This window comes from Thalassobaculum sp. (genome assembly GCF_040219215.1).
Lineage (GTDB): Bacteria > Pseudomonadota > Alphaproteobacteria > Thalassobaculales > Thalassobaculaceae > Thalassobaculum_A.
In genome coordinates this window covers 1-109,919 of record NZ_JAVJSX010000013.1, presented here as the reverse complement: position 1 = coordinate 109,919, position 109,919 = coordinate 1, and the positions used below count along the sequence as shown (strand labels likewise).

Here is a 109,919-nt window from a genome sequence, read left to right as displayed (position 1 = left end):
CTTCTCCAACATGTCGGAACGCGCGGCCAAGCTGATGCGCGAGGACATGCAGTCGCTCGGGCCGATCCGCCTGAAGGACGTGGAGGAGGCGCAGCAGGCGATGGTGCAGTCGGCCAAGGACCTGTCCGACCGCGGCGAGATCGTCATCGGCGGCTCCGGCGGCGACGACCAGCTGGTGTTCTGATTCAGCCGATTTGCTGCCTCGGCCAGCCGGCCAGGACGACCACGATCATCAAAGCCAGCGCCATCAGCTTATTGATGACTGACTGAGTGGCCGGCGACAGGTCCAGCCGCTTCAACGATATCCCGGCCCAAAGCCAGATCAGATGCACGGGAACCCACAGCGTATTCAGGATCGCGAACTTGACGACCACCTCAAGGACCGGATCGCCCGGCATGAAATGAAAGCCCGAAAACAGCGTCGTGTTGACCGCATAGGATTTCGGATTGATCAGCTGCAGTCCGATCCCGCCGAGCACGCCCGGCGCGCTGCGGCGTTCGACGAAGGCGATGCGCGCGCCTGCCCACCCGATGCGGAAGGCGAGGTAGGAGAGATACAGCAGCGATCCGTACAGCAGCACCGGCCCGACGATCGGATCGGCCAGCACGATCGCCGCAATGCCGCTGACCACGAGAATGGCCGCGGCATTGGTCCCGATGTTGAGGCCGATCAGGAACCGGATCCCTGGACCCGCGCCGAAACTCGAGCCGATCCCCGCCGTCGTCAGCACGCCGATCCCAGGCGTGATGATCAGGAAGAACAAGGCAACCGCATAGCTGATCATCGTCCGCAGGACCTTTCGATGGTGCCGTCACATCAGATCATGCGGGGGAGCGGGACGGTATCATCGTGCCGTAGGCGGTTCCCCGGTCCCGCTCCATGGCAGTTTTGTCATCTGACGCACAGAGGCGACGACGTCCCGTGCCCTGGCGATCGAGCGCACTTTTGTGGGTTTGTTGAGCAATATCAATAGGATAAATTGGCGGAGGGGATGGGATTCGAACCCACGATAGGGAGTTACCCCTATAACGGTTTAGCAAACCGCCGCCTTCAGCCTCTCGGCCACCCCTCCGCCGGGAGGGCATCCGGTCCCGAGGGACCGCACGGCGTATGCGCGCCCCTTCTACGGGCCGGAGGTTCCCGGCGTCAAGCCGGGTGAATGCCCCTTCCCGCCGAACCGCCCCCAACCGATCAGCCGTCGAGAGCCTGGGTCAGGTCGTCGATCAGGTCCTGGGTATGCTCGATCCCGACCGCGAGGCGAATCAGGTCGTCGGGCACTGGCGTTCCCGGCCCCTCGGTCGAGGCCCGGTGCTCGGCGAGGCTCTCGGTACCGCCCAGCGAGGTGGCGCTGTGGAACACCGTCATCCGGCGCATCGCCGCCAGCGACGCCTCTATGCCGCCGGCCACCCGGATTGACAGGATGCCGCTGTAGCCACCGACCATCTGGCGCCTTGCCACGTCGTGCCCCGGGTGATCGGGCAGGCCCGGATACAGCACGTGGCTGACCTTCGGGTGCCGGTCCATCGCCTCGGCGATCGCCTGGGCGTTCTCGCACGCCTTGCGCACCCGTATGTGCAGCGTGCGCATGCCGCGCAGCAGCAGCCACGCCTCCTGCGGCCCCATCACCGTACCGAGATCGCGGCGCACCTGCTCGATCCTCTCCCAGTAATCGTCCTTGACGGCGGTCACCAGCGCACCGGCCAGCACGTCGCTGTGGCCGTTCAGGAACTTGGTGGCCGAATGCATGACCAGGTCGGCACCGTGTTCCAGCGGCCGGGTCAGCACCGGAGTCGCCACCGTGCTGTCGACCGCAAGGCGGGCACCGGCCGCGTGCGCGATCTCCGAAGCCGCTGCCAAGTCGACGATGCCCCACAGCGGGTTCGCCGGGGTCTCGACCCACACCAGCTTGGTCTTGCCGGGACGCATGGCGGCCCGCAGCTCATCCAGGTCGTGGGCGTCCACGAACTGCACGTCCAGGCCCCAGCGGGTCGCGAACGTCTTCAGCCAGCGCCGTACCCCCCAGTACATGACGTTCTGGACCACCACATGATCGCCGGGCGCCAGCGCCAGGAAGGGCGCGGTCACCGCCGACATGCCGGACGCCATCACCAGCGCATCGGCCCCGCCTTCCAGGCGCTGCAGCAGCGCTTCGACCTGGGTGTAGCTCGGGTTGTCGTTGCGCGAGTAGCTGAATCCGGGACCGCTGATGCCGCCCGGAGGCCGCTCGAACGTGGTGGCGTGGTGCACCGGCGGAACCAGCGCCTTGTTCTCAGGATCGACGAAGCCCAGCGCCTGGGCCGCCAGTGTCTCGGGAGCAAGATCGTGATTGCGGGTCATGAAGCGGTCCTAGGGTCGGTTGGCAAAATAGACGGCGGCTGGATAGTACGCGACGCACGACGCCCGGTCGGCACACGCCCGGTCGGCGTCGGACGCGCCAATCATGATCGTGGAGCGCGACGACACCCCATGCGCGGCCAGCAGCGCGACCAGCGCGGCGGCGCGGGATTCGAGATCGGCCGCGTTGCATTGGCCATCGATCCGGGCGCCGACAGCGGCGACGACCGCATCGACGACCTCCGCACGCTCACCTGCGGCAACGAGAAAAATCGTCGGCCTGCTCAGCGCGGCCAGCCGGTCCGTCACCGCCGGCAACCACTGGATCTCATCCTCGGTGTCCTGCACGCTGTGCACCAGCGTACCCGAGACGGCGAACGCCACCGCCGTAGGGGTGCGACCGACGTCCATCAGGATCAGGGCAAGCTGCCGGTAGGTCAGGCCGAGTTCGGCAGCCCGGCGCAACCGCAACTTCACTACTTCGGGGCTCGGCGTCTGCCAGACCTTGGCCTGGGCACGGCGCCAGCAATGCAGCCCCCACCGAGTCGCCATCGGCGGCCCGTTGTTGTGACCGATTCCGATCGGCACGACGGCCGCAAGCGGCCGGCCGCGCAACCGCGCCGCCATCTTCGCCGAACCCGGCCTTGACGCAGACCGCACCACAAGCTCCACTATAGAAATGATTAATTCTTCTATAGAGGAACACCTTTCGCCTGTCGACGGCGACCTGGACCTGCGCGCGATCGGCAATCGGGTGCGCGCGCTGCGCAAGGGACGTGGCGACACGCTCGCGAACCTCGCGGCCCGCGCCGATCTCAGTGTCAGCATGCTGTCGGCCGTCGAGCGGGGTGAGAAGGCCGCAACGGTCCTGGTCCTGCATCGCATCGCAGGAGCGCTCGGATCGACGATCGCCCGCCTGGTCGAAGACGAGACCCCGGTGCGGGCAACCGTGCTGCGGCATGACCGGCAGATCGTCATTCCCGGCGAAGGTGGCTGGACCCGGCGGATTGTCTCGCCGGTGGTGCCGGGCATCGAGTTCGAGATGATGCAGACCACCCTGCCCCCCGGCGTCAACGCCGGGGAATATGGCCCGCACCAGGCTGACAGTCAGGAGTATCTGCTGGTCCTCGAGGGCGAGCTGACACTAACGCTCGATGGCACCGAGCACCGTCTGGCGGCCGGCGATGCGATCCATCATGACGGCCAGTGCCGGCACGGCTACCGAAACGACGGTCCAGTCACCTGTCGATACGTGCTCGCGATGTTCGATCGCCCAAGACCCTGACAAGAAAAAGCGGCACCACCTGCTGCAGTGCCGCGAGGTTGCGGCGCACCGTGTTTCGCAGAACAGCCGCGGGAGGGAGTCTCACGGCTGCAACCGCCGTCGGGAGCAGGGGAATGATCACGACGTGTCGGCACACCGGGTCCGACGAGCCAGTACCAGCCGCTACTTGCTCTCGTAGGCCGGCAGGCTCTTGAGCTGGGTCTCGGTAAGTTCGGTGCGGACCACGCCCTTGCCGCTCGGCGTGAGGGAGTCGACCGGCATCAGGACGTAGCTCTCGCCAATTCCGAGGAACCCACCGAGCCCGACGACCGCCTGGGGTCCGCCCACGGGCTGGTCGATGACTTTCTCGACATTGCCGACGACATCGCCGTCGAACGAGATGACCTTCGCCCCCTCAAGCTGAAGGGCAAGCGCCTGCGAGGAACCTGATTTCATGCCGGAGCTTTCGGAGGTTGATTTGGCCCTGGTCGGGGTTTCCGAGGCAGCGCCGCTTCCGACCAGCATCACCCGGTCGCCCCCGCCGCCGGCTTGGTCGCCCGCCTGGCCCGCGGCACCCCGGGCGAAGATCATTCGAGTGCTCCAGTCAGGCCGGGATACCGGCAATGGCACTCGATTCTCGACGTTGACCAGCTTCTGGCTGGTCGGCTGATCGGCCATGCCACCCGCCGCCGGCACCATCAACGTTGTCCCAAGCACAACAGCAGAAGCGACAACCGATATCTTGCTGGCCATGTTCGATCTCCACGCTGTGTCGATCCGGATATCGGTGTTCCCCGGTATCCATCCGAAGTAGGTAGGACAACAAGGTGGGTGAAAAAAACAAAGATTAGAATACCTTCACTGTTTGATTACAGTTCGAACACAGTTTCACGACAGCCGTGTTATTGCCGTGTACAGGACAGTGCAGATCCAAAAAAAACGGCACCGCAGGGTGCGGTGCCGTTGAAGTCCGACGTGTGGATCGCACCAGCCGGTGACGGGAGGGACAGTGTCACCGGGTCTGTCGTTCCTTGGAGCGATAGAGGACGCTCCAACTATGCGATCGACGCGTCGGCTGGGGGACTGATCAGGCGTGGGCGCCGCAATCGCTGCAGCCGAGGCGCACCGTGGCCCGGCGTCCGACCGCACCCGAAACGGTGCGGATCAGCCAATGGCCAATCGATGCGAAGCCGGTGCGGATGGCACGGCCTTGGAGCTGGCGGCCCTGTGCGGCGAAACGCGCAATGTCGGCGCTTGAGTACGAAGTGGTGCGGGTCATGTCTGCCTCCTGTAACGCTGAAGGCGGGGCGTCGGCCGAACGTTCCCGTCTAACTGACGAGGAAGGTAGACACTTTATTCGTGGCGGATAATGAGATAGGATACGATCTCATTGGTGCCTTCAAAGAATTAATTACAAAAAAGCACGGGGGAGACGCACAGGTGGACGTGTTAACCGGTATGACAATCTTCGTGGCGGTGGTCGAGAACAGCAGTCTCGCCGGCGCCGCCCGCCACATGAACCTCTCACCCTCGGTGGTCTCCAAGCAGCTTTCCGCACTCGAAGACCGTCTCGGCGTGAGACTGCTGAACCGCACGACACGGCGGGTCAGCCTGACCGAGGTCGGCTCGGCGTACTACGAGCGCAGCAAGCGCATCCTGGCCGACGTCGACGAAGCGGAAGCGGCTGTGTCGACCGCCCACAGTTCGCCGCGCGGTCTGCTGAAGATCACCGCGCCCTCGACCTTCGCGCACCGCCACGTGGCGCCGCACCTGCCCGGCTTCATGGACCGCAATCCGGAAGTCCAGGTGCAGATGCTGGTGGCCGACCGGCTGGTCGACTTGGTCGAGGAGGGTGTGGACCTTGCAATCCGAATCGCCCAGCTGAAGGATTCGTCGCTGATCGCGCGAAAGCTGGCGCCGAACCACCGCAAGCTCGTGGCAGCTCCCGACTACCTCGCCAAGTGGGGCACCCCGGCCCGGCCGGAGGAGATCACCGATCATGCCTTGATCAGCCTGCAACCCGGTAGCCCGATCAACGACTGGCATTTCGTGGTCGACGGCGAAGAAACGGTGATCCGCGCCCGCGGCGCGATCGCCACGAACCACGGCGACTCCATTCTGGCACTCGCGCTGTCGGGCGCCGGCCTGGCGATGCTTGCAGCGCACGTCGTCGGAGAGCACATCAAGGCGGGCCGCCTGATCTCGGTGCTCGACGAGCATGTGCGCGAGGACGTCCCGATCTACGCGGTGTATCCGTCCAACCGGCACCTGTCGCCGAAGGTCCGGGCCTTCGTCGACTATCTGGTCGAGATGTACGGCCCGCGGCCGTACTGGCTCGACTACCTGCCGGACAACCGGGCGGCGAGCGCGGCCGCCGACTGATCTGCACGTTCTGACCGGCCCATACGGGCGCCATCACGCGCCTGTGCGGAAGCGTGATTGAATTGGGTGTTTCCCATTGCGGACTGCTCGGCATTGATCGGGCAATCGGGTGCGGCCCACGCCGCGGCCTGCGCATCAGGGAGGCACACATGCCGCACGCCACCGTCGACCACACGGACATCCCGTTCATCGGCACCTTGCTCAGGCGTTTTGAGCTCGACGCCGCCACCCTGCGCAACCTCTGCATCGGCGGGGCGGCCGGCCTTGCCACCTGGGAACTCTTCGCCCGGCTGCTGACCCCGCAGGTCATCGGTGGCCCCCTTGAGCCGGCCAGCCTGATCATCAGCCTGTTTGAGAACCTGGTCGGCCTGAACCCGGGGCGTCCGGCCGCTGAAGCCCTCCACTACGTCACCGGGATCGCGCTCTACCCCCTCGCCTACTGGGTACTGACGAGACTGGCGCGCAGCCTGGGCCCGACCCTTGATGGCATCCTCTGGGGCATCGCCACCTGGATCATCGCGCTCGGCCTGTTCGCTTCGCTCGCAGGCCTGCCCTTCATGCTCGGCTTCATCCCGTTGAGCTGGATGTCGCTGGTCGGCCACATGCTGTACGCCATGGTCGCAGTGTCGGTGTTCTTCGAACTCCGGAGCTTGGGACGCTCCTGACCGCTATCCGGTCAACTGGGCATTGAGGGCGGTCAGGACGACCGTCACAAAGATCCCGAACACCAACGCGAACAGCAGGTTCGGGCCGATAGCGAGCCCGACCTGCGGGGTCCGGAACATCTGGGCGGCGGCGACCAGCGACAGCGAACTGATCGAGTTCATCGCCCCGATGCCCCAGCCGAACAGCATGGCGGCCATCAGCGGCAGGTCCGCGATCGCCAGTCCCGAACCGGCGAACGCCGCCATCATCACGGTGCCGGTGATCATCGGGTGCATGCCGATGATGGCCAGCAGCACCATGGAACCAGAGGTCGCCCCAAACGCCGCCCAGGGCGGCAGGTGCATGGCAATCCAGGGGGCGATCACCTCCCGAATCGGAGGGGCCGTCTCGGCCAGCGTGCCGAGGATCATCGCCGCCGACACGATGACAAGATCGTCGCCCATCCGGCCCATGGCGTCGCGGGTCTCGGCCAGGACCGGCACAATCCGGTGCGGACGGGTGATGAAATGCAGGATCGCCAGCGCCGGCATCACCACCAGCACCGCACCCAACGTCGATACCGGAAGCACCTGGCTTGCCAGCACCACCAGCGCGGCCGAAGCCCCCATCGGCAGCGCCACTGGTGCGAGGCAGCCGAGCCCGGCCCGCACCCCTTCTATCGACAGCGGGCGGGCAAACATCAGCAAAGCGATCGTCAGCCCGGACGCCGCAAGTGCGCCGCCCAAGGAGAACATCTGCCAGACGGGCACGTTCGGCAGATAGGTATAGGCAACCGCGAAGCCGACCAGGAACGGCGAGTACAATGCGACCGTGTTCATCCCCCGCAGGGCCGCCAGTGCGCCCGCCCGCCGATCCGCATCGGACGCCGTGTCGGGCACAACCGAGCCCATCAGGGCGAACGCGCCGGTGGTCAGGACCGAACCAAACACATGGGCGCCGAACAGCAGTCCGATGCCGGCCCAGCGCGCGGGCAACCCGGCGATCCGGTGCTGGGCCACCCGCACCGACGGCAGGCCGCGGGCGACGGCGCGCGTGAGGGCCAGGGTCGGCAGCAAGCCCGTAAAGATGAGGCTGCGGTCCAAGCCGTGCAGGATCTCGTCGGCATCGGCGCCGAGCACCAGAAGCCCTGTGCTCAACGCAGCGATCAGTGCGAACACCAGGAGAGTCTCGCGCCGGGCGTCCAGGACCGACAGCACCACGACGCCGCCCAGCGCCGCCGCCGCCGCGCGGTGCAGCCAATCGGCATCGATCCAGAGCAGGGCAAAGGCGGCGGCCCAGATCGCCAGCAGCACCGGCGGTCGCCACCGCCGGTTCAGAGCGGCGATTGTCATCCCCCCGACCGTCGCGCACTGTCGTGGGCAAAGCAACGATCGATACTAAAGGAGAGACCAATGGCCGACCCGAAGACGACTGGACGCCTGCAGGACAAGGTCGCCCTGGTCATGGGAGCGGGCTCATCCGGCCCGGGATGGGGCAACGGCAAGGCGACTGCGGTCAGTTTCGCCCGTGCCGGCGCCAAGGTGGTCTGCGTCGATCTGGTCGCCACATCGGCCCAGGAAACCGCGGGGATCATCACGGCTGAAGGCGGCGACGCCGTCGCCCGGACCTGCGATGTCACCGACTCGGCCGCAATCAAGGCCGTCGTCGACGACACGGTCGCCCGCTGGGGACGGGTCGACATCCTCCAGAACGTCGTCGGTATCGCCAAGATGGGTGGCCCGATCGAACTCGACGAGACCGAATGGCGGCAGGTGATGGACGTCAACCTGACCAGCGTGTTCCTGGCCTGCAAGCACGTGCTGCCGGTCATGCTGCAGCAGCGCAAGGGCGCGATCGTCAACATCTCCTCGGTCGCCGCCATTCGCTGGGTCGGCTATCCCTACGCCTCCTACTATGCCTCCAAAGGCGGCCTGAACCAGTTCACCTGCGGATTGGCGCTGCAGTACGCCGCCCAGGGAATCCGGGCGAACGTGATCATGCCCGGCCTGATGGACACCCCGCTGATCCGCACGCAGATTGCCGGCCAATACGACGATGTCGATACCATGATCCGCGAGCGTGACGCCAAATCGCCGACCGGCAAGATGGGCGACGCGTGGGACGTCGCCAACGCCGCGGTTTTCCTGGCATCCGATGAATCGAAGTATATCAACGGCGTCTGCCTGCCAGTCGATGGCGGCCATCATCTCAAGATCGGATAGAATCGACCAAAGTCGGTGCTAGACTGAGGTCACCAAAATCGGACCGAAGGACTCGATGATGCCCGATCAGCAACAACCTGCCGGCCCGCCGTCGGACATCAAGATTGTCGTCGATCCGCACTGCTCCGACATCTTCATCGACGGCGTGATCGGAGCAACGGTCCGGGACGGAATCGTCCGAATGAACCTGGTCAACATTCGCTCAAAGCCGGACGGCCGCGAACAGGAGCACGCCGTGGTCGGACGTCTGATCCTGTCACGGTCGGCAGCGCGTAACCTGCACAACGCCCTTGGGCAGGTCATGAGCAGCCTGTATCGCCGCGAGGACCGGGCGGCGGCCGCGCCGGCCGAACCGGAAGAGACCGAACAGCCCTAGGACGCGCGCGGCAGCTGGGTTTCGACCAGCCGCGCCCAGAACGATGCTCCGTGCGGCAAGGCCGCATCGTTGAAGTCGTAGCCGGGGTTGTGGACCATCACACCGCCGTCCTTGCCCACGCCGTTGCCGATGTTCACATAGGCGCCGGGCCGTGCGTTCAGCATGAACGCGAAGTCCTCCGACCCCATGACCGGGGCGGGACTTGTGTCGACATTCTCTTCGCCGAACAACTCCTTCGCGACGCCGGCACACAGTTCCACATGCTCGGCATCGTTTGACAGCGGTGGATAGCGGCGCTCGTAGCGAACGTCGACCGATGCGTCGAAAGCCGCGGCCACGTTGTCGCACAGCCGCCGCATCGTCGCCTCGGTGCGATCCTGCACTTCGGTCCGGAACGCCCGAACGGTCCCGCGCAGCACCACTGTCTCCGGGATGACGTTCCAGGTATCGCCGCCGTGTACCTGAGTGATTGACACCACCACGCTGTCCAGCGGATCGATGCTGCGGCTGGCGATCGTCTGCAGCGCCTGAACGATGTGGGCCTGCACGACGACCGGGTCGATGGTGGTGTGCGGCCGGGCGGCGTGACCGCCATACCCGTGGATGACGATCTCGAAGATGTCGAATCCGGCCATCGCTGCCCCGGATCGCATGCACATCTTGCCAAGCGCGAGTCCCGGGCGGTTGTGCATTCCGTAGACCGCGTCGACCGGGAAGCGCTCGAACAGCCCTTCCTCGACCATCACCCGGCCACCGCCCTCGTTCTCCTCCGCCGGCTGGAAGATCAGCACCACGGTACCGTCGAAATTCCGGGTCTCGGTCAGATACTTGGCGGCACCCAGCAGCATGGTGGTGTGGCCGTCATGGCCACAGGCATGCATCTTGCCCGGCAGCGTCGAGGCCCACGGCTTGCCGGTCGTCTCGGTGATGTCGAGAGCATCGAAATCGGCGCGCAGACCAATGGTCTTCGACGAGGTGCCCTGACCCTTGATGGTCGCCACGATCCCGGTCTTTGCGATACCGCGCTCAATCCGGTCGACGCCGATCTCGGCAAGGCGCTTGGCGATGAAGTCCGACGTCCAGACCTCTTCAAACGCGGTCTCGGGATGACTGTGCATCTCGCGGCGCCACCGGGTCAGTTCCTCGTGAAACTCAGCAATACGGTTGATGACGGGCATCGCGGGGGACTCCGGGGACTGATTGTCGGGCGTGCAAGTCGACTGGTGGGAGGCGAAGCTTAAGCGCAGCCACGGTCGCCCGGCAACGCCCCAGTCGGCAATCCCAAGACGACCAGCGCTCAGCGTCTATGGTGCCGCCGCGTAGACGGCGTCGCGTACCGCCTCTCGGATCGGACCATTCATGCCCGACACCGCGGTGTTGGTCATGGTGACGACGGTCAGACCGGCGGCTGGATCGACGAACCAGTTGTGACCATAGACCCCGCCCCAGCGCCAGGTTCCGGCGGTCTGCGGCGTCGCTGCAGCTACCGGATCGACCAGCACCGCGACGCCGAGCCCGAAGCCCCAGCCAGCCCCGATGCCCTGGTGCGCCATGTCGCCGACATGGTTGGTGGTCAGCGCGGCGACGCTCTCGGTGCTCAGGACCGCTCCACCCCCTGCCCGCAAGGTCTCCAAGAGCCCCAGCGCTTCGGGTGCCGTTCCGACCATCCCAGCCCCGCCCGACGGATAGGCGGCCCGGTCGCCAGCCCGCGAGGGAGCGAACCGTATGGCTCCGTCACCGAACGGCAGCGAATGGGGATCAGACATCCGAACCGGCCCATCCGGCGTGTCGGCGTATGGCACTGCGAGTTCATCAGTCGATTCGGCGATGAAACCGGAATGACTTAGGCCCAACGGATCGGTGACGGACTGGCGGACCACGTCCGACAGGCGCTGCCCGGCCGCTTGTTCCAGAACCCGGCCCAGCACGTCGGTGGCCAGCGAGTACAGCCACGCAGAGCCGGGCTGGAACATCAGCGGGACCGAAGCAAGGCGCCGCAGGTTCTCGTCGAGATCGATGCCCGGCCGATCGATTCCGTCGGACACGCCGGCCGTGTGGTAGGCACCGCCCGGTCCCTGGAAAAAGCCATAGCCCAGGCCGGACGTGTGAGTGAGCAGGTGACGGACGGTGATCACTGCGTCCGAGCCGTCTGCCAGCCGTGGCCGGAACGCCGGAAGCCACCGGTTGACCGGCGCGTCGAGATCCAGCGTGCCGCGCTCGGCCAACGCCAGCGCAGCCACGCTCACGAACGGCTTGGTCACCGACGCCAGCCGCATCGGCGTATCGACGGTCATCGGCCGACCGTTCTCCCGATCGGCCAGCCCCAAGGCTCGGCGATAGACCAGGGCGCCGTCGCGCGCGATCAACGTCACGGCACCGACGATCAAACCGCCGTCGACGAACCGATCCAGCACTGGATCCACGCGGGCGGCCAGCGCGGGGTCGGGCCGCTCGGGGATCGCGGCTGCAGCTCCTGCGGTGGTTGGCTCGCGCATCATAGGCTCCCGGAGCGAAGACGACAGGCGCTGGCTGTGTGGCAGCGCCTCAAGAACCAATGACACAGGCGGGGCCGCTCATTCCAGACATCTGCTGCAATCGGGTGTTTCGATGCGGCGGTGCGGTGGGCTAGGCTGAAGCGCGACACTCGTCGCCCGATCCATCGGAAGGACATCTGACGTGACCGCCAAGACCGTACACATCGGCTGTGGAGCCGGATTCGCCGGCGACCGCTGGGACGCCGCCGTTCCGGTGGTAGCCACTCTCGCCCGCCGTTCGGGGCCGCGCTACCTGATGTACGAGACCCTCGCCGAACGGACCCTGGCACTGGCCCAGCAGGCCAAGATCGAGAATCCGGCGGTCGGCTACTCGCCCTATCTGGAGCGGATCCTGCGCCCGGTCTTGAAGTCGGTGAAAACCGCCGGAATTCGCGTCGTGTCGAACTTTGGCGCCGCCAATCCGCTTGGCGGTGCCCACAAGATCCTGGAGATGGCCAGGGAAGAAGGCATCTCCGACCTGAAGGTCGCGGTGGTCGAAGGCGACGATCTGACGACCGTGATGACCGAGGCCGACATTCGCGGCCATGCCCCGGTCGAGGGCATTGCCATGCCGGAGGGACGGCTGGTTGCCGCCAACGTCTACCTCGGCGCCCAGGCGATTGCGGATGCCTTGGCCCTTGGTGCCGACATCGTGGTGGTCGGGCGCTGCGCCGACCCGGCGCTGGCCCTCGGCCCGCTGCTCCACGAGTTCGGCTGGTCATTCGACGAGCTCGACCGGATCGCCGCCGGCACCATGGCCGGCCACCTGCTGGAGTGCGGCGCCCAGGTCACCGGCGGCTACTTCGCCGATCCGGGCTACAAGGACGTTCCGGACTTCGGGCATGTCGGGTTCCCGATCGCCGAGATCGACATCGACGGCACCGTCGTGATCGGCAAGGCCGAGGATACCGGCGGTCTGGTCAGTTCCCGCACCGTCAAGGAGCAACTGCTGTACGAGATGCACGATCCGTCGGCGTACCTGACGCCTGATGTCACCCTCGACATCTCAAGCGTCCGGGTCGAGGAGATTGGGACCGATCGTGTCCGGATCACCGGTGCGCTCGGCAAACCCAAGCCTCCGACGCTCAAGGCGACGATCAGTTTCGAGGGCGGATGGCTCGGCGAAGGCGAGATCACCTACGCCGGACCGAACGCCCGGCGCCGCGCCGAGCTGGCCATCGACGTGCTGAAGACCCGGGTGCGCGACCTCGGCACCAACTGGCCGCTGCGATTCGACCTGATCGGCACGGTCGCCACGTTCGACGGAGACGGTGGCGACCTGCGCAGCGGCCGCGAATGGCCGGATGACGGCGAGTACCGCGTCCGCATGGCGACGCACGGCGGCGACAAGAAGATGGCCCAGTGGATCGCCGACGAGGTGTTGGCGCTGTACTGTTCCGGCCCGGCCGGCGGCGCCGGCGTTCGGCACCGGATCGCACCGCAAGTCACCACCGCATCGATCCTCGTCGATCGGAGCCGAGTCAAGGCCAGCGCCCGTTTGGTCGAAGGGACCGGATCATGAGCACTTCGGACCGCATCATCCGGGTTCCGCTGCACGAAGTCGCGCACGGCCGGACCGGCGACAAGGGCAACCGCGTGAACATCAGCGTCATTCCCTACCGGGACGAGGCGTGGCCGTTGTTGCTCGAGCAACTGACGCCGGAGCGGGTGAAGGCCTGGTTCGCCGCCAAGGGCGCCGGGACCGTCATGCGCTACGAGCTTGCCAACCTGCCGGCCATGAATTTCGTCATCGACGATGTCCTGCAGGGCGGGGTGAACGGCGCGCTGAACCTGGACGGACACGGTAAGTCCCTCGCCTTCCACCTGCTGTCGATCCCGGTCGACGTGCCGGAGCGGCTGGCCCTGCACCCGGAAAAGGCTCGGCCCCGGTGACGCCCCTCGCCGACCGGCTCAACGCCAACACGGTCGCCCGCCGCAAGGTACTCGCCCCTGAGGACTGGCAGACCATCGACGGTTCGATCCATGCGCTGAAAGCAACGGGCATCCAGAACCGCGTTCTGGCGGTCGGCGACCGCGCACCTGACTTCGTCCTGCCCACTGCTTCCGGCGTCCCCGTCAGTTCGGCCGACCTGCGGGCCAAGGGGCCGCTGGTGGTGAAGTTCTATCGCGGGGCCTGGTGTTCGTACTGCAATGTCGAGGTCCGGGCACTGATGGAGGTGCTTGGCGAGATCCGCGCACTGGGCGGAGACATGGTTGCGATCTCGCCGGAACAACCCGACGGCGCCGGCGGCATGGCGGAAAAGCACGCCCTGGACTTTCCGGTGCTGTCGGACGCCGGCAACGCGGTCGCCCGGCAGTACGGGTTGGTGTGGCAACTGCCGGACCATGTACGCGAGTTCTACGGCCGCATCGGCCTGGACCTGCAACGCGCGAACGGCGACTCCAGTTGGGAGTTGCCGATTCCAGGCAACTTCGTGATCGACGCCGATGGCGTCCTGGTCGATGTGTTCGCTGACCCCGACTACCGCATCCGCCAGGAGCCGGGCGATGTGGTCGCGGCGGTCCGGCGCGCGATCAAAGGGTAAGCCGTCCTATCCGCTGCTGCTGACGAAACGTCGCACCTCATCGCGCCGACAAGCGCGATCACGTCTGCTCAGTCACCGATTTGGGGATCGGCATCAGCCGACGACGGACTTCCCGCTCGTTGCTGGTGAGTTGGTCGATCTCGCTGGTCGTCAATGCGAGTGAACACGACGTCAGCTCCTCGCTCCATCCCGGCACTTTGGTTTCGATCGCCGCCTGCACCGCGCGCTTGTGGGTGGCGTCGCTCAGCGCCGCCTCGTAGTCGCCTTCGACGTCCTTGGCGCGCAGACTGAGATACCCCGCGTGGTCGGGCAGCATCTGGGCCAGTGTCGGGATGACGATGTCGACATAATTCTGGTCGGCCTCGATCCGGGTCGTGGAGCGGACCCCGACGAAGCTCCATCCCAGCGCGCCGCCGAACCGATAGCTGCCCAGTTGGCAGACTTCGTAGACATACTGCGCAGGATAGTTCGCCGCGAGTTCGTCGATCATCCGCAACGCCTTGGCCGGGTTCCGGTAGGTGTCGCGCAATGCCCGGAAGGTCGCCTCCACCCGGCCCTTGTGACGCATGAAGAACGCGTAGTCGACCTTCAGGCCGTTCAGATGCCGATCGGCAAGGCGCGCCTCGTCGCGCGCTTTCTCCAAGGCCTTGTAGGCGTGATTCAACAGCTTCACGTACGACCGGAACGTGGTGATCCGATCACCGGCCTTCTTCGCGTCTTCGTGAAGGTTGGAGAGGGTAACCGGCAGGTGTTCCGACATGCGGTGTGGTGGTCCAGGTGGTCCAGAACGATCGAGCCGCCCATGATAGCAAAACCAGCTCGGCGGGGGCTGGAAAACCGAATGTCATCCGTGCGACGCTCGCCGCCTCATCATAGCACCCCGAACAGGCCCCATGCTGCGCTTTGAAGACGACCGATTGCTGACCGGCCACGGCCGATATGTCGACGACCGCACCCCGGACGGCACGCTGACCATGATGCTGCTCCGCGCACCGATCGCCAACGGAACGATCACCCGGCTCGACGTCGACGCAGCACGCACGATGCCGGGCGTGCGCCTTGTCATGACCGCCGCCGATCTGGACGGCCTGGGGGTCGGCCCGATGACCTGCCGGTCGGTGATGGCGAACAGCGACGGCTCGCCGATGGTGCAGCCCGAGCGTCCGGTGCTTGCCCGCGATTCGGTCAAGTATGTCGGACAACCGGTGGTCGCGGTCGTCGCGGACAACGAGGCGGCCGCCTTGGACGCGATCGAGGCGATCGAGGCCGACTTCGACGAGCAGCCGGTCGTGCTGGACCTTGAGGCCGCCGTCGCCGAGGGTTCCGACGCGCTGTGGCCGGAAGCCCCCGGCAACGTCGGCATCGACTGGGAGAAAGGCAACCCGGCCGACACCTCCAGCGCGATCGCCAAGGCGGCGCATGTGGTCGAGCTGACCGTCCGGCACCCGCGAATCGCCATCGTGCCGGTCGAGACCCGCGGCTGCATCGGGACCTTCGATACCGATGGCGAGCGCTACACCCTGTGGACCCCGAGCCAGGGCGTGGTGTCTTTGCGCGGCGCCATGGCCGACTATCTCGGCGTGGCACACGACCGGGTCCGGGTGATCACCGAGGATGTCGGCGGCAGCTTCGCGGTGAAGATCTGGCCTTATCCCGAGCAGGTCTTGGTCCTTGCCGCCGCCAGGGCCGCGGGAAAGCCAGTGAAATGGATCTCCAGCCGGACCGAGGGCATGGTGTCGGACGCCATGGGCCGCGGGCGGATAGACCGGGCGACGCTGGCGCTGGACGCAGACCTGCGGTTCACCGCCTTCCGGATCGACGCGCTGGCCGATGTCGGCGCCTACTGGAACGCGGTCAACGCCACCATCGTGACGTCGGGCGCGGTCCGGGTGTTCGGCCATTGCTACAAGATTCCCGGCCTGCACTACCGGGTGCGCGGGGTGTTCACCAACGCGGTGCCGACCGACGCCTATCGCGGCGCCGGCAAGCCGGAGACGGTGTCCACCCTGGAGCGGCTGATCGATGTCGCCGCCGACCGGCTCGGCATCGACCGGGTCGAGTTGCGGCGTCGCAACCTGGTTCAGCCAACCGACCTGCCCTACGGCACCGCGATGGGCGAGACCTACGACGGCGGGGACTTCCCGGCGGTACTGGACCGGATCCTCGGCGACGCCGACTGGGCCGGATTCGCGCAGCGGCGGGCGGAGAGCGAGGCCAGGGGCATGCGCCGCGGCCTCGGTCTCGGCCTGCACCTGCACGCGACCGGCGGTTCGGTCGCCGAGCGAAGCGAGGTTCGCGCCTTGCCCGACGGCACCGTGCTGGTGCGGACCGGCACCCAGGATTCCGGCCAGGGCCACCGCACGGCGCTGGCGATCATCGCCGCCGAAACCCTGGAGGTTCCGGTCGAGCGCATCCGGGTTGAACAGGGCGACAGCGATTTCCTGGAGAAAGGCGGCGGCACCGGCGGATCGAACCTGCTGTCGATCGCCGGCAACACCGTGCACCGTACCGCCCTGCAGATGCTTGACCAGGCCAAGCAGGTGGCGGCCCACCTGCTGGAAGCCGCCGTGCCGGACATCGAGTACGGGTTCGGCGAGTTCCGCATCGCCGGCACCGACCGGACCATCGCGCTCGGGGACGTGGCGGCCGGCTGGGACCGCATCCCGGCCGACCAGCGCGACGGCGAGCTCGGCTCCGGCTGCGTCGCCCAGCTCGACTTCGAAGGGCTGCACACCACCTTCCCGAACGGCGCCTACGCGGTCGAGGTCGAGGTCGACCCGGACACCGGCAAGGTGCGCGTCGACCGCTTCACCGGCGTCGACGACCTGGGCCGCATCATCAACGAGCCGACCGCGCTCGGCCAGTTGCACGGCGGAATTGCCCAGGAGATCGGCGAAGCGTTGCTGGAATCAGTCCACTACGACCCGGAGAGCGGTCAACTGCTGTCCGGGTCGCTGATGGATTACTGCCTGCCGCGGGCCGACGACATCCCGTTCATGAAGCTCGGCTGGGCACCGACCGCCAGCCCGAACGCCCTGATCGGCGCCAAGGGAGTCGGCGAAGTCTCATCGATCGGCGCGCCCGGCCCGGTGATGAATGCGGTACTGGACGCCCTGCGGCCGCTCGGCATCGAGCACCTCGACACCCCGCTCACCCCGGAAACCGTCTGGCGGGCGATCTCCGAGGCGTCCGGCTGATACCCGGTCGGCGGGCAGCGCCGGCCGGTCAGCGACCCTTGTAGACCGGCTTGCGCTTCTCGTTGAACGACCGGATGCCTTCCAGGCGGTCCTCGGTGCCGACCGTCCGGTTGTAGGCTTCGATCTCGAAGTCGTAGCCGTTCTTCTGGTCCATCTGGATAGAGGCGTTCAGCGACTTCTTGGCCTGCCGGATCGAGATCGGCGCGTTCCCGGCGATCGTCCGGGCGGTGTCCAGCGCCTCGTCCATCAGCGCGCCGTCGGCGCAGATACGGTTGATCGCGCCCCAGGCCAGCGCCTCGTCCGCCGTGAACGGCCGGCCGGTCAGCACGATCTCCTTGGCCCGACGCAGTCCGACGGCGCGTGGCAGGGTCTGGGTGCCGGCCGCGCCCGGCATGATGCCGAGCGTCACTTCGGTCAGCGCGAAACGGGCGGTCGGTGCCGCATAGGCGAAGTCGCAGCCCAGCATGATCTCCAGCCCGCCGGCGAAAGCGGCCCCGTTGACCGCCGCCAGGATCGGCACCGGGCAGTCCATCTGAGCTTTCACCATCTGCTCGAACAACGCGTGCTGACGGCGCCAGTCCTCGTCGGTCATGCCGTTGCGTTCCTTGAGGTCGCCGCCGGCGCAGAACGCCTTGTCGCCGCGCCCGGTCAGGACCACGCACCGGATCGCGCCGGGATCGCGGTACAACTCGACCCACAAATCCCGCAGATCGAAGCCCATCTGGGTGTTCAGCGCGTTGCGAACGTCCGGGCGGTCCAGTGTGACGACCAGGACATGCTCGTCCACGGTCTCCAGCGTCAGGGTCTCGAACTCACGGGTCTGCACGTCACGTCTCCTCTTGCTCGATACACCGCACGCCGTGGCGCAACGCCATCTCGGCCTCCTGAACCATGCGACGCACCAGGTCGCCGGCCAACGGAACGTCGCGGATCAGGTCGGTCGCCTCGCCGACCACCACCGGCGCTTCGTTCAGATCGCCGGTCTCGACCGCTCGGGCGAACCCGGCCAGCACCTCGTCCAGGGTTTCCAGCATCGCCTCTTCGCGGCCATGCCAGCGGTCGGTGAATTGGTTGCGCAGGGTCCGCAGGCGGAACCGCGTCGGCCAGGCGTAGCCACGCGCGCGGTCGTACACGCTGGACTGGACCGTCTGGTCGCCGGAGGCCGCAACCGCGCGCTGCTTGGCTTCCGGCCGGACCTGGGCTTCCACCGTCGCGTAGAAGCGCGAGCCGACCAGTACGCCGGCAGCTCCCATCGCAAGAGCGGCGGCGAGCCCGCGACCGTCCCCTACGCCACCGGCCGCCACCACGGGAACGGAGGGCACAGCGTCGACGACCGCCGGCACCAGCGCGAACGTGCCGCGGCTCGCGCCGTGCCCGCCGGCATCGGCGCCCTGGGCCACGACGACCTGGGCGCCGGCTTCGGCAGCGCGCTTCGCGTCGGCCACGGTCTGGACTTGGCAAATCGCCATGGCACCGCTTTCGCGGATCAGGGCCAGATACGGCGCCGGGTCGCCGAACGACAGCATCACCGCCGCCGGTCGTCGCGCCAGGGCTGCCTCCAGCACGGCAGGTCGCTCATCCAACCGCCAAGTGATGAAACCAATACCGGCGCGAGCGTTGCCCAACGCCGCCCATTCGCGGTCGATCCAGCCGGGGTCGATGTAGCCGCCGCCGACCAGTCCGAGTCCGCCGGCCTGCGACACCGCACCGGCCAACGCTCCTCCGGCGATGCCCGCCATCGGCGCGCTCAGGATCGGATGCTCGATTCCGAGGAGTTCGGTGAGAGGGGTACGCAGGGTCATCGGGGTTCCGTCGCGGTCGTTCCGCCGGAAACCTAGCACGCTCCGACAAGGGGCATAGTGGGTTGGGCGCTACTCGCTGAAAAGCCGCTTCACAAGGTCATCCACGGCCAAGTCGACGGCCCGCTTACGATCGGCATCATCGGGCGCGTCCGCCAGCCACAGCGCCGCCTCGTTGCAGGCGCCCGACAGCAGCGTGGTCAGGGCGTCGACATCACGGCCGTCACTCCCCGCCAACGCCTCGCTGACCCCTTCTCGCAACAGGCGGGCGCTGTAGGCGCCGTCGATCTCGCGCCAGCGCCGCCAACCCAGCACCGCCGGTCCGTCGACCAGATAGATCGAGCGTGCGTCCGCGCTGAGGCAGGCATCCAGATAGGCCCGCATGCCGTCGGCCAACGCGTGGCCTGGTGACGCCGACCGGCTGGCAGCCGCCGCGACCGCGTCGTGCACTTCCGCCGCAACCGCCTCGACCACCGCCGCCAGCAACGCCGCCTTGTCGGGAAAATGATAATACAGCGCACCGCGCGTCACGCCGGCGCGGCGGACCACCGCCTCGGTAGCAGCGGCCGCAAAGCCGTGTTCCACGAACTCGCCCCGGGCGGCGGCCAGCAGCGCGTCGCGGGTCGCAGCACGTCGTTCGGCCTGCGAGCGTTTCTCTTGCATACCTGCAGCCTGTATGTTTTATATACCGACAGTATGTTTGTAACACGAATGCGCCCCAAGGAGGAACCTGAGATGCGCCTGACCGACCTTTATCCGATCGTGATGACCGACCAGTTGTCCGCCTGCCGGCGCTTCTGGGTCGAGCAGATCGGCTTCTCCGTGGTGTTCGAAGCATCGTGGATCGTGGTCCTGGCATCTGCCGGCGAACAACGAATGATCGCGTTCATGACACCGGACCACCCCTCGACCCCGCCGGGCCGCGAGTGCTTCGATGCCACCGGCCTGCTGTTGACGCTGGAGGTCGACGACGTCGACGCCGAGCACGCCCGATTGTCGGCGGCCGGGCTGGCGATCGAACACGGCCCGGTCGACGAAGCCTGGGGACAGCGTCGCTTCCTGGCCCGCGACCCGGCCGGAATCTGGGTCGACGTGGTCAAGCAGATCGCCCCGGCCGAAGGGTTCTGGGAGCGCTATACCGCCGCCTGACTCCTACCCGTCGCCGCCGAAAACCGCCTCGGTGTCCGCCCCCAGTATCGGTGGGCCGGATCGCTGGGGCGGTCGCGCGCCGTTGAACGCCAACGGCAGGCCGACCAGTTCCCAACCGTCCGGGGTGGTCTCCACGATGCCGAGCGCCTCGGTCTGCGGGTGGGCAACCACTTCGCTGACACTCTGCAGCGGCGCCGAGGGCACGCCGGCGGCGTCCAGCCGCTCCTGCCAATGAGCGCGCGGCTGTGTGCGGGTGACCGCCTCGATCATCCCGACCAGGGTGTCCAGATTCTCCCAGCGCCGCTTGTTGTCGGCGAACCGCGGATCGCCCGGCCACTCCGGATGGCCCAGCACGCCCGCAACCTTGGCGAACAACCGGTCGCTGGGTGCTGCGATGATCAGGTGGCCGTCAGCGCACGCGAACGCTTGATACACCGACATGCCGGGCGACCGGGTTCCGGGCCGGCGCGGATCGCGGCCGGACGCGACGAAACCGGAGACGTGATAGGTCATCCAGCCCAGCGCGGTCTCGTACAGCGACACGTCGATCCGGCCACCCTGCCCGGACGCATCGCGGCGGCGCAGCGCCGACAGCACGCCGATCACCGCCCACATGCCGGTACCCATGTCGATCAGCGAGGTGCCGACACGCACCGGGTCGTTGCCCTCATGGCCGGTGACGCTCATCAATCCGCCGAACGCCTGCATCAGCGGGTCGTACCCCGGCTTGTCAGCCAGCGGGCCGGTGCGGCCGAACGCGCCGCTGTCGCAGTAGATCAACCGCGGATTGGCCGCCATCATCGCCTCGGCGCCTATGCCATAGCGCTCGGCCAGACCCGGCCGCAGGTTCTGCACCACCACGTCGGACCGGCCGATCAGGGTGGCCAGTCGGGCCCGCTGGTCGGCGTCCTTATAGTCGACGGTGACCGAGCGCTTACCGGCGTTCAACGCCGTGAAGATCGCCCCGAATCCCGGACGGCGTTCCGGTGGGATCCAGGCCCGGGCGTCGTCGCCGCCGTCCGGCCGCTCGACCTTGACGACCTCGGCTCCCAGCGATGCCAGGATCCAGCAGGCATACGGTACGGCGACACTGCCGCCGAGTTCGACGACCCGGATGCCCTGCAGCGGCAGTTCCTCGGTCATTCCGCGGCAACCGTGTTCCGGAGCGTGCCCACCCCCCCGATCTCGATCTCGATGACGTCTCCCGCCTTCATCCACACCGGCGGAGTGCGCCTTGATCCGACGCCGCCCGGGGTACCGGTGGCAATGACGTCACCCGGCACCAGTTCGGTGAAGGTCGAGGCATAGGCGATCAGCGCCGGGATCGGGAACAGCATATCGGCGACCGTCGCATGCTGCATGACCGCTCCGTTCAGGCGCGCTTCCACAACCACCGCTCCCAGGTCCCGGATCTCGTCGGGCGTCGACATCCATGGGCCGAAGCCGCCGGTGCCGACGAAGTTCTTGCCAGGCGTGAACTGGGTGGTGTGGCGCTGCCAGTCTCGCACGCTGCCGTCATTGTAGGGTGCATAACCAGCCACGTGTTCGAAGGCACGCTCCGCCGGGATGTGCCGGCCGGCCTTGCCGATCACCACCGCCAGTTCCGCTTCATAGTCCAGCTTGTCGGAAACCGCCGGCTTGATCATCGGCTGGCCATGAGCGACCTGCGAATTGGCAAACCGCGTGAAGAACGTCGGGTATTGCTGCTCCGGGTGGCCGCCCTCCTGGCGATGGTCGTCGTAGTTCAGGCCGACGCACAGGATCTTGTCCGGATCGGTGATCACCGGCAGCAGCGTCGTTCCGTCAACGGTCCGGTCGGCGGAACGGCCGGCGAGCGAGCGTTGAACCTCTTCGAGGCCGCCGGCAGCAAGCGCGGCCTTCACGGTCGGAAACACCCCGGTCGCATCGATCAGTCCTTTGCCGTCGGCCGTGACCAAGCCCCAGGCCGGCTGTCCGTCCACGAGATAGCTCGCGACCCGCATGACCCCTCCTCCAGATGAGATTGTTCCGTGGCCGGAGAACCCGGCGCCGATAGCCTCGCGCCCGCCGCTTGCGACGTCAACCGGTTGGCCGACTCCGACGGGCTGCGATGGTTCGTGCAGGGATTCATCGCGTCGGAGCCCATGAATCGCTAGTGTGACGGCGGTATCCGAATCGTCGCGGTAGGCATGCCCGAGATCGAGCCTGAAATGCGAAACCGCGAGAACGCGGACCGACGCCGTCCTGAGATCGAACGGCGCGTTGATCAGGTTCGCTCGTCGGCTCAGATCGCCGTGACCGAACTGCGCTACCATGGCCTGCGGGCCCTCGCCGAGGCCTGGACGCGCGCCGCCGACGACGAAGGACTGTCGCCGCCGAGCAGGACGAGTTTCCAACCATCCGATACCGTGGCTGCGTTGGGACGCATCACCGTCCTGGAACGCGCGCCGGCCGTGGATGGCTCCGGTCAAACTTGGCGTTACCGTCTGGTCGGCACCGAGATCACGATGGCGCTGCAAGCCGAGATCACCGGCAAACCCCTCGAGCACCTGCACGTTACCCTGGCCGACATGCTGCGCCGCCAGTTTGATCAGGCTGCGGCAGAAGGCGTGCCGCTGGCCTTCACAGTCCACGCGATCGTCGATCATCGCCCCTACGGCTATGAAAAGGTGGTCCTTCCGGTTCGCAGCACACCGGACGCCGCCGTCGACCAGATCGTGGTCGCCAGCTACCCGATCGACGCGGCATAGCAACAACCTCGGAACCTTCATGGAGTGCCGACCGAGGTATCGACAAAGCGGAATCGGTCCGCTATAAGGCCGCCTCTCCTAGGGGTGCTGGCGGGTTTCCGCCGGGTCCCGGCTTAGATGGGCGCATAGCTCAGTTGGTAGAGCAGCTGACTCTTAATCAGCGGGTCCAAGGTTCGAGTCCTTGTGCGCCCACCATCTAAGCAGTTGAAGAATCAATACATCCATCCGCCGACGACGGGCACCACTGCGGTGCTTTGTCGTTCTGGCTTCTAAACGGCGACGATCCGGCCATTCCGGTCAAGCGGTGTTGTCCCGACGAGCAGGCGAACGACGTTGTTCGCTTCGTCCCTGAGCGGCAGCGCAAGTCGGGGCCACCGGGTCGTCATCTCCGCCATTGCCGGCTGCCGTTCGGTGTACAGCGGCACGCCCCGGCGTGCGCAAGCCAGGCTGGAAGCAATCGCAAACTCGGTCGCATACGAACTCGCGGGATGCGCCGACATGAGCCTGCCCGTCATGTCGAAGCCCGACGTCCGGGCGATTGAACTGCCGAACAACCGGTACCGAAACTCTCTTCCGTCGTCGGTTCGCTCCAGGATGATCACGAAACCCAGCGCCGCCCGGAAGTTCAGCGGATCGACCCATCGGTAGTCCGGCAAGGCATCTTCGCCACAGAGGGCGAGCCAATAGGACAGCAGGGCGCGGAGCGGTGCGGACGGCAACTCGTCATCCTGAGGCTTCCACGATACAATCGGTAGTGGCAATTCATTGCGCGCAAACGCAGCCGCAACGTCCGCGAGTTCGCCGTCGGCGATCTGATCTGTCCAATCTGCGATGCGATGCCAGTTGAGGACGCGTGAATCTGCGGGCATGGGGTCCTGAGCGGCGTCCGGGTCAAATGGTGCGGTGTACCAGAGAACCGCCCGGAGAAGACGTTACAACCGCTCCGAGTTCGTCAAAGCCAAGCGGCATACATCAAGCCTCACGCGGAGAACCCAATGATGTCAATAAACTGTCTGCATGAGCTGATTGGCGCCCAACGCAACTCACGTATTGCGGAGCGGCCCGTCGCTGTTGAACATCCATCGGCCGATCGGACTGCATCGAGGGCCTATTGCTTCAACACACCACAAGCGATGCGGTCTCCGGCATTGCCGGAAGGCTGGCTCATATAGTCGTCGGCGTCAGCATGGATCACAACGGCGGAGCCGTCGTCATCGAACAGGCCCACATCCTGGAACCAACTTTTGCGGGAGGACCCCGCGGCGATAAACGCTTCGAATTTCAGATTGCCGCCGCTTCCCACATGAATGTTTGGCAGGTCCCCCGGATGCGCCCCGCCTCTGGTCAGCACACCGTGCTGGTGCTCGCCGGCCAGATGACCGCCCGCCGACTTGAAGCCGGACGCCGCATCGCAGGATCCGGTCTCGTGGATGTGGAAGCCGTGCGCGCCAGGCGGAAGACCGGCGCCGGTAACCGTCAACCACACCGCGCCGGAAGCAGTCTCGCGAAGCTCGACCGTGCCGACGTCCCTGCCGTCAGCGTCCTTGAGCTGGGCCGAAGCGGTCGATGCCTCCGCATCCGCGCTCGCCGCCGACAACAGCAGCGCAATTCCGCTTCCCAGGAGCTTTGTGGTCATTCTCATCGCAATCTCCGTTTCCATGCTCTGTCAGGGCTCTCCGCTACGATTCGCGGGCCGCTTCGGGTCTCATTGGATGGACATGAATGTTCGCGCCGCCATGCCGGCTCATGATCTCCCGTGCCTTTGCTTCTTCTGACGGGTGGTGCAGCTTCGCCCAGAGCAGCACCCCGCCATGCTCGATCTGCTGGTTGAGAAAATGGTTTCTATTCTCCCCGGCGACGCTGGCCACGCCTTCGACCACCGCCGCCGCGCCGCCTCCGGCCACCGCCGCGCCGACAACCGCGGCGAGCGCCGTTCCACCGGTCAGGATGGTTGCCCCGGACGCCGCGAACGCGGCCATCACACCCGCCATGCCTGCCGCCAAGGTGCGGCCCTGCCTGACATCCGGCTCGGAAATGACCGCCTGATGGTCGTCTTTGGCATCATCGGCCGCCACCCGAGTATCCGCGGGCGCAGGGTCGGCGGCGATCACGCCGTGCTGGGCCAGGAGGCTCAACTCGGAGCGATCCCAGCCGGAACTGGTCAGCGCGCTGATCGCGCTCTCAAGGGCTTCGGATGACGGAAACGTGCCAACAATCTCGACGATCGGCTGTGGGTTCTGACTCATGGACTCCTCGCTTTTCTGAGTCGGCTGCGGAGCGGCCTCTAGAGTTTGGTGCTCATGGCCTGGTGCCGCCGCCGGCGGCGGCTGACCGACGGCCGGTCCTCGGGTTCGTGAGTCGCCCGACCATCGACGTACAAGGTCGGGCCCTCCGCATACGTTCCGAGCGTGCCCGGATCGGCAGGAGCCGCGCGGCCGGGCGTAACCGCCAACCGACGGCGGATCAGGCTTGGATCCACCCGGGGTGGCAGCGCTCTCCCCGGGTTTACGAGCTTCGGAAGCGAGAGGGTTCCAATCATGAGGTGGTCGTGGTCGACGACGAGGAACCGGTCGATCTCGGTCTGCGCGGCGATCGCCGCCGCAAGCGACATAGGGTCGTCCGCATACAGGAACGGCACGGTCGCCCGCATGCAGTCCCGAACGGCGATCTCCCGTCCGTCGTCTCCGCAATCCGTGACTAGGCGGCTGTCCGTCACCACCCCGACGATTGCATCGCCATCAACGACCGGAGCAAAGACCCGCCCCTTCTCCCTGAGGCGGGACAGCGCTTCATCTACGGTGTGGTCCGGATGCAGGACGACATCGGCCGGTGACGATAGGCAGGCTCCCACCGTCGGGTGCTCCGTCGCCTTGCCGGAAGGGGCGTTGGTTGGTTCGGTCATGACAGCCACTCGACTGGTTGTGCCAAGCCCTGGTCCGCGCACCCCACCACAACGCCAACCGGACCGGCCGAAGATCGATCAGCGGGTCGCCAGCGCCGACTGCAGTGACGCCGCCCCTGCGTTCGATGCGGTTCCGTCGATCAGGATCGCCTTCACGTCGGCTCCAGCCCCGTAGTAGGCCGCGTTCTTCTCGGGTTGCGGCCGGATCAGCGTTCCATCAAGCGAACCGCCACCGAACAAGCCCTTGGAACGGGAGAATGTGACCATATCCGCCTCCATGGAGCCGACCGAGCTGGCCCCCACGCCGCCACCGACCGTGCCCATCGAAATGCTGGCATCAACCCCGACCTCAAGCTGATTGCTCATCAGCTTGTTCAGGGCCTTGTCGGTCATCACGGCAATGATCATCCGCTTCGATTCGGCCCCCGCCTGCAGGCCGATACTACCGCCGGCCAGCGTGTAGAACGCCGGCGCCGTCCATCCGCCATCGGCCCGTTTCGCCAAAGCCACGGCCTCGCCACCTTCGCCGCCGACGATCAGGCCCGCCTTGATCAACTGCGGCACGACAATCACCGCCTTCGCGCGGTCAAGGTACTGGGCGATCTCCGGATAGTGCGGATCGGCCGACATCTCGACGACCACATCCGCCGCCGCGTCCACCAGAACCTGCGGCGGCTGGGCTTCCTGGGCACTGGCGGATCTGTACGCCGGAGCGGCGACCGCCAAACAAGATACGGCGACGAGAGCGGGGAGGAATTGGCGCATGCTGCGGCTCCTGGGATTCGGTCATTCTCCCATCAGCAACGCGGCGGCACCCTGTCCGGTTGCGCAGATCCGCCGAGACGCGTGGTCGTCACCGCTCAAACACCACCGCGCCACCGATCACCGTCATGTCTACCTGAACGTCCCGGATCTGCTCGGTTGGGATGGAGAAGTAGTCACGGTCGAGCACCGCCACATCGGCAAGCTTTCCGATCTCCAGCGTCCCTTTCAGGTGTTCCTCCCGGCCGGAGTAGGCGCCAAGCCACGTATAAGCCCGCAGTGCCTCGGCCGGGGTCACCGCCTGGCTTGCATCGAGGTCGCCGCCGGTATCGGACTTGCGGTTGACCATCGACCACAGCGCCAGGAACGGGTTTGCCTTCACGATCATCGCGTCGGAATGACCGGGTGCGGGAATGCCGGCATCGATCAGGGACCGGTGCGGCCACATCCGTCCCATCGCCGCCTGTCCTCGGTTGGCCGCGTAGGCATCGCCCAGTTCGTACATGAAGCCGGTCGCGGAGCTGTCGATCACGCCAAGCCGCTTGATCCGCGCCTCGATCTCCGGTGTGACGTAGCAACAGTGCTCGACACGCATCCGGTGATCGTCGACCGGATGGTGTTTCAGGCAATGCTCGATCGCGTCCAGCGCGAAGTCGATCCCGCGATCGCCCACACCTTCGATCATCACCTGCAATCCGGCCCGATGGGCCGTCAGCGCGCGTGTCTTCAAATCCTCCAACTCATAGAGCAGGATACCGGTGTTGGGGTCCGGTTCGCCCTCGATCTTGCGGCCGACATAGGGCTCGTAATAGGCGGCGGTCCGCCCCGAGGTAGAACAGTCGGGACACCACTCGACGCCGATCACCCGTACCCAGTCGTCGCCGAACCCGGAGCGGATTCCAGATCTGGCAAACGCCTCGACCAGTCCATCCTGCCTGCCGGACACGATGATCCCGACCCGCATGCCGAGCCGCCCCTGATCCTTCAGCAGTTGGTAGGCCGCGATGGCGTGCGATGGTGTCAGCGAATTATAGACCGAGGTGATGCCGACCCGGGTCCATTCGGCGAATACCTGTTCGAGACCGTCAGCAATGGTTCCGGGGGTGTCGCCGGAGTGGATCTTCTCAAGGAAGAGATGGGCCGCGGTCTCACGGACCACACCGGTCAGCTTGCCCGTCTGCGGATCCTTGTCGAACTGTCCGAACTCCGGCGGCTGTGTCGTCTCGTCGATTCCCAACAGCGCAAACGCCCGGCTGTTGGCGAGCCCGATGTGCCCGTCGGTGCGCAGGATGAACAGGGGACGCCCAAGGGCCGCCGCATCCATCTCCGCCAACGTCGGGTAACCCCCGGACTTGTTCTCGTTCAGTCGGTAGCCGGCAATCCAGTCGTCCGCATCGCCCTTCTCGGCCACCTGGCTGATCCGGGCCAGCAGGGCTTCCCGGCTCTGGATGCGATCGGGACTTAGAAGCTCCCAGGACGCCAGGCGGGCGGCGTAGGCGTCCGGGTGACAGTGGCTGTCGACGATCCCCGGGATGGCCGTGCGGTCCGACAGGTCGATCACCCGCGTACCCTGCCCGATCAACGGGTCGACATCGCCGTTGGAGCCCAGCGCGACGATCCGCCCGTCACGCGCCGCCAATGCCTGCACAAAGCGCTCCTGGGCGTCCATGGTGGCGATCTTGCCCGATCGCAGAACGAGGTCGGCCGCAAGGCGTATCATTGATCGAATCTCCGGGTGTCAATGGATCGGTCTTGCCAACTGTATTGAACCGCCGGCGGGCATGGCATCAACTATGTTTCCAGCCCGAGCCGCAGGAGCCTCACATGACAGACCGCGTCGACCTGAATTCCGATCTAGGCGAAAGCTGGGGCGCCTACACGATGGGCGAGGACGCTGCCATGCTGGAGATCGTCAGCACCGCCAATGTGGCGTGCGGCTTCCACGGCGGCGACCCGGACGTGATGGCCAAGACGGTCGCCCTGGCCAAGGCCAATGGCGTCGCAATCGGCGCGCACCCCGGCTTCATGGATCTGTGGGGGTTCGGGCGCCGGCAGATCCGCGGCGACTCGCCCGACAGCATCCGCAACATGCTCGTCTACCAGATCGCCGCCCTGGCCGGCATGGCCAAGGCCGGGGGGTACTCGATCACCCATGTGAAGACCCATGGCAGCCTCGGCAACATGGCCGCCGTCGATCCCGAACTGGCAGGGGTTGTCGCTGAAGCCGTCAAGGCTGCCGACCCGAACCTGATCCTAGCGATCATGCCCGGGAACCAGCTCGATATCGCGGCCAAGGCGGCCGGCCTGCGGGTCGCCAACGAGGTCTATGCCGACCGCACCTACGACGACAACGGCAACCTGACGCCGCGCAGCGAACCCGGCGCGGTGATTCACGACGCCGCCGAGGCCAAGGACCGGGTGCTGCGCATGCTGGACGAGCAGGCGATCCGCTCGACCTCCGGCAAGCGCATCCCGGTCCGCATCGATACCATCTGCGTGCACGGCGACAACGTGGCCGCCGTGGAGATGGCGCGCGGGTTGCGCCAGGCACTGGAAGCGAACGGTGTCACCATTGCGCCATTCAGCACGTTCGTGCCGTAACAAAGACGGTTCACCCGACGGCGCTGCAATCGTATCGTTCGGCTTGTTCCCTTCCGCCGGTGTCCGTCGATGCCGCGAACCCCTGCCTCACCACTGCTAGGACGACCCGTCATGAACGCGCGTCTTGCCCTGTCGATCGACGACCGTCGCACATTCGCCGACGGCCATGCCTTCGGCGACACAGGAGCCTACGAGCGGCTGACGGGCCGGGTCCGGTTCTGGGCTGACCCGGTCGATGGCAAGCACCCGACGATCACCGACCTCGACAAGGCGCCGCGCAATGGCGACGGGCTGGTCGAGTACACGGCGGATTTCTGCCTGCTGAAACCGGTCGAAATGGCACGCGGCAACAACCGGGTGTTCTTCGACTATGGCAATCGCGGCAACAAGCGCGCCCTGCAGTTCTTCAACGACGCCGTCGGTTCCGGCAGCCCGATCGCCCTGGAGCATGCCGGCAACGGCTTCTTGATGCGGCGAGGCTACACCATCGCCTGGCTCGCCTGGCAGGGTGACCTGCTGCCCGGTGACGGCCGCATGCTGCTCGATGTGCCGGTCGCCACCGACGGCGGGACGCCGATCACCGGCACGGTCCGCAACGAATACATCGTGAACGCGCCCGGCGTGTCGGTGATGCCATTGAGCGGACTGGCACCGTCGCGCAGCTACCCGGCAGTCTCTCTGGACACCCGGAAGGCGCAGTTGACCCGGCGCCGCTACGCCGCCAGTCCCCGCGAAACAATCCCCCACGACGCATGGTCGTTTGCCCGGTTGGAGGAATCTCCGGCGGTCGACGGGCTCGGACGCGACCGGGCCGTGGTGCCCTCGGACATTCACCTGTACCTGCACCGCGGCTTCGAGACCGGCTGGATCTACGAGTTGATCTACGAAGCCCGAGATCCCCGGGTGCTGGGCCTTGGTCACTTGGCAGTACGCGATTTCATAAGCTTCCTGAAACACGGCGACCAAGATGCCGAGGGCAATCCGAACCCCCTGCGCGAGAGCGACGGACGGATCGAAAAGGCCTATGCCTGGGGACGGTCGCAGACCGGCCGGTGCATCCGCGACTTCATCCATCTCGGCTTCAACGCCGACGAAGCTGGCCGGCGGACGTTCGACGGCGTGCTCCCACACGTCGCCGGCGGCGGCAAGATGTGGATGAACCACCGCTTTGCCCACCTGACCGTCCTGCCGGGACAGGAACACGAGAACCACTACACGGTGGTTGACCGGTTCCCGTTCTCCTACGCCCGCTCCACCGACCACCTGACCGGCCAGGAAGACGCGATTCTGAAGCGACCCGACACCGATCCGCTGGTCATCCACACCGACAGTTCGTCGGAGTACTGGCACCGCCGGGCCTCGCTGGTGATCACTGACACCCGAGGCCGGGACCTGCCGCAGCCGGAAACCGTTCGGGTCTATTGCTGGGCCGGCTCGCAGCACTACGCCTCGCCGCTGGTCACCAAGCCGGAACACGGGATCGCGGCCAACCTGCAGAACACTGTCGCCACCTCGATGTTCTTCCGGGCGAACCTGGACGCGCTGGACCGCTGGGCGACCCACGGCACCCCGCCACCGCCGAGCCGGACCCCGACCCGGCGCGACGGAACGCTGGTGCCGGTCGAGGAATGGCGCGCCGGGTTCCCGGCGATCCCCGGTGTCGCCCTCCCGCGTGGACCAAGCCGGCTCGAACGGCTGGACTTCGGCCCCGACGTCGACCGCGGCTTGACCGAGGAGCCGCCGAAGGTGATCGGCAATGAGGAGTATCCGATCCTGGTTCCGGCAGGCGATGCCGACGGCAACGACTGGGCCGGGGTGCGGGCACCGATGGTCGCCGCCCCGCTCGGCACCTATGTCGGCTGGAACCTGCGCCGACCCGAGCTGGGGCGCGGCGCGATGGTGGGCATCACCGGCAGCTACATCCCGTTGCCGGAAACCGAGGACGAACGCGCGCAGACCGGCGACCCTCGGCAGTCGATCCTGGAGCGCTACCCAAACGCCGCAGCTTACATCGACGCGATCCGGCACGCTGCCGAAGCGCTGGTCCGAGACGGGCTGATGCTGGAGGAGGACGTGGAACGCGCCGTCGCCGACGCCGCCGGATGGGGACGCTGCCGCCACGTTGTCAGGCTGCCGAGCGAGCCCGGGGCTCAGCAATGACCGCCGTCGCCGAAACATCGGACAAGCTGCCGGTCACCGTTCTGGCCGGTTTCCTGGGTGCCGGCAAGACGACGCTGCTGCGGCGCATCCTGTCCAACCCCCGCGGCGTCCGCTATGGCGTGCTGGTCAACGATTTCGGTGCCATCAACATCGACGCCGAGTTGGTGGTCGAAACCGGGGCCGACCAGATATCGCTCGCCAATGGCTGCATCTGCTGCACCATCAAGGACGATCTGGTCGAGGCCATCGGCCAGCTGGTTGCGCTCGATCCGCCCCCCGACCATCTGCTGATCGAGACCAGCGGCGTATCCCGGCCGATCGCAGTGGCCGACGCCCTGCTCGACCCGTCGCTCGCCGAACGTGTCACCCTCGACGGCGTATTCTGCCTGATCGACGCCGCCGGCTTCCGCGAATTGGACTACGCCTCGACCGAGTTGGCGATCGAGCAGGCGTCATCATCCGACATGGTGATCCTCAACAAGTGCGACATTGCCACGCCGGAGGATCTGGCGACCGTCACCGCCACCTTGCGCGGCCCGGTACCGAACACCCGGTTCCTGCCAACACAGTTCGCTGAAGTATCGCCGGAAATCCTGTTTGGCCGGACAGACGACCGCCCGGCAAAGACGGCCGCTCACGGACATCACGACCGGCATGACCACGAGCACGGGCACGGCCACGAGGGACATCATCACCACGACCACGGCGACGAATTCCAGGCGTGGTCCTGGCAGAGCTCGGCCCCATTGGATCGCGAGGCATTCCGATCGGTCGTGCGTCGGCTACCGGCCGCGCTGCTGCGCGCCAAGGGCGTGATCGTGTTCAGCGATCGTCGGGCCGAACGCGCAGTGTTCCAGATGGTCGGGCGCCGATACACGATCGAAGTTGAAAGCGGTTCGCCACCGGCGATCAGCTCGCTGGTGGCGATTGCCCGGGCCGGCAGCCTCGATGCGGATGCCCTTACGGAACTATTGAACGGCTGCGTGCCGAAAGGCTGACTAACGGCGGTATCGCTTCTGCAGCCGGTAGCCGGCGATCGCCGTCAGCACCAGGGTCGTGGTCATCAGGATGAACGAAACCGCAGCACCGAACGGCCAGTTGCCAAGCTGCATCTGTCCGAACACCAGCGGCGCCATCATCTTGAACTCAGGCCCACCAAGCAGGACCGGCGTCGCGTAGGCGTTCATCCCCAGGATGAAGGTCAGGATGATGCCGGCAACGATGCCCGGCAGCGCCAGCGGCCAAAGCACGCGCCAGAACATGTGCCAGGGATCGGCGCCCAGGCTGAACGCCGCCTCCTCGACCGCCCGGTCGATGCTTTCGATCACGCTTTGCAGGGTCAGCACCATAAACGGCAGGTTGACCGCGATGATGCCGACAATCACGGCACCTTCGGTGAACATCATCTGAACCGGCACGTCGACCAGGCCGAAACCGACCAAGCCGGCATTGATCATTCCCTTGCTGCCGAACAGCGTCATCCATCCGGCGGCTCGGACCGCGTTGCCGACGAACAGCGGCAGGACAACCAGCATGATCAGGATGTTCTTGTACCGGGTCCGGGTACGCGCCAGTGCATAAGCCAACGGAAACCCGAGCACCAGGCAGGCGATGGTGCAGATCATCGCGACCTTCACGGTCGTGAAGAACACCCCCAGGTAGAAGGCATCGGTGAAGAACTTGACATAGCTCTCGATGGTCAGCGCATCGACCATCATCAGCCGGGGTACGAACTTGTTCAGGCTGTAGCGGAACAAGATGACGATCGGGATCAGCAGGCCAGCGGCAACGATAAACGTCGCCGGGCCGATCAGCGCCGCCGCCGAGAGCCGTGAACCGCCACGCTCTTCTACGCTGACCGCGTTAGTGGCCGCTGCTGCCATCAGGATCTTCCTCGTTCCTCAGAAAAGCTGCCGCCCGCCCGTTCCGCCCCCGCGACGCGGGAGCGGACCGAGGCGGACAGGCTGGGCCCTAGGCGTCGTTCAGGTCTTGAAGTCCTTGTCCCACCATTCCTTCAACTCGACGTCATGGTCGGTCATGAAGCCGAAATCCATGTCCACGAGCTTCGCGATCTGCTCCTGGGTGAAGCCGATCCGCTCATTGCGCTCCGGCGCCACGACCGCGTTGGTCACGGTCGGGTTGTAGCCCATGTCGACGGCGAAGGCCTCCTGGGCTGACTTCTCCATCATGGCGTCCAGATAGGCGTAGGAGCCTTCCTTGTTCGGCGCGTTCTTCGGAATCACGAAGCCCGACGTGTAGGCCAGCGCGCCCTCGGCCGGGGTGACCGATTTCACATTGATCCCGGCATCCTGCCACTGCACCGTGCGGGCCTTCCACATGACGCCCACACCGAATTCATCGGCCTTCAGGCCCTGCGCGAACGCCTCGTTGGTCGGGTAGATGCGGGCCCCGGCCTTGCGGACCTCTAGCAGCAGCTTCTTGGCACCGTCCATGTCGGTGACACCGCCACCAGCCGCCAGGGCGGCCGCCACCAGCGTGTACTGGTACTGGATGTCGATGATGCCGAGGTTGTTGCCGTGCTTCGGATCGAACACATCCTTGTAGCTGGTCGGCGCGGTCTTGAGGACGTTCGGATTGTAGACCGCCACCTTGCCGGAATAGATGTGGCCGATGCCGTACTTGTACTTCATCGACGGCAGCAGGTTCTTCGCATTCTTCAGCTTCGAGTAGTCGATCTCGTCGGTCAGACCGACCTCGAACATCTGATACATGTTGAGGGCGGACAGGCCCTGCACGTCGCTGGTGCCACGCGGCAGGCGACGCTCGGCGAGCATCTTGGCGCGGCGCTGCGGGTCGCCAGCCTGGTCCTGGACGACTTCCCAACCGTTCGCGATCAGATGCGGCTGCTCGATGTTCTTGTTGAGCAGCCGTGCGTAGTCACCACCCCAGGTACCGACGACGATCTTGCCCTTGGATTGCGCGAGCGCATCGCCTGTGCGGCCTAGTGCCGCCGTTCCCGCGATCGCCGCCGCACCCTGTATCAACGTCCGACGCGATACCCCGGACCGTTGCTTGCTCGTTTTCATTTTTGGCACTCCCTGTCCTGTTGGCTCACCGATTGTTCCAACGTCCTTCAGCCGGCAGAGCTGCTCCGACTAAAGATCCGCGGAGTCGGCGTCGTCGCCGCTCCCCGGGAAGACAGAGGCCGAAGCCACCGTCCAACCCACATGCACTTTGTCACCCGTCCTCGGCATGAACCCATCCTCTCGGTTCGGGATCTGTGCGATGACCACGTCGCTCGGCGACAGACGGACGTGAAGATCGATCAGGCCGCCCAGGTACGACACGAACTCGACCTCGCCGATGAAGCCGTTCTCGACGTCGCTGGCAACCTCGGGCGTCACCGTCACCCGCTCGGGGCGAAGCGCCAGGGTGGCAGGCCCGGTTGCAACCGTCGAAGGACGGCAGGCAACAGCGATCCCACCCGCGCTTCGGAAGCGTTCCGGGGTCTCCAACGAGCCACTCAGGAAACTGCTGCGTCCCACAAACCCGGCGACGAACCGGTCTGCCGGCCGTTCGTACAAGTCACGCTGGCTGCCGACCTGCCGCACCGCGCCCTCGCTCATGACCACGAGGCGGTCGGCCATGGTGAGGGCCTCCTCCTGGTCGTGGGTCACCATCACCGTGGTCAGGTTCAGCGACTGCTGCAGCTTGCGGATCTCGACCCGCACTTCCTGGCGCAACTTCGCATCCAGGTTCGACAGGGGCTCGTCCAGCAGCAATACGTCGGGCTGGAACGCCAGCGCCCGTGCCAGCGCCACCCGCTGCTGCTGTCCGCCCGACAACTGCCGTGGCAACCGGTCGCCGAGATGACCGAGCCGAACCAGTTCCAGCGCCTCGCCCACCCGCTGGGTGATCTCGGGCTTCGGCGCCTTGCGCATCTCCAGGCCGAAGGCGACGTTTTGCGCCACCGTCAGGTGCGGGAACAGCGCATAGCTCTGGAACACCAGACCGGTGTTCCGCTTCCAGGCCGGCAACTGCGTGACGTCGTTGTCGCCGATCCGCACCGCGCCGGAGGTCGGTTCGACGAATCCGGCAATCATCCGCAGCGTCGTGGTCTTGCCGCAACCCGACGGGCCAAGCAGCACCAGGAACTCGCCATCGGCGACATCCAGGGTGACGTCGCGGGCGGCAAAGAAATCGCCGTAGCGCTTGGACAGCTGGTTCAATTCTAGGCGGGCCATCGCTTCCTCACACCACTCGACTGATTTTGACGAAGCGATCGGTGACCAGCATGGCCGTTCCGATCAGCACGATCTGGACGACCGACACGGCCGCGATTGACGGATCGATCTTCCATTCCAGGTACTGCAGGATGGCGATCGGCAGGGTCGTCCGGCCCGGTCCGACCAGGAACAGGCTCATCTCCAGGTTCCCGAACGAGGCCACGAACCCAAACATTGCACCCGCGACCACACCCGGCAGGATCCCCGGCAGCGTGATCCGGCGGAACGTCGTCCAGCGATCGGCGCCGAGATTCTGCGCCGCCTCCTCAAGCGTCCGATCGAACCCGGCGAGGCTGGCCAGGACCAGCCGCACCACCCACGGGATCACCACCAGCACGTGGCCGGACAGCAGGCCCAAAGTCGATCCGAGGATCGCAAAGCGGCCGCCGGTGGCGATCTCCGCCTCGACGTGGAAGACGTACAGGGCCGTGCCAAGGACGACGCCGGGGACCATCAACGGCAGCAGCAGCAGGTTGTTCAGCGCTTCGCGGCCGGGAAACCGGAAGCGCGACAGGCAAAGCGCCGCCGGCACGCCGACGAGCAGGCCGATAGCCGTGGCACTCACGCCAAGCTGGACGCTGAGCAGCAGTCCATCGACGAAGCGCGCGTTGCCGGTGATCAGCTTGTACCACCGCAACGAATAGCCCTCGGGCGGAAAGGACGGGATCTCCTGCTCGTAGAACGACAGCCAGGTGACCGAGATCAAGGGTGCCAGGATGTAGAGCATGGTCAGCGTTGCCGCGGTCAGCAGCGCCCACCGGCCAAGTGTCCGACTGTCGATAGCGAGTGCCCCCCTCATCGCATCCTGCCCATACGCCTCACGCCAACCGGTTCTTGTGGAAGGCGCCACCCTTCATGATCGCCGCCAGATGAGCTCCCTGCCCCTCCAGCAGCGCGATGTTCGACAACGGATCATCGTCGACCACGATCAGGTCAGCCCAGGCCTCCGGCTCGACCACGCCCAACTGCCCGGGGCGGCGGACCACTTCGGCCGCAATCGTGGTGGCCGAGCGGATCACCTCCAGAGGCGACACCACCTCGGTGCGGATCGAGAACTCGCGACTCTGGTCTTCCAGCAGCGCCCCCAGCAAATCGGAACCATAACCGACCTTCACCCCGGCGCGCTTGCAGATTTCCAGAGAGCGGTATCCACCGTCCAGGACCAGGTCGTTCTTCTCCAGCATCTCGGCCGGCATGCCGTACTGGGAGGCCCGCTCCTTCATCGCCACGTAGGCGACCAGATTCGCGACCAGATACGCGCCTTCGCGGGCCATCAACTCGGCCCGGGCATCGTCGATCAGGTTGCCATGCTCGATGGTACGCACGCCGTTGGAGACCGCCCGGTCGATCGCCTCGGCCGAGTAGGCGTGGGCGCAGACATAGCGTCCGAACGCCTCGGCCTCCTCGACCGCGGTCCGAATTTCACCGATCGAGAACTGCAGGGATTCCAGCGGATCGAACGGCGATGCGACGCCGCCAGACACCATGATCTTCACGTGGTCGCAGCCCTGACGCATCTGCTCGCGCACCACCCGGCGCAAGGCGTCCTCGCCGTCAACCATCTCGCGCAGGTTGGCGAAGGCGTTGCAGCAGTAGCACGGGTAGCCGGAGTTGGTGCGTCCCCGGCCATCGGAATGCCCGCCGGTCGGGCCGATCGAGCGTCCGGCGATGAACAGACGCGGTCCGACGATCAGCCCCTGGTCGACGGCCGCCTTCACCCCCCAGTCCGTGCCGCCGGTGTCGCGCACGGTGGTGAAGCCGCGGTCCAGCATCGAGCGCAGCCGCACCGCTGCCCGTGCGGTCGCCAAAGTCAGGGGCACGTCCTCCATGCGCCGCATGTACACTTCGCTGTGCATGCAGTGGACGTGGCAGTCGATCAGGCCCGGCATCAGCACCCGGCCGCCGCAGTCGATCACCGTGGCGGAGTCGGACGAAAGCGGACCGTCGGCCACCTCGCGGATGCGACCGCCTTCGACCAGCACTTCATAACCGCCCCGCGCCTCGTCGAAACGCGGGTCCAGCAGGCGCAGGTTGCGGAACAGGAAAGCACCGGTCTGGACCATTCAGATATCGTCCTCGGTCTTGCGTCGTGGTCGGCCGGTGACCGCAGGAATGGGACCGGCGAAGCAGGCGGCGGGCGTCAGTGCAGCGTGTTCTTGTGGAAGCTTCCGCCCTTGACGATGGCGGCAAGGTTGGTTTCCGGCTTGTTGAAGATGCTGAGGTCCTTGAGAGGGTTGCCCTCGATTACAAGCAGGTCGGCGTAGGCGCCCGGCCGCAGGCAGCCAAGCTGGCCTTCTCGACGCAGCACCTGTGCTCCGACCAAAGTGGCGGACCGTATGATTTCGATCGGCGACAGGACCTGGGACCGGATCTCGAACTCACGGGTCTGGTCGACCTGGAGTTGGCCCAGCAGGTCCGTGCCGTAGGCAACCGGTACGCCGGCGCGCTTGCAGATCTCCAACGACCGCAGGCCGCCGTCAATCACCAGTTCGTTCTTCTCCAGCATTTCCGGAAGCATGCCGAGATCGGCGGCACGTTCGCGCATGGCGTAGTAGGCGACCAGATTGGCAATCAGGAACATGTCGTTCTCGGCCATCAGCTTGGCCGAAGCGTCGTCGATCAGATTGCCGTGCTCGATGGTCCGCACGCCGGCTTTGGCGGCACGGGTGATGGTCTCCGGCGTGTAGGCATGGGCGCACACGTAACGGCCGAAAGCGTGCGCCTCCTCCACCGCAGCCCCGACTTCGCCGAGCGAGAACTGCAGGCTGTCGATCGGGTCGTAGGGCGACGCCACACCGCCAGACATCATGATCTTCACGTGATCGCAGCCCTGGCGCATCTCCTCACGGACCGCCTTGCGCACTTCGTCGGGACCGTCCGCGATGCACATGGAGAACACCAGCGCGTTGCAGCAATTGCAGCTGGGGCCGGTATCCGTGCGTCGCCGGCCATCGCTGTGACCGCCGGTCGGACCGATCGCCTTGCCGGCGATGAACAACCGGGGACCGGCGACCAGTTTCTGGTCGACCGCTGCCTTCAGCCCCCAGTCGGCACCTCCGGTGTCGCGCACCGAGGTGAACCCACGATCCAGCATGGCGCGCATCTGCCGCATCGCGTGCGCGGTCATCAGCGTCAGCGGCATGTTCTCGAGCGTGCGCAGGAACACCTCGCTCAGCACCACGTGCACGTGGCTGTCGATCAGGCCCGGCATCAGGGTGCGACCGCCGCAATCGACGACCGTCGCTCCCTGCGACGTGATCGGCCGGTCCGACACTTCGCGGATCCGTTCTCCCTCAACCAGCAGCTCGAATCCACCGGCGATCTCATCGCGTTCGGGGTCGAGCATTTGAAAGTTCCGGAAAAGCGTTTGGACCACGTTCGGTCTCCTCGACCATCAGCCGCGACCCGCGAAGCAAAGGTCAAAAAATCCGTGCCGTCAATGTGACTGCCCATTCAACAAATGCCTTCACCGAATGCCTTCTTTCGCGGCAGGATGAGCCGGCCCAACCGCGCCGCCCGGCATAAATCCACGGAGCACTCTCGTCATGATGGAACCCTGGAAGACCGAGGTCGCAGGCACCCGACACATGGCGGTCGCGGGTCACTATCTCGCCGCTCATGCCGCGTTCATGGTGCTGGAGGCCGGCGGCAACGCGATTGATGCGGGAGTGGCCGGCGGCCTGGCGCTGGGCGTCGTCCAAAGCGATCTCGTGAACATCGCGGGGGTCGCCCCGATCATGATCAGGCCAGCGTCCGGGACAACCATCACGATTGATGGTCTCGGCGGCTGGCCCCGAGGTCTCGACCCCGACCTGTTCACGCGCGAGCACGGCGGCGCGATCCCTCACGGTCTGCTACGGACCGTCGTGCCCGCGGCACCGGCCGCTTGGATCCAGGCGTTGCGGCAATTTGGCACCATGTCGTTCGGTGAAGTCGCGCACAGCGCGATCCGGCTGGCCCGCGAAGGCTTCCCGCTGCATCGCCTGACCGCGAGTGTCATCGCCGAGCATGAGGCGGAGTACCGGCGCTGGCCCTCGAACACCGCGATCTACATGCCCGGCGGCAAGCTGCCGCAGGCCGGCGATATCTTCCGGCAGGAAGACTTGGGACGTTCCCTGCAGTACATGGCCGACCAGGAAGCCGCAGCCGCCAACCGCGGCCGGGAAGCCGGGCTCAACGCGGCCCGCGACGCGTTCTATCGCGGCGACCTTGGCCGGCAGATCGTCGCCTTTCACGAAGCCAACGGCGGCCTGCTGCGCGAACGCGACCTGACCGACTACCAAGTCTCGATCGACTCGCCGGTGGCAACCGGATTTGCCGACGGCGAGTTGCTGGCCTGCGGGGTCTGGTGCCAGGGCCCGACCTTGATCCAGGTCATCAACCTGCTGAAGGGGTTCGACCTCGGCGGCCTGACCCACAACGGCCCAGAGCACCTGCATCTGGTCATCGAGAGCATCAAGCTGGCCTTCGCCGACCGCGAGCACCTGTTCGGCGATCCGCGATTCGTCGACGTGCCGGTCGACCGCCTGATTAGCACGGCCTACGCGGACGAGCGCCGCGCCATGCTGCGCCGCGACCGCGCCTATCCGGACCTGCCGCCCCCCGGCCTCCAGCGTGCCGTCGCCCGCGAACCCGCCCTTGTCGGGGCCGGCGATCCGCCACCGCCGCCGGACACGTCCTATGTCTGCACGGTTGATCGTTGGGGCAACGCATTCTCCGCCACACCGAGCGACGTCTCGTACCAAAGCCAGGTGATCCCCGGCACCGGTTTTGTTCCGTCGTCACGCGGTTCGGCCAGTTGGGGCGACCCGCGCCACCCAAGCGGCGTCGCGCCCGGCAAAAGGCCCCGGCTCACCCCCAATCCGGCGATGTGGATCAGTCCGGACGGCCGGGCAATGCCGTTCGGCACCCCCGGCGGTGATGTCCAGATCCAGGCCATGACCCAGTTCCTGCTGAACCTGCTGGTGTTCAAGCAGCACCCACAGGTTGCCGTCGAACAGCCGCGGGTTGCGACCTACAGCCAGCCGGACACCTTCGAGCCGCACCCGGCGTACCCGGGAATGGTCAAGGCCGAGTCGAGGATCGCCGAGGAGAGCGTTGCCGGCCTTCAGGCACTCGGGCACCAGATGAGCCCTTGGCCCGAGCGCACGCATCTCGCCGGATCGATCTGCGCGATCGTGCCCGGCCCCGGCGGTTCCATGATCGCAGCCTCGGATCACCGTCGACCGACCTATGCTCTGGGCTGGTAACCGTCGCCTACCCGGCTAAGGAGTAGAGACATGACCATCCCGACCCTGCGGCTCGGCATGATCACGCCGTCGTCCAACACGGTTCTGGAGCCGATGACGGCGGCCATGCTGGCCGATACGCCCGACATAACCGCCCATGCAGCCCGAATCCGGGTCACCCAAATCTCGATGGGCAGCGGATCGGTCGGGCAGTTCGACACCGCACCGATGCTCGAGGCAGCCCGGCTACTGGCCGAAACCAAGGCCGGCTCGATCTGCTGGAACGGAACCTCGTCCGGCTGGCTCGGCCCGGAACAGGACCGGGTGATGGTGGATGCTATCGAGCAGGCAACGAGCCTGCCCGCCACCACTGCGGTGCGCGCCACCTTCGAGGCGCTCGAACTTCTCGATGCGGACGGCTTCGGGCTGGTGACACCGTATATCGAGGACGTGCAGGCTCGGGTCCGCACGAACTTCGCCGACGCCGGCCATCCCTGCCGAAGCGACCGTCGCCTGGACATTACCGAGAACTTCGCGTTCGCCGAAGTCACCGAGGCGACCATCGAGCGAATGATCCGTGAGGTGGCGGCCGACGGAGCGACCGTCGTCGTGGTGCTGTGCACCAACCTGCGCGGGGCCCGGCTCGCGACGCCCCTCGAAGCCGAGCTGGGGATCACGCTGCTGGACAGCGTGTCGGTTGCGCTCTGGGGCGCGATCCGCGCCGCCGGCCGCGATCCCTCCGTGATCCGAGGATGGGGTCGCTTGTTCGACCTGCGGTGAACCTGCACCGTCCTCCAACGCGGCTTCTCCGATAGGATTGAAAAGAGCGCGTCCGCCAATCGGGAACTTCTGCCAATTTTGGTGGTTTTCCGACGTGTAGTTCGAGCGACACGGCGGCGGACGAGTAGAACCATGTCCCAGGTAACCGAGAGCGAGACCGTTAACCGCGCCCTCCCCAGGCTGCCGGATCACGTCAGCCTGCACTTCATGGACGGTCAGGGGTTGCTGCTGGATTCGCATCGGCAGTTGCTGTTCTCGGCGACACCGTCGGCCACGCTGGTCTGGTGCTGCCTTGCCGAGTTCGGCTCCCGCGCCGAGGTTCTGTCCGAATTGCAACAAAGAACCGGGCTGCCGGCCGGACAGGCCGCGATCTGCATCGACGAAGCCGTGGAGAACTGGCGTAACGCAGGGCTTTTCGACGTTCCGGCTGCCGACCCGTCCGGCGCCCATCGCGAGCCGGTGGAGTCGCACAACGAGGCGCCTGCCGCGGCAGTGCCCACGATCGTGCCGTCAAGCGAAGCCGCGTATCGGCTGCTGGATACCACCTTCGCCGTCGCGTTCGGCGACCCACCCCTTCGCGAGACCGTCGAACCCGTCATTCGTCACCTGCAGACGGCGCCGGTTGCCCGGCCGGATGCCGTGCTGGTGGTTGCCCGTGATGATGGAGGGTTCACGGTGTCACGGGTCGGCGTTGGCCAGGCGCGATGCGATCACATCGACGAAGTCGCTCCCCTCGTGCACACGATCGTGGCGCACGCCGCGGTTCACCAAGCCTCCGCGTTGTGCGCAATCCACGCCGGCGCCATCAGCGTCGGCGACGGCTGCGTCCTGCTGGCAGGAGAGGCAGGCGCCGGCAAAAGCACCCTGGTGTCCGGGCTTTCGGCTGCCGGTTGGCGGGCCCTTTGCGACGACACGGTCCTGCTCAGCGACGACACCCTGGAGGCCCGGCCGTTGTGCGGCGCCCTGTGCGTCAAGGCCGGGTCGTGGCCGATCCTGTCGGACGCCTTCCCCGAGTTGCTGCAGAGTCCGGTAAACCTCCGGCCCGACGGCCGGGCCGTCCGCTATCTGCCCAGGATAAGGCATCCTCTGGACAGCGACCGCTTTCCGGTCCGCCGGATCGTGTTCCCGCGCTACGACGCCAGTGCCGGCCGCGGCACTGTCGAGGAACTCGCTCCGGCGACAGCGCTGACCCGCCTGATGAAGTGCACCTACTTTCTGGACCGCCCGCTGGGTCCTGAGCTGATGGAACGGCTCATCCAGTGGATCACCGGGATCGGTTGCTTTGAGATGCGGTACGCATCGCTGGCCGACAGCGTCCGCCTGTTTCAAAAGCTGGGCTGATGCTCGGGCTGGCGACCAGGCGTGGCGCGGCGCTGCGTGCCCTGCTCGACGGATTGCATCTCGCTCCGGACCGCCGCGGCTCTATCCTCGCATCGCTGGACTCCGACGCTTGGATACCGGTGATCGGATTGGCCAACGAGCATCGGCTGGCGCCCGCCCTGGGATCGGCACTGCGTGAAGCCGGACTCCTGACGGTCGTTCCGGACGACGCGCACAGCTACCTCGAGCTCCTCCACCACAGCAACGACGCCCGCAACAGGATCATCCGGGACCAAGCCCTCGAGATCATCGCGACGTTGAATCACCAGGGCATTCGGCCAATCGTTCTGAAGGGAGCATTGTCACTGTTCGCCGACCGGGATCGCGATCCGGCCGCCCGGATGATGGCCGACATCGATATCGTCGTTCCGATGTCCGCGCGGACAACCGCGGAGAATGTCCTCAACTCCCTGGGCTACCACATCGCAGACCGTTACCCCGAGGGACACCACGCCGTCGGGGAGTTCAAGCGCCCCGGCGACCCGGCCGCGGTCGATCTCCACCTGGAGCTGATCGACCAGCAGTACATCCTTCCCGCCGCCCCGGTGTTCGCCGAGGCCAGGGCGATGATCGTGCAGAACGCCACGCTCCTGCTACCGAGTGCCACGCATCGGGTCCTGCATACGCTGCTGCACGCCCAGACCCATCATCTCGGCAACTTCTATCGAGACCATGTGTCACTGGGCCAGTTGCACGATTTCGCGACGATCGTCACTTTGTGCCGATCGGATATTGATTGGTCGGCGATCGATCGGCTCCTGCAGGAACATCGCCTGATCCCAGCGCTCGACAGTTATCTGGTGCTGGCCGAAGAGCTGTTCGGGTTGCCCTGGCCATTGGACCGAGCCCCGGGATCAGCCGGACAGCGTCATGCCCAGCGGTGCCTGCTGCAACTGCACCTGCCCGCACTCGAGAGTGTGTTCATTCTGGTCGGAAATCTCCGCGCGGCGTTCGCCTGGCACCGGATGCGCGCCACCTACGGGGACCGGGCGGGGCCACTCACCTGGCACAGCCGCCACACGTGGCAGTACCTGAAGCGCCACGATGTCCGTCAGGCAATCGCCCGGTTGTTCCGATAGCCCGATCAGTCAGCGGTCATCGCTAGCGTTCCGCCCTGTTGATAGCGCGGCAGCCGCGTCCGCGAGGTGTCCCGAACCGGGGACGCCGTCTTGGACGCGGCTGCCGCTGTATCGTTGTCCGGCTATCGCCGGACGGTTTCGCTAGCGAGTGATGTCCTGGTGATTCGAGCGGCCGGGTACTCCGTCACGGCCGCCGTTGCCGAATCCATTGTTGGCTTTCTTCTTCCAGTGGCCATGGCCCTTCTTCCAGTGGCCATGACCGTGACCGTGGCCGTGACCACCACCATTGCCCGGCGGGAAGGGATTGCCACCGGATGCGGCGGTCGCGTAGTTCTGCCGCGAGGCCGCAACCAGCAGCGTCACGGCGGCGGGAGTCACCACCGCATACTTGCCGCACGACGCAAGGAAATTCCGTCGGGCGACACGCATTCGCTCTTCGGTCTGTGTATCGGTGTTCATCGGACGTCTCCTTTCCGATAACTGCATAGGCGTGTGAGCTTTGCCGAATTTCCGGCAGTGAGGCCGCGCCACCGCCATGGTGGATCGCAGCGATTCACACGCATCCGCCAACATATCCGCCAGCGCGACGTCGGCGTTGTGATCAGCCCGTGGCCTGCTGTGGCAATTGCATCTCTTAAATCAGGTTAATAAATAACAATAATGATTTGATATATTGTATATTTAATGATGTTTACTTCCGCCTGAAGGCGGTTCGGCCGACGTCCTGCACATCGATGTCGCTTTGCGGTTGATGAAATGCTGCATCAAGAGCAGCGCTCGATCGGGCAGCGAGTATGGTGGTTTGGACATTGAAACCAGAGACGACGCGGACACGGTAATGCAGTCTGCCGAAGCACGCGTGACCTGCCGGTTTCACCCCATCCCGTCTTTTGCGCAGCACTGATGCGCAGCTTTCCCCTTTGGTTGACCGCGCTGGGCGCTGCCTTGCTGATGCAGACGTCGAGCGCATTCCTGACCCGGGTCTTTCCGGTGCTGGGACCGGCGCTGACCGATGCGGCGGGGGTAGCGCCCGAACGGATCGGCCTGCTGGCATCGGTCGGGTCGCTGGGCACCATGTGGTACCTGATTGCCGGTGGAGACCTGCTGCCGCGCCTTGGCCCCGTGCGCAGCTTACAGGTCGGCGCCGGTGTCGGAGCGGTCGGCTTGCTGGCCGCGGCACTCGGATCGTGGGAGGCGATGCTGCTGGCCGCGTTCCTGGTGGGGGTCGGATACGGCCCGTCGCCACCGGCCGGCAGCGACCTTCTGAACCGCCACGCTCCGGCTGGCCGTCGATCGCTCATCTTCTCCATCAAGCAGTCCGGCGTCCCGCTTGGCGGTGCCGTCGCCGGCCTGCTGATCCCGCCGCTGCTGCTCGTCGGTGACTGGAGGTTCGCCTGCGGGATGGCAGCGGCCCTCTCCCTGCTAACGGCGTTGCTGGTCCAGCCGGTGCGCCCGACGATTGACGCCGACCGCGACCACGGCCATCCACTGAGCTTGGCTGCGGCCCTGTATCCACGCAGCCTGATGCGGCCGTTCCGCGCGGTCGCGTTCGGCCCGGTGATGCTGGCGACGACCTATGCCGGGTTCTGCTTCGCGGTCGTCCAAGGCTGCCTGTTCGCGTTCTTCGTTACCTACCTCGTCACCCGGCTGGGCCACTCCCTGGCCATCGCCGGCCTGGCGTTTGCGGTCATGCAGATCGTCGGAGTCGTGGCACGCGTGGTCGTCGGCTGGATTGCCGACCGCATCGGCTCCGCCCGCCGGACATTGACCGCGCTGGCGCTGGCTTCCGCCGCCGTGACGGCCGGTGTTGCAGGCCTGTCCGAGACGTGGCCGGTCTGGGGCATCATCGGATTGGCCGGGGTCGCCGGATTCGCCGCCGCAAGCTGGAACGGCGTTTATCTTTCCGAAGTCGCCGCCCAGGTTCCTGCTGCCCTGGTCGGTCAGGCGACTGCCGGCTCCACCTTCTTTGCGTTCATCGGCTACGTCGTCGGGCCGATCGCTTTCGGTGCGGTGGTGGTGGCGAGCGACTCCTATCCGATCGCCTTTGCGCTCGCCGCAGTTGCACCGCTGACCGGCGCTGCAGCGCTGCTGGCCGTTTCACGACGGCACGGATGACATCATGATACGCTGCCGCCTGCTCCGATCCGCCGCCCCCTCCACAGCGAGGCCATCGATATGCACCGCCGAACCTTCGTGACCGCCACCTTGGCCTCAGTCGCCTGCGTTGCCACGCCTGCATGGGCCCAGTCGCTGTTCGACAAGGCGGGAAGCCTGCTCGGCGGCGGCAAAGCTCCCGGGCTGGGTGGCAACTCCGGCACTTCAGGTGCCCTCGGTGCCGGCTTGTCCAACAGCGAAATCACCAGCGGCCTGAAGGAGGCGCTGCGGGTCGCGACCGGTCGGACCGTCGACACGGTCGGCCGCACGGACGGGTATTTCGGCGACCCAAACATTCATATACCCCTGCCCGGGTCGCTGAAGATGGTGAAACAGGCGCTCGACCTGACCGGCCATTCGGACCTGACCAACGACCTGGAACTGAAGCTCAACCGCGCGGCCGAAGCCGCCGCGCCGCAGGCTCGCGACGTGTTCGTGGAGTCGATCCAGCAGATGACGCTGGACGATGCGGCCGGCATCCTCAATGGCCCGAAAGACAGCGCCACCCAGTACTTCAAGCGAACCATGTCCAGCCCCTTGAAGACCCGGATGCACCCGATCGTCGACGCCCAGCTGTCGCAGGTCGGGGCGGTGAAAAGCCTGGACGCCATGATGGGCCAAGCCAAGGCCATTCCCGGCGTTCCGAGCGCATCGGGCGGGTTGACCGACTACACGCTCGATGCCGCGCTCAAGGGAGTGTTCTTCTACCTCGCCAAGGAGGAGGCGGCGATCCGCGACAACCCGGCGGCCCGCACCACCGACCTGCTGAAAAAGGTATTCGGATAAGCATCTCTGGCCAGGGAGCGGGCGATGGCGGGCGGTTTGATCGATGACGGCAACATGGGCGATGTCTGGCCCGTGGTTCACCCGGGACGAACGGCAGACGAGTATGGGTCGGCACGCATCAGCCCGGCCGGGCCGTTCGAGGTTCGGTCGTTCCAGACCATCGAGTTGACCTACACGGTCGGCCGGTTCGGGCTCGACGACAGCGGCAGCATCAAGATCGTGCAGCGGTTTCCCAACGACGGAGGCCGCCTCCAGGTCGACGACCCTGCCGCCATGAACTTCGTCTCGGCCCGCGCCAGCAAGCACTGCCGCCTGACCGTCGTGCCGGAGCGCAACGGTCACCAGCGGCCGTGGGAGCGATCGCTGCGGATCATCGTCGGCGGCGGCTCCCTGCACCAGGGCGACACCATCACCGTGACATTCGGCGACCGGTCCGGCGGCTCGCCGGGCCTGCAGCTGCAGACCTTCTGCGAAAGCGCCCACGAGTTCCGGGTCCTGGCCGACCCGTGTGCTACGGGGCACTTCATCCCGCTGCCGAACCGTCCTCACGTCGCGATCGTCGCCGGCAAGCCGGAGCGCTGGAAAGCGGTCCTGCCAACCCACGGCAAACCGGGCACCCCATTCACACTCGGACTGAAGGCGGAGGATCTGTGGGGCAACCCCTCGCATCAGGCCGCCAGAGCCCTGCGCCTGGAAGCCGACGGAACCGTTCAAGGCTTGCCCGAGCGGGTCGACTTCCCGGCAGGAGAGCGAGCGCTGCGCATCGGCGGACTGATCGCCCCCGGCGATGGCATCGTGCGCGTTCGGGTTTTCGACGCGGACGGAACCCTTCTAACCGCATCGAACCCGCTGGTGGTCCGCGCCGACGGATCGAGCGGCTTCTGGGGCGACCTGCACGGTCAGAGCGGCGAAACCGTTGGGGTGAACCCGATCGAGGAGTATTTCGCGTTCGGCCGCGATCTGGCGTTCCTCGACGTCATGAGCCACCAAGCCAACGATTTCCAGGTCACCAGCACCTTCTGGCAGCGCATCAACGCGGTGACCGCCGAACTCGACGATCCCGGCCGCTTCGTGGCGTTTCCCGGCTATGAATGGTCCGGCAACACCCCGATGGGCGGCGACCACAACGTGTTCTTTCGGAAGTCCGGCGAGACGATCCGACGGTCGTCGCACGCCCTGCTGGTCGACCGTTCGGACCTGGACAACGACGCCAACACAACCGCCGACCTGTTCGAAGCGCTGAAGAGCGAGGACTGCGTGCTGTACGCCCATGTCGGCGGCCGCCCGGCCGACATTGCGCGCGACGACGGTGGCACACTGCGGACCGCGGTCGAGGTCCATTCCGACTGGGGCACGTTCGAGTGGATCATGAAGGACAGCTTCGCGCGCGGCTATCGCCTGGGGCTGGTCTGCAACAGCGACGGTCACAAGGGCCGGCCAGGCGCCAGCTATCCCGGTGCGTCGCAGTTCGGCGCGTTGGGCGGACTGACCTGCTTCCTGGGCGACACGCTGTCGCGCGACGGGATCTTCGAGGCGCTCCGCCGACGGCACCACTACGGCACCACCGGGTGCCGCATGTTCATCGATGTCCGGGCTTCGCTGCCGACCGGCGGCCGGCGCTACGACACCGACCCGCGTTACGGGCCGGCAGAATCGCAGGAGGTGCACCACGCCGTGATGGGCGACATCGTCCAGACAGCCGACGGCACCTGCCGGCTGGACGTCGAAGTGGCGGCCCACGCGCCGATCCTGCGGGTCGATGTGCTGAACGGACCGGAGGTCGTCGACAGCGTCAGAGGTTACTCCAAGGATCAGTTGGGCGACCGCATCCGGGTGACCTTCCACGGTGCCGAGTACCGCGGCCGCGGCCGCCAGACCACCTGGAAGGGCGAGGCCCGGTTCGATGGCACCAGGATCGCACGCTTCCAGCCGATCAATGCCTGGAACCACGACCGTCTGCTGGCGCAGCAGGACGACAACACCGTGGCGTTCGACGTCCTGACGACCGGAAACTTCATCGGCTTCGACGCCTGGCTTTCCAACGCAACGGGCGACCTGACGATCGGAACCGATCACGCCGGCGGACGCTTCCGGCTCGCGGAGATCGGCATCGACGAGACCGTTCTGGAAGCCGGCGGCCTGGAGCGCCAGATACGCATCGCACGGCTGCCCGACACCTGCCGCCAGGATCATCTGAAGCACACGTTCCGCTGCGACCTGAACCCGACGGGCGACAACCCCCTCTGGATCCGGGTGACCACCGAGGACGGCTTCAACGCGTGGTCCAGCCCGATCTACCTTTTCCGAGACGGCGTCTAACCAGACACTGTGCCGCCCGATACCAGGAGTGACTTGCCGTGCGTGTTTCCATTCTCGATCAGTCGATCGCCGCCGCCGGACGGCCGCAAGGGGCCGCGATCCGCGACACCCTGGCGCTCGCCCAGCATTGTGACACCCTGGGCTACCACCGGTTCTGGGTGTCGGAGCACCACAGCCACCCGACCATCGTCGGCACCGCGCCGGAGATCCTGATCGCCGCGATCGCCACCCACACCACCCACCTGCGGGTCGGCAGCGCCGGGGTTATGCTGCCGCACTACGCGCCGTTGAAGGTTGCCGAGCAGTTCCGCGTGCTCGACGCCCTGGCGCCCGGACGGATCGACCTCGGGCTCGGCCGGGCCCCGGGGTCGGACGGCCGTACCGCGTTCGCCCTGAATCCGATGGCCAACGAGCGGCCGGCGCAGTTCCCGAACGACGTCGCCGACCTGATGGCCTGGGTACACGGGGAGCCGCTGGCCGAGAATCATCCGTTCGGAGTGGTCGAAGCGATGCCGAAGGGCGAGACCGCGCCGGAAATGTGGATCCTCGGCAGTTCCCTGTACGGCGCCCAGGTGGCGGCGCATTTCGGTCTGCCGTACAGCTTTGCCTGGTTCTTCACCGACGGTCGCGGCGGACAGGAGGCGCTCGACATCTACCGACAGACCTACCGCCCGAGCAAGCGGCACCCGGAGCCGAACGCCGGCATCTGCGTGTGGGCGCTGGCCGCCGAGACCGACGACGAAGCGCAGCACCATTACAGTTCGCGCGCGCGCTGGCAGCTATACCGCGACCGGGGGCTGTACCTGCCGCTCGACCCGCCGGAGGTGGCGATGGGCTACGACTATTCGGACGCCGAGATGGCGCGCATTGCGGAACTGCGTCGCACCGCCTTCGTCGGCGCCGCCCCCCAGGTCGCGGACCGCATCCGCGAGCTGGCCGAGCGGACCGGCGTCGACGAACTGGCCATCGTCACCTGGACTCACGACGAGCAGGCACGCCGCGACAGCTATTCGCTGCTGGCACGCGAACTCGGGCTGCCCGTACGGGGATAGGGCGAAACCGCTCACAGAAACCATCCGATGCGCGCTGTGACCACTCGCATGATCTCCCCGCGCCGCTTGGTCGCGATCGTGTGCGCAGCGCAGATCCTGGCGCAGATCGGAGCTTATGCCTGGCCCGCGCTGATCCCCGGACGGATGGCAGCCTGGGGCATCGACAACACCGACGCAGGCTGGATCACCGGCCTGTTCTACCTCGCCTATGCGGTATCGGTGCCGGTCCTCGTTACATTGACCGACCGGATCGACCCCAAGCGCGTCTATCTGTTCGGCGTGGCAGTGACCGTGCTCGGCCATGTCTGCTTCGCCACCCTCGCCGACGGGTTCTGGACCGCCGCGTTCGCCCGGATGCTGGCGGGGATCGGCTGGGCCGGTACCTACATGACCGGGCTGAAGCTGCTGGCCGACCGGGTCGACGGCAAGCTGATGTCGCGCGCGGTCGCCGGCCACGCGCTCAGCATCGGTGTCGCCGGTGCGGCCTCGTTCGCGTTCACCGGCATTGTCGAGGATCTGCTCGGTTGGCAGGCCGTGTTCTGGGCGTCGGCGGCATGCGCTGCGATAGCATGGCTGATCGTCGGTCTGGCAGCACCGGCGCAGGCACCGAGCACCGAGGCGCCAACCGGCCGGCTGTTCGACTTCGCCCCGGTACTGCGCAACCGTTCGGCCATGGCCTATGCGTTGGCGTACTGCGTCCACACCTGGGAAATGAACACCCTGCGCGGCTGGGGTGTGGCCTTTCTGGCCTGGGTGGCTTTGACGACAGGCAGCGGCGATCCGTGGCTGCCGGCGACCGCGGTGATCACCCTGGTCGGGCTCGTCGGCACCTGGGCCAGCGTCGCCGGTAACGAGGTCTCGATCCGGCTCGGCCGGCAACGGCTGGTGCGCGTGGCGATGGTCGCTTCAGCCGTCTGCGCCGCGCTGATCGGGTTTCTCGGACCGTTCTCCTATGAAGTGGCGGTCGTGCTGATCCTGGTCTACGGCGTTGTGATTTGGCTCGACTCCTCGTCGCTGACCGCCGGGGCCGCCGGCAGCGCCGATCCGGGACGGCGTGGAGCGACGTTGGCCGTGCACTCGATGCTCGGCTACGCCGGTGGCTTCGTCGGCCCGCTGGCGATGGGGGTGATCCTGGATCTCGCCGGCGGCATGTCGACCGCAGGATGGGGGCTGGGCTTCCTGCACGTGGCGGCGGCCATGCTGCTCGGCCGCGTCGCCTTCGCCGTGCTGCGACCGAAGACGTTGGCCGGCGACCGGGCGGAGGCGTAGTGCGCCCCCCGACCGCCGGCCCCTGTTACTTCATTGGCGAATGCGCCGAGGGCATCAGGATCGAGGAATGCATTTCCTCCAGCATCTCGGGGCCGTTCTTCAGGAATTCCCGCCAGTCCGGGTCGCGCATGGCGGCGGCGCGGACCTCGGCACGGTGGTTCAGGCTGTCATAGGCCCAGAGGTGCGAGACCTCGTTGGGCTGGCCGGCCTCGGTCAGCCAGATGGCAACGTTCTTCGAGTATTTCTCGCGCGCCGGCAACACGTCGCGCAACTTCTCCGCAAACGGCCGCGACTTGCCCACCTTGCAGCGGTAGAAGCGATATTCGTAGACATGTCCGGTGCCGGTCGGCGGCACCACCGGCTTCATCGCCCACATCAGCCGGACGTCCTGGCGCCGGATCAGCGGGCCGGCGACCGTCAGGTACTTCGACCGCCAGGCCTCGTTCTGGCCGAGCGCGGTGCGCAGTTCCTGACGGGTGTTTAGGTCGGCGTAGGACCACAGGTGCATGACCTGGTTCAGGGGGCCGATCTCGGTCAGCCAGTAGCCTTCCAGCTTGCCGTAATCGTCCTTGCGGATGTCTCGGCCGATCTCCCCCGACAGCCGGGCCAGCTCCGGTGCCATGCCGATCGGAGTGGTGTAGGTTCTGAATTCGTAGATCATGGAACTCCTCCCTGGGCGGCTCGATCGGCCGGCCGATCAATTTGACAGACGGACGCTAGCAAATGCCAGACATCGTCGGTACTTGGCGGTTGGTGGAAACCACGGCCCACGACCCGGACGGCAACGCCATGCCGCAACCCTACGGCCCGAGCCCGATGGGCGTGGTCACCTTCAACGCCGAGGGCCGGATGATGGCGGTTTTGTGCGACGGACGGACCGCCATGCCGGACGAGCAGTCGGCCCGCGAGTACGCCTCGTACTGCGGCAACTACACTTTCGACGGCACGCGTTTGATCACCAAAGCCGATGCAGCATCGCACCCATCGCGCATGGCGATCGATCAGGTCCGGCAGGTCAGCTTCGAGGGCGAGCGCATGGTCTTGCGCCCGCCGATCGATCAGGTCGGCGGCGTCGCCCGCCAGCGCGTGCTGACCTGGGAAAAGATCAGCCCCAAGTGACCCCAACACCGGAGGATCGACCATGACCGACCGTCTCAAGGGCAAAGTCGCCATCGTCACCGGCGCCGGGTCGATCGGTCCCGGCTGGGGCAATGGCAAGGCGTCCGCCACGCTTTACGCACGTGAGGGTGCCAAGGTGCTGCTGGTCGACAACCGAGCCGACGCTGTAGCCGAAACCCGAAAGATCATCGAGTCCGAAGGCGGCGTCTGCGCCACCCATGTGTGCGACGTCACCAGGTCCGACGAGGTCAAGGCGATGGTCGCCGCCTGCATCGGGGCGTTCGGCACGCTCAACATCCTGCACAACAACGTCGGCGCGGCGAAGCCCGGCGGCCCGGTCACCCTGTCGGAGGAGGACTGGGACGCCCAGATGAACGTGAACCTGCGGCACGTCTTCCTGGCGACCAAGCATGCGATTCCCGAAATGGAGAAGGCCGGCGGTGGTGCCATCGTCAGCATCGGCTCCACCTCCGGCGTCACCTTCACTGGCCAGCAGCAGATCGCCTATCAGGTGGCCAAGGCCGCCATCGTTCGGTTCTCACGCTCGGTAGCCCTGGAGTACGCCCCCAAGGGCATCCGTGCCAACACCGTGATCCCCGGCCAGATGCACACCCCGATGGTCGAGGCCTACCTCGCCGGCCAGCAGAGCGGCGGCGACTCCGAGGCGCTGATCGCCCGCCGCAACGCGAGGATCCCGATGGGGTTCATGGGCACCGGTTGGGACGTCGCCCAGGCCTGCCTGTTCCTGGTCTCGGACGAGGCGCGCTACGTCACCGGCACTGAGATCGTGGTAGACGGCGGCCTGACCTTGAAATGCACAGACCGCTGACATCGCCGCAGCCATAAGCATGCGCCCATCAAATTCTCGCACTTCGCAGCTAAATAATCGAACTCGGTCTCTGGGTCGGAGAACGGGGAACAACACCCTCGACCATCGTCGTGTTCTGCTGAGCCAATACGTACAGTCCACAGTCTACAAATGATTTAATTATTGTTACCATTAATTCTTATAAACCACCGTCAAATTCAACTATCAGGTCCATTCTGAGTGCGAGCGGCCATCTCGAACGGATGGCCAATATAAGTTGCCCATGCACCGCCGGCCGATTCAGTTCGACCAAGGGAGGGCATTGCGGTGGCGATGCCCAAGGAGCCCGGTCATGCAACATCTCCAGACGCTCGACGCGGCGCCCGCGACCAGCCAAGCACGACTGGTCGAGCGTACTCCTTCTCGGCATTGGAGTGCGCAATCAACCGCGCTGCACGCTCATTGGACAACGCTCTCCCAATCCGATGGACGCCCCTGGGATGCCTTTGATCCGTTGCAATGGACCGGTCTGCTGCCGAACATCTGGTTGCTTGACGTCCAACAGAAGCCGTTTCGGCTGAAATTTCGTCTGGTTGGAACAAGGATTGTCGAACAGATCCACGCTGATCCGACCGGTCGCTGGCTTGATGAAGCGTTGCCGCATCTGGTCGACAACGTCGACTTCATTGAACGATACCGGATGGCGGCGATTGAGGGCGTACCGGTATGGACCATTGGCCCGGCTGATATTCGCCCCGGAAATCCGACAAGAGCGATTGAAAACCTTATTCTTCCATTCACAGTGGTTGATACGAAACAATCACTTCTTCTTATGCATTCAATATTTCATGGATATTCTAGAAGGGGATAATCCCCTCAGGTATTGATCAACCTGCTCACGAACGCGATCAAGTTCAGTCCCAACGATTCGGTGGTCACAGTGGAAGTGATCCAAGGGTCCGACAATCAGATCAGCATCAGCGTTACCGACCGTGGAGTTGGAATTCCGGCAGAGAAAATGGCCACCCTGGGCAGCCCGTTCACTCAAGTGCACGGCCCCTACATCAACAAGGAGCAGGGCGCAGGCTTGGGGCTCGCCATCTCGAAATCTCTGCTCGAGGCGATGGGAGGGATGATTGACTTCCACAGTGTGGAAGGTCAGGGCACCTGCGTCACAGTAACCCTGCAAGCCGCAGGACCGAACTACGCCGGCGGCCCGTCGTTGTAGCTCGCCACCGCGGCGCCATCGGTGCCGTCGGCCTCGACGAACCAGTCGCCGATCTGGCTCGACGTCATGAACACCACGTCGTCCCGGGCCTGCAGCAGGTCGAGACACCGCTCAAAGTGATAGGCAACGTGCGGCACGCCGATCTGGTGCGGGTGCAGGGCCAGCGTCAGCACGCGCGGCTGGCTCTTGGCCTCGCGTTCGAACACCGCCAGGGTGGCTTCCACCCGCTTGTAGATCTCGTCGGTGGAATTGTGCTGAACGCCGTAGATCGGCACGTCGTTCAGTTCGAAGGTATAGGGCATCGCCACCATCGGCCCGTGGCGGGTGCGCATCCAGCACGGCAGGTCATCGACCAGCCAGTCGTGCAGAAACTGGATCCCGTGCTTCTTCAGTACATCCGGCGTGTCCAGGGTCTCGCCGATCCCGGCGCCGAGCCACGCCCGCACCTGCTGGCCGGACAGGCCGCGCAAGCGGTTCAGCGACCGGACGATCACCACCTCCTCATCATCGACCTGCTTGAGCGACTGCTGGAACCAGCCGTGGCCGACCAGCTCCCATTCGGCCGCCAGCACAGCGTCGGCGATCGTCGGGTACACGTCGGCGACCTGGGCGTTCATCAGTGCCGACGCCTTGATGCCGCGTTCCGCCAAGGCCCGCATGATGCGCGGCAACCCGCTGCGCAGGCCGTACTCGACCCAAGCGAAGTTCGCCACGTCCGGCGGATCGCTCGGTTTGCCGTGCGGCGGCGGCAGGACGCCACGCGGCATCGGCCGGTCGAACGGCCAGTATTCGATGTTCATCGCCACGTTGACCATGATCGGCTTGCCCTGGAACGGGCGCAGGGCCGGACGGTCGCTCGACAACTGGAAGGGAACGCGGGGGTTCGACCACATTCGACGTCACCTCGGCTCGGTTCGGGCACCCAGGCCCACTTGAAAGGCGGCGGTCAGCCGCGGGTCATCTTGGCCGGCAGGTAGGTCGCCATCTCCGGGACCAGGATCAGCAGGACGACCATCACGACCATGACCAGGAAGAACGGCAGGGCGGCACGCGCCAGATACAGCAGGTCCCGGCCGGTCAACGACTGGATCACGAACAGGTTCAGCCCGATCGGCGGCGTGATCTGCGACATCTCGACCACGACGACGATGTAGATGCCGAACCAGATCAGGTCGATGCCCGCCTGCTCGACCATCGGCATGATCACGGCCACGGTCAGGACCACGATCGAGATGCCATCCAGGAAGCAGCCAAGCACCGCGAAGAACAGCGTCAGCGCGAACAGCAACATGATCGGCGACAGCTGCATGCCGGCTATCCACTCCGCCAGGTGCCGCGGGATCCCGGTGAACCCCATTGCGACCGACAGGAACGCCGCGCCCGCCAGAATGAAGGCAATCATGCAGGACGTGCAGGTGGCGCCGAGCAGGCTGCTTTTGAACGTCTCCCAGCTCATCGACCCTGTCACGGCCGACAGCAGCAGGGCACCGGCCACGCCGACGGCCGCTGCCTCGGTAGCGGTGGCGATGCCGACGTAGATCGAACCGATGACGCCGACGATCAGCAGGATGATCGGGATCAGGTTGCCGGTCGCCCGCAGCTTCTGGCCGAACGACATGTTGAACTCGGCCGGCGGCACCTTTGACGGGTGCAGCAGCGACCACACCATGATGGTGGTCATGAACAGGCCGATCAGGACCAGCCCGGGGATCACGCCGGCGATGAACAGCCGGCTGATCGACACGTCGGCGGCCACCCCGTACACGATAAGGATGATCGACGGCGGGATCAGCAGGCCGAGCGTGGCCGAGCCTGCCAGCGTGCCCAGGCTCATGCGCTCGTCATAGCCGCGCTTCGCCAGTTCCGGGATGGTGATCCGGCCGATCGTGGCAGTGGTCGCCGCCGACGAGCCGGAGACCGCCGCGAAGATTCCGCAACCGACCACGTTCACGTGCATCAACCGCCCGGGGATCCTGGTCATCCACGGCGCCAGGCCCTTGAACATATCCTCGGCCAGCCGGGTCCGGAACAGGATCTCGCCCATCCAGATGAACAGCGGCAGGGCGGTCAGCGACCACGACCAGGACTGGCCCCAACTGGTGGTCGCCATGATCGCCCCGGCGGGTGCCGACGAGAACGCGGCGATTCCGAGGATGCCGACCGCAAACAGCGACATGCCGACCCAGAATCCGCCCGCCAGAAGCAGGATGAGAACCAGACCGAGGAACGCGCCGAGGATGCCAGCGTCCATGGCTCAGATCATTTCCTGGTTGATGTTCGCCTGACGGTCCGACCGAGCGGCAATCAGATAGGTCGGCTCGAGCCCCCGAAGGACGCGAATGCCGTCGCACAGGAACGCCAGAGTCAGCACGATGACACCAATCATCATGCCGGACTGCGGCACCCACAGCGGGATCGGCACCAGCCCCTGGGTGAGGTCGCCGAAGGCCAGCGAGTAGTAGACCATCTCGCCGGTGTAGAATGTGATGAACAGGCTCAGCACGAGGCCGCCCAGGATGCATACCGCCTCGACGATGCGGCGGTGGTTGGCCGGCAGGCGATCGATGATCAGCGTCACGCGGATATGGCTGTTGTTGCGCAGTGCGTAGCCGAGCGCCAGGAAGGACGAAGCGGACAGGCAGTACCCGGCGAACTCGTCCGCCGAGGGAACCGCGATCCCCATCAGCCGGCCGACGACCTGGGCAAGCACCAGCACACAGATACCGGCAAGGAAGAACGCCGCTAACGCGCCGCAAACCGTGAACAGACGGTCCATCAACAGACCTCCGATGACGCGTCAAAACAATGCGCCCGCCCGAATCATCCAGGCGGGCGCATCACGAGACGGTGCTACTTGCGATAGGCCTCAAGCAGCTTGGTGCCGTCGGCACCCGCGCTCTTCTCCCAGTCAGCCGCCATCTTGGCGCCGACGTCCTTTAGCCCGGCAACCAGCTTGGCCGACCCGGCCTCGACGGTCATGCCGTTGGCTGCCAGTTCCTTGGAACTGGAATCGGAGACTTCCTTGCTCATCTCCCAGCCACGCTTCTCGGCGGCCGCGGCGGCAGCCAGGACGGCCTTCTGCTCAGCCTCCGACAATGTGCGCCATGCCCGTTCGTTCACGAACACCATGTTCTTCGGCATCCAGGCGTTGAGGTCGTAGAAGTGCTTGGCGAAGTCCCAAGCCTTGGTGCGCAGGCCGGTGGCGCCGGACGTCACCATCGCGTCGACCACGCCGGTCGAGAAAGCCTGCGGAATCTCGACGGCCTCGACGATCGTCGGGATCGCGCCGACCAACTCCGCCATCGCCGCCGTCGCGGAATTGTAGGTGCGGAATTTCACGCCCTTCAGGTCATCAAGCGAGCCGATCGGCTTCTTGGTGTAGAAGCCCTGCCCCGGCCACGGAACAACGTACAGAAGCTTCAATCCCTGCTTCGACAGCCGCTCCTCGACCATGCCCTTCTGGGCCTTCCACAGCTTGGCGGCTTCGTCGTAATTCGACGCCAGGAACGGCACGGCGTCGGCGCCGAAGATCGCGTCCTCGTTCAGCAGGTTCGCCATGAGCATCTCGGCGATCTGGACCTGCCCGGTCTGGGCGGCGCGCTTGATCTCGGGGTGCTTGAACAGCGACTGCCCGCTGTGCACGTTGATGGTCAGGGAGCCTCCGGTCGCCTTGGCAATATCCTCGGCGAACAGGCGAACGTTCTTGGTGTGGAATTCCGCTTCCGGATACGGGGTCGGCATTTCCCAGGTGGCCGCGGTCGCCGCGGACATGGAGAGCAGGCCGACCGCCGATGCGACGGTCAGCATTCGAGCGAATGACATTGAATTTCCCCTTGCTGTGAACGCGTCGGACGACATGCCTCGCATCCTATTGTGTATACAATGCCCGCTTAATGCAAAGGTCCGATCGGTCCGAACGTCGCTCACCGATGGTAGTATTTCTTGGCTATCTATCTGATTTCATTTGGAATCATATTGTGCCAACCGGTTGCGGACTGCAGGCGCGCGGCCAGAGCAAGCAGGATACCGTCACTGCCCGCCCGGCCCACGATCTGCAGCGCGACCGGCAAGCCCCGATCGTCAAATCCGACGGGAACCGCGATGGCCGGAAAACCGAGGTAGTTCACAAACCGGGTATAGGCGCTAAGCCCATACAGGGTGCGAGGCGTGAAGTCAGGAGACCCTGGCGTCACCTCCGACAGCGGCGGCGTGCGGATTGGCATCACCGGCAGAACCGCGACGTCTGCTCCCGCAAACAGCCGATCTTCCACCGCTTTCAGCGCCTCGCCCCGCGCCGCCAGGCTCTCCGCTAGCTGCTCGTCGCCGATCGAGCCTCCCTTGGCGAGACGCTTGGCCATCACCGGGTCGCAACGGCCCTGCTCGATCAACGGCGCCCAGGTCCGCCACGCCTCGGCCTGCATCACGAGCAGCGTCTGGTCGCCGGCCTCCCGCATGAACTCCAACGCATCGACCCGGCGGTTCGACAAGCCGGCTGAGAGAATCTGGCTGATACCGTCGCGGCAAGCCCGCTGCACCGGATCCTCGCAGGCCAACAAGGCGTCCTCGACGACCGCAACAGTAGGCTTAGATGCATCGGACGGAACCACCTGCCCCGAGGTCAGCACCGACGCCACCGTGGCGATGTCGACCGCACTCCGACCCAGGACCCCGATGGTGTCCAGACTGGGGGACAGCACCATGGTTCCGTCCGCCGGGACCCGGCCCCAGGTCGGCTTCCAGGCGGTGACCCCGCAGGCCTGAGCGGGAATGCGGACCGAGCCGCCGGTGTCCGACCCCAAAGCGACAACCGCCGCCCCCGACGCCACGGCGACCGCGGGCCCGGAGGACGATCCCCCCGGTGCAAAGGCTGTGTTCCAGGGGTTCTTTGCCGTTCCGGCACCCGATGGCTCGTAGGCGAGTGCGGTCATCCGGGTGAACCCGACCCGAACCGCACCAGCCTGATCCAGCAATGTCAGAACCGATGCCTGCTTCGAGGCCCCCAGGTCCGGAGCAATCGGCAGGCCACAAGACGGACGGCGGTTGGCCGAAACGACCATGTCCTTGACGGCATAGGGAAGACCGGCGAGCGAACCTGCCTTGGGTACGGGCGCCGGATCTTCGAATGCCACGAAGGCATCGAATTGCTCTTGTTGCGCCCGTGCCAGACTCTGGCACCGAGCGAGGGCGCCTGGGCGTTCCGATTCCGACAACGACGACCAGTCCGGCCAGCGATCCGATGCGGTCACGATCGATCCTCCTTGCCGTCGCGGCTCATCCCGCCGGGAACTCCTGGACGCCGACAGCCCGAACGCACGACACTGCTGACGGTCATAGCACGTCCATCGTCCCTCACCCGCCGAACGATCCGCTCACATCTGATGCAACCGGACTCATGAGCACCAATCGATGACAGCACTCGGCGCCGGCGTCCCCGTCTGGGTGCGAACCGCCATCGGCGCCCAGGCGACGCTGTTGGTGGGAATGGGGCTCGGACGGTTCTCGTACTCCCCGATGGTGCCCGCGCTGATCCAGTCAGGGTCACTGACGCCGGCGGAAGCCGGGTACGTCGGCGCCGCCAACCTCGGCGGCTATCTGGTCGGCGGGCTGGCGGTGCCGTGGTTGCTGCACCGTGCCGATGCGTTCGCGATCCTGCGAAGCTGCCTCATCCTGTCGTTCATTGCCCTGTGCGCCAGTGCGCTTCCGGCGGGCTTCTTGTGGTTGATCGCCTGTCGTGGACTTCTCGGAATCACGGTCGCGGTCATGATGATCCTGGCCATTGCGACCGTGACCGCAAACGCTCCACCCGGACGTCTCGGCCAGGCGGCAGGCATCGCCTTCACCGGCGTCGGGCTGGGAATCTTCATCTCGGCCGCGGGCCTGCCGTTTCTGCTGGATCGAGGTCTGGTCTGGGCCTGGATCGGTGCCGCCGTGATCGGCGCCGTTGGTCTGGTCCTCGGGCTTTGGGGATGGAGCGCCAGATTGGACGCCACCCGCCCGGTCAGTGTCGGCGCCAAGACGCCATCCGCACCGCGTTCTCGCCGGATGAACCCGGACGCGATCCGACTGGTGATCGCCCAGGGCCTGTTCTCGGTCGGCCTGGTACCGCACTCGATCTATTGGGTCGACTATCTGGTGCGCGATCTGAACTGGTCAATGGCCGAAGGAAGCATGCAGTGGACCCTGTTTGGCATCGGCGCGGTCGTCGGCACGGTTGCCTGGGGCCGCCTGGCCGACCGCATCGGGTTCTCGCACGCCTTGGCGGCGGTGTTCGCCAGTCTGGCGCTTGGGATCGCGCTGCCGCTGATCGCCCCCAGCCCAGCGACCGTGATCTTCTCATCCCTGGTCGTCGGGGCTCAGCCCGGCCTGTCCGCCGTCATTGCCGGGCGTGCGCAGCAGGCCATGGGATCGGGCTCGATGCTGGGTCTTTGGCGCTGGATGGTGCTGTCCGTCGGGACCGGGCAGATGGTCGGCGGCTACGGCCTAGTCGCGCTGTTCAATGGCCGGGGCAGCTACCTGGAAGTGTTCCTGATCGGGTCGGCCGCCATGCTCGGCGGCGGGGTCCTCGCCCTCGGCCTGGGCAGGGACCGGCCACCGTCATCCCGGTGACCATCAGCCGGCGCTCAGCGCGACGCCGTCACGTCCCGGATCGGCCGCCCCATCCAGCCGGTCCGGCAGTATGCGGATGCCGTGGACCCAGCCAATGGTGTGGCCGAACGGGTTGCGGATCACTTCGTAGCCCTGCGCCTCGAGTTCGCGCATCAGATAGCGCGGGATCCGGTTCGACACGTCGATGGCGTTGCTGGTCGACGAGAACCGAGGCGCGCCGACCGCCTCGCCCATAGTCATGCCGAAGTCGATGACGTTCAGGATTGCCTGCAGCACGCCCATCACGATCTGCGTCCCGCCCGGGGCGCCCAGCACCAGCAGCGGCTTGCCGTCCTCGAACACGATGGTCGGGCACATCGCGCTGAACCGCGCCTTGCCGGGCGCGATGCTGCCGGCCCGGCCGGGGCGCGGGTCGAACACTCCCATGCAGCCGTTGTACATGAAGCCCAGTCCGTCGGTGATGACGCCTGATGGCATGCCCAGCGAATGGGTCATCGACACGCAGTTTCCGTCGGCGTCGACCACCGAGACATGAGTGGTGTCCTTGGGGACCAGATCCGTCGGCTGCAGCCGGGGTACCTCCGCCTTTACGCCGTGCCGGATGTCGTCGGCCAGTTCGGCCGCGTATTCCTTGGACGTCAGGCGGTCGATCGGGATGTCGACGAACGCCGGATCGCCGACCAGCCGGTCCTTGTCCACGGTCGCCCGCTTCATGGTCTCGCACACCACCCGGATGAACTCGGGCGTGTTGTGGCCGAGCGCGCCGAGATCGAACTGCTCCAGGATGTTCAGCATCTCCAGCAGCATGATCCCGCCACCGGGCGGTTGGTTGGTGGCGATGCGCCGGCCTCGGTAGGTGCCATCCAACGGCACCACCCGGTTCGGCTGGTAGCTCTCCAGATCGGCCTTGGTGATCAGGCCCCCATGCGCCGCCATGTCGGCCACGATCCGGTCGGCGATCTCCCCGCGGTAGAACACGTCCGCTCCCTCCTCCGCGATCCGACGCAGAGTGGCCGCGTAGTCCGGGTTGCGCAGCGGAGCACCGATCCGCTTCGGAGTACCGTCCGGCCGGCAGTACATGGCGCGGCCCGACGCGCTGTAAGCCAGCCGATCGGCGCTCGACGCCCGGCCCATAGTGCCCTCGTCGAGCCAGAACGAGTACATCGCCGGCCGAACGAAATAGCCCTCCTCCGCCCAGCGGATTGCGGGTTCGCACACCGCTTCCCACGACAGTCGGCCATGCGCCCGATGCGCCGTCTCATAGGCTTGCAACGATGCCGGCACGCAGATCGACTGGTAGCCGAGATCGTTGACCCGGCCCTTCAGCACGAAACCGAAGCCGTCCCGGGTCTCGCCCTCGACCAGATCGGCCCACATGTCCGGGCGAGCCGATCTCGGGGCCGGAGCATGGAAGTCCAGGTACTCGTGAACTCCCTCCGCCGGCTTGTAGACCGCCAGACTGCCGAAGCCGGCGATACCGCACATCAACGGGTCGACAACCGTCTGGGCCAGTCCGCAGCCGATCGCGGCGTCGACGGCGTTGCCGCCGGCACGCAGTATCTCGATCCCGGCCTCGGCCGCCTCCGGCTGTGGACACACCACCATTCCTCTGTTCGACATGCCCCCGTCTCCCGCATCGATTCTTGCGCAGACAACAGCTTCCCACCTTCGGCTCCGCAGGCATAGCAGACGCGCATCGTCTTCAAAGCGCATCGGTATTCGATTCAACCGTCGGGCGCACCGATCTTCTGGCACGTCTCCGCCACGCCGGCGGGGCCACATGTCCAGCACGCAAGGAGATGCGTCATGATGATCCGTCCGGTGATCGCCGCAGCCGCGCTGGTCGCGGCGACCTACCTCTCGTCCCCGGCCCACGCGGCCCCGGCGGACGAGGTTGCCGCGCTCTACGAACAGTTCGTCGCCGCCCAGAACCGCCATGACCTGACAGCCGTGCGGGCGCTGCTCGTGCCGACCGACGCTTTCGTCTGGGTCAGCGACGGCAAGGCGTTCTGGGGGCCCGAGACCATGATCGAGCGGATGAGCCGCTTCCAGGCCTCGGAGGTCTGGGAAGTCATCCCGGATCGGGAGCGCCGGCGGTTCATCGACCTGTCAGCTGACAGTGCCTACCTGTACCAGCCCCTGACGCTGCGGATCGGCTCCGCCGCCCAGCCCGACGCCATCCCGTTCCTCGTCAGCGTCCTGTGCGTACAGACCGAGGATGGCTGGCGGATCAAAGCCTTGCTCACCACCGTCGAGAAGCCGTGACACCGGGCTGATGTCGAGCCGGGCCGAGATGCTCGCGTTGCATCGACACCATAGAGACCCGGCATTTCCATCGACCCGCACGCAGCGCCACCTTCAGGCTAGGCACTTTCGCCGCACTCAGGAGGGATCCGACATGAACGTCACCTACGCCGTCCGCGTGCCCAGCATCCGGACCTTCGCCGCACTCGTCGCCGGTGGCCTGGCCGCCGATCTCGCCTGGGAGGTCTGGGCGCGCGCCATCACGCCGCTGATCGTCGGAGGCCCGCTGCAACCGGCGGCGCTCATCCTCAGCCTGTTCCGGTTGCCCCAGGAGTACTTCCTGCACGCCGAGGTGCTGCATGTCGTCACCGGGCTGGTGTTCTACCCGATGGTGATGTGGGGCATCCGCACCTACGTCTACGCCGGCAGTCGCCTGGTCGACGGCCTGATCATCGGATTATTCACTTGGTTCCTGTCGCTCGGCGTGTTTGCGCCGCTCGCTGGACTGCCGTTCATGCTCGGCTTCATCCTGCTGGCCTGGATGTCGGGCATCGGCCATGTGCTGTACGGCATCGCCCTGTCCTTCGTGTTCCGCGCCGTTGCGCGTGATGCGTGACGGAGGATGCCACTCATGACAACCCCTCAGAGACCGCATGTCGTCGTCGTCGGAGCGGGATTTGCCGGCCTCGCCTGCGTCCGCGCGCTCGCCCGCAGCCCCGTCGACATCACCCTGATCGATCGCCGCAACTACCACCTGTTCCAGCCGCTGCTGTATCAAGTCGCGACCGCCGCATTGTCGCCGGCCGATATCGCGTGGCCGATCCGCAGCATTGTGGCCAGGCAGCCGAACGTCCGGGTCGAGATGGCGCGGGTCAGCGGGGTTGATGCCGAACGGCGGACGGTCGTCACCGAAGACGGACGCTGGATCGCCTATGACCAACTGGTGCTGGCCACCGGCGCGCGGCATTCGTATTTCGGCCGTGACGACTGGGAGAGTGTCGCCCCGGGTCTGAAGAAAATTGCCGACGCGACCGCGATCCGCGAGCGCGTGCTCCTCGCCTTCGAGCGTGCGGAAACCGAACCGGATCCCTTCGAACAACGTCGGCTGCTGACGTTCGCCGTCATCGGCGCCGGGCCGACGGGGGTGGAGATGGCGGGCGCACTCGCCGAACTGGCGCGCCACGCCCTGTCGAAGGACTTCCGGTCGATCGACCCGCAGCGCGCCCGGGTTGTGTTGATCGAGGCCGGCGCTCGAGTCCTTCCAAGCTTTCCCTCCCGATTGAGCTTGAAGGCGTCGCAGGCCCTCGAGCGGCTTGGTGTCGAGATCCGACTCGGCCAGCCGGTCACGCGCTGTGATGCCGACGGCGTCACGGTCGGCGATGATCGCATCCCCGCCCGATCCGTCGTCTGGGCCGCCGGCGTTGTTGCGTCTCCGGCCGCGCGCTGGCTCGACGCCATGCACGACAGAGCCGGCCGCGTTGCGGTCACCGACGGATTGGCGGTGCCCGGCCGACCCGAGATCTTCGTAATCGGCGACACCGCTCTCGCCAACCGGCCCGGTGGCCGGCCGGTTCCAGGCATCGCTCCCGCCGCCAAGCAGATGGGCACGTATGTCGGTCAAGTGATCGATCGTCGGGTTCGAGGGCAGAAGCCGCCGCCACCTTTTCAGTACCGCCACCAAGGCGACATGGCGACGGTCGGACGCAAGGCGGCGGTCGCCGTGCTCGGCGGCGTCCAGTTGTCCGGCCCCCTCGCCTGGCTGATGTGGGCACTGGTGCATGTGTACTTCCTGATCGGCTGGCGCAGCCGGTTGCTGGTCAGCGTCAATTGGCTATGGAGCTACCTGACGTTCGACCGGGGCGCCCGTCTCATCACCATGGAACCGGAGGCAGTTCCGCCCCCTCGGCGCGAGGTCCGGTCCGACGCCGCCTGACCGGCGCCTCGTCAGCACTGTGTCATCCCTTGACCGTCACGATCTGCCGCGGGCGCCAGATGCCGCCCGCGGTTGGAGGAGTTCACCATGTCGCCGGCCGAAACCCTGGCCATGCCAAACCGAAGTCACGCCGCCGCCGCGACGCTGCGCCACGGCGTCATTGCCGTGATCAGCTTCCTGACACTGGTGGACCTGTTCGCCACCCAGGCGATCCTGCCGACGCTAACGGCCCATTACGCCGTGACCCCCGCCGCCATGGGCTTCGCGGTGAACGCCAGCACGATCGGCATGGCGGCAGCCGGGCTGGCGGTCGCTTTGGTCGGAGGCAGGATCGACCGGCGGATCGGCGTCAGTGCCAGCTTGGCGGCATTGGCAATCCCGACCCTTCTGCTCGCAGGAGCCCCCGATCTCACGACGTTCACCGTCCTGCGGATCGCCCAAGGCGTTTGCATGTCGGCCGCCTTCACCTTGACCATGGCGTATCTGGCGGAGAGTTCGACCGCCGAAGAGACTGCCGGCATGCTGGCGGCCTACATCACCGGCAACGTGGCCAGCAACTTCGTCGGCCGTCTGGCGTCCGCGCTGTTGGCCGATCAACTTGGTCTGGTGCCGAACTTCCTGTTCCTGGCCGCGCTGAACCTTATTGGCGCCGCGATCGCCTATGCCGGGTTGCGCCGATGCACGCGCATGGGCATGGGGTCGGCATCGGCCGATCCCGTCGGGCTGGCAGCCTGGGTCGACCACTTTCGCCACCCCCCCCTGGCCGCCGGCTTCGCCGTCGGATTCCTGATCCTGTTCGCCTTCATCGGCACCTTCACCTATGTGAACTTCGTGCTGGTGGCGGCGCCGATCGCGATCAGCCCGATGACCCTCGGCGTGGTCTATTTCGTGTTCATGCCCTCGATGTTGACCACGCCGCTCGCCGGCCGGGCGGTATCGGCGTTCGGTACCCGTCGAACGTTCCGCAGTGCGCTGGCCCTTGCCCTGGCCGGTCTGCCGCTGCTGATCCTGCCGTCGCTCACGGCCGTCCTGGTCGGGCTCGCCCTGGTTGCTGTCGGGACGTTCTTCGCCCAAGCCGCCGCCACCGGCTTCATCGGCCGGGCCGCAACCCGAAACCGGGGGTCGGCCAGCGGGCTCTATCTCGCCTCCTACTACACCGGTGGTCTCGCCGGGGCAGCGCTGCTCGGTCCGGTTTTCGACACCTATGGCTGGCCAGCCGCCGTCGCCGGCGTCGGCGCGGCGCTTGCGCTGGCTACGGTCCTCGCTGGACAGCTTACGCTGCCGCCACAGGATCCGCGCTGACCAGGGTCTCCGTTACGCGCCCTGCCGGGCAGCCGCGAGACCGCCAACTCACCGCCTCGCGCACGAACGCGCCGACCGCGGGCGAATGAGGTCGCCCGCGAACGGTTGCGACGTGGATCGTGCGGCTGATGTTCGGCTGGACCAGCCGGCGTCCTTCCAGGCCCGGCAGCGAGACCGAGCACTCCGGCGTGAACCCCCAGCCCAGCCCAGCCAGGATCATCGCCAGCACCCAATCCTCCCGCTCGCTGCGGTACAACGGGCGGACATTGACACCGAGACTGGAGATGATCCGGTTGGCGTGGTCGGCAAACTCGCAATTGGCGCGGCTGATGTACGGCTCGCCGTCAAGCTCGGCCGCCGGCACCTCCTCCATCGCCTCGAACCGGTGGCCCGGCGTGAAGGTGATCATGAAATCCTCGCTGAACAGCGGGATCGGGCTGAGCCGATCGTCCAACCCTTCAGGCAGCCCCATCACCGCCACGTCGAGCTCGCCGGCGATCAGCGCGTCCTGCAGCATCTGGCCCTTGCCGTCGCGGAGCCGGAGTTCAACGTCGGGGTACCGCCGCCGGAAGCTGCCGATCAAGTCCACCAGCTTGGTCGGCCCAATCGTGCACATCAACCCGACTTCCAGGCTGGCCCGCTTCAGCTGAAGCATGTCGCGAGCCCGCGTCTTCGCCGCCTGCATGTTGTCGAAGATCTGCGACAGGAACGGCCGCATGGTCCGCCCGAGTTCGGTCAGGTGGGTGTTGTTGCGTTCGCGGTGGAACAGTGGCCCGCCCAGTTCATCCTCAAGCTGCTTGATAGCACGGGTCAGCGACGGCTGCGTGACGTTGCAGCGCTCGGCTGCTCTCGTGAAGTTGAGCGCCTCGGCGAGGGCCACGAAATACCGGACCTGGTGACTTTCCACCTCGCTCACCTCGAACCATAGCCGACGCGCATCGGATGGTTAGCCAGCCGGCATTTCCGCTCGGAGCTTGGCACCCCGATCTTGTGCCCAGCAAGCGTGCAACCGGCCGAACGATCACCGGCCGCAACGATACACCGCAGCGCAACACCCTGCCAGCGGCGTCTCATCGACGGAGAACCAGATGAACAGCATTACCGACATGCCGGCCAGCGCCCGGAGCGCGACCCGTCCGCTTGCCGGCCGGATCGCCCTCGTAACCGGTTCGACCAGCGGAATCGGTCTCGGGATCGCCCGGGCACTGGCCGGAGCCGGTGCCGACATTGCCCTCAACGGGTTCGGCGACGCCGAGGAAATCGCCGATCTTCAGGCCGAGATCAGAGCCGCCCACGGTGTTCGAGTCGCCTACTACAACGCCGACCTGGCCAAGCAGGACGACATCGGCCGGATGCTGGAACAGCTGGCGCTGGATTTCGGCAGGGTCGACATCCTGGTGAACAACGCGGGGATACAGCACGTCGCACCGATCGCCAATTTCCCGGTCGAGAAGTGGAACGCGATCCTGGCGATCAACCTGTCGTCGGCGTTCCATCTCACCCGGGCGCTGTTCGGTGCAATGCAGGCTCGCGGTTACGGACGGGTCGTCAATATCGCCTCGGCCCACGGACTGATCGCCTCGCCGTTCAAGTCCGCCTATGTCACGGCCAAGCACGGCATCGTCGGCCTGACCAAGGTCATTGCGCTGGAAGGGGCCGAGCATGGCGTGACCGCCAACGCGATTTGCCCCGGATACGTCTGGACACCACTGGTCGAGAAACAGATCGACAACCAAGCCGAAGCGCACGGGATCAGCCGTGAAGCGGTGATCCGCGACGTTCTGCTGGCCCAGACGCCAAGCAAGCGCTTCGCCACCTCCGAGGAGATTGGGGCGCTCACCGTGCTGCTGTGCACCAAGGCCGGCCAGTCGATCACCGGAACGGCCATCCCGATCGATGGTGGCTGGACCGCGCACTGAGGAGACGGTGATGGATTCAATTGGAGAGCTACAGGCCGAGCGCTCGGGGTCCGGTCCTGCCAATCGGCGCGGCGCAGCAGTGAAAGCAAAAACCGTCAATCTGGCGCTTCAGGGCGGCGGAGCGCACGGCGCGTTCTGCTGGGGGGTGCTCGACCGCCTGCTGGAGGATGAACGCATCGATTTCGATGGCATCAGCGCCACCAGCGCCGGATCGATGAACGCCGTGGTGCTGGCCTATGGCTGGACCGAAGGCGGGCGGACCGGTGCCAAGACCGCGCTGGCCGGGTTCTGGCGGAGGATCGGGCATGCCGGTGCGATGAGTCCTCTGCAGCCGTCGCTGTGGGACCGGCTGTCGCACAACCACTCGCTCCAGAACTCGCCGGCTTTCATGGTGTTCGACCTGATGTCACGGCTGTTGTCGCCCTATCAGTTGAACCCCGGCAACTACAACCCGTTGCGCAAGGTGCTGGAGGAGTCGGTCGACTTCGAAGCAATCCGGGACCGCTGCCCGATCAAGCTGTTCCTGTCGGCGACCAACGTGCGCAGCGGCAAGATCAAGGTGTTCCGCAACAGCGAGGTTTCCGTCGACTCGGTGCTCGCCACCGCCTGTTTGCCGTTCATGTTCCACACCGTCGAGGTCGACGGCGAGGCCTACTGGGATGGCGGCTACATGGGCAATCCGGCGATCTATCCGCTGATCTATCACTGCAAGTCGACCGACGTCGTGGTCGTGCACATCAACCCGATCTACCGCGACGATATCCCGAAGTCGGCCGGCGCCATTCTGTCGCGCCTGAACGAGCTGTCCTTCAACAGTTCGCTGATGCGCGAAATGCGGGCGATCGCGTTCGTCAGCCGGATGATCGATGACGGAACGATCGCGTCCGGCACCATGAAGCGCATGCAGATCCACGCCATAGCCGACGAGGAGTACATGCGCAGCCTATGCCTGACCAGCAAGCTCAACGCCGATTGGGAGTTCCTGCTGCATCTGCACGAGGCCGGAAGGGCACGCGCCGACGCCTGGCTCGCCGAGACCTTCGATGATCTCGGGACGCGCTCCAGCATCGACATTGCCGAACGCTACCTGTGAGACCACACGCCGCTTGACCTGGCCGGCCATCGCTCCAATAAATTCAAATATTACTATGTATGGAGCGTATCATGGTCGACCAACCTCTCGCCCCGCATCGTCGACCATGGACACGGCGCGCGCTCCTTGCAGCGGGAGCGGGCGCCGCAACCGCCTTCGCCGGGGTACCGCGAGCCCGGGCCTCGACGGCTGCCACGACCCGCGTCGGCGACGCCGAGGTCACGGTCCTCACCGATGGCCATCTGATCCAGCCCATGGCGTTCATATTGCCTGATCGTCCCGAGGCCGAGATCGCGGCGCTGCTGACGCCACACGGCCTCCCGATCGATGCGGTTCAGCCGGATTGCAATCTCACCCTGCTGCGCATCGACGGGCGGGTGGTGCTGTTCGACGCAGGCTCCGGACCATTGTTCCAGAACACCGTCGGCAAGCTGCCGGCCAGCCTGGCGGCGATCGGGGTCGATCCGGCCGAGGTCACCGACATCTGCTTCACCCATGCGCACCCCGACCACCTGTGGGGCGTGCTCGACGATTTCGACGAACCGGTGTTCCCGCACGCAAGGTGCTGGATGAACCGGACCGAATGGGATTTCTGGCGCGCGCCAGGCACCCTTGATGCCACACCGGAAGCCCGCAAGACCTTCGTGGTCGGCGCGCAGAACCGCCTGGAGCGGATCGAGGACAAGATCGCGCTGTTCGATGCCGGCAACGAACCGCTGCCGGGCATTGAAGCGGTCGCCAGCACCGGGCACACGCCTGGCCACACCTCGTTCCTGATCCACCGCGGTGGCGAGGGGCTGCTGGTGGTGGGCGACGCGATCACCAATGCGGTGATCTCGTTCGAGCGGCCCGACTGGCACACCGGCAGCGACCAGGATCCGTCAAAGGGTGCCGATACCCGTCGCCGGCTGCTCGATCGGTTGGCCGCCGAGCGGACGCGGATTGTCGGGTTCCACCTGCCCTATCCCGGAATCGGGACCGTCGAACGCGTCGGGGGGCACTACCGGTTCGCACCGACCGTCTGAAACGGTTCGGCTACTCCGCCGGTTCGGTTCCCGAGGCTCCGCCGCGGAACGCCGACCACGCCGACCCCTCGATCATCCAGGACAATCCCAAGCGCGCTCCCAGCAGCATCGAGGCGAAGGCGATCGGGGCCGAGGCCGCCAGGGTCGAGAACCCCGTTACCCCCTGGCCGATGGTGCAGCCCATCGCGAACACGCCCCCGACCCCCATCAGCGCGCCGCCGGCCAGATGCCGGCTCAACTCGCGGGCGTCGTCGCACACCTCCCACCGGGCATCGTGCCGGTACCACGACGCCAACGCCGCGCCGACAACGCAGCCGACCACCAGGCCGACGCCGTAGTCCGGCACCGTTCCGGTGTAGGTGATGACATGGATGATCACGTCGCCGACCGGCACCGAGAACGACCCGGCCTCGATCTGCACCGGCTCGAACGAGATGGTCGAGAAGTACGTCGTCGCGGCCCATCCGAAGGCGATGACCAACCCCACCACCGTGCCGGTCAAGATCGAGGTCCAGCGCCGCCGAAATCCGGAATTGCCGAAGATCCAGGCAAGCAGACCCCCGCCGATCAACAGGATGGCGGTGGGCGTGGCGTCGAATCCCAGGGCCGCGGACAGCAGGCTCGGAATCGACTGGTCGCCGATCGCGGTCAGGTCGATCGCCCAATCGTCCACCAGCGTGATCCGGACCTGCCCCAGCAGCCCGCGTTGCGTGGAAACCGCCGCCAGCCCGAGCACCAGCAGGACCACCATCGAGCGCAGACTGCCGCCGCCGAGCCGGATCACCGCGCCGAACGCACAGGTGCCGACCAGCGCCATGCCGACGCCGAACATCAGGCCGCCGAGCACCGCGCCCGTCAGGCCGAGATACGGTCGAAGATAGAAGGTGTCGGTGAGATCGACGACACCCAAAGCGACCATAGCCTGGGTTGCCAGCATCGCCACGGTCGAGGCCAACACCCAGGTGCGCAGCCCGCTACCGTCGCCGGAGTACCAGAACCGCTCGAGCGCCGACAAGGTGCAGAACCGGTTGAGCCGGGCGACAAAGCCCAGGACGATCCCGGCCATTCCGCCGACCAGTGGGAGTGCGATATGCGCCTCGAGACCGTCCACGGGCATCCTCCCTTGACGGCGCCTCGCCACAGAGCGGTCGGGTGCCGTTCATCGTTCGTCGTCATGCCAGGCACCAGGGTCACCCCTTCTGCGGGGGTCACTCCTTCGGTTCGCGCACCTTTCGGCAGAAGATGTCGTAGAGCGCGCCGATCAGCGCCGACACTTCCTCGTCGGCGATGCTGTAATAGATCGACCGCCCGTCCCGGCGGGTCTTGACCAGTCGGTCGAACCGCAGGCGTGCCAGTTGCTGCGATACCGCCGCCTGCGACATCGACAGCGTCTCCTCAAGCTCGGAGACCGACTTCTCACCCTCCGACAGCAGGCACAGGATCAGCAGTCGCGTCTCATGCGACAGCGCCTTCAGCATCTCGCTGGCGCGATGAGCCTGCTCGAACAGTTCCTGCAACGCTTCAGGATCTGAGGGCAGCTGCATTTTCCAGGCAGTTACCGGCGATTCCAACTTCGTCTCCGCCTCAGAATTCGTTCCGCCGACCCCACTGGATGCCAAGCCAGACGGATATCGGCGTTACCCCAGTCTACATCAACGGCGAGGATTTCAGTTTCGCCATCATCTCCGACAACACCGGCCAGAAGAATTCGTCGCCGGGATAGCCGCGCAGTCGAGCGACCTCGGTGCCGTCGTCAGCCAGCAGGATGAAGGTCGGCGTCAGCCGCTCCGGCCGGATTGCCGCCAAATCCTCCGGCCACGGCTCGGTTACGTCGACCCGGCGCAGCGGAGCCCGCCGGCCCTCCTCGGTGTTCGGATAGGCCGGCGCTATCTCCGCATCGAACCGGGCGCACCAGACACAGCCCGCCTGTTCCAGAACAAGCAACTCGGCCGCGCCAGGGGTCCTCGGCACCACGGCCATCAGGCCAAGGGTCGCAAAGACGGTGACGATGTTGACGGTCCAACGCTGTCTCATCCGCACTTGTATCACGCCGCCCGATCAGATTTCTTACATAGATAAATGTAGATATGATTGACTGTCGAAACAACCGGTCACCGAGCCGGGGTTCGGGAGCGAAACAGCGTTATGCTTGAAGTCACCTTTGCGGGCGCATTCCTGGCCGGACTGCTGTCGTTCGTGTCGCCCTGCGTACTGCCTATCGTACCGCCGTACCTGTGCTACCTCACCGGCATGAGCTTCGAGGAGCTCAGCGGTGAGAACACCGCACCACCCGGCGCCGCTCGTCGGATCGTCGGATCGGCCGTCGCCTTCGTGCTGGGTTTCGCCACCGTGTTCGTGGCCCTCGGTGCAACCGCAAGCATGGTCGGCCAGACTCTGGCGCAGTACTTCGACGTGCTGTCGATCGTGGCCGGCGTGATCATCATAGGCCTCGGCCTGCATTTCCTCGGCGTGTTCCGAATCGCCGCGCTGTTCCGCGACCTGCGCTTCACCGTCGGGCGCCGGCCTCCAGGAATGGTTGGGGCGTATGTGATCGGCTTGGCGTTCGCTTTCGGCTGGACGCCTTGCGTCGGTCCGGCCCTGGCGGCGATCCTGTTCGTCGCAGGGTCGACCGACACCGCTCTGCGTGGCGCGCTGCTACTGGCGGTGTACGCCTTGGGGATCGGCCTGCCGTTCATCCTGGCGGCCATGTTTGCGACGCGCTTCCTGAATTGGGCCGCCCGTTTCCGCCGCCATATGGCGGTCATCGAGAAGATGATGGGCGTGCTGCTGATCGTCACCGGTATCCTGTTCGTCACCGGCCAGATGTCGACCATAGCCTTCTGGATGATCGAGACGTTCCCGGTGTTCTCCGAAATCGGCTAGTGAGGATTGTCGCCATGCTTGTCCGAAACATGACTGTTACCGCGGCCACTGCATTGGTCGCCCTGGTAATCGGCCTGAGCGCTTTGGCCACACCACCGCGCGCCGCGGCGGCGACCGTCGGCGAGGACGGTCTGCACAAGCAGGAGTGGTTCGCCCTCACCTTCCGTGACGTTGCCGACGATATCGAATCGGCGCGCCAGGAAGGCAAGAGGTTGGCCATGGTCTTCGAACAGCGCGGCTGCATCTACTGCCGAAAGATGCACGAGGTGCTGCTGGCCGACCCGGAGGTGGCCGACTACATCAAGGCGCACTTCAAGGTGGTCCAGTACAACATGTTCGGCGACGAAGAGGTTACCGATCTGGACGGCGACGTGCTGACCGAGAAAACCGCCGCCCGGAAATGGGGCTACGTTTTCACCCCCACCGTGGTCTTCCTGCCGGAGCAGGCCCCCAAAGGCGTGTCAGTCGCCCAAGCGGCCGTTGCCACCATGCCCGGATCATTCGGAAAGTGGACCTTCCTCAACATGTTCCGCTGGGTCCATGAGAAGGGCTACGAGACCGACGAGCACTTCCAGAAATACCACGCCCGGGTCATCGAGGAGCTGCGCAAGGAAGGGCGACTCAAGAGCGACTGATCCGAAAGTTTCAGAATGTGCGGTACATCGGATTGACCATGACCCGTGGTTCAATCTATATATTGCAATAATTATATCTATTGTTCGCCTGCCCGCGCGCTATCGGGTAGGCGGGGCACGAAACCGGTCAACGGTTCGGAGAGGGAGGAGACAGTGCGCAAGACCTGCAAAAGAGGCCTGCTCGGCGCGGCGTTGTTGCTGGCGGCAACGACCAGCAGCTGGTCGGCCGAACCGGTCGGACCGAAGGACGTGGTCTTCGAGGAGACCATCGTCAAGGCATCGCTGACCAGCCAGCCGGGGAACCCGGCAGAAGGCCGCAAGGCGTTCGCCGACCGCAAGCTTGGCAACTGCCTCGCCTGTCACAAGAACACCGAGATGAGCGAGCAGCAGTTCCACGGCGAAGTCGGCACGCCGCTGGACGGCGTGGCCGAGCGTTGGAAGCCGGACGAGCTGCGCGCAATCGTGATCAATTCCAAGAAAGTGTTCGGACCCGACACTGTCATGCCAGGCTTCTACACCCTGGATGTCGGGGTCAACGTCGACAAGAAGTTCGAAGGCAAGACGATCCTGTCCGCCCAGCAGGTGGAAGACATCGTCGCCTACCTCGCCACCCTGAAGAACTAGGCGCGGAACGAAGGAGATGACCATGATCCTAACCAGACGCCAGGCACTTGCCCTGTCGCTCGGTGCGACCACGCTCGCGGTTGTCGGCGTTGCGCCGACCCGTTCGTGGGCCAGCGCCGAAGCCACCGAGAAGGCTGTGATGGCTTTCACCGGTGGCGCGAAGCCCGAAGCCGGCCGCATCGCGCTTGACGCACCGGAAATCGCGGAGAACGGCAATACCGTTCCGATCTCGGTCTCGGTGGACAGCCCGATGACCGCCGACGACTACGTCCAGTCGGTGATGTTCCTTGCCGAGGGCAATCCGAACCCCGATGTCGCCACCTTCCATTTCACCCCGATGAGCGGAAGCGCCTCGGCGACCACGCGCATCCGATTGGCCAAGACCCAGAACGTCATCGCGGTCGCGAAGATGAGCAATGGCGCGGTGTTCATGGACACCAAGCAGGTCAAGGTCACGATCGGCGGCTGCGGCGGCTGAGCGAACAGGAGCACCCTACCCATGGCAACGCCGAAACCCCGCGTGAAAGTTCCCCAGACAGCGAACAAGGGGGAAGTGATCACGATCAAGACTCTGATCAGCCACGAGATGGAATCCGGTCAGCGCAAGGACAAGCAGGGCAACCCCATCCCGCGCAAGATCATCAATAAGTTCACCTGCACCTTCAACGGCCAGCCGGTGTTCTCCTGCGACATCGCCCCGGCGATCTCCGCGAACCCGTATATGGAGTTCACCGCGAAAGTGGCGGAGAGCGGGACGTTCGTCTTCACCTGGATGGACGATGACGGAACGGCCTACACGGCCGAGAACAAGATCACCGTCGTCTAGCGCGACCGTCGCGGACACCAGGCGGACGACGAAGCCGCCGGACAGGGAGGAGACAAACCGTGAAGCTCAAATCGATCATCCCCATGGCTCTCGGGGTTCTCGTCGTCGGACTGCTCGGCTCGAATCTGCGCGCCGACCCGGTGGACGAAAAGCTCGTCATCGACGGCCAGAAGGAAATCATCACCCGAGCCAAGGCGCCGGCCGGCCATCCGTTCGACGAGGTGGTCTCGGGCTGGCACTACCGCACGCCCGAGACCCGCGCCCTGGAGGCGGACAGCTTCCAGAATCCCGGCATGCTCTATGTCGAGCGGGGAGCGGAGATCTGGAACACCGTTGAAGGAGCCGCCGGCAAGTCCTGCGCTTCGTGTCATGGCAACGCCGCGGAGTCGATGAAGGGCGTCGGTGCCGGTTATCCGAAGTGGAGTGAAACCGCCGGCAAGCCGGTGAACCTGGAACTCCAGGTCGACGCCTGCCGCAAGGACCAGATGCAGGCTGAGCCCTACAAGTTCGATCATGACGACCAGAAGGCGCTGGTCACCTTCATCAAGCACCAGTCGCTCGGCGTTCCGATGTCGCTGGATCTGGCCAAGGGTGAGATGCAGAGCTGGTGGGACCGCGGTAAGGAAATGTACTACCAGCGCACCGGCCAGCTGAATTTGGGCTGCGCGTCCTGCCATGAGCAGAACAACGGCAAGTACATCCGCGCCGACCATCTGAGCCAGGGAAACGTCAATGGCTTTCCGACCTATCGGTTGAAGCAGGCCAACATGGTCTCGCTGCACAACCGGTTCCGCGGCTGCATCCGCGACACGAGGGCGGAGTTTCCGAAAGCATTCTCCGACGAGTTGATTGCGCTGGAAGTATACGTGACGTGGCGCGGCACCGGCTTGGGCATCGAGACCCCGGCGGTCCGGCAGTAATCCCCGGCGGCGCGGGTCCTGGCATCCGCGCCGCCTGACGACACCAACGCGTTTCATGCATGTGGTTGCGGGACCGACCGGTTCCGCGAACGGTGAACACTGGCCGGAGGTAGCATGTTTTCACGGCGCGAATTCCTGATGGCAGCCACCGCCGTCACCGCCATCATGGGCCCGGGTGCCGCCGGCCGATGGAGCCGGGCGGCGGCCCAGCAGGCCCTCACCGAGAGCGATCTGCTCGACATGACGCCGCACGGCAACGTGACTCTGGTCCATGTCACCGACATCCACGCCCAGCTGAAACCGCTGTATTTCCGCGAACCGTCGATCAATCTGGGCGTCGGTGAAGTCGCCGGACTGCCGCCGCATGTCACCGGGGCCGACTTCCTGAAGCTCTACGGCATACAGGCCGGGACTCCGCACGCCTACGCGCTGACCTCGGACGATTTCGGGGCGCTGGCCGGGACCTACGGGAAGATGGGGGGAATGGACCGGGTTGCCACGGTGATCCGCCGGATCCGCGCCGAACGTGGCGACGCCATGCTGCTGCTCGACGGCGGCGACACCTGGCACGGCAGCTACACCGCCAACCAGACCAAGGGCGGCGACATGGTGGCGGTGATGAATGCCCTGGCGCCGGATGCGATGACCGGCCATTGGGAGTTCACCTACGGCACCGAGCGGGTGAAGGAACTGGTCGACAGCCTGCCCTTCCCGTTCCTGGGCGGCAACATCTACGACAGCGAATGGAACGAACCGGCGTTCGACGCCTACCGGATCGTCGAGCGCGGCGGCGTCAAGGTCGGCATCGTCGGACAGGCGTTTCCCTACACGCCGATCGCCAATCCTCGCTGGATGTTCCCGAACTGGTCGTTCGGCATCCGCGAGAGTGACGTCGCCAAGAACGTCGCGGCGGTGCGCGAGGAAGGGGCGGAACTGGTCGTCCTGCTCTCGCACAACGGCTTCGACGTCGACCGGAAGCTGGCCGGGCGGGTGCCCGGCATCGACGTCATCCTCAGCGGCCACACCCACGATGCGCTGCCGGAACCGGTAACGGTCGGCAACACCCTGGTCATCGCTTCCGGCTCGAACGGCAAGTTCGTCTCTCGCCTCGATCTGGACGTTCGCGACGGCAAGGTCCAGGGATACGCCTACCGGCTGATCCCGGTGTTCTCCGACGTGATCGCCGCCGACCCGGAGATGACCGCGTTGGTCGACACGGTTCGCGCACCCTACGAAGCGGAACTCGGCCGCAAGCTGGCGACCACCGAATCGCTGCTGTACCGCCGAGGCAACTTCAACGGGACCTTCGACGACCTGATCTGCCAGGCGCTGTTGCAGGAGCGCGACGCCGAGATCGCGCTGTCACCCGGATTCCGGTGGGGCACGTCGCTGCTGCCCGGTCAGGCGATCACGGTCGAGGACCTGCACAACGCCTGCGCGATGACCTATCCGGCCGCCTACCGCTCGCCGATGACCGGTGCCTTCCTGAAAGAGATCCTCGAGGACGTCGCCGACAACCTGTTCAACGCCGATCCGTACTACCAGCAGGGGGGCGACATGGTGCGGGTCGGCGGGATGGGTTACCGCATCGACCCGACGGCCGCCATCGGCAACCGGATCTCCGAGATGACCGTCCTGAAGACCGGCGAGCCGATCGACCCGGCGCGCGAGTACATCGTCGCCGGCTGGGCTTCGGTCAACGAGGCCACCGAGGGTCCCCCGATCTGGGATGTCGTGGAGGGCTACCTCGCCCGCAACCCGGTCGTCCGCCTGGAAGAAAACCGATCGGTGAAAGTGACGTCATGAGCCACCCCACATCATCGCAGCAAATGATGCCCCCACAGAACCGAAAGACCGACCGGCCCGGCCCCAGCCGTCGGCAATTCCTGTCGTCCGGACTGTTGGCAGGCGGTGCCGCGGTCGCGACCGGCTTTGGAGCGACACGCTCGGCCGCCGCCGCCGGTGACCCCGCGATCACCGAGATCCAGGACTGGAACCGCTATCTCGGCGAAGGCGTGGTCAGTCGCCCCTACGGAGTACCGTCACAGTTCGAATCCCAGGTGATCCGGCGCGACGTCGAGTGGCTGACGGCCTCGCGGGAGAGTTCGGTCAGCTTCACGCCGCTGCACGAACTTGACGGCATCATCACGCCGAACGGCCTTTGCTTCGAGCGGCACCACGCCGGGATCGCGGAGATCGATCCGTCCAAGCACCGGCTGATGATCAACGGCCTGGTCGACACGCCGCTGGTGTTCACCATGCAGGACCTCATGCGGTTCCCGCGCGAGAACCACGTGTACTTCCTGGAGTGCGCCGCCAATTCCGGAATGGAATGGCGAGGCGCCCAGCTGAACGGCTGCCAATACACCCACGGCATGGTGCATTGCGTTGTCTATACCGGGGTACGGTTGAAGCACCTGCTGGACGAAGCCGGCGTCAAGCCGTCGGCCAAATGGCTGCTGCCGGAGGGCGCCGACGCGTCGGCGATGACCCGGTCGATCCCCATGGAGAAGGCGCTCGACGACTGCCTTGTCGCCTTCAAGATGAACGGCGAGGCGCTGCGCCCCGAACAAGGCTACCCGGTGCGCCTGGTCGTGCCCGGCTGGGAAGGCAACATGTGGATCAAATGGCTGCGCCGGATCGAGGTCGGCGACCAGCCATGGCAGCAGCGCGAGGAGACCTCGAAGTACACCGACCTGCTGGCGAACGGCACCGCCCGGCGCTTCACCTGGGTGATGGACGTGAAGTCGGTGATCACCAGCCCCAGCCCGCAGGCCCCTATCAATCACGGTCGCGGCAAGGCTGTGATCTCCGGATTGGCGTGGTCGGGCAACGGGCGGATCAAGCGGGTCGACGTGTCGCTCGACGGTGGCCGCAACTGGACGACCGCCCGGCTCGACGGGGTCAGCCTGCCGAAGGCGTTGCACCGGTTCTACCTGGATTTCGACTGGGACGGCTCGCCGCTGCTGCTGCAGTCGCGGGCTATCGACGAAGCCGGGTTCGTCCAGCCGACCAAGGATGCATTGCGCGCCGCACGCGGGTCGAACTCGATCTATCACAACAACGGCATCCAGACCTGGCATGTCAAAGCCGACGGGACGGTCGAGAATGTTGAAGTTTCCTGAATTTGCCCTGACCTGCGGCTTGGCGCTGCTGATCGCCGCCCCGGTGGAGGCGGCCGGAGACCCGGAGAAGGGTGCTGTCGTATTCAAGAAATGCGCGGCCTGCCATCAGGTTGGCGACGGCGCGAAGAATCGGATCGGACCGCACTTGAACGAATTGATCGGCCGGACGGCCGGCGGCCTCGACGGCTTCAAGTACTCCAAAGCGATGCAGGACGCCGGAGCCGGCGGCATGGTGTGGGACACCGAGACGCTCGACGCCTATCTGGAGTCGCCACGCACCGCGGTGAAAGGCACCCGCATGGCCTTTCCGGGCCTGAAGGACGCCGACGACAGGGCGGACGCAATCGCCTATCTGGCGGAGTACTCGAAACAGGCCTCCGCACCCGCCGAAACCAAGACCGCTGCGGCACCGGCCGAATCCCCTGCTCCTTCGACAACCGTCGAGACTGCCCCCGGGACAGCCGCCAACCAGCCGATTCCGACGCACGGTGTCCTCCATCTCGGCCGGATGGCGACGCCAGACGAGGTCGCCGCCTGGGACATCGACGTGCGGCCTGACGGCGTCGGCCTGCCTGCGGGCAAAGGCACCGTCTCCCAGGGCGAGGTGCTGTTCACGGAGCGTTGTGCGTCCTGCCACGGCGATTTCGGCGAGGGAGCCGGGCGCTGGCCGGTTCTCGCCGGCGGACGGGACACGCTGAAGAATGACCGGCCGGAGAAGACGATCGGCTCGTACTGGCCGTACCTGTCGACGGTCTACGACTATGTCCGGCGGGCCATGCCGTACGGTGACGCCCGATCGCTCAACGACAACGAGGTGTACGCGATCACCGCGTACATGCTGTACCTGAACGACGTGGTGACCGACGAAGCCTTCGAACTGTCCCGTGCGAACTTTTCCGACGTACGCCTGCCCAACGAAGCCAACTTCACCGACGATACCCGGAAGCAGGAAGCCCACTACGCGGTACCGGCCGAACCCTGCATGCGCGACTGCAAGGCCGACGTGACGATCACGTCACGCGCTCGGGTACTCAACGTGACGCCGGACGGTGGCAACGACGACGCGGCCACCAAGGTCGACTAACTTCGCTCGCCATCGGCGGCAAGCCGGGCGACACTCGGGCACGGACTTCAGCCCGGCTCCACTGGCCTGGAGCGCGCCCAGGAGGACCAGCCATGCCGCGGGTTTCCCGACGTCGCCTTGGCCGCTACGCCGCCGCCGCGTTCGCCACCCTGGCGGCACCGGAAATCCTCCACGCCCGGCCTCGGCCTCGTGTCGTGGTGATCGGCGGTGGCGCCGGCGGTGGCACAGCCGCGCATCTCATCGCCAGGGACAGTGCCGGCGCGGTCGACGTCGTTCTGATCGAGGCCGATCTCCGCCACACAACCTGCATCTTCTCCAACCTCTATCTCGGCGGCTTCGTCAGCTTGGCGTCGATCACCCATGGCTACGAACCGTTGTCCGCCAATCACGGGGTAACGGTTGTGAACGTCCGGGCCGCAACGGTCGACCGTGCGTCGAAGCGGGTCACCCTGACCGACGGCAGTGACCTGACATACGACCGGCTTGTGGTCGCCCCGGGCATCGACCTGATCTGGGAGTCGGTGCCCGGCTACTCCGAGCCCGCCAGCGAGATCATGCCGCACGGCTGGAAGGCCGGCTCGCAGACCCGGCTGCTGAGAGCCAGGCTGGACGACATTGAGAACGGCCAGCAGATCGTCATCGTTCCACCGCCGAACCCCTATCGCTGCCCGCCTGCCCCGTACGAGCGGGCATCGATGATGGCGCATCGGCTGAAGGCCAAAGGATTCGGCCGCAGCCGGATCATCATCCTCGACCCGAAGCCGAAGTTCTCCAAGCAGGCGCTGTTCGCCGAGGGGTGGGAGAAGCACTACCCAGGCATGATCGAGTGGTACGGACCCGACGTGCACGGCGGCATCAAGGGTGTCGATCCGGCAACCGGCACCGTGACCACCGACTTCGACGACTTCAAGGGCGCTCTGGTCAACGTGATCCCGGCGCAGCAGGCGGGTGCCATCGCCTTCGACGCCGGACTGACCGACTCCAGCGGTTTCTGCCCGATCGACCCGAGTTCCATGCGCTCGACCGTCGACGATGCGGTGTTCGTGATCGGAGACGCCTGCATAGCCGGCGACATGCCCAAGTCCGGATTCGCCGCGAACAGCCAGGCGAAGGTTGCCGCGTCGGCGGTGCTGGGCGATCTCACCAGGACGCCCGTCCCGCCCGCCCGCTATGCCAGTGCTTGCTGGAGCCTCATCGCGCCGGACGATGGCGTGAAGGTGGCCGGAGAGTACCGGCCGAGCGGTCCAACGATCGCCTCGACGTCCGAGACCATCAGCCATACCGATGAGCCCGCGGCGGTCCGGCACGCCAACTACACGGATTCGGTTGCCTGGTACGGCCGCATCAGCGCCGAGATGTTCGGAAGATGACCGCGGCTGCAACGAGCCGCCCGGTTCTGCTTCGTCGTATCGTCCTCGATCTGACACTGCTGCTCAGTGCGGCTTGCGGGCTGATCGTCGAGATCGTCGCGGGACGGTTGATCGCACCCTATGTCGGAATGTCGCTGTACACCTGGACGGCGATCATCGCCGTGGTTCTCGCCGGGCTGTCGGCCGGGCATTGGATCGGTGGGCAACTGGCGACGGCCAAGGCCAGCGAAGCGACCACAGTCCGCCGACTATCGCTCGCCCTTGTGTTCGCCAGTGTCAGCAGCCTGGCGTCCCTGGGCCTGCTGCGGATCATTTCAGGCCCGCTGCTGAGCAGTGGCATCGGCGACGTCCCGGCCGTGATGCTGCTTTGCGCCGCGCTGTTCCTGCTGCCGAGCCTGTTCGTCGGTATCGTGGCGCCAATCGTGACCCGGCTGGCGGTCGAACAACGGGCAGACGACCCCGGTCCGGTTATCGGGCGAATGTACGCGCTCGGCACCCTCGGCAGCATCGCCGGGACGCTGAGCGCCGGATACCTGTTCATCTCCTGGATCGGCTCTGCCGGCACCATCGTTGCCGTGTCGGCAACCTACGCCGGGCTGGCGGTACTGTGCGCGCTGTACGGTCGCCAACGGACGATTGCTCTGGTCATTGGCATCGCCATCGTTCTGCTCGGCTCCACCGCGACCTGGACCGGGCGCCAAGGGGCGTTCGCATCGGCCTGTCTACAGGAGAGCGACTACTTCTGCATTCGTGTCGACGATTTTTCGGCGGTCAGCGGTCGCCCGAGCGCGCTGATCGTGCTCGACCATCTCGCCCACAGCATCAACGACCGCGACGACCCGTCCATCCTGTTCAGCGCCTATGTCCATTTCGTCGACGAGTACACCCGCCGCCGACATCTGGAGCGCAGGTCGCGTCCGACGTTCTCCGCATTCTTCATCGGCGGCGGCGGCTATACCTTGCCCAGGGCTTGGGCGGAGAGTGTACCCAATGCACGGCTGGTCGTCGCCGAGATCGATCCGGCCGTGACCAGAATGGCGCGTGATCACCTGTGGTTCGATGCTGCTCATCCGGCGATTGCGATCCACCACCGCGACGCGCGGCTGTTGCTGCAATCCCTGCCGGCAGAGCCGACGTTCGACGTGGTATTCGGCGACGCTTTCCACGACATCTCGATCCCGAGCCATCTGGTCACCCGTGAGTTTCATGACGAGATCGCGCGGCGGCTGACGCCGAACGGCTTCTATGTGGCCAATGTGGTCGACAGCGGCGTCCGGCCGCGCTTTCTGTCCGCGCTGATCCATACCCTGCAGCAGGACTATCGCAGTGTCGAAGTCTGGGCCGAAGCCGAAGCGGTGGTGGCGGCGGTCGAACGGACCGGAGAACGCACGACCTACATCGTGGTGGCCGGCCGATCCCCCGGTCCCTACACCCGATTGGACTCACGCAACGGGCTGCAACGCCAATGGCTGCGCCTGCCACTAAAGGCTGTTCAGGACCTTGCCGGAACCGACGTACCGATCCTGACCGACGATTTCGCGCCAGTCGACCGGCTGATGGCCTCCAACCCGATCGCCAGCAGAAAATAGGCGTCCGACCGGCTGTCACGAAAGCGTCATCCGGGACGTGTAGGATACGGCATCGAACTAGACTGCCGATCCTTCAGCTCGACCGCCAAGCGGCCCCTTCGTTCAGTCAACACCCTACACCCTCCAGCTACGCTTGTCGGAGCGAAATGATTCAACTTACAATTCAGGACCTTGATCGCGTTTCGACTGCCAATCGGCCGACATTCTGCGCGACCTCTGAACCTTCGGAACACACCACTGCAGTAAGGTCCGGTTGCCTCTGTCATGACACTTTTTCTTGATCGGTACTTTTATCCAATTCAATTAAACGTTGATCCAACGACTGCACTGGCCGGCACCTACAATCCTGGGCTGGTTGCACTGTCGCTGTTCATTGCGATCATGGCTGCCACGGTGGCTCTTTCCGCATCCGGTCGTGTTGCCGCCTCCATCAGCGTCGGCGGCCGGACGGCTTGGCTTGTGGCCGGGGGCGCGTGCATGGGAGGCGGGATCTGGGGCATGCATTTTATCGGCATGCTGGCATTCTCGCTGCCCTGCATGATCACCTACGAGCCGTTGCTGACCCTGGCCTCGATGGTGCCAGGCATGCTGGCGAGCGGAATCGCGCTGATGGTCATCAGCCGCGGCGACAAGTTGACACCATGGGACCTGGGTATTGGCGCCGTCCTCATGGGAGCCGGCATCGGCACCATGCACTATTCCGGCATGGCCGCCCTCCGGTTGGACGCCCTGCTGAACTACGACATCTATTTGGTCGCCTTGTCGATCGGAGTCGCCGTCGCACTCGCCTTCATCTCGCTGAGCACGCTGTTCCTGCTGCGCCAGAGCCGGCGACTGACACCGTTTGCGTTGCCGGTCGCCGCCGTGGTCATGGGATGCAGTGTTGCCGGCATGCATTACACCGCAATGCAGGCGGCCGTGTTCTTTCCGATTGCCGCCCCCCAGACCCCGGTCAGTTCGCTGGAACCGACGACCCTCGCGATCGTCATCACCCTCCTGCTGGTCTGTTTCGGGATCGCGACCCTGGCCGCGACATTTGCCGGACGTCAGTTCGAGACCGCCTCGCGCCTTCGCGAGGAGATGGTGCAGCGGGCCGCCCTGGAGCAGGAAGCCCGCGCCGGCCACGTTCGCCTGCAGACCATCATGGACAACGTCCAGGAGGCGATCGTCACGATCGACTGTCACGGAACGATCCTGCACTGGTCGCCGGGAGCCGAGCGGATCTTCGACTACACGGCGCATGAGGCGGTCGGCCGCAACGTCACGATCGTCATGCCCGATGCGATCGCCGCCGGACACAGCGGCTATATCAACGCCTATCTGCGAACCGGCGACGCCAAGGTCATCGGCATCGGCCGCGAGGTTGAAGGTCGGCGACGCGACGGATCGGCTGTGCCCCTGGAGTTGAACGTCAGCGAGGCGAAGGTCGAGGGTAAGACCCTGTTTACCGGCATCATGCGCGACATCACCGAGCGCAAGCGTATCCACGCCGAACTGATCGAGGCCCGCGAGCAGGCGGATACCGCAAATCAGGCCAAGTCCCTGTTCCTGGCCAACATGAGCCACGAGATCCGCACCCCCCTGAATCCGATCATCGGGATGGCCCACCTGCTGCAGAAGACCGATCTGGATCGCCCGCAGGCGGAGTATGTCCGGAAGATCCACCAGTCCGGCAGGCACCTTCTCAAGGTCATCAACGATATCCTCGACTTCTCGAAGGTCGAGGCAGGCCAGTTGATGCTGGAGAGCACGGATTTCGAACTCGGCGAGGTCCTGGAAAGCGTTTCGTCCGTGGTGTCGGAACGAGCCGCCTCCAAAGGATTGGAGTTGGTATTCGACGTGCCGATGGACATCCAGCGCCACTACCGGGGCGACCCGCTGCGGCTGAGCCAGATTCTGATCAACTTCGCGAACAACGCGGTCAAGTTCACTGAGTCGGGCGAAATCGACATCATCGTTCAGGCTCAGGAAGAAACGGCGGACGCGGTTCACCTGCATTTCGCGGTCCGCGACACCGGGATCGGCATCACCGACGATCAGAAGGCCAAGCTGTTCCAATCGTTCCAGCAGGCTGATGAGTCGACCACGCGCAAGTTTGGCGGCACCGGGCTCGGACTTGCCATTGCCCGCAGGCTGGCAACCTTGATGGGTGGCATGGTCGGCGTCGACAGTATCCCGGGCGAAGGCAGCACGTTCTGGCTCGACCTGTGGCTCAGCAAAGGCAGCCGTACAAGCGCGGCGCTGATGCCCGAACCCGACCTGCGCGGCCGTCGCGTGCTGGTGGTCGAGGACAATCCGAGCGCCAGCCACGCGCTGTGCGACATGCTGCGGTCGATGACGTTCGTGGTCGACGCCGTCGCCAGCGGTCCGTCCGCGATCGAGGTGGTTCATTCCGGCCCAGCCTATGACCTGGCCTTCGTCGACTGGCGGATGCCGGGAATGGATGGGATCCGCACCATCCGTGGCATCCGTGCCCTTGGCTCCAGAAAATCGATGCCCGGCTTCGTGCTGATCACCGCCTATGGCCGCGACGACGTTTTGCGTGCGGCGGAACAGGCCGAGATCGACGACATCCTGATCAAGCCGGTCAACCCTTCCCAGCTTTTCGATTCAGCGGTTCGCGTTTTGCGGCACCGTGCCGGAATCACCGAGCCGACGGATACCGAGGCAGTCGGCACGGCTACCGCCGTTCCGAGCGGCCTGGCCGGCCGGCGTGTGCTTGTCGTGGAGGACAACGAACTGAATCGCGAGGTTGCCGTCGACCTGCTGCGCTCCGTCGGTGTGGTCGCGCAGACGGCCGAGAATGGCGCGGTCGCCCTCGATCTTCTGGAGCAGTGGCCCTGCGACGCCGTCCTCATGGACGTTCAGATGCCGGTTATGGACGGCTACTCGACGACCCGTGAGATCCGCCGGCGGCGGCCGGACGGCCAACTGCCGATCATCGCCATGACCGCGAACGCGATGAGTGGCGACCGCGATCTATGCTTGGCCGCGGGCATGGACGACCATGTCGCCAAGCCGATTGATCCGGCGGAGTTGTATACCGTCCTGGCGCAGTGGCTGGGCGGCGAAGCTCCCGATGTGCTGGCTGAGCCGTTGACGAACGCCGATCCCGTCGTGGCCCCACCCTTCGTCCATTCGTCCGTCGACGGTCACGCGGGCCTGCGGCGGGTGCTCGGCCAGCGTGACCGGTATCTGAACATGCTCGGCCGGTTTCTCGACAGCCAGTCACAGGTCGTTCATCGCATCAGGAATGCCTTGGCAGCGGGTGACGCTGTCACCGCCGAGCGGGAGGCCCACACGGCACGCTCGACCGGCGCCAACATCGGAGCCACAGCGGTCGCGCAGAGCGCTGAAGCACTCGAAATTGCCATCCGCTCCGGCGAGCCCGGGTCGCGCGTCGAGACTCTCATTGCGGCCCTCGATGTCAGCCTGCGGCCGGTTCTGCGCGGCATCGCCGCTCTTCCGGAAGTTTCCGAGCCGCTGCCGCAGCCATCCGGGGACGCCACAGAATCAGCGATACAGGCGCTTGACGCGTTGTCGCGCCTGCTGGCCGAGGACGATGCCGAAGCCCAGGACCTGTTCGCGGCGCACAGCGCCACCCTTCGCGAAGCGCTGGGGACCAAACGCCATACCGCGCTTGCCGCCGCGATCGACCAGTTTGATTTCGCAACCGCTCGTTCGATCTGCGCGGCCGTGGATCTGCAACCGAACGCCGAAGAGACCGCTTGATGAACCAGGACGCGGGGACCCGATTTACCGTCCTGGTGGTGGACGACACGCCGGACAATCTCGTCCTGATGAGCGGTCTGCTGAAAGACCGCTATCGCGTGAAAGTGGCCAATGGCGGCGAACGCGCCCTGACGATCGCGGCGACGGCCCCTCAGCCGGACATCGTACTGCTGGACGTGATGATGCCCGGGTTGGACGGCTACGAGGTCTGCCGCCGGCTGAAGGCCGATCCGTCGACCAGCGGTATTCCCGTGGTCTTTCTGACGGCTCGATCGGACCAGGCCGACGAGCGACGGGGGCTCGAGTTGGGGGCGGTCGACTACATCACCAAGCCGATCAGCCCGCCGATCGTGCTGGCACGGGTCAACAACCACCTGCAGCTCAAGCAGGCGAACGACCTGCTGCGCCATCACAATGCCTCGCTGGAGAGCGAGGTCCAGCGCCGAACCGCCGATCTGCGGGCGAGCCGCGACGCCACGATCGTCGCCATGGCGTCGCTGGCCGAAACCCGCGACAACGAGACCGGGAACCACATCCGCCGGACCCAGCATTATGTGAAGGTCCTGGCCGAGAGCCTCAGGGATCATCCGAAGTTCGGGCGGTTCCTCGATCCGGAGACGATCGATCTTCTGCACCGCTCCGCACCGCTGCACAATATCGGCAAGGTGGGTATCCCGGATTCGGTGCTGCTGAAGCCGGGCCCGCTTACCGCTGAAGAGTTCGAAGTGATGAAGACCCATACCACGATCGGCTACGAGGCGATCAAGGCGGCGGAGCGTGTCATGGAGCACAACGACCTGTCGTTCCTCAGCCTCGCCCGGGAAATCGCCCTGACCCATCACGAGCGTTGGGACGGCACCGGCTATCCGCAGGGACTGAAGGGCGACGCAATCCCGCTGCCGGGCCGGTTGATGGCGGTGGCCGATGTCTACGACGCCTTGATCTCCGAACGGATCTACAAACCGGCGTTCTCACACGAAGTCGCGGTAAGCGAGATCGTCGGTGCAGGCGGAACGCACTTCGACCCGGACATCGTCGAAGCATTCGTGATGATCGCCGATCGGTTTCAACAGATCGCCCGATCCCACGCGGACTGACCGGCCTGCCGTCGGCGATCGACGTCAGAGCCGGTCACGCAGCAGGCTCACAGCACTGTCGGGGCTGGTCAACACGGGTACCGAGGCCACGGCCGCCACCGAGTCCCGCGCCTTGGCGGTCGAGAACTGCGCCAACAGGATCGCGTCGCAACCACCAAGGTCGCGCGCCGCATCCGCTACCAGCCGGTTGTGGGCATCGGCGTCGCCCGACCGAAGCGCGGCCATTGCGTCTGGCACGCACACCGTCGTCAGTTGCGCCGGGGATCCAGCGGCAGCGGCCATGTCGGCAAACTCCTTCTCCATCGGCGCGAGGCTGGGAGCGAAGGTCGCCACCATCGCGATCCGGGGACCGAGAGCCAGCGCATCGGCAAACATCGCCTGGTTCGGCTTGAGGACCGGCCGCGGTGCCTGATCGCGGGCCGCAGCCTCGATTGCCGGACCGAACGCCGAGCAGGTGAATAGTATGCCGTCGGCACCGCAGTCGGCCGCGTAGCCGGCCAGGCGCCGAAACCGCTGGACCATCGCATCGTCGAGGCCGCCGGCCCGCTCCAAGTCGGATGCCAGCGAATCCTCAAGCAGATTGTATGGCTCCGCCTCCGGCCAGAGCCGCCGAAACGCCTCCATCACCGGATCGACGGCTACCGGTGTCGCGTGAATCAGTGCGACACGCCTGGAACGCTTGCTCATGGTGCTGCCCCCGGAACGGCGTCGATCGGCCGATTGGCATACTGGCCCGATCATACTGAATTCCAACAGATCGGGTGCATCCCGTGCAACATTCGGCCGAGCCAAGGTCCCACAAACCGGCGAGCGGGCGATGCCACGCGAGATCTGGGTAACGCACGAAACCATCTACGACTTCGATCGTGACGTGGAAGGGCTTTCCCTCCGCGCGCGCCTTAGGCCGGTCGACGACGATGCACAGACGGTTCTGGAAAGCGACGTGCTCTGCCATCCGCGTCCGGAACGTCGTTCCCGAAAGCTCGACACCGCCGGCAACCCGGTCGAACACCTGATGGTCACCGGCGCTCTGAGGCGAATCGAACTACGGGGCCAGAGCCGAATACGCTGGTCGCCCGACGCCCCCGCCGTCCGTCCGTGGCCACGACCGGACGGCACTGCATCGTCCGCGCCGGGATGGAGCCAGCCGGACAGCGTCATCTGGTCGTGGGCGCGCCGCGCCCTGCCCGACACGCTTCCGACCCGAGCCGATGTCTCGGCGTTCATGGAATTGATCGGATCGACCTTTACTTTCGATCCGTACGCTTCGGAGACAACGATCCCGGTTCCAGCGTTTTTTCGCGCCGGGAGAGGCGTCTGCCAGGACTACGCCCGTTTGGCAGCCGGATGCCTGCAAGCCCGAGGGCTTGAGACCCGCCTGGTCCTTGGATACCTGGTTCGCCACCCGGACGCCGGCCCCCGCTTCGAAGTGAGCCAGCCGCACGCCTGGCTGTCCGTTTGGGATCCCGCGGACGGCTGGATCGACATCGATCCCACCACGGGGTTCTCACCACCATCCCATCACATTACTCTGCGTCGCGGCCGCCGACTGCGCGATGTCCAACCGGTTTCCGGTGTACTGGTCGCCACTCCGCACGCCGCGCAGAGGCTGCAGGTTCGGGTTACTATCTCGGGTGCCGACGCGACATCATAATCGATCAACGATACCGCAAGTGCTCTAGCGGCGTGACGTTGGGAAGGATGATCGACCATGGCCGATGCCTATGTTCAGAGCCTGGAGTTCACAGTCGACGGCCAGCCATCCAGTACCTTTGCCGTCTTTCGGCTGACCGGACGTGAAGCTGTTTCGGAACTGTTCCGCTTCGACGTTGACGTTGTGTCGGAAAATTCCGGCATCGCTCTGCCCACGCTCGCCGGCAAGGACGCGACGCTGACCATCACGAGGCTGGGGCAAACCCGCAAGGTTCACGGAATGCTCGAGGGCATCGAGTTGTCCGGCATGACCCCGCAAGGACAATGCGTCTATCGAGCGGTCCTCGTCCCGCGCCTGCAGAAGCTTGCGCTGTCGCGGCAGAATCAGATTCACGGCACGACCACGCCGGTGTCGGTGCGTGAGGTCCTGTCCGATGAACTGTCGGCCAGCGCCCTCAAAGGGACTCCCGCCGCAGGCGTGGCCGGTCGTCTCAGCCTCAACGATTTCGAGCTCCGGCTGACCCACCCCTACCCGAAGCGCGATTACATCGTGCAGTACGACGAAAGCGACTTCGACTTCATCTCGCGGCAGTGCGAGCACTACGGCATCTTCTATTTCTTCACACATGACAGCGGCCGTGACGTTGTGGTGTTCGGCGATTCCCGCATCGCCTTTCCAACGGTGTCCGGCCCGGGGCGCCTCGCTTATCGCCCGGGCAGCGGCCTCGCCAATGCCTCTGCGGCTTCGGTGTTCCAGTTTTCCGGCCGCTCGACCCTCGTACCCGCCCAGGTCTGTCTGCGCGACTACAACTACCGGCTTCCGAACCTGACCCTGGATGTCGACGAGACGGTAGATTCCGACGGCCATGGCGTGGTCGTCGACTACGGGTCTCACTTCCGCACACCCCAGGAGGGACGGGATCTTGCCCGCGTCCGCGCCCAGGAGTTGGCCAGCCACAAGCTGTCGTTCCAGGGCCGCAGCGACAGCGTCCACCTGATCGCCGGAGCGGTATTCGACCTGACGGAACACTTCCGCAGCGACTTCAACACGGGCTACCTGATCACCTGGATCGAACACGAGGCCAGCCAGGCCCTGCCCGGCATCGCCGAGATTGCCGGGCCGGATCACCAGACCGCTTATAGCAACCACTTCGGATGTCTGCCGAAATCCGTGGAGTTCCGTCCCGCTCGAAAGACCCCGAAGCCCCGCATGGCCGGCCTGTCGAACGCCACGGTCGACGCCAGCGGCAACGGTCAGCGTGCCGAGATCGACTCCACCGGCCGCTACAAGATCCGCCAGCAATTCGACCAGCGTGGCGAAGGCGCCGGCCAGGCCTCGCGCTACATGCGAAAGGCCGAGCCGTATGGTGGCGCCAACACCGGCATGCATTTTCCCCTATTGAAGGACACCGAGGTGATCCTGGCGTGCGTCAACGGCGATCCGGACCGGCCGATCATCGTCGGCGCGATGCAGAACGAGCAGTACCCCAGCGTCGTGAACTCCCGCAGCAGCACGAAGAACCGCATGCGCACCACCAGCGGTGCATTGTTCGAGATCGACGACGGACCGGCCAGGGGTGGCGGAAGCGGCGGCGCTTCGTCGGGCGGAGCGTTGGCGCCACAGCGCGCGCTGGAGGGCACGGACGCAGCCTCTTCGGCAGTGCGGGGGGCGACCTCGCAACCCCTCGCCGGACAGCGGGCCGAGTCCGACATCCAGACATCTGGTGACTCAACGTCGTCGTATGCCCGGCTTCAGGTTACCGCCGGCACCGACAGCTATTGGCGGCTTGGTTCGGAGCCCACCGATACCACCGAGGACAGCCGGACCCCTGGCATGTCCGATATGGAAGGCGGCAGTTCTGCCGGCGCGGATGGGTTGTTCGAGTACAGCGCCGGCGACCGGACATCGCTGATCAAGGGCTCGAGCTACGCCCAGGTCGACGTCAATCGCCTCGACTACGTGGCCGGCACACGACGGATGAGCGCGGCCACCCACAACGCGGTCAGCAAGGGCCAGTACCAGGTCATCGCCAACGGTGTGAGCATTGAAGCCAGCACCGGCACCATCAGTGACAACTCCTCGCCTTCGGAAGCGGGCGCCGGCGAACTCGTGCTGACGTCGAAGAATGACCTGACCGAGAATATAGGCGGCTCCTACAATCAGAATGTGACCGTCGACAGCATCACCCGAACCGATGGCACGGAAGTCAGCCAGACCTGGGGCAGCACCGCTTCGTTCATGATGGGCAGCGCGATCTCGATGACATTGGGCTCCGAGATCACCATCAACCTGTCGTCGGCGATCAGCATCACGTCCGGGATCAAGTTCGAACTGTTTCTCGGCATCGCCTATGCCTTCCGGATCGGGCCGTCGTTCGAGCTGTCGACCAGCCCGGCCGTCGAATTGAGCGCCATCAGCGACATCACGACCAAGAGCTCAGAGATTCAATCTGTTGCCGCGAAAGTCGGTGCCGCACCGCTGCAATTGCTGACGTCGGCGGCCACCGTTGCGCAGAACGGAATCCAAGCCGCGGTCGGGAGCATAAAGGCCAAGGTCACCGGCGCCGACGTCACCGTCTGAGGAACGCGATGATCGGTCCGACGGGAACCCACAGGTGGTCGTTCGCACGCCCCCTATGCCGACCGACCAACAGGTATCGCTCCAAGCCGCTTCTCGCCATAATCGTTGGATGAAACAGTAATTGGCCCGGTAGTCGGCCTACAGCAAGGAGAAGGCTGATGGCCGATACCCATTTGCAGCAGCGCCTGGATTTCGTCGTTGACGGCCAGGCGGCCGACACTTTCACCGTGTTCAGAGTGCGTGGGCGGGAAGCGATCTCGGAGTTGTTTCGCTTCGAGATCGAGGTTGTGTCCGGCAATGGCGACCTGAACCCTGATGCGATCATTGGCGAACGAGCCTGCCTCACCTTAGGCCGCCTGCAACGATCCCGAAAAGTGTACGGCATGGTCAGGCAGATGGAACTGCACGACATCACGCCGCACGGGCAGTACATATACCGTCTGGTCCTGGTGCCGCGGCTGCAGATGCTGACGCTGACGCGGCAGAACCAGATCCACGGTACGGCGATCGAAGTATCAGTACGCGAGATTCTCAACGCACAATTGACCGCTGCCGACTTGAAGGGTGCGCCGGCGGCGAAGGTCTCCGGACGGCTCGGACTGAATGACTTTGAACTGCGGATGAGCCGCTCCTACCCGACGCGCGACTACATCGTGCAATACGATGAAAGCGACTTTGCCTTCATTTCCAGGCTCTGCGAGCACAACGGGATCTTCTATTTCTTTGCCCACGAGAACGGCAAGGACTCCGTGGTGTTCAGCGACTCCCGGATCACCTTCCCGGCAATCGACGGGCTGGAACAGATTCCCTATCGGTCGTCCCACGGACTTGCCAACGCCCGCTCGTCCAGCGTGTTCCGGTTTGTCAGCCGCAGCACGATGGTGCCCGCCCAAGTATGTCTGCGTGACTACAACTACCGGATTCCCAACCTGACGCTCGAAGTCGACGAAACAGTCGACGACAAGGGTCATGGGGTGGTTGTGGAGTACGGCGCCCACTTCCGCACTCCGCAGGAAGGCCGCGACCTGGCACGGGTGCGCGCCCAGGAACTGGCCTGCCGCAAGCACGTGTTCGAAGGCGCAAGCGACAGCGTGCAACTCACCGCCGGTGCGGTGTTCGACCTCACCAACCACTTTCACAACGACTTCAACGCGGGCTATCTGGTCACCTGGATCGAGCATGAGGCGACCCAGGCGATCCCCGGCATCGCCGACTTCGCCGGGGCGGACCATCAGACCTCGTACCGCAACCGCTTCGAGTGCCAACCGAAGAGCGTGGAGTTTCGGCCCGCCCGCGTCACCCCACGGCCCAAGATCACCGGCTTGACCAACGCGGTGGTCGACGCTGCCGGCGACGGCCTGCGTGCCGAGATCGGCCCTGCCGGTCGATACAAGATCCGCCAGCAGTTCGACCAGCGCGGAGAGGCCGCCGGCCAGGCCTCGCGCTACATGCGCAAGGCCGAGCCCTATGGCGGCGCCAACATCGGCCTGCACTTCCCGCTGTTGAAGGGCACCGAGGTGGTCATGGCCTGCGTCAACGGCGACCCGGACCGGCCGATCATCGTCGGCGCCATGCAGAGCGAGCACTATCCCAGCGTTGTGAACGCGCTGAACAACACCAAGAACCGCATCCGCACCGCCAGCGGCGCGGTGTTCGAGATCGATGACGGGCCGGGATCCAGCGGTGGTGGCGGAAACGGTGGTACCGGCGCGACGCTGGCCCCGCAACGGGCGCTTGAGGGAGCCGATGCAGCGGCGGCGCTCGTCGCCCCGGCAACGCAGGCGCTGACCGCACAGCGCGCCGAGTCGGACCTCCAGAGCTCCGGCGACGCGACCTCCTCCTTTGCCCGACTGCACGTCACAGCCGGCACCGACAGCTACTGGAGAATCGGCTCGAAACCGAGCGATGCCATGGAGGACGGCCGGACGCCCGATGTCTCGGAGGTCGGGATTCTCGGTGATGCGCAACCGGCCGGCGGCGCCGGTTGGCTCCAGTACACCGCCGGAGATCAGAGTTCACTGATCAGCGGTTCAAGCTACGCCCAGGTCCGAGGCGACCGCCTCGACGCCGTGGTCGGCACGCTACGGACCAACGTTGGCGAACACCGCGCCGTGAGCAAGGGCGAGTACCTGATCATCGCCAAGGGCGTCGGCATCGAAGCCTCCAAAGCACCGCTTACCGCCACCTCAGCCCCTGCCGAAGTCCCGGCCGGCGACGTCGCGATAACGGCAGCGGGCAATTTCACCCAGATCGTCATGGGGAGCGCCTCCGACCAAACCGCGGGCAACCGCGTGACCAAGATCCAAGGCACGCAGGTCAGTCAAACCTGGGGCAGCACCGCTTCGTTCTTCATGGGCAGTTCCATCTCGATGACGCTCGGCTTTCAGCTGTCGGTCAGCCTCTCGGCGAAAGTCGAAATCTCTGCTGCAAAGAAGATTGAACTTTCCATTTCCGACACATTTTCCATCAAGGCATCACAGAATATCGCTGCCGAACTGGGACTGGCGATCAAGTTGAATGCATCTGCCGAAGTCAAAGGATCGCTCGCTGATGTCTATACGGGTGTCGCCAACGTCCACGCGTCCGCAACCGAGCTAAAAACAACAGCAGCTCAGGTGGTTCAGAACTCAGTTGTGGCCGCCGCAGAATCCCTTAGGGCCAGGCTCGTCACCATCGACATGTCAATATAAGCGGTGAAGCCCAACTGATTGACCACCTGCTGTACCCCGCGCGAACCAACATACGTCGCCTCGCAGCCTTGGCCGGACAGTAGAAGGCTATCGTTCAAGGACCTGCGTTGCCATACTCCCCCGATTACCCGACGACCGATGCTGTGACCAAGGCACGCAGAGGAGACGGCGGATGGCGGATGCCTACGTCCAGAGCCTGGAATTCACCGTGGACGGACAGGAGCCCGACACCTTCACGGTATTCAAGATGCACGGGCGGGAAGCGATCTCCGAGCTGTTCCGGTTCGAGATCGATGCGGTGTCGAGCAACGCCGATCTGGCCTCCGCCGCTGTGGTCGGCCAGGGCGCCTGCCTGACCCTGTCTCGCCTCGACCAGTCCCGCAAGGTCTACGGGATGGTCGAACGCCTTCAGTTGCGCGGCATCACGCCCCAGGGCGAGTACGTCTATCGTACAACCCTGGTACCGCGCCTGAAGAAGCTTGCGCTGACGCGGCAGAACCAGATCCACGGCACGACCGCCGAGATGTCGGTCCGCGAGGTCCTAAACGACGAGTTGACGGCTGCCGCCCTGCATGGAGCGCCAGCCGCCAAGGTGTCGGGACGGCTCGGGTTGAACGACTTCGAACTGCGGCTGACCCACACCTATCCGATGCGTGACTACATCGTTCAGTACGACGAAAGTGACTTCGCTTTCATCTCCCGGCTCTGCGAGCACTACGGGATCTTCTACTTCTTCGCCCACGAGAACGGCCGGGACGCGGTGGTGTTCGGCGATTCCCGGATCACTTTTCCGTCGATCGAAGGACCGGGCAGCATTGAATACCGCCCGCCCAGCGGCCTCGCCAACGCCGGTGCCGCCAGCGTGTTCGAGTTCGCAAGTTCCACTTCGTTGGTGCCGGCGCAGGTGTGCCTGCGCGACTACAACTACCGGATCCCCACTCTGACCCTCGAGGTCAACGAAGTGGTCGACCCCGACGGCCACGGCATCGTCGTGGAGTATGGCGCGCATTTCCGAACACCGCAGGAGGGGCGTGACCTCGCCCGGATGCGCGCCCAGGAACTGGCCAGCCGAAAGCTTGTATTCGAAGGCGCCAGCGACAGCGTGCATTTGACCGCGGGGGCAGTGTTCGACCTGACGGACCATTTCCACAGCGACTTCAACACCGGATACTTGGTCAGTTGGATCGAACACGAGGCAACCCAGGCAGTGCCCGGAGTCGCCGAGTTCGCCGGGCCGGATCATCAGACATCCTATCGCAACCGCTTCGAGTGCCTGCCAAAATCCGTGGAGTTCCGACCGGCCCGGGTTACCCCCAAACCCAGGATCGCCGGCCTGACCAACGCCGTGGTCGATGCCGCCGGCGCCGGGCAGCGAGCCGAGATCGATGCCTCTGGCCGCTACAAGATCCGCCAGCAGTTCGACCAGCGCGGCGAGCCCGCCGGTCAGGCCTCTCGCTACATGCGCAAGGCCGAGCCCTATGGCGGCGCCAACACCGGCATGCACTTCCCGCTGCTGAAGGACACCGAGGTGATCCTGGCCTGCGTGAACGGTGACCCCGACCGGCCGATCATCGTCGGCGCCATGCAGAACGAGCAGTACCCGAGCGTGGTGAATGCCCGCAGCAGCACGATGAACCGCTTGCGCACCACCAGCGGCGCGCTGTTCGAGATCGACGATGGCCCGGCCTCCGGAGGAGGCGGCGGAAGCGGCGCTTCGTCGGGTGCGGCGCTGGCGCCGCAACGCGCGCTGGAAGGCCAAGCGGGGACCTCATCGGCCACGCCCGGGGCAACGACGGCACAGCACCTGGCGTCGCAACGTGCCGAGTCCGACATCCAGACCTCGGGCGACGCGACATCGTCCTACGCCCGCCTCCAGGTGTCGGCGGGAACCGATAGCTACTGGCGCCTGGGTTCGGAGCCTACCGATACCACCGAGGACAGCCGGACGCCGGACATGTCGGACATCTCCGGTGGCAGTTCGGCAGGGGCCGGCGGGCTGTTCGAATACACCGCCGGAGACCGGACCTCGTTGATCAGCGGGTCCAGCTACGCCCAGGTCGACACGAGCAGCCTTGAGTATGTAAAGGGCAACCGGCGGATGAGTTCCGCCAACTACAACACCGCGATCGTCGGCAACCATCATCACATCGCAAAGCAGGTCGTCATCGAGGCGACCAAGGGCAGCATAACGCCGAACTCATCGCCGGACAGCGGGGTGCGCTCCGCCACCGGCGCAGGCGACCTGGTGCTCAAATCCGCGAACAATTTCAAAGAAGTCGTTGGCGGCAGCTACACCCAATCGGTTGCTGGTGACGGTATAACCAGGACCAATGGGACCAAGCTCGGTCAGACCTGGGGCAGCACCGCCGACTTCATGATGGGCAGCGCGATCAAGATGACCCTCGGCAGCACGCTGGTGGTCAATCTAGGTGTCACCACGTCGATCATCGCCGCCGTGAAACTCGATGCCGTCATCGGCATGGAATACAAGCTGCGGATCGGGCCGGCCTTCGAGACCGTGACCAGCGCGAAGGTCGATATCACGCCGGCGCAGATCTCGGCCGCGGCATCGACTGCTGCGACAAGGGCCGCTGAAGTGTGCACGAACGCGATGGTTCTCTATGCTCAGTCGGCAGTTGTCCACCAGTCGGGGATCGTGGCCGCCGCGGGCGCCATGAACGTTGCCGCGAGAGCCATGACCGTGCTGACGTGATACCTTGCGGCCTGCCGGCGCCCCGGCCCGCCAATCCGACTGCGTCCGGCCGTTCGGGCGACCGGACACGACTGGTTCGAGGAGCAGAGCAATGGATGGAACCCTACCGACCAGCCTGACGCGGCAGACCTCCGAGGATCAACCGCTGCCGTTCGTCGCCGTCGTGGTCGGGATCGACGGCGACCGGCCGGTCATCGAGTTCAACGCCCGCATGGTATCCGCCCGCCTGGCAGCCAGCTGCCTGCTGCAGCCGGCGGAGGGCGACAGCGTCCTGGCGGTCCGGACCGCCGCCGATGTCTTCGTCCTGGCCATCCTGGAACGCCGGTCCGAGACCGCCGCCACGCTCTCTGTGCCCGGCGCCGACTCCGTGACACTGGCGCAGCCGCAGTTGGCATTGCGCTGCGACACCCTGGAGGTGGACGCCAAGCGGACCACCCTGCGCAGCCAAGTGGCGCAGGTGGCCGGCCGCACCTTGAGCGCTGTGGCCGAGCGGCTCGATGTCGTCGCCCGAACCCTGCGCCGGTCGGCAGATCATGAGTTCAGCCACGCCAAGACCGCCTCGCGCACCGTTGAAGGCGCCGAAAACATTACCGCCGGCGAAATGATGCTCGAAGCCCGTTCGGCATTGTCGCAGCGCGCCGGGATTGTGCTGGTCGATGCTCGCGAGGATGTTCGGGTGAACGGCGAACGCATCACCATGGGCTGACGCAGTGCCGACCATGCTACGCAGCGATCCATCCGAGATCGCCGCCGGACATCTTGCCGCCGGGCGGGTGGCGGAAGCCAAGGCCATCTACGAACGGGCGTTGCGCACCGATCCGACCCATGTGCGCGCCCTCTGCGGCCTGGGAACCATCGCCCTGCGCGGTGGCGAAGTATCCCGTGCGCTCGAACTGATCGGTCATGCCGTTGCCATCGCCCCGACCGACGGGAGCACGGTTGGAAACCTTGGCGTAGTCTATCTGGCCCAGAACAAGCTGGCCGAAGCGGAGGATTGCTTCAGGCGCGCCCTGGATCTGGAGCCGACCCAACCCGACCTCCACGCCAACTTCGCCAGTGCCCTGCTGGTACGCGGTGACCGTCAAACCGCGCTCAAGGCCCAACGCCGTGCCGTCGAGTTGGCTCCTGAGTCTGCAACACAGCGCTTCAACCTGGGCAACATGCTGGTTGCGCTGGGACGTCCCGTTGATGCGATTGAGGTGTACGAGGCAACGCTCGCGATCGAGCCGGATCACGTCGGCGCTCTGAACAACCTATCGATCCTGCACAAGCAGGCCGGACGGCTCGACGAGGCGGAAGCACTGCTCGACGAAGCCCAACTGCGCGACCCGATGAATCCGGAATTGATGGCGAACCATGCCGACATCCTGCTTCAGCGCGGGCATCGCGATCAGGCATTGGAAAACATGCGGCGGGCGGCCGGTCTGGCACCGGCGAACGCATCGCTAAACCTCGCGCTTGGTACCATGCTGCTGGAGCTCGGCCGACTCACCGAGGCCGGGCAGGTGCTGTCTGGCGCGACACGCGGAGCGCCGGACAACCCCGACATCGCCCTCGCGCTGGGTCGCATGCTGCGCCGGCAAGGCCAGCTCGACGCTGCACAGACCGCGGTCGAGCGTGCCGTCAAGCTGAGCGCTACTCCGGGTGCTGCCGGAGCCGAGGCCGCGGAACTGCTGTTGATGCGCGGCCGGTATGAGGAGGGGTGGGCCCGGCTCGATGAACTGGCGCGTTTGGCCCCAACGCCGATCGCTGAACCTGACCTGAGGGAACCGTCGGATCTGGCGGGAACCGAAATCCGCCTGATCGCGGCCGACGCGGCCGCCAGCCTGTTTGCCGCCCGCTTCATTCCGGCGCTGGTCAGGCACGGCGTTGTCGCCACGGTGATCTGCCCGCCAATGCTCGCGCCGTTGATGGAAGCCCTATCGGCTGTGACCAAAGTCGTGCCGTCAGAGCATCTGGATTTCACAGCACTGGCTGGCGACGGTGTTCCGACCGTACTGATGGACAACCTGCCACGTCGGCTGCGCGTCGATCCCGGTTACCCGGCAGCCGATGCACCTGTTTTTGATGTTCGCGCCGATGCCAGCCCGGCTACATCCGATGGACGCCCCCGCAAGGTCGGCATCTGGTGGGAAGGCCCCGGCCCGGGACCGGATATGCTCCAGGCGTTGTCCGGACTCGACGGTGTCCAAACGGTCTCGCTTCAATCCGGGCCGTTGCGCGCCTACGCCCAGGACGCGCTCAGCCAATTCGGGATCATCGATCAGGGCGGAATGATCAACGACTTTCGGGACCTCGCCGAAGCGATCCTGTCCGTCGATATCCTTGTCACGCCGGACGGGCCCGTTGCCCATCTCGCTGGCAGCCTGGGCGTCGAGACCTGGGTTCTCGTCGGTCGTGATGGGTCCTGGTACTGGTCCAACGGTGCGCAGCCATCGCCGTGGTATCCGACCAGCCGGACATTCCGCCAGTCGGTGGACGGGACATGGGCCGCCGCGCTCGATGCTGCCCGCGCCGCGCTGGTCACGCCCGATCAATCGGCGACCGCTCCTTCCCCCACCGGAGAACCGGCATGACCGAAGCCTGGTCGCCCCTGCTCACGGAACCGCCGGAGTTCGCAGGACCGCTGCTGTCAGGGCTGCGCCTTGTGTTGCCGACACTGTTCAACGCCGCCCTGCAGGCTCCGGAATCCGCAACCAAACCGCACGCGATGCGCCTGAACGTTGCCGATGATCCGACTGCAGCGGTCACCGTGGTCGGCCACGACCTTCGACGTGCCGAGTACGGTCCGCGAGATGCGCTGTTTCTGGCTTTCAATGGAGACGCGCAGTTCAGAAACGGGGCGTTGCGGGTCTCGGGCGAAGCCGTTCTCGACTTGGCGACCAACGCGATCCTGCGCCTGCACCTGACCGAGCCGGTCGCGCTCTAAGCCGTCAGCTTAGAACCATCACCGTCGGTTGCGCCGGGCTGATCGACATTCCGACCATGTTCGGGCTCATACCGTTGTGGCCCGAAATATCCAGCATCCGGGTCACCGGCGACACACCCTGGATCACCTTGAAAGACGAGGAGTAGTTCCGGCTGGGCCCCATCACCATGCCGGTCGCCACGCCCAGGTTGACGCCGGCGTTGTCACCCATGGTGACAGGCTGAGTGGTCAGCAGGTTGTGGTTCGGCATCATCATCGTGAACACATTGAACACGGTCGGTATCGAAACCGGACGCATTGAGAAGTTCGGATAAGGGATCGGCACCGGAACGACGGCGGGCGTCAGGCAGACGTCCGGAAACGCGAAGCCGATGGCCGGGATTGGTCCCTGTGCGTTCAAGAATACCACCGGCCCTCCCCTAGCGCCGCTGCCGGCGCAGCCTCTGGTCGACCGCGACCGGATCGTACAGTTCCGCGATCTCCCGATCCCGGTCGGTACCCAGCATGGTCGCGCGTCCGTTACCATGCGCCACCGGCTCGAACGTGGCGGCGTGCACGTTCAGACGATAGACGTTGGCGCCCGACAGATCCACCGCGGTCAGATCGGAATACGAGGCATCGGCGTTGGTCAGATCGGCCCCACGGAACCGCGCCCCCCGGGCCGACACCGATTTGAGCTGGGCCAGTTCCATCCGGCATCCGTCGAGCACCACGCCGTCGAGGGTCGCGCCGTCAAAGATCGAATAGGACAGGTCCATCTCGGCCATCACGGCCCGGGTCAGATCGGCCTTGATGAACAACGCCATCGGCGCGCGGGCCCCGGAAAGAGTGGCGCTACTCAGCACCGCCTCCTGGAAATTGCATTGGGTCAGTTCGGCGCCCGACAGATTGGCACCGACGAAGGACGCCTTCATGAAGTTGCAGCGGGCCAGCGTGAGCCCAGACAGGTCGAGCCCGTCGAGCTGCGCCTCCATCAGCATGACGGTGTCCAGCCGAACTCCCCCCAACGGGCATTCGCGCAGGTCGGCGCCGGTGATCATCACCCGCTCCAGATCGGCTCCGGTCAGATCGCAGCGCTGGAACCCCGCCTCCAGGATCGCGCATCGCATCAGACGAGCCCCCGCGAACGACGCCCCCTCGACATTCCCCTGAACGATCGTCATGGCGTCCGCGGAGACCCGGTCGAAACGAGCGCCGGTCAGCCCGCACTTGAGGAACGCCGCTTCGTTCATCGAAGCGCCATCGAATCGCGCGCCGGAAAGGTCACAATCGACGAACTTCGCACCCTTCAACGTCGCTTCAGCAAAGCTCGCCCCTACGAAACGGCACTGCAGGAACGTCGTGCCGTCCGTACAAACACCCGACAGGTCCACCCCGTCGAAGGTGCACTCGAAGAAGGTCGACGCCGGCAGCGACCGACCGGCGAACGTCCAGCCGACAAACGACTCCTGGAGGATCTCCCCGTCGTAGCTCAGAATATCGTCGAGCTCATCCGGGAACATTGGCAGCCCGCATCAGGTTGGTTCCCAGAGAATTGACCCCCGTCAGATCGCAGTACGTCAGGTTCGTCTCGTCGATGTTCGCGCGGTAGAGATTGGCATGCCGCAGGCTGGCTTCGCGCATGTCGACGCGGCGCAGAATTGCCTCCGCGAACGTCGCCGCACCGGCATCGGCACCGACCAGGATTGTCTCGACCAACACCGCGCCGCGCAGCGATGCCCGGGTCAGGCGCGCGTCGGTCAAATCGACCTTGCCCAGGTCGGATTTGTCCAATTGTGCCGCGTGCAGGTCCACACCGATCATACTGGCGGCATTCCAGCCGGATCGCAGAGCCACCAGGTCGCGCATCACCGATCCATCGTAGACTGCCCCGCCGACACTGCCGGTATCCGAGAAGTTCGCGCCGGTGTAGTCCCCATCACGCTGCTTGCAGGCGACCAGCGCGGAGCGGGCAAACACTGTGCCGCGCGCCGACAAACGCTCCATCGACGCCTGCAGGAAGATGCACCGGTGGAACTCCGCACGGTCGAGAATCGCCTCGTCGATCGTTGCGGTCATCAGGATGACCTTCGTGAACCGCGCATCCGCCAGATTGGCGCGCGTCAGGTTGGCGTTGAGAGCAATCGAGTTCTCGACCGTGGTCGCCGATAGGTCGGCCTCAACCAGGTCCGCCTCGATCAGGCGGGCATCGGTCAGGTCTGACCGATTGAAACGGGCGCCTTTGGCCGAGACTTTCGACAGATTGGCGCCGCGCATCGCGCAGTCCGAGAACGTCGCGCCCGTGAGGTTGGCGCCGGTAAACACCGCGTCCTCCAGGTTCGCGCCCCGAAAATCAGCGTTGGTCAGATCGGCTCGTTCGAACTGCGCGCCGCGCAGGTCGCGTCCGGAAAAGTCAACGCCGGCAAGCACGGCCCCGGCCCAGTCCCGGCTGGTCAGGTCGCCTCCTGCCACCAGGCATTCCCGAATCATCTGACCCAAATACGTCGACGCCTCGAGGCGCAGCGGCTCAAGCGGCGCCAACGGCACGGGACTCATCCGACGACCGACCAGGAAGCCCTCTTCAAGCTTGACGGCTGCGTCCGCAATGCTGTCCTGCACCTGGGCCAGCGCTGCCTTCTCGTCCATGACCGTTGACGAGGGCTGCGCGTCCATCAACGGTTTGATCATCCCGGACTGCGGTCCCAGAGCGTCGATCTTCGTGCCCACCGCGGCCATCGCCTCGCTCGCGGGACCACCAAGGCCAAGCTGCTGGAGGAAAGCATCGACCCCTTCAGGGTCACTCGCGTCCGACGGTCGTTGCGGCGGCTCGACCTGTCCCCCGGCCGTCAGGTCCAGTCCGTTGATCTGATCCAGCATCGGCGCCGTCATCCGACCTTCCGGGCGTCCCTCGGCCCGGGCGCGCAGCGCGGCCTTCTCGTCATCCGACAGCGGTCCCTCAACGGCGCGCACCGCCTGGAGAGCAGCGACAATGTCGGCGAACGGATCGTCGGCCGGCTCGGACGCATCGGCGGGAGCAATCTCCTGGCGCAAGGCGTCCAGGGTCGGCATGTCGCTCGGCAGCATCGACGGCGAGCCATCCGCCGGCGTCGGGAACTTCGCAGCGGCCAACCGGATCTTGGCGGCGCTGGCGGCGTCCACGAGGCTGCCTCCCGGGCCGGCCACCACACCGGCGGTCTCGCTCAGCAGGGTGGCCGCCTGCTGTTTGGCGTTCGCGATCTGCTGATCGCCGTATGCCTTGAGATTGTTGAGGGCCTTCGACAAGCCCACCATGTCGACGTCCATGCGCTCTATGTCGCCGGGTGTGATCGTCGGCAGTGCAACCGGCAGGCGCGGCTTCGGGATCGAGCCTGGAAGCGGCGGCAGCGCCCCGGCTGCCTTGTAGGCTTGGGCAATCATTGCCTCGACCCGCTTGTCCCATTTGTCCTCGCGCTCGGTCGCGAGGGTTTCGCGCTCCGCCGCCCGGTCAGCAAGGTCGGCTTCGGGGATATCGGGGCGCAGCGGCTTTTCGTCGAAGAAGCTCAACGCCGCGGTTTCAGGATCGGTTCGCGCCCTGAGCGTCTTGGCGTAATGCTCCACCGAGCGCCTCGGCTCCTCCAGGCGCTCATACGCCAGCAGGATGTCGGCCACGTCCTTGCCATCGATGTCGGCAATCTCACACCCGCCGCGGTAGATCACCACACCTTTCAGTTGGCCGGGAAACAGCACCACGGTCTCGCACCGCATCTCCGTCTCGGTCAGCGTTCGCTGGCCGTCACGCTCATGATTCAAAAACGACCGGACCCGCATGCCCGGCAGACGGCTTTCGATCACCGGGTGGTCCGGATGCATCCCGGCAATGCGAATACGTTCATCGCCGACGAAGAACCCGGTCGTCCACTGATCGGACGGAACGGTGTTGTAGAAGGCCCAGTCGAAATCGACCGCGTGGCCGGGGTAGTGGTTCTTCAACCAAGCGTCATCATAGGTGCCCGCATAGCGCTGCCGAGCCGGCACCATGACGTCCATTGGCGCAACGCCGACCGGGTCAGGCGCGTGCCCGACGTCCAGAATCAGGTTTGCCGCGTCTTCAATATTCGGCAACCGCACCACGCGCCCCTCGGAGAGAGCTGCTTGCGCGGCGTCACCGGTGCCGGCCGGGTTCGCGGCAAAGTCGGGACCGCCGAACGCGCGCTCCCACACCAGCGGCATCCGCTCGAACGGCAGCGGCTTCGTGAACACCGCGCCATCGTTGAACAGTTCCCAGTGCCGATCGCCAAAGACGGTCAGGCGCTTGCGCACTGACCCGACCGAGAACTCCACCGCCATCTGCGTCACCGGTTGCCCACCGGGGGCCGCAGCATCGCCGATCACCACCACCTCGCCCTGCGGCTTCGGCATGCCGACGTCGAGGGGCGTCGAACCAAGCGCAGCGGCCGTCATCGGCCACATCTTGGTTTCCAGATCGAAGTCGCTCGGATCGAGAAGGTCAAAGTAACCCAGTGCGGTCACAAAGAAGTAGACCTTCGGCGGTTCTCGTTGAGCCCGGTTCAGGAGGCCAAGCCGCATGGGTTTTACGATCGTCATCCGCTCCTCGTCGTCGGCACCCGGGCGTTGACTCGACCATGCCAGAGCCTGTCCAAGGCTGCCAGATACTTGACTCGATTGCGCACCTTCGATCCGATGCAGATGTCAGAATCAGACCACATTACACACTTGTCATGAAACTAGGCTTCAAGACGCAAGAATTCTCGCTAAGTATTATGAGCACGAACGTCAGGCACTGAATTTCGACCGTGACCAGCAGACGAAGAGGGAGAACGACAAATGCCAATACCTGCTTATTTGACGCTGAGTGGAGCCAACCAAGGTGACATGTCCAGCGGAGCTTCCGGCGCCGACTCCATCGGCACTCTGTCCAAATCGGACCATGAGAACGAGATCCAGGTCCAAGCGTTCAAGATGAACATCATGGTTCCGAAGGACCCGCAGTCCGGTCAGCCAACCGGCCGCCGGGTTCATACCGGGATCACCTTCACCAAGGTGTTGGACAAGTCCTCGCCAATGATCATGCAAGCTCTGTCTACCGGCGAACAGATCAAGAAGGCAATATTCAAGTTCTTCCGCACTTCATCGAGCGGCACTCAGGAGCAGTACTACACCATCGAACTCGAGGAAGCGTTGATCACCGACGTTACGCCGTGGTTCCCGAACGCTCTGGACACGTCGAATGGTTCAATCGGTCACATGGAAGACGTCTCGATCTCCTACAAGAAGATCACGACCACTCATGAGGTTGCCGGAACGTCCGGCGCGGACGACTGGAACGCCTGATCGACAAATCCGACAGGGTCGGAGCCGCCGGGCATACTCGGCGGCTTCAACCTGTGGGTTGAACGATGGCCGCCCCTGAAACCCACGCCGAAGCCCAGGCTCGCTATCGCACCGGCGACCTCCTTGGTGCGAAAGCCCTGTTTGAATCAGCGCTCGCGGACGACCCCGGCCATTGGGCCAGCCGGCACGATCTGGGATTTCTGCTTCGCCAGTTGGGGGAGCGTGCCGGCGCGTTTCATCATATCCGGGCATCCATTGCCCTGGCGCCGGAACAGCCCATCGGGTGGACCACGGCGGGGTTGCTGATCGGTGATGCCGGGTCGTTTCAAACGGCGCGCCGTTCGATTGATCGTGCCCGCCTCATCGCGCCGGCAGAGCCAACCGCCCTGATCGCGCAGGCCGATCTGGTGGATGACGACGAGTGCCCGACTTTCGCCGCACAGTTGTCCGCGCGCCTTCGGCAACCGGACTTGCCGGATCGATTGCGAGCGCGGCTGCTGCACGCGCTGGGCCGGGTTCTGGACCGCCTTGACGACACCCCGCAGGCGTTCGCCGCGGTGTCGGCAGCTCACGCGATACGACGGCGGAGCCAGCCGTACGACCCGGCCGGTGACACCGAGTTCTTCGCATCGATCCAGGCGGCCTGCGGAACACGTTGGTGGGATCGCCCCGGATACGCCGGCCGCTCCGACGTACAACCGATATTCATCGTCGGCATGCCCCGGTCGGGCACCACGATGCTTGAGCAGATGCTGTCGCGGCATCCCGACGTGACCGCCGGTGGCGAGACGTTGATCCTGCAATCCCTGCTGTTCAGTGAATTGCCTCGACGCCTGAACCAGCCGTTCCCGGAGTGTCTGGCGTCTGCCACGCCCTCCGACTATGCGTGGGTTGCCGCGCGCTATGCGGAACGGATGCAGGATCGGTTGTCTGGGGCTACCCTGTTTACCGACAAGCTGCCGGCGAACTTCCTGCTCGCCGGCCCGATCCTGAAGATCTTTCCCGATGCACGGATCCTCAATCTGGTCCGGAATCCCCTCGATACCTGCGTTTCGTGCTACCTGACCGACTTCGCTCTCGGACACAACTACGCCACCGACCTCGCCGACCTCGGCCATCATTTCCGGCTGTATCGGTCCCTGATGGCGTATTGGCACGGGTTCGGCGATCCGCGTCTGCTGGACATCGACTACGAAGGATTGGTCGCCCAGCCTGAAGCCACCCTGACTTCTGCGCTCAGCCAGTGTGGCCTCAGCTGGGATCCGGCCTGCCTCGACTTTGATCGTGCGTCCAACCCGGTGAACACCGCCTCGTGGCAACGTATCCGTACACCATTGGACGCAGCCCGAACCGGCCGCTGGCGCCGCTTCGACCGCCATCTCGGCCGCCTGATCGGGTCGTTGACGAGCAGCAGCCAGGAACACGGGGACCATGCCCGACGGGCCCTGGTGTGGGAACCGGACCTGAAGGAAGAAGCCCTGGCCGTGCTTGAAGCATCGGCCGGCTTACGCGGCCGCGACGAAACGGCCCGTCAACTCGCCCGTCTCTTGCCGTTACTGGCCGCCGATCCACGAAGCCTGCTCCGGGCGGCCTCATCGGCCGAACGGTATGCCGAGTGGGCTCTCGCCCGAACATTCCTGCGGGCCGCGGCGCGCATGGCGCCCGGCGTTGCGGCCGTCCACACCAACCTGGCGGTTGCCCACGGTCGTCTTGGCGAAACGGCAGCCGCCACCGACGCCCTGCGCCGCGCCTTGTCGCTTACTCCGAATGCACCGGAGGCAGCATCGAACCTCGGCAACTTCCTTGCGCCGCGCGACTTGCCACGGGCAGCGACCTCGCACCGCCGCGCCACGATGATGGCCCCATACGATCCGGGACTCTACGTGAACCTGGGTATGACGCTGATGCGCAATGCAGGGACGGCCCCTGGCACCGAACGAGCGCTGCACCGCGCCATTGCACTGGATCCCGCAAGCCAGTCTGCCGGGCTGTCATTGTATCACCTTGAAGCGGTGGCCGAGCACCCCGAGGGCGCCGTGTTGCGGTTGGATCGCCTGCGCTGCGCCCACCCTACGGTGGGTGAGGTGCACTACGAACGCGGATGCGCGCTGCGGGACGCCAACCGTGACAACGAGGCAACGGAGAGCCTCCGGCGCGCCATTGTCCTGGCCCCGCAGTTCACCGCCTGGCGGCATGTGCTGGACTCGCTTACCGGCCACGCCTCGCGCGCCGCTCCCATCGACTACGTCCGCGAGTTGTTCGACCAGTACGCCGAACGGTTCGATCATCACCTGACCGAGGGACTGCGCTACCGCACGCCGGTGGCGCTCAGTGACGTTGTCGGCCGGGCCGATCCGCTGCGCCGACGCTTCGGCCGGGTCCTCGACCTCGGCTGCGGCACCGGGTTGATGGGTGCAGCGCTGCGCGACCGCTTCACGCTCGATCACCTGACCGGCATCGACGTCTCGGGCGCCATGCTTGCAAAGCTGGTTGAGAAGGGCGGCTACGATGCCACTGTCGAAGCCGATATCGAGACGTTCCTGGAGCGCCCGGACAGCGGCTACGACCTGATCGTCGCCGCGGACGTCCTGGTCTATTTCGGCAGCCTGGAGCGGTTGATTACCGGTGCCGGACGCGCGCTTGCCCCAGGGGGAATTCTCGCCATCTCGGTTGAGGAAGGAACCGGTGCGGCACCGTTCGAACTGAAACGGCATGGTCGGTACGCGCATCGCCGCGACTACATCGAAGCGCTGGCAGACGCCTGCGGGCTCAGCATGTCCCTTTCCGAGACGGCCGAGCTTCGCGACGAAGGTCGTCAGCCGGTTGTCGGTCTGCTCATGGTGCTAGAGCATTTTCCGATCACTCACGGTCATATCCGGCAGCAACAAAGTAGTTGAGGCACTCGACCGGGGAGAAGGTGTCGATGGCGCGGCCGATGGTGTCCCAGAGATCGTCGATGGTCCTCGGCGCGTGCTTCTTGAGGA

Annotated in this window: 100 protein-coding genes and 2 tRNA genes; 59 read left to right on the top strand and 43 right to left on the bottom strand. The window is 65.6% G+C overall.

Annotated features, from left to right (window positions below; all coding sequences use genetic code 11):
- Nucleotides 1-184 (top strand): FliG C-terminal domain-containing protein (locus tag RIC54_RS12505; RefSeq protein WP_350097316.1); only part of this gene is annotated, 184 nt, incomplete at its 5' end.
- Nucleotide 185: 1 nt separating this feature from the next.
- Here the strand turns inward: RIC54_RS12505 and RIC54_RS12500 are convergent.
- The 4 genes from RIC54_RS12500 to RIC54_RS12485 form a co-directional block, all read right to left on the bottom strand.
- Nucleotides 186-764 carry a LysE family translocator gene (locus tag RIC54_RS12500; RefSeq protein ID WP_350151056.1) on the bottom strand — a complete coding sequence of 193 codons (579 nt, stop codon included), beginning with the start codon at nt 762-764 and terminating at the stop codon, nt 186-188.
- Nucleotides 765-981: 217 nt separating this feature from the next.
- Nucleotides 982-1,073, bottom strand: a tRNA-Ser gene (locus tag RIC54_RS12495).
- 119 nt (nt 1,074-1,192) lie between these two features.
- Nucleotides 1,193-2,338, bottom strand: a complete 1,146-nt coding sequence (locus RIC54_RS12490; RefSeq protein WP_350097546.1) for a trans-sulfuration enzyme family protein — start codon at nt 2,336-2,338, stop codon at nt 1,193-1,195.
- Nucleotides 2,339-2,347: 9 nt separating this feature from the next.
- Nucleotides 2,348-2,995 (bottom strand): hypothetical protein, encoded by a 648-nt coding sequence (locus tag RIC54_RS12485; protein WP_350097544.1) that lies wholly within the window; start codon nt 2,993-2,995, stop codon nt 2,348-2,350.
- 19 nt (nt 2,996-3,014) lie between these two features.
- Between RIC54_RS12485 and RIC54_RS12480 the strand changes: the two genes are divergently transcribed.
- The gene (locus tag RIC54_RS12480; protein ID WP_350097542.1) at nt 3,015-3,620 is read left to right on the top strand and encodes a helix-turn-helix domain-containing protein; all 606 of its coding nucleotides are present in this window, start codon (nt 3,015-3,017) and stop codon (nt 3,618-3,620) included.
- 162 nt (nt 3,621-3,782) lie between these two features.
- Here RIC54_RS12480 and RIC54_RS12475 read toward each other — a convergent pair whose 3' ends face one another.
- Nucleotides 3,783-4,352 carry a PRC-barrel domain-containing protein gene (locus tag RIC54_RS12475; RefSeq protein ID WP_350097540.1) on the bottom strand — a complete coding sequence of 190 codons (570 nt, stop codon included), beginning with the start codon at nt 4,350-4,352 and terminating at the stop codon, nt 3,783-3,785.
- 334 nt (nt 4,353-4,686) lie between these two features.
- Nucleotides 4,687-4,878, bottom strand: a complete 192-nt coding sequence (locus tag RIC54_RS12470) for a hypothetical protein (RefSeq protein WP_350097538.1) — start codon at nt 4,876-4,878, stop codon at nt 4,687-4,689.
- Between the two features lie 161 nt (nt 4,879-5,039).
- Between RIC54_RS12470 and RIC54_RS12465 the strand changes: the two genes are divergently transcribed.
- Nucleotides 5,040-5,981, top strand: coding sequence for a LysR family transcriptional regulator (locus RIC54_RS12465; protein ID WP_007680994.1), 942 nt, complete (start codon nt 5,040-5,042; stop codon nt 5,979-5,981).
- A gap of 149 nt (nt 5,982-6,130) precedes the next feature.
- A complete protein-coding gene (locus RIC54_RS12460; RefSeq protein WP_350097536.1) occupies nt 6,131-6,646 on the top strand; it encodes a hypothetical protein in 516 nt (171 codons plus the stop codon).
- Between the two features lie 3 nt (nt 6,647-6,649).
- On the opposite strand, the gene RIC54_RS12455 is transcribed toward RIC54_RS12460, so the two are convergent.
- Complete coding sequence (locus RIC54_RS12455) at nt 6,650-7,978, bottom strand: hypothetical protein (RefSeq protein ID WP_350097534.1); 1,329 nt, start codon at nt 7,976-7,978, stop codon at nt 6,650-6,652.
- A 60-nt stretch (nt 7,979-8,038) separates the two neighbouring features.
- Between RIC54_RS12455 and RIC54_RS12450 the strand changes: the two genes are divergently transcribed.
- Both RIC54_RS12450 and RIC54_RS12445 read left to right on the top strand, forming a co-directional pair.
- On the top strand, nt 8,039-8,848 hold the full coding sequence (locus tag RIC54_RS12450; protein WP_350097532.1) for an SDR family NAD(P)-dependent oxidoreductase: 810 nt from the start codon (nt 8,039-8,041) through the stop codon (nt 8,846-8,848).
- A 58-nt stretch (nt 8,849-8,906) separates the two neighbouring features.
- Entirely contained in the window at nt 8,907-9,224 is a 318-nt protein-coding gene (locus RIC54_RS12445; RefSeq protein ID WP_350097530.1) for a hypothetical protein, read from the top strand.
- On the opposite strand, the gene RIC54_RS12440 is transcribed toward RIC54_RS12445, so the two are convergent.
- Nucleotides 9,221-10,402, bottom strand: coding sequence for a M20 aminoacylase family protein (locus tag RIC54_RS12440; protein ID WP_350097528.1), 1,182 nt, complete (start codon nt 10,400-10,402; stop codon nt 9,221-9,223). The genes RIC54_RS12445 and RIC54_RS12440 overlap by 4 nt on opposite strands.
- A gap of 126 nt (nt 10,403-10,528) precedes the next feature.
- The gene (locus tag RIC54_RS12435) at nt 10,529-11,719 is read right to left on the bottom strand and encodes a serine hydrolase domain-containing protein (RefSeq protein ID WP_350097526.1); all 1,191 of its coding nucleotides are present in this window, start codon (nt 11,717-11,719) and stop codon (nt 10,529-10,531) included.
- A 181-nt stretch (nt 11,720-11,900) separates the two neighbouring features.
- On the opposite strand from RIC54_RS12435, the gene RIC54_RS12430 reads away from it, so the two are divergent.
- From RIC54_RS12430 to RIC54_RS12420, 3 genes are read left to right on the top strand one after another with little or no spacing between them, the layout of a single operon-like run.
- The gene (locus RIC54_RS12430) at nt 11,901-13,280 is read left to right on the top strand and encodes an acyclic terpene utilization AtuA family protein (RefSeq protein WP_350097525.1); all 1,380 of its coding nucleotides are present in this window, start codon (nt 11,901-11,903) and stop codon (nt 13,278-13,280) included.
- Entirely contained in the window at nt 13,277-13,651 is a 375-nt protein-coding gene (locus RIC54_RS12425; RefSeq protein WP_350097523.1) for an AtuA-related protein, read from the top strand. Before RIC54_RS12430 ends, RIC54_RS12425 begins: the two co-directional genes overlap by 4 nt.
- Complete coding sequence (locus RIC54_RS12420; RefSeq protein WP_350097521.1) at nt 13,648-14,304, top strand: peroxiredoxin-like family protein; 657 nt, start codon at nt 13,648-13,650, stop codon at nt 14,302-14,304. Before RIC54_RS12425 ends, RIC54_RS12420 begins: the two co-directional genes overlap by 4 nt.
- Nucleotides 14,305-14,362: 58 nt before the next feature.
- On the opposite strand, the gene RIC54_RS12415 is transcribed toward RIC54_RS12420, so the two are convergent.
- Nucleotides 14,363-15,064, bottom strand: a complete 702-nt coding sequence (locus tag RIC54_RS12415) for a hypothetical protein (protein WP_350097519.1) — start codon at nt 15,062-15,064, stop codon at nt 14,363-14,365.
- A gap of 133 nt (nt 15,065-15,197) precedes the next feature.
- On the opposite strand from RIC54_RS12415, the gene RIC54_RS12410 reads away from it, so the two are divergent.
- Nucleotides 15,198-17,501 carry a xanthine dehydrogenase family protein molybdopterin-binding subunit gene (locus RIC54_RS12410; RefSeq protein ID WP_350097517.1) on the top strand — a complete coding sequence of 768 codons (2,304 nt, stop codon included), beginning with the start codon at nt 15,198-15,200 and terminating at the stop codon, nt 17,499-17,501.
- Nucleotides 17,502-17,529: 28 nt separating this feature from the next.
- Here the strand turns inward: RIC54_RS12410 and RIC54_RS12405 are convergent, their stop codons facing one another.
- From RIC54_RS12405 to RIC54_RS12395, 3 genes are all read right to left on the bottom strand, one after another.
- On the bottom strand, nt 17,530-18,327 hold the full coding sequence (locus tag RIC54_RS12405; RefSeq protein ID WP_350097515.1) for an enoyl-CoA hydratase/isomerase family protein: 798 nt from the start codon (nt 18,325-18,327) through the stop codon (nt 17,530-17,532).
- 1 nt (nt 18,328) lies between these two features.
- Nucleotides 18,329-19,303, bottom strand: coding sequence for an NAD(P)H-dependent flavin oxidoreductase (locus RIC54_RS12400; protein WP_350097513.1), 975 nt, complete (start codon nt 19,301-19,303; stop codon nt 18,329-18,331).
- 69 nt (nt 19,304-19,372) lie between these two features.
- The gene (locus RIC54_RS12395; protein ID WP_350097511.1) at nt 19,373-19,963 is read right to left on the bottom strand and encodes a TetR family C-terminal domain-containing protein; all 591 of its coding nucleotides are present in this window, start codon (nt 19,961-19,963) and stop codon (nt 19,373-19,375) included.
- Nucleotides 19,964-20,035: 72 nt separating this feature from the next.
- Between RIC54_RS12395 and RIC54_RS12390 the strand changes: the two genes are divergently transcribed.
- The gene (locus RIC54_RS12390; protein WP_350097509.1) at nt 20,036-20,449 is read left to right on the top strand and encodes a VOC family protein; all 414 of its coding nucleotides are present in this window, start codon (nt 20,036-20,038) and stop codon (nt 20,447-20,449) included.
- Nucleotides 20,450-20,452: 3 nt separating this feature from the next.
- Here RIC54_RS12390 and RIC54_RS12385 read toward each other — a convergent pair whose 3' ends face one another.
- Together RIC54_RS12385 and RIC54_RS12380 are read right to left on the bottom strand one after the other, a co-directional pair.
- Nucleotides 20,453-21,592 carry a CaiB/BaiF CoA transferase family protein gene (locus RIC54_RS12385; RefSeq protein ID WP_350097507.1) on the bottom strand — a complete coding sequence of 380 codons (1,140 nt, stop codon included), beginning with the start codon at nt 21,590-21,592 and terminating at the stop codon, nt 20,453-20,455.
- Complete coding sequence (locus RIC54_RS12380; protein ID WP_350097505.1) at nt 21,589-22,431, bottom strand: fumarylacetoacetate hydrolase family protein; 843 nt, start codon at nt 22,429-22,431, stop codon at nt 21,589-21,591. The genes RIC54_RS12385 and RIC54_RS12380 overlap by 4 nt, the downstream gene beginning before the upstream one ends.
- Before the next feature lie 186 nt (nt 22,432-22,617).
- Between RIC54_RS12380 and RIC54_RS12375 the strand changes: the two genes are divergently transcribed.
- Together RIC54_RS12375 and RIC54_RS12370 are read left to right on the top strand one after the other, a co-directional pair.
- On the top strand, nt 22,618-23,178 hold the full coding sequence (locus RIC54_RS12375; RefSeq protein WP_350097503.1) for a PAS domain-containing protein: 561 nt from the start codon (nt 22,618-22,620) through the stop codon (nt 23,176-23,178).
- 119 nt (nt 23,179-23,297) lie between these two features.
- A tRNA-Lys gene (locus RIC54_RS12370) sits at nt 23,298-23,373 on the top strand.
- A 74-nt stretch (nt 23,374-23,447) separates the two neighbouring features.
- Here RIC54_RS12370 and RIC54_RS12365 read toward each other — a convergent pair.
- The 6 genes from RIC54_RS12365 to RIC54_RS12340 form a co-directional block, all read right to left on the bottom strand.
- Nucleotides 23,448-23,897 (bottom strand): PAS domain-containing protein, encoded by a 450-nt coding sequence (locus RIC54_RS12365; RefSeq protein ID WP_350097501.1) that lies wholly within the window; start codon nt 23,895-23,897, stop codon nt 23,448-23,450.
- A gap of 389 nt (nt 23,898-24,286) precedes the next feature.
- Complete coding sequence (locus tag RIC54_RS12360) at nt 24,287-24,838, bottom strand: superoxide dismutase family protein (protein ID WP_350151054.1); 552 nt, start codon at nt 24,836-24,838, stop codon at nt 24,287-24,289.
- 19 nt (nt 24,839-24,857) lie between these two features.
- Entirely contained in the window at nt 24,858-25,424 is a 567-nt protein-coding gene (locus tag RIC54_RS12355; RefSeq protein ID WP_350097497.1) for a hypothetical protein, read from the bottom strand.
- A gap of 38 nt (nt 25,425-25,462) precedes the next feature.
- Complete coding sequence (locus RIC54_RS12350; protein ID WP_350097495.1) at nt 25,463-26,080, bottom strand: CBS domain-containing protein; 618 nt, start codon at nt 26,078-26,080, stop codon at nt 25,463-25,465.
- A 78-nt stretch (nt 26,081-26,158) separates the two neighbouring features.
- Nucleotides 26,159-26,845: a lipid-binding SYLF domain-containing protein gene (locus tag RIC54_RS12345; RefSeq protein ID WP_350097493.1), complete on the bottom strand. Its 687-nt coding sequence runs from the start codon at nt 26,843-26,845 to the stop codon at nt 26,159-26,161.
- 88 nt (nt 26,846-26,933) lie between these two features.
- Nucleotides 26,934-28,562, bottom strand: a complete 1,629-nt coding sequence (locus RIC54_RS12340; RefSeq protein ID WP_350097491.1) for an amidohydrolase — start codon at nt 28,560-28,562, stop codon at nt 26,934-26,936.
- Nucleotides 28,563-28,666: 104 nt separating this feature from the next.
- Here RIC54_RS12340 and RIC54_RS12335 point away from each other — a divergent pair, with 104 nt between their 5' ends.
- The 3 genes from RIC54_RS12335 to RIC54_RS12325 all read left to right on the top strand — a co-directional run bounded on the left by RIC54_RS12335 (nt 28,667) and on the right by RIC54_RS12325 (nt 32,601).
- The gene (locus RIC54_RS12335) at nt 28,667-29,443 is read left to right on the top strand and encodes a LamB/YcsF family protein (protein WP_350097489.1); all 777 of its coding nucleotides are present in this window, start codon (nt 28,667-28,669) and stop codon (nt 29,441-29,443) included.
- 111 nt (nt 29,444-29,554) lie between these two features.
- Nucleotides 29,555-31,603 (top strand): alpha/beta hydrolase domain-containing protein, encoded by a 2,049-nt coding sequence (locus RIC54_RS12330; RefSeq protein WP_350097487.1) that lies wholly within the window; start codon nt 29,555-29,557, stop codon nt 31,601-31,603.
- A complete protein-coding gene (locus RIC54_RS12325; RefSeq protein WP_350097485.1) occupies nt 31,600-32,601 on the top strand; it encodes a CobW family GTP-binding protein in 1,002 nt (333 codons plus the stop codon). The genes RIC54_RS12330 and RIC54_RS12325 overlap by 4 nt, the downstream gene beginning before the upstream one ends.
- On the opposite strand, the gene RIC54_RS12320 is transcribed toward RIC54_RS12325, so the two are convergent.
- The 6 genes from RIC54_RS12320 to RIC54_RS12295 form a co-directional block, all read right to left on the bottom strand.
- Nucleotides 32,602-33,486 carry an ABC transporter permease gene (locus RIC54_RS12320; RefSeq protein ID WP_350097483.1) on the bottom strand — a complete coding sequence of 295 codons (885 nt, stop codon included), beginning with the start codon at nt 33,484-33,486 and terminating at the stop codon, nt 32,602-32,604.
- Nucleotides 33,487-33,585: 99 nt separating this feature from the next.
- Nucleotides 33,586-34,650 carry an ABC transporter substrate-binding protein gene (locus RIC54_RS12315; RefSeq protein ID WP_350097481.1) on the bottom strand — a complete coding sequence of 355 codons (1,065 nt, stop codon included), beginning with the start codon at nt 34,648-34,650 and terminating at the stop codon, nt 33,586-33,588.
- A 69-nt stretch (nt 34,651-34,719) separates the two neighbouring features.
- On the bottom strand, nt 34,720-35,808 hold the full coding sequence (locus tag RIC54_RS12310; RefSeq protein WP_350097479.1) for an ABC transporter ATP-binding protein: 1,089 nt from the start codon (nt 35,806-35,808) through the stop codon (nt 34,720-34,722).
- A 7-nt stretch (nt 35,809-35,815) separates the two neighbouring features.
- Nucleotides 35,816-36,649: an ABC transporter permease gene (locus RIC54_RS12305; protein WP_350097477.1), complete on the bottom strand. Its 834-nt coding sequence runs from the start codon at nt 36,647-36,649 to the stop codon at nt 35,816-35,818.
- 19 nt (nt 36,650-36,668) lie between these two features.
- Nucleotides 36,669-37,913 (bottom strand): metal-dependent hydrolase family protein, encoded by a 1,245-nt coding sequence (locus RIC54_RS12300; RefSeq protein WP_350097475.1) that lies wholly within the window; start codon nt 37,911-37,913, stop codon nt 36,669-36,671.
- Nucleotides 37,914-37,990: 77 nt separating this feature from the next.
- A complete protein-coding gene (locus tag RIC54_RS12295) occupies nt 37,991-39,196 on the bottom strand; it encodes a metal-dependent hydrolase family protein (RefSeq protein ID WP_350097473.1) in 1,206 nt (401 codons plus the stop codon).
- Between the two features lie 199 nt (nt 39,197-39,395).
- On the opposite strand from RIC54_RS12295, the gene RIC54_RS12290 reads away from it, so the two are divergent.
- The 4 genes from RIC54_RS12290 to RIC54_RS12275 all read left to right on the top strand — a co-directional run bounded on the left by RIC54_RS12290 (nt 39,396) and on the right by RIC54_RS12275 (nt 44,317).
- Nucleotides 39,396-41,099, top strand: coding sequence for a gamma-glutamyltransferase family protein (locus tag RIC54_RS12290; protein ID WP_350097471.1), 1,704 nt, complete (start codon nt 39,396-39,398; stop codon nt 41,097-41,099).
- 30 nt (nt 41,100-41,129) lie between these two features.
- Nucleotides 41,130-41,858: a maleate cis-trans isomerase family protein gene (locus tag RIC54_RS12285; RefSeq protein WP_350097469.1), complete on the top strand. Its 729-nt coding sequence runs from the start codon at nt 41,130-41,132 to the stop codon at nt 41,856-41,858.
- A gap of 132 nt (nt 41,859-41,990) precedes the next feature.
- Entirely contained in the window at nt 41,991-43,199 is a 1,209-nt protein-coding gene (locus RIC54_RS12280; protein WP_350097467.1) for a hypothetical protein, read from the top strand.
- A complete protein-coding gene (locus RIC54_RS12275) occupies nt 43,199-44,317 on the top strand; it encodes a nucleotidyltransferase domain-containing protein (protein ID WP_350097465.1) in 1,119 nt (372 codons plus the stop codon). The genes RIC54_RS12280 and RIC54_RS12275 overlap by 1 nt, the downstream gene beginning before the upstream one ends.
- Nucleotides 44,318-44,458: 141 nt before the next feature.
- Here the strand turns inward: RIC54_RS12275 and RIC54_RS12270 are convergent, their stop codons facing one another.
- Nucleotides 44,459-44,776 carry a hypothetical protein gene (locus RIC54_RS12270; protein ID WP_350097463.1) on the bottom strand — a complete coding sequence of 106 codons (318 nt, stop codon included), beginning with the start codon at nt 44,774-44,776 and terminating at the stop codon, nt 44,459-44,461.
- Between the two features lie 444 nt (nt 44,777-45,220).
- Here RIC54_RS12270 and RIC54_RS12265 point away from each other — a divergent pair, with 444 nt between their 5' ends.
- Genes RIC54_RS12265 through RIC54_RS12245 form a run of 5 tightly spaced genes read left to right on the top strand, consistent with a single transcriptional unit; the run spans nt 45,221 to nt 51,897 of the window.
- Nucleotides 45,221-46,432, top strand: a complete 1,212-nt coding sequence (locus RIC54_RS12265) for an MFS transporter (protein WP_350097461.1) — start codon at nt 45,221-45,223, stop codon at nt 46,430-46,432.
- A gap of 60 nt (nt 46,433-46,492) precedes the next feature.
- Complete coding sequence (locus RIC54_RS12260; protein WP_350097458.1) at nt 46,493-47,257, top strand: DUF4197 domain-containing protein; 765 nt, start codon at nt 46,493-46,495, stop codon at nt 47,255-47,257.
- A gap of 24 nt (nt 47,258-47,281) precedes the next feature.
- A complete protein-coding gene (locus tag RIC54_RS12255) occupies nt 47,282-49,576 on the top strand; it encodes a DUF3604 domain-containing protein (protein ID WP_350097456.1) in 2,295 nt (764 codons plus the stop codon).
- A gap of 38 nt (nt 49,577-49,614) precedes the next feature.
- A complete protein-coding gene (locus RIC54_RS12250; protein ID WP_350097454.1) occupies nt 49,615-50,628 on the top strand; it encodes an LLM class flavin-dependent oxidoreductase in 1,014 nt (337 codons plus the stop codon).
- Nucleotides 50,629-50,676: 48 nt separating this feature from the next.
- Entirely contained in the window at nt 50,677-51,897 is a 1,221-nt protein-coding gene (locus RIC54_RS12245) for an MFS transporter (protein ID WP_350097452.1), read from the top strand.
- A gap of 25 nt (nt 51,898-51,922) precedes the next feature.
- Here the strand turns inward: RIC54_RS12245 and RIC54_RS12240 are convergent, their stop codons facing one another.
- Nucleotides 51,923-52,558 carry an NIPSNAP family protein gene (locus tag RIC54_RS12240; RefSeq protein WP_350097450.1) on the bottom strand — a complete coding sequence of 212 codons (636 nt, stop codon included), beginning with the start codon at nt 52,556-52,558 and terminating at the stop codon, nt 51,923-51,925.
- Between the two features lie 62 nt (nt 52,559-52,620).
- Here RIC54_RS12240 and RIC54_RS12235 point away from each other — a divergent pair, with 62 nt between their 5' ends.
- The 4 genes from RIC54_RS12235 (at nt 52,621) to RIC54_RS12220 (ending at nt 55,052) form a co-directional block, all read left to right on the top strand.
- Nucleotides 52,621-53,016, top strand: a complete 396-nt coding sequence (locus RIC54_RS12235; protein ID WP_350097448.1) for a lipocalin-like domain-containing protein — start codon at nt 52,621-52,623, stop codon at nt 53,014-53,016.
- Nucleotides 53,017-53,038: 22 nt separating this feature from the next.
- A complete protein-coding gene (locus RIC54_RS12230) occupies nt 53,039-53,845 on the top strand; it encodes an SDR family NAD(P)-dependent oxidoreductase (RefSeq protein ID WP_350151051.1) in 807 nt (268 codons plus the stop codon).
- Nucleotides 53,846-54,176: 331 nt separating this feature from the next.
- Entirely contained in the window at nt 54,177-54,695 is a 519-nt protein-coding gene (locus RIC54_RS12225) for a PAS domain-containing protein (RefSeq protein WP_350097444.1), read from the top strand.
- A 12-nt stretch (nt 54,696-54,707) separates the two neighbouring features.
- A complete protein-coding gene (locus RIC54_RS12220) occupies nt 54,708-55,052 on the top strand; it encodes a sensor histidine kinase (protein ID WP_350097442.1) in 345 nt (114 codons plus the stop codon).
- Here the strand turns inward: RIC54_RS12220 and RIC54_RS12215 are convergent.
- The 5 genes from RIC54_RS12215 to RIC54_RS12195 all read right to left on the bottom strand — a co-directional run bounded on the left by RIC54_RS12215 (nt 55,028) and on the right by RIC54_RS12195 (nt 60,298).
- Nucleotides 55,028-55,945, bottom strand: coding sequence for a polysaccharide deacetylase family protein (locus RIC54_RS12215; protein WP_350097440.1), 918 nt, complete (start codon nt 55,943-55,945; stop codon nt 55,028-55,030). The genes RIC54_RS12220 and RIC54_RS12215 overlap by 25 nt on opposite strands.
- A 53-nt stretch (nt 55,946-55,998) precedes the next feature.
- Entirely contained in the window at nt 55,999-57,303 is a 1,305-nt protein-coding gene (locus tag RIC54_RS12210) for a TRAP transporter large permease (RefSeq protein ID WP_350097438.1), read from the bottom strand.
- A 3-nt stretch (nt 57,304-57,306) separates the two neighbouring features.
- Nucleotides 57,307-57,828: a TRAP transporter small permease gene (locus RIC54_RS12205; RefSeq protein ID WP_350097436.1), complete on the bottom strand. Its 522-nt coding sequence runs from the start codon at nt 57,826-57,828 to the stop codon at nt 57,307-57,309.
- Between the two features lie 74 nt (nt 57,829-57,902).
- Nucleotides 57,903-58,874 carry a TRAP transporter substrate-binding protein gene (locus RIC54_RS12200; RefSeq protein ID WP_350097434.1) on the bottom strand — a complete coding sequence of 324 codons (972 nt, stop codon included), beginning with the start codon at nt 58,872-58,874 and terminating at the stop codon, nt 57,903-57,905.
- Nucleotides 58,875-59,002: 128 nt separating this feature from the next.
- Nucleotides 59,003-60,298 carry an amidase gene (locus RIC54_RS12195; protein WP_350097432.1) on the bottom strand — a complete coding sequence of 432 codons (1,296 nt, stop codon included), beginning with the start codon at nt 60,296-60,298 and terminating at the stop codon, nt 59,003-59,005.
- A 160-nt stretch (nt 60,299-60,458) separates the two neighbouring features.
- Between RIC54_RS12195 and RIC54_RS12190 the strand changes: the two genes are divergently transcribed.
- Nucleotides 60,459-61,658: a YbfB/YjiJ family MFS transporter gene (locus RIC54_RS12190; RefSeq protein WP_350097430.1), complete on the top strand. Its 1,200-nt coding sequence runs from the start codon at nt 60,459-60,461 to the stop codon at nt 61,656-61,658.
- 3 nt (nt 61,659-61,661) lie between these two features.
- On the opposite strand, the gene ggt is transcribed toward RIC54_RS12190, so the two are convergent.
- Nucleotides 61,662-63,278 carry a gamma-glutamyltransferase gene (ggt, locus tag RIC54_RS12185; protein WP_350097428.1) on the bottom strand — a complete coding sequence of 539 codons (1,617 nt, stop codon included), beginning with the start codon at nt 63,276-63,278 and terminating at the stop codon, nt 61,662-61,664.
- Between the two features lie 186 nt (nt 63,279-63,464).
- Between ggt and RIC54_RS12180 the strand changes: the two genes are divergently transcribed.
- The 4 genes from RIC54_RS12180 to RIC54_RS12165 all read left to right on the top strand — a co-directional run bounded on the left by RIC54_RS12180 (nt 63,465) and on the right by RIC54_RS12165 (nt 67,137).
- Nucleotides 63,465-63,923, top strand: coding sequence for a nuclear transport factor 2 family protein (locus RIC54_RS12180; RefSeq protein WP_350097426.1), 459 nt, complete (start codon nt 63,465-63,467; stop codon nt 63,921-63,923).
- Nucleotides 63,924-64,056: 133 nt separating this feature from the next.
- The gene (locus RIC54_RS12175; protein WP_350097424.1) at nt 64,057-64,518 is read left to right on the top strand and encodes a hypothetical protein; all 462 of its coding nucleotides are present in this window, start codon (nt 64,057-64,059) and stop codon (nt 64,516-64,518) included.
- A 15-nt stretch (nt 64,519-64,533) separates the two neighbouring features.
- Nucleotides 64,534-65,835: an NAD(P)/FAD-dependent oxidoreductase gene (locus RIC54_RS12170; RefSeq protein ID WP_350097422.1), complete on the top strand. Its 1,302-nt coding sequence runs from the start codon at nt 64,534-64,536 to the stop codon at nt 65,833-65,835.
- 87 nt (nt 65,836-65,922) lie between these two features.
- Entirely contained in the window at nt 65,923-67,137 is a 1,215-nt protein-coding gene (locus RIC54_RS12165) for an MFS transporter (protein ID WP_350097420.1), read from the top strand.
- On the opposite strand, the gene RIC54_RS12160 is transcribed toward RIC54_RS12165, so the two are convergent.
- Complete coding sequence (locus RIC54_RS12160) at nt 67,109-68,044, bottom strand: LysR family transcriptional regulator (RefSeq protein ID WP_350097418.1); 936 nt, start codon at nt 68,042-68,044, stop codon at nt 67,109-67,111. The genes RIC54_RS12165 and RIC54_RS12160 overlap by 29 nt on opposite strands.
- A 181-nt stretch (nt 68,045-68,225) precedes the next feature.
- Here RIC54_RS12160 and RIC54_RS12155 point away from each other — a divergent pair, with 181 nt between their 5' ends.
- The 3 genes from RIC54_RS12155 (at nt 68,226) to RIC54_RS12145 (ending at nt 71,174) form a co-directional block, all read left to right on the top strand.
- Entirely contained in the window at nt 68,226-69,056 is an 831-nt protein-coding gene (locus RIC54_RS12155) for a 3-hydroxybutyrate dehydrogenase (protein ID WP_350097416.1), read from the top strand.
- 79 nt (nt 69,057-69,135) lie between these two features.
- The gene (locus tag RIC54_RS12150; protein ID WP_350097414.1) at nt 69,136-70,149 is read left to right on the top strand and encodes a patatin-like phospholipase family protein; all 1,014 of its coding nucleotides are present in this window, start codon (nt 69,136-69,138) and stop codon (nt 70,147-70,149) included.
- Between the two features lie 71 nt (nt 70,150-70,220).
- Nucleotides 70,221-71,174 carry an MBL fold metallo-hydrolase gene (locus RIC54_RS12145; protein ID WP_350097412.1) on the top strand — a complete coding sequence of 318 codons (954 nt, stop codon included), beginning with the start codon at nt 70,221-70,223 and terminating at the stop codon, nt 71,172-71,174.
- 10 nt (nt 71,175-71,184) lie between these two features.
- Here the strand turns inward: RIC54_RS12145 and RIC54_RS12140 are convergent, their stop codons facing one another.
- The 3 genes from RIC54_RS12140 to RIC54_RS12130 form a co-directional block, all read right to left on the bottom strand.
- Nucleotides 71,185-72,285: a YeeE/YedE family protein gene (locus RIC54_RS12140; RefSeq protein WP_350097410.1), complete on the bottom strand. Its 1,101-nt coding sequence runs from the start codon at nt 72,283-72,285 to the stop codon at nt 71,185-71,187.
- A gap of 97 nt (nt 72,286-72,382) precedes the next feature.
- Nucleotides 72,383-72,745, bottom strand: a complete 363-nt coding sequence (locus RIC54_RS12135) for an ArsR/SmtB family transcription factor (protein WP_350097408.1) — start codon at nt 72,743-72,745, stop codon at nt 72,383-72,385.
- Nucleotides 72,746-72,821: 76 nt separating this feature from the next.
- Nucleotides 72,822-73,208 (bottom strand): thioredoxin domain-containing protein, encoded by a 387-nt coding sequence (locus tag RIC54_RS12130; RefSeq protein ID WP_350097406.1) that lies wholly within the window; start codon nt 73,206-73,208, stop codon nt 72,822-72,824.
- 111 nt (nt 73,209-73,319) lie between these two features.
- Here RIC54_RS12130 and RIC54_RS12125 point away from each other — a divergent pair, with 111 nt between their 5' ends.
- The 13 genes from RIC54_RS12125 to RIC54_RS12065 all read left to right on the top strand — a co-directional run bounded on the left by RIC54_RS12125 (nt 73,320) and on the right by RIC54_RS12065 (nt 89,059).
- Nucleotides 73,320-74,057, top strand: coding sequence for a cytochrome c biogenesis CcdA family protein (locus RIC54_RS12125; RefSeq protein WP_350097404.1), 738 nt, complete (start codon nt 73,320-73,322; stop codon nt 74,055-74,057).
- A gap of 14 nt (nt 74,058-74,071) precedes the next feature.
- On the top strand, nt 74,072-74,692 hold the full coding sequence (locus tag RIC54_RS12120) for a SoxW family protein (protein WP_350097402.1): 621 nt from the start codon (nt 74,072-74,074) through the stop codon (nt 74,690-74,692).
- Between the two features lie 153 nt (nt 74,693-74,845).
- Complete coding sequence (gene soxX, locus RIC54_RS12115) at nt 74,846-75,316, top strand: sulfur oxidation c-type cytochrome SoxX (protein ID WP_350097400.1); 471 nt, start codon at nt 74,846-74,848, stop codon at nt 75,314-75,316.
- A 22-nt stretch (nt 75,317-75,338) separates the two neighbouring features.
- Nucleotides 75,339-75,794, top strand: a complete 456-nt coding sequence (gene soxY, locus RIC54_RS12110) for a thiosulfate oxidation carrier protein SoxY (protein WP_350097398.1) — start codon at nt 75,339-75,341, stop codon at nt 75,792-75,794.
- A 21-nt stretch (nt 75,795-75,815) separates the two neighbouring features.
- The gene (soxZ, locus tag RIC54_RS12105) at nt 75,816-76,142 is read left to right on the top strand and encodes a thiosulfate oxidation carrier complex protein SoxZ (RefSeq protein WP_350097396.1); all 327 of its coding nucleotides are present in this window, start codon (nt 75,816-75,818) and stop codon (nt 76,140-76,142) included.
- A gap of 59 nt (nt 76,143-76,201) precedes the next feature.
- Nucleotides 76,202-77,062, top strand: coding sequence for a sulfur oxidation c-type cytochrome SoxA (gene soxA / locus RIC54_RS12100; RefSeq protein WP_350097394.1), 861 nt, complete (start codon nt 76,202-76,204; stop codon nt 77,060-77,062).
- Nucleotides 77,063-77,176: 114 nt separating this feature from the next.
- A complete protein-coding gene (gene soxB, locus RIC54_RS12095; protein ID WP_350097392.1) occupies nt 77,177-78,868 on the top strand; it encodes a thiosulfohydrolase SoxB in 1,692 nt (563 codons plus the stop codon).
- A gap of 26 nt (nt 78,869-78,894) precedes the next feature.
- The gene (gene soxC, locus RIC54_RS12090) at nt 78,895-80,187 is read left to right on the top strand and encodes a sulfite dehydrogenase (protein WP_350097390.1); all 1,293 of its coding nucleotides are present in this window, start codon (nt 78,895-78,897) and stop codon (nt 80,185-80,187) included.
- Complete coding sequence (locus RIC54_RS12085; protein ID WP_350097388.1) at nt 80,171-81,271, top strand: c-type cytochrome; 1,101 nt, start codon at nt 80,171-80,173, stop codon at nt 81,269-81,271. Before soxC ends, RIC54_RS12085 begins: the two co-directional genes overlap by 17 nt.
- A gap of 92 nt (nt 81,272-81,363) precedes the next feature.
- A complete protein-coding gene (locus RIC54_RS12080) occupies nt 81,364-82,641 on the top strand; it encodes an FCSD flavin-binding domain-containing protein (RefSeq protein WP_350097386.1) in 1,278 nt (425 codons plus the stop codon).
- Complete coding sequence (locus RIC54_RS12075; protein ID WP_350097384.1) at nt 82,638-84,230, top strand: fused MFS/spermidine synthase; 1,593 nt, start codon at nt 82,638-82,640, stop codon at nt 84,228-84,230. The genes RIC54_RS12080 and RIC54_RS12075 overlap by 4 nt, the downstream gene beginning before the upstream one ends.
- A gap of 264 nt (nt 84,231-84,494) precedes the next feature.
- Entirely contained in the window at nt 84,495-87,962 is a 3,468-nt protein-coding gene (locus tag RIC54_RS12070) for a response regulator (protein WP_350097382.1), read from the top strand.
- On the top strand, nt 87,962-89,059 hold the full coding sequence (locus tag RIC54_RS12065; RefSeq protein WP_350097380.1) for an HD domain-containing phosphohydrolase: 1,098 nt from the start codon (nt 87,962-87,964) through the stop codon (nt 89,057-89,059). The genes RIC54_RS12070 and RIC54_RS12065 overlap by 1 nt, the downstream gene beginning before the upstream one ends.
- Before the next feature lie 24 nt (nt 89,060-89,083).
- Here RIC54_RS12065 and RIC54_RS12060 read toward each other — a convergent pair whose 3' ends face one another.
- Complete coding sequence (locus RIC54_RS12060; RefSeq protein ID WP_350097378.1) at nt 89,084-89,746, bottom strand: aspartate/glutamate racemase family protein; 663 nt, start codon at nt 89,744-89,746, stop codon at nt 89,084-89,086.
- Nucleotides 89,747-89,876: 130 nt separating this feature from the next.
- Here RIC54_RS12060 and RIC54_RS12055 point away from each other — a divergent pair, with 130 nt between their 5' ends.
- The 7 genes from RIC54_RS12055 to RIC54_RS12025 all read left to right on the top strand — a co-directional run bounded on the left by RIC54_RS12055 (nt 89,877) and on the right by RIC54_RS12025 (nt 101,625).
- On the top strand, nt 89,877-90,713 hold the full coding sequence (locus RIC54_RS12055) for a transglutaminase family protein (RefSeq protein ID WP_350097376.1): 837 nt from the start codon (nt 89,877-89,879) through the stop codon (nt 90,711-90,713).
- A gap of 57 nt (nt 90,714-90,770) precedes the next feature.
- Nucleotides 90,771-93,293 (top strand): type VI secretion system Vgr family protein, encoded by a 2,523-nt coding sequence (locus RIC54_RS12050; RefSeq protein ID WP_350097374.1) that lies wholly within the window; start codon nt 90,771-90,773, stop codon nt 93,291-93,293.
- Nucleotides 93,294-93,451: 158 nt separating this feature from the next.
- A complete protein-coding gene (locus RIC54_RS12045; RefSeq protein WP_350097372.1) occupies nt 93,452-95,983 on the top strand; it encodes a type VI secretion system Vgr family protein in 2,532 nt (843 codons plus the stop codon).
- 172 nt (nt 95,984-96,155) lie between these two features.
- On the top strand, nt 96,156-98,696 hold the full coding sequence (locus tag RIC54_RS12040; RefSeq protein WP_350097370.1) for a type VI secretion system Vgr family protein: 2,541 nt from the start codon (nt 96,156-96,158) through the stop codon (nt 98,694-98,696).
- Between the two features lie 91 nt (nt 98,697-98,787).
- Nucleotides 98,788-99,402 carry a DUF3540 domain-containing protein gene (locus tag RIC54_RS12035; protein ID WP_350097368.1) on the top strand — a complete coding sequence of 205 codons (615 nt, stop codon included), beginning with the start codon at nt 98,788-98,790 and terminating at the stop codon, nt 99,400-99,402.
- Between the two features lie 13 nt (nt 99,403-99,415).
- The gene (locus RIC54_RS12030) at nt 99,416-101,272 is read left to right on the top strand and encodes a tetratricopeptide repeat protein (RefSeq protein ID WP_350097366.1); all 1,857 of its coding nucleotides are present in this window, start codon (nt 99,416-99,418) and stop codon (nt 101,270-101,272) included.
- The gene (locus tag RIC54_RS12025; RefSeq protein ID WP_350097364.1) at nt 101,269-101,625 is read left to right on the top strand and encodes a hypothetical protein; all 357 of its coding nucleotides are present in this window, start codon (nt 101,269-101,271) and stop codon (nt 101,623-101,625) included. Before RIC54_RS12030 ends, RIC54_RS12025 begins: the two co-directional genes overlap by 4 nt.
- A 4-nt stretch (nt 101,626-101,629) precedes the next feature.
- Here RIC54_RS12025 and RIC54_RS12020 read toward each other — a convergent pair whose 3' ends face one another.
- Genes RIC54_RS12020 through RIC54_RS12010 form a run of 3 tightly spaced genes read right to left on the bottom strand, consistent with a single transcriptional unit; the run spans nt 101,630 to nt 106,188 of the window.
- Nucleotides 101,630-102,034: a DUF4150 domain-containing protein gene (locus RIC54_RS12020; protein ID WP_350097362.1), complete on the bottom strand. Its 405-nt coding sequence runs from the start codon at nt 102,032-102,034 to the stop codon at nt 101,630-101,632.
- Between the two features lie 10 nt (nt 102,035-102,044).
- Nucleotides 102,045-103,127, bottom strand: coding sequence for a pentapeptide repeat-containing protein (locus tag RIC54_RS12015; RefSeq protein ID WP_350097360.1), 1,083 nt, complete (start codon nt 103,125-103,127; stop codon nt 102,045-102,047).
- Nucleotides 103,114-106,188: a DUF2169 family type VI secretion system accessory protein gene (locus tag RIC54_RS12010; protein ID WP_350097358.1), complete on the bottom strand. Its 3,075-nt coding sequence runs from the start codon at nt 106,186-106,188 to the stop codon at nt 103,114-103,116. The genes RIC54_RS12015 and RIC54_RS12010 overlap by 14 nt, the downstream gene beginning before the upstream one ends.
- 240 nt (nt 106,189-106,428) lie before the next feature.
- Here RIC54_RS12010 and RIC54_RS12005 point away from each other — a divergent pair, with 240 nt between their 5' ends.
- Together RIC54_RS12005 and RIC54_RS12000 are read left to right on the top strand one after the other, a co-directional pair.
- On the top strand, nt 106,429-106,935 hold the full coding sequence (locus RIC54_RS12005) for an Hcp family type VI secretion system effector (protein ID WP_350097356.1): 507 nt from the start codon (nt 106,429-106,431) through the stop codon (nt 106,933-106,935).
- A 65-nt stretch (nt 106,936-107,000) separates the two neighbouring features.
- The gene (locus RIC54_RS12000; protein ID WP_350097354.1) at nt 107,001-109,832 is read left to right on the top strand and encodes a sulfotransferase; all 2,832 of its coding nucleotides are present in this window, start codon (nt 107,001-107,003) and stop codon (nt 109,830-109,832) included.
- Nucleotides 109,833-109,919 lie beyond the last annotated feature (87 nt).

Bases quoted from the DNA above. Each gene is read 5' to 3' on its own strand.
- RIC54_RS12200 (WP_350097434.1), bottom strand. From the start codon at position 58,874: ATGTCATTCGCTCGAATGCTGACCGTCGCATCGGCGGTCGGCCTGCTC.
- RIC54_RS12190 (WP_350097430.1), top strand. From the start codon at position 60,459: ATGACAGCACTCGGCGCCGGCGTCCCCGTCTGGGTGCGAACCGCCATC.
- RIC54_RS12260 (WP_350097458.1), top strand. From the start codon at position 46,493: ATGCACCGCCGAACCTTCGTGACCGCCACCTTGGCCTCAGTCGCCTGC.
- RIC54_RS12125 (WP_350097404.1), top strand. From the start codon at position 73,320: ATGCTTGAAGTCACCTTTGCGGGCGCATTCCTGGCCGGACTGCTGTCG.
- RIC54_RS12360 (WP_350151054.1), bottom strand. From the start codon at position 24,838: ATGGAAACGGAGATTGCGATGAGAATGACCACAAAGCTCCTGGGAAGC.
- RIC54_RS12390 (WP_350097509.1), top strand. From the start codon at position 20,036: ATGCGCCTGACCGACCTTTATCCGATCGTGATGACCGACCAGTTGTCC.
- RIC54_RS12045 (WP_350097372.1), top strand. From the start codon at position 93,452: ATGGCCGATACCCATTTGCAGCAGCGCCTGGATTTCGTCGTTGACGGC.
- RIC54_RS12235 (WP_350097448.1), top strand. From the start codon at position 52,621: ATGCCAGACATCGTCGGTACTTGGCGGTTGGTGGAAACCACGGCCCAC.
- RIC54_RS12290 (WP_350097471.1), top strand. From the start codon at position 39,396: ATGATGGAACCCTGGAAGACCGAGGTCGCAGGCACCCGACACATGGCG.
- RIC54_RS12305 (WP_350097477.1), bottom strand. From the start codon at position 36,649: ATGAGGGGGGCACTCGCTATCGACAGTCGGACACTTGGCCGGTGGGCG.
- RIC54_RS12295 (WP_350097473.1), bottom strand. From the start codon at position 39,196: ATGCTCGACCCCGAACGCGATGAGATCGCCGGTGGATTCGAGCTGCTG.
- soxC (WP_350097390.1), top strand. From the start codon at position 78,895: ATGCCCCCACAGAACCGAAAGACCGACCGGCCCGGCCCCAGCCGTCGG.
- RIC54_RS12205 (WP_350097436.1), bottom strand. From the start codon at position 57,828: ATGGACCGTCTGTTCACGGTTTGCGGCGCGTTAGCGGCGTTCTTCCTT.
- RIC54_RS12380 (WP_350097505.1), bottom strand. From the start codon at position 22,431: ATGCGGGTCGCGAGCTATCTCGTGGACGGACAGCCGGCCTGGGGCTTG.
- RIC54_RS12300 (WP_350097475.1), bottom strand. From the start codon at position 37,913: ATGGTCCAGACCGGTGCTTTCCTGTTCCGCAACCTGCGCCTGCTGGAC.
- ggt (WP_350097428.1), bottom strand. From the start codon at position 63,278: ATGTCGAACAGAGGAATGGTGGTGTGTCCACAGCCGGAGGCGGCCGAG.
- RIC54_RS12400 (WP_350097513.1), bottom strand. From the start codon at position 19,303: ATGACCCTGCGTACCCCTCTCACCGAACTCCTCGGAATCGAGCATCCG.
- RIC54_RS12445 (WP_350097530.1), top strand. From the start codon at position 8,907: ATGCCCGATCAGCAACAACCTGCCGGCCCGCCGTCGGACATCAAGATT.
- RIC54_RS12145 (WP_350097412.1), top strand. From the start codon at position 70,221: ATGGTCGACCAACCTCTCGCCCCGCATCGTCGACCATGGACACGGCGC.
- RIC54_RS12440 (WP_350097528.1), bottom strand. From the start codon at position 10,402: ATGCCCGTCATCAACCGTATTGCTGAGTTTCACGAGGAACTGACCCGG.
- RIC54_RS12450 (WP_350097532.1), top strand. From the start codon at position 8,039: ATGGCCGACCCGAAGACGACTGGACGCCTGCAGGACAAGGTCGCCCTG.
- RIC54_RS12285 (WP_350097469.1), top strand. From the start codon at position 41,130: ATGACCATCCCGACCCTGCGGCTCGGCATGATCACGCCGTCGTCCAAC.
- RIC54_RS12255 (WP_350097456.1), top strand. From the start codon at position 47,282: ATGGCGGGCGGTTTGATCGATGACGGCAACATGGGCGATGTCTGGCCC.
- RIC54_RS12030 (WP_350097366.1), top strand. From the start codon at position 99,416: ATGCTACGCAGCGATCCATCCGAGATCGCCGCCGGACATCTTGCCGCC.
- RIC54_RS12455 (WP_350097534.1), bottom strand. From the start codon at position 7,978: ATGACAATCGCCGCTCTGAACCGGCGGTGGCGACCGCCGGTGCTGCTG.
- RIC54_RS12395 (WP_350097511.1), bottom strand. From the start codon at position 19,963: ATGCAAGAGAAACGCTCGCAGGCCGAACGACGTGCTGCGACCCGCGAC.
- RIC54_RS12270 (WP_350097463.1), bottom strand. From the start codon at position 44,776: ATGAACACCGATACACAGACCGAAGAGCGAATGCGTGTCGCCCGACGG.
- RIC54_RS12025 (WP_350097364.1), top strand. From the start codon at position 101,269: ATGACCGAAGCCTGGTCGCCCCTGCTCACGGAACCGCCGGAGTTCGCA.
- RIC54_RS12355 (WP_350097497.1), bottom strand. From the start codon at position 25,424: ATGAGTCAGAACCCACAGCCGATCGTCGAGATTGTTGGCACGTTTCCG.
- soxY (WP_350097398.1), top strand. From the start codon at position 75,339: ATGATCCTAACCAGACGCCAGGCACTTGCCCTGTCGCTCGGTGCGACC.
- RIC54_RS12240 (WP_350097450.1), bottom strand. From the start codon at position 52,558: ATGATCTACGAATTCAGAACCTACACCACTCCGATCGGCATGGCACCG.
- RIC54_RS12480 (WP_350097542.1), top strand. From the start codon at position 3,015: ATGATTAATTCTTCTATAGAGGAACACCTTTCGCCTGTCGACGGCGAC.
- RIC54_RS12120 (WP_350097402.1), top strand. From the start codon at position 74,072: ATGCTTGTCCGAAACATGACTGTTACCGCGGCCACTGCATTGGTCGCC.
- RIC54_RS12005 (WP_350097356.1), top strand. From the start codon at position 106,429: ATGCCAATACCTGCTTATTTGACGCTGAGTGGAGCCAACCAAGGTGAC.
- RIC54_RS12350 (WP_350097495.1), bottom strand. From the start codon at position 26,080: ATGACCGAACCAACCAACGCCCCTTCCGGCAAGGCGACGGAGCACCCG.
- RIC54_RS12460 (WP_350097536.1), top strand. From the start codon at position 6,131: ATGCCGCACGCCACCGTCGACCACACGGACATCCCGTTCATCGGCACC.
- RIC54_RS12425 (WP_350097523.1), top strand. From the start codon at position 13,277: ATGAGCACTTCGGACCGCATCATCCGGGTTCCGCTGCACGAAGTCGCG.
- RIC54_RS12040 (WP_350097370.1), top strand. From the start codon at position 96,156: ATGGCGGATGCCTACGTCCAGAGCCTGGAATTCACCGTGGACGGACAG.
- RIC54_RS12080 (WP_350097386.1), top strand. From the start codon at position 81,364: ATGCCGCGGGTTTCCCGACGTCGCCTTGGCCGCTACGCCGCCGCCGCG.
- RIC54_RS12265 (WP_350097461.1), top strand. From the start codon at position 45,221: ATGCGCAGCTTTCCCCTTTGGTTGACCGCGCTGGGCGCTGCCTTGCTG.
- RIC54_RS12470 (WP_350097538.1), bottom strand. From the start codon at position 4,878: ATGACCCGCACCACTTCGTACTCAAGCGCCGACATTGCGCGTTTCGCC.
- RIC54_RS12050 (WP_350097374.1), top strand. From the start codon at position 90,771: ATGGCCGATGCCTATGTTCAGAGCCTGGAGTTCACAGTCGACGGCCAG.
- RIC54_RS12345 (WP_350097493.1), bottom strand. From the start codon at position 26,845: ATGCGCCAATTCCTCCCCGCTCTCGTCGCCGTATCTTGTTTGGCGGTC.
- RIC54_RS12310 (WP_350097479.1), bottom strand. From the start codon at position 35,808: ATGGCCCGCCTAGAATTGAACCAGCTGTCCAAGCGCTACGGCGATTTC.
- RIC54_RS12210 (WP_350097438.1), bottom strand. From the start codon at position 57,303: ATGGACGCTGGCATCCTCGGCGCGTTCCTCGGTCTGGTTCTCATCCTG.
- RIC54_RS12070 (WP_350097382.1), top strand. From the start codon at position 84,495: ATGACACTTTTTCTTGATCGGTACTTTTATCCAATTCAATTAAACGTT.
- RIC54_RS12335 (WP_350097489.1), top strand. From the start codon at position 28,667: ATGACAGACCGCGTCGACCTGAATTCCGATCTAGGCGAAAGCTGGGGC.
- RIC54_RS12385 (WP_350097507.1), bottom strand. From the start codon at position 21,592: ATGACCGAGGAACTGCCGCTGCAGGGCATCCGGGTCGTCGAACTCGGC.
- RIC54_RS12075 (WP_350097384.1), top strand. From the start codon at position 82,638: ATGACCGCGGCTGCAACGAGCCGCCCGGTTCTGCTTCGTCGTATCGTC.
- RIC54_RS12065 (WP_350097380.1), top strand. From the start codon at position 87,962: ATGAACCAGGACGCGGGGACCCGATTTACCGTCCTGGTGGTGGACGAC.
- RIC54_RS12015 (WP_350097360.1), bottom strand. From the start codon at position 103,127: ATGTTCCCGGATGAGCTCGACGATATTCTGAGCTACGACGGGGAGATC.
- RIC54_RS12000 (WP_350097354.1), top strand. From the start codon at position 107,001: ATGGCCGCCCCTGAAACCCACGCCGAAGCCCAGGCTCGCTATCGCACC.
- RIC54_RS12245 (WP_350097452.1), top strand. From the start codon at position 50,677: ATGATCTCCCCGCGCCGCTTGGTCGCGATCGTGTGCGCAGCGCAGATC.
- RIC54_RS12155 (WP_350097416.1), top strand. From the start codon at position 68,226: ATGAACAGCATTACCGACATGCCGGCCAGCGCCCGGAGCGCGACCCGT.
- soxZ (WP_350097396.1), top strand. From the start codon at position 75,816: ATGGCAACGCCGAAACCCCGCGTGAAAGTTCCCCAGACAGCGAACAAG.
- RIC54_RS12475 (WP_350097540.1), bottom strand. From the start codon at position 4,352: ATGGCCAGCAAGATATCGGTTGTCGCTTCTGCTGTTGTGCTTGGGACA.
- RIC54_RS12180 (WP_350097426.1), top strand. From the start codon at position 63,465: ATGATGATCCGTCCGGTGATCGCCGCAGCCGCGCTGGTCGCGGCGACC.
- RIC54_RS12165 (WP_350097420.1), top strand. From the start codon at position 65,923: ATGTCGCCGGCCGAAACCCTGGCCATGCCAAACCGAAGTCACGCCGCC.
- RIC54_RS12330 (WP_350097487.1), top strand. From the start codon at position 29,555: ATGAACGCGCGTCTTGCCCTGTCGATCGACGACCGTCGCACATTCGCC.
- RIC54_RS12375 (WP_350097503.1), top strand. From the start codon at position 22,618: ATGCCCGAGATCGAGCCTGAAATGCGAAACCGCGAGAACGCGGACCGA.
- RIC54_RS12315 (WP_350097481.1), bottom strand. From the start codon at position 34,650: ATGAAAACGAGCAAGCAACGGTCCGGGGTATCGCGTCGGACGTTGATA.
- RIC54_RS12085 (WP_350097388.1), top strand. From the start codon at position 80,171: ATGTTGAAGTTTCCTGAATTTGCCCTGACCTGCGGCTTGGCGCTGCTG.
- RIC54_RS12320 (WP_350097483.1), bottom strand. From the start codon at position 33,486: ATGGCAGCAGCGGCCACTAACGCGGTCAGCGTAGAAGAGCGTGGCGGT.
- RIC54_RS12410 (WP_350097517.1), top strand. From the start codon at position 15,198: ATGCTGCGCTTTGAAGACGACCGATTGCTGACCGGCCACGGCCGATAT.
- RIC54_RS12230 (WP_350151051.1), top strand. From the start codon at position 53,039: ATGACCGACCGTCTCAAGGGCAAAGTCGCCATCGTCACCGGCGCCGGG.
- RIC54_RS12215 (WP_350097440.1), bottom strand. From the start codon at position 55,945: ATGTGGTCGAACCCCCGCGTTCCCTTCCAGTTGTCGAGCGACCGTCCG.
- soxB (WP_350097392.1), top strand. From the start codon at position 77,177: ATGTTTTCACGGCGCGAATTCCTGATGGCAGCCACCGCCGTCACCGCC.
- RIC54_RS12060 (WP_350097378.1), bottom strand. From the start codon at position 89,746: ATGAGCAAGCGTTCCAGGCGTGTCGCACTGATTCACGCGACACCGGTA.
- RIC54_RS12170 (WP_350097422.1), top strand. From the start codon at position 64,534: ATGACAACCCCTCAGAGACCGCATGTCGTCGTCGTCGGAGCGGGATTT.
- RIC54_RS12280 (WP_350097467.1), top strand. From the start codon at position 41,991: ATGTCCCAGGTAACCGAGAGCGAGACCGTTAACCGCGCCCTCCCCAGG.
- RIC54_RS12175 (WP_350097424.1), top strand. From the start codon at position 64,057: ATGAACGTCACCTACGCCGTCCGCGTGCCCAGCATCCGGACCTTCGCC.
- RIC54_RS12275 (WP_350097465.1), top strand. From the start codon at position 43,199: ATGCTCGGGCTGGCGACCAGGCGTGGCGCGGCGCTGCGTGCCCTGCTC.
- RIC54_RS12340 (WP_350097491.1), bottom strand. From the start codon at position 28,562: ATGATACGCCTTGCGGCCGACCTCGTTCTGCGATCGGGCAAGATCGCC.
- RIC54_RS12225 (WP_350097444.1), top strand. From the start codon at position 54,177: ATGCAACATCTCCAGACGCTCGACGCGGCGCCCGCGACCAGCCAAGCA.
- RIC54_RS12010 (WP_350097358.1), bottom strand. From the start codon at position 106,188: ATGACGATCGTAAAACCCATGCGGCTTGGCCTCCTGAACCGGGCTCAA.
- RIC54_RS12435 (WP_350097526.1), bottom strand. From the start codon at position 11,719: ATGCGCGAGCCAACCACCGCAGGAGCTGCAGCCGCGATCCCCGAGCGG.
- RIC54_RS12415 (WP_350097519.1), bottom strand. From the start codon at position 15,064: ATGTCGGAACACCTGCCGGTTACCCTCTCCAACCTTCACGAAGACGCG.
- RIC54_RS12035 (WP_350097368.1), top strand. From the start codon at position 98,788: ATGGATGGAACCCTACCGACCAGCCTGACGCGGCAGACCTCCGAGGAT.
- RIC54_RS12055 (WP_350097376.1), top strand. From the start codon at position 89,877: ATGCCACGCGAGATCTGGGTAACGCACGAAACCATCTACGACTTCGAT.
- RIC54_RS12130 (WP_350097406.1), bottom strand. From the start codon at position 73,208: ATGAGACAGCGTTGGACCGTCAACATCGTCACCGTCTTTGCGACCCTT.
- RIC54_RS12490 (WP_350097546.1), bottom strand. From the start codon at position 2,338: ATGACCCGCAATCACGATCTTGCTCCCGAGACACTGGCGGCCCAGGCG.
- RIC54_RS12325 (WP_350097485.1), top strand. From the start codon at position 31,600: ATGACCGCCGTCGCCGAAACATCGGACAAGCTGCCGGTCACCGTTCTG.